The organism is Williamsia sp. M5A3_1d (assembly GCF_053345315.1).
Genome location: NZ_JBKEZX010000001.1, coordinates 743,417 through 857,580 on the forward strand (window position 1 = coordinate 743,417; position 114,164 = coordinate 857,580).

Sequence of the window (114,164 nt, forward strand, 5' to 3'; positions counted from 1 at the left end):
AGCAGGCGCAGGCGGGCGTGTGCGCGTGCCGCCGGGATGCGGGTCGCGTGCATGCTCGTGCTGCCCGCGATGCTCAACGCCGCCCACGCCAGCTGACGGGCACCGCGGTCGTCGAGGTCGGCCCGTCCGATCTGTAGCGCGCGGGCCCATCGTGCGAGCACCGCGGTGGTGCGTTCCGCGACCTCGCGGTTCTGCTCGTAGGAGAGGAAGGCGCCGTTCCAGCGCCACAACACCGCGGCGTCGGGGCGGCGGATGCCCATCGTGCAGATGCTGTCGACGAGGCCGGCCAGGCGTGCGGGATCGTCGGCCGCCAGACCGTCGGCACGGTCGAGGGCGCGGTCGGTACAGGCCTCGAGGTCGTCGACACCGGCGAGCACGGCGGCGGCGAGGAGTGCCTGCTTGTCGGAGAAATGGCGGTACACCGACGGTCCGGTGACCCCGGCGGCCTTCGCGATGTCGGCGACCGACACGTGCGAGTAGCCCCGTTCGCCGAACAGCTGCGCCGCGAGCGCCACGAGTTGGCTCTTGCGGTCGGCCGGGCGGCGTGTGGCGGGCGGGTCGGTGGCGGTCATGGTGAACAGACCTTAGCGCAGAAACTGACCCCGCCGACCGGTTTGACGAGCCGGTATAGCCAAACAAGTTATCGAGCGTTAGCCTCATGCATAGACGTGGACCGGGTAATGGACCCGCCACACCCGATGTACATCGGAAAGGAACATGCACCATGAGTGACGCATTCATCTACGAGGCGATCCGCACGCCGCGCGGCAAGCAGCGCAACGGTTCGCTGCACGGGACCAAGCCGGTCGACCTGGTGGCCGGACTCATCGGTGAGCTCCGCACCCGCTTCCCCGAGATGGACCCCGCCGACATCGACGACGTCGTGCTCGGTGTCGTCTCGCCGGTCGGCGAGCAGGGCGCGGTCATCTCGCGCACCGCCGCCCTCGTCGCGGGCCTGCCCGACACCGTCCCCGGCACCCAGATCAACCGCTTCTGCGCCTCGGGCCTCGAGGCCACCAACCTCGCCGGCCAGAAGGTCGCGTCGGGCTGGGACAACCTGGTGATCGCCGGTGGCGTCGAGTCGATGTCGCGGGTGCCCATGGGCTCCGACGGCGGTGCGATGTTCCAGGATCCCGCCACCGCCTACGACCTCTACATCGCCCCGCAGGGCATCGGCGCCGACCTCATCGCCACCCTCGAGGGCTTCAGCCGTGAGGACGTCGACGCCTACGCCGTGGAGTCGCAGAACCGCGCCGAGGCCGCATGGTCGGCCGGCTACTTCGCGAAGTCGGTCGTCCCGGTGAAGGACATGAACGGTGTCCTCATCCTCGACCACGACGAGCACCGTCGCCCCGGCTCGTCGGTGGAGTCGTTGGGCAAGCTCAAGCCCGCGTTCGCCGGCATGGCCGAGATGGCCGGCTTCGACGAGGTCGCCAAGCAGAAGTACCACGCCGTGGAGAAGATCAATCACGTCCACACCGGCGGCAACAGCTCCGGCATCGTCGACGGCGCCGCGCTGGTGCTCGTCGGTTCGGCCGAGGCAGGCAAGCGCGCCGGCCTCACGCCGCGTGCACGCATCGTCGCCACCGCGCAGACCGGCAGCGATCCCACGATCATGCTCACCGGTCCGACGCCGGCCACCGAGCTGGTGCTCAAGAAGGCCGGACTCACCGTCGACGACATCGACGTGTTCGAGCTGAACGAGGCCTTCGCGTCGGTCGTCATGAAGTGGATGAAGGACCTGAGGATCCCGCACGAGAAGACCAACGTCAACGGCGGCGCCATCGCCATGGGCCACCCGCTGGGTGCGACCGGCGCGATGATCCTCGGCACCGTGGTCGACGAGCTCGAGCGCAGCGGCGGCCGCTACGGCCTCGTCACGTTGTGCATCGGTGGCGGCATGGGTGTCGCGACCATCATCGAGCGCGTCTGATCGCCCGGCCCCACCTCACCACTCACCTCTCAAAGGACCTTTAGAAACACATGAGCGACAACATGATTGCCTGGGACAAAGACGCCGACGGGGTCGTCGTCCTCACCATGGACGACCCGAATCAGGGCGCGAACACCATGAACGACCTGTTCATGAGCTCGCTGGAGGCCACCGTCGACCGCCTCGAGGCGGAGAAGGACGACATCACCGGTGTCGTGCTCACCTCGGCGAAGAAGACCTTCTTCGCCGGCGGCGACCTCAAGGACATGACCAGTGACCGCGGCGACCGCGACAAGGTCGAGATCGCCACCGAGATCACCCAGCGCACCAACGCGATGAAGAAGAACCTCCGTCGCCTGGAGACCTTCGGCAAGCCCGTGGTCTCGGCCATCAACGGTGCCGCGCTCGGCGGTGGCCTGGAGCTCACCCTCGCGACCCAGCACCGCATCGCCGCCGACGTCAAGGGCGCCTCCCTCGGACTGCCCGAGGTCACCCTCGGTCTGCTGCCCGGCGGCGGCGGTGTCGCGCGCACCGTGCGACTGCTCGGCATCCAGAACGCCCTGATGGGCGTCCTGCTGCAGGGACCCCGGCTGCGTCCGGAGAAGGCCAAGGAGATCGGCCTGATCCACGAGGTCGTCGGCAGCGTCGAGGAGCTCCTGCCCGCCGCGAAGGCGTGGCTCAAGGCCAACCCCGAGGCCGTACAGCCCTGGGATGTCAAGGGATTCAAGATCCCCGGCGGCTCGCCCACGAGCCCGTCGGTCGCGCAGTTCCTGCCCGCGATGCCGGCCATCCTGCGTCGTCAGGTCAAGGGCGCGCCGATGCCCGCACCGCGTGCGATCCTGTCCGCCGCGGTCGAGGGCGCGTTGGTCGACATCGACACCGCCACCGAGATCGAGACCCGCTACTTCGTGTCGCTGGTGACCGGCCAGGTCGCGCAGAACATGATCAAGGCGTTCTTCTTCGACCTCAACCACATCAACGGCGGCGGCTCGCGCCCCGACGGTTACGACAAGTGGTCCGCCACCAAGGTCGGCGTCATCGGCGCCGGCATGATGGGCGCGGCCATCGCGTATGTCTCGGCCAAGGCCGGTATCGACGTGGTGATCAAGGACATCGACCTCGATGCGGCCAAGCGCGGCAAGGCCTACTCGGAGAAGCTCGAGGAGAAGGCACTCTCGCGCGGCAAGACCACGCAGGAGAAGTCCGACGCTCTGCTCGCCCGCATCCACCCGACCGTCGACGCCGCCGACTTCGCCGGTGTCGACCTCGTCATCGAGGCCGCGTTCGAGTCGGTCGACGTGAAGCACAAGGTGTTCCAGGAGATCGAGGACATCGTCTCCCCCGACGCCGTGCTCGGGTCGAACACCTCGACGCTGCCCATCACCATCCTCGCCGAGGGCGTCAAGCGCTCCGAGGACTTCATCGGCATCCACTTCTTCTCGCCTGTCGACAAGATGCCGCTGGTGGAGATCATCAAGGGTGCGAAGACCTCGGATGCGGTGCTGGCCAAGGTCATCGACTACACCCTCGCCATCAAGAAGACCCCGATCGTCGTCAACGACAGCCGTGGCTTCTTCACCTCGCGGGTCATCGGCACGTTCATCAACGAGGCCATCGCGGCCGTCGGTGAGGGCGTCGAGCCGCAGATCATCGAGCAGGCGGGTCAGCAGGCCGGTTATCCGGCTGCGCCGCTGCAGCTCTCGGATGAGCTCAAGCTCGGCCTGATGCAGAAGATCCGCAAGGAGACCCAGGAGGGCGCCAAGGCCGAGGGCAAGGAGTTCCCCGACCACGGTTCCTACGACGTCATCGACCGCCTGCTGGAGCAGGGTCGCGACGGCAAGGCCGCGGGCAAGGGCTTCTACGACTACGACGAGAACGGCAAGCGCACCGGCCTGTGGCCCGGACTGCGTGAGGAGTTCAAGTCGGGCAGCACCGATGTCCCCTTCCAGGACCTCATCGACCGGATGCTGTTCGCCGAGTCGCTCGAGACCGTGAAGTGTTTCGACGAGGGTGTCATCACCTCGATCCCGGACGCCAACATCGGTTCGATCTTCGGTATCGGCTTCCCGGCGTGGACCGGTGGTGTCGTGCAGTACATAAACCAGTACCCGGGTGGACTGCAGGGCTTTGTCGATCGCGCCCGCGACCTGGCGTCGAAGTACGGCAAGCACTTCGAGCCGCCGCAGTCGCTGGTCGACAAGGCCGCCAAGGGTGAGAAGTACTGATCTGATCGACTGATCTGATCGGGACAGTGCGGCCCGGTTCCTCCACAGAGGAGCCGGGCCGCTTTGTCGTCTCGAGCCGCTGACGGCGGTTTCCACACAGTCAGCGCCGCGCTTCAGCGATACTGACGTTCATGAATGGCAACAACGTGTCCGCCCGGCCTGATCACGAGATCGTCATCGTCGGCGGTGGGTTCTCCGGTATAGGCGCGGCCATCATGCTCGGCAAGGCCGGGTTCGACGACTACCTGCTGGTCGAGGACGGTGACGGCCTCGGTGGGGCGTGGCACTGGAACACCTATCCCGGCGTCGGCGTCGACATCCCGTCGTTCAGCTATCAGTTCTCCTTCGAGCAGCGCGCCGACTGGTCACGCGTGTTCGCGCCCGGATCGGAACTGAAGGCCTACGCCGACGACTGCGTGCGCAAGTATGGCGTCGACGCGCACACGCGGCTCGACACCCGCGTCGTCGACGCCGACTTCGACGCCACCGTCGACCTGTGGACACTGACCCTGCGCGGCGGCGAGACGCTCACCGCGCGTTACGTCATCGGCGCGACGGGCGTGCTCACGCAGCCCAAGCCGCCGGAGATCGACGGGATCGACTCGTTCGCCGGCACGGTGATGCACACCGCGCGGTGGGATCACGACGTCGACCTCACCGGCAAGCGCGTCGCGGTCATCGGCACGGGTGCGTCGGCGGTACAGGCGATCCCGGCCATCGCGCCGATCGTCGATCACCTCACGGTCTTCCAACGCACCCCCATCTGGTGTCTGCCGAAGCCCGACGCACCGATGCCGTCGGCCGCACGCACCGCGCTGGGCGCCATCCCGGGCGCGAAACGCCTGGCGCGCACGCTGAGTCAGGTGTTCGTCGAGTTCAACTTCCCCCTGCCCGCGCACTTCAACGGAGTGCTGCCGATCGCATCGGTGGGCGAGCGGTTGGGCCGCGCCTACCTGCGCGGGGCCGTTCGCGATCCGCGCACGCGCGAGAAGCTGACACCGCGATACGCGCTGGGCTGCAAGCGGCCGAGCTTCTCCAACGCATACCTGCCGACCTTCAACCGCGACAACGTGACCCTGGAGACCACCTCGATCGAGGCGATCACCCCGACCGGGATCCGCACCGTCGACGGAACCGTGCACGAGATCGACATCCTCGTGTTGGCAACGGGTTTCAAGGTGTTCGAACGCGGCAACATGCCCCCGTTCGGCGTGCGTGGCATCGGTGGCATCGACCTCGACACGTGGTGGGACAAGAACCGTTTCCAGGCGTTCCAGGGCGTGAGCGTGCCGGGCTTCCCGAACCTGTTCACCATCCTCGGGCCCTACGGCTACAACGGGTCCTCGTACTTCAACCTCATCGAGACCCAGACGCGACACATCCTGCGGTGCCTGCGCCGAGCGCGCGACACCGGTGCGACCAGGGTGGAGGTGAGCGAGGAGGCCAACGCCGAGTACTTCGAGGCGATGTTGGCCCGGCGCGGCAATCAGGTGTTCTTCCAGGGCGGTTGCGGCGGCTCGAACAGCTACTACTTCGACGACCACGGCGACGTCCCGTTCCGTGCGTCGACGACGCTGGAGACGATGTGGACAAGCCGCCGGTTCGATCTGGGGAGCTACAGCTTCACCTGACCGACCCGACGAGGTGGCGAGGCCGGGGCCGGGGCCGGTCGCGCGCGATGGGCGTGCGCGTCGAGGGCGGCGACGACCACCATGTGCGGTGCGGTGAGCGCGAGGAGGACGACGATCGCGGCCGCGACGGCGCCGACGGTGGAGTCCGAGCCGACGACCACGGCCACGATGGCGGTCAGGGTGAGCAGAGCGCCGACGGTCGCAGGTGCCGCGCGTAGCGCGAGCCTTCGGGTCGCGGCGGTGACGGTTGCCGATCGACCGTCTGTGACCTCGATGTCGACGAGGCGCGCGAGATGACGGGGTGCGTGCCACAGTCCGAACCACAGTGCGAAGGCGGTCAACGGCGCGACGGTCGCACCCACCGCCGCGACGACGGCCACGTCGACGACCCCGGACCAACGGCCGCGACGCGCGAACCAGATCACGCTGATGACCGCCGACACGACCCACAACCCGATCACGGCCGCCTGCATCGCATCATCGGCGAGCAGACGCGCCAAGGACCCCGACAGCGTCGCCAGGGTCTCATCCCATCCGGGGCCGCCGCGCGCGAGCGGAAGGATCAAGCATCCGGCACCGGCGATCACCATGCCCACCCGTGGAACCGTTTCCGCCGCAGCGACATCCATGGTCTCGACCTCACCGAGCCCGAAGTGGACGACGCTGGCCACGATCATGACGGCCAGGGGGATCGGCCCACCCCAGTGCAGGAGCGCCCACGCGCCGGCGGCGAGTACGGCGTAGCCGGCCGCCGCGACCGACGCCCGCACGGCGAGCATGCGGGCGGCGACGAGGTGATCGAGGGCGCCGTGGGGGACGCCGAGGACGAGGCCGAGCGCGACGAGCGCGGCCTGCAGCGGCGCCGGATCGGCCATCGTGCGGTCGGCGACCAACGACACCAACGCCGCACAGACGAGCGCCATCCGCGATGTGCGGGCTGTGATGGCAATGGGGCCAGCGGTATTCGCGACGGACACGTTCGTCAGTATGCGCTCGGCGGGCAACGAAGGATGGTCACGAAACCATAACTATTGAACCGGTCGGTCACAATTGAACAGCTGATCCAACAAAACCGTTGATCCGGTACTGGGCTGGGAGTTCATTTATGTGAGCGGCGCCGGTGCTCTCGCCGAAGGGGCCGCACAGCCAACCAGAGAGGTGGGATCAGATGATTCCCGAAGTACTGACGAAGGGTCAGTTCGACAGCGTCTACAACGTGCTGTCGCTGGCCATCGCGGCGCAGTTGTTCACAGCCATCTTCCTGCTCGCGGTGCAACCCCGTGTGCTGCAACGATATCGACAGGCGCTCGTGATCTCGGCGATCGTCTGCGGCATCGCGGCGTATCACTACTTCCGCATCTTCGACTCGTTCAAGAAGGCGTTCGTATCCGACGCCCCCGGTGGCGACGGCACGTACAAGCAGGCCATCGGTGAGTCGTTCAACGAGGGATACCGCTACGTCGACTGGCTTCTCACCGTTCCGCTGTTGCTGACCGAGCTCGTCGTGGTCCTGGCTCTGGCCCGCAAGCTGCAGGCGTCTCTGCTGTGGCGGCTCATCCCGGCGTCGGCGCTGATGATCGTCCTCGGCTACCCGGGTGAGATCAGCGGCGACAACACCACCCGCCTCATCTGGGGCACGCTGTCGACGATCCCGTTCCTCTACATCCTCTACGTGCTGTTCGTCGAGCTGACCCGTTCGCTCGACCACCAGTCACCGTCGGTGCGGATGACGGTGTCGCGCATGCGCATCCTGTTGTTCGCAGCGTGGGGTGTCTACCCGATCGCGTATCTGCTGCCCGTGCTCGGTGGTGACGGCGCGGTCGCGTGGGTCAGCAAGCAGGCCGGATACAGCGTCGCCGACATCGTCGCCAAGTGCCTCTACGGACTGCTGATCTACCGCATCGCGCGGCTCAAGACGTTCTCCGACGATCCGGAGTTCGCGGCGAAGGAAGGCAAGGACGACCTGGTCGAGGCACGCGGCTGACGCTGCCCCTGACCATCCACCGGCCGCCATCCCCCCGCCGGCGGCCACGGCGCCCGAGTGTTCGCATGCCGAGCACTCGGGCGTTCGGTGTACCGAAACGAGAACACGTTCTAGTGTGAGCGGGTGGACGTGACATTCGAGGGCACCCGACGCGAGCTCACCACCGACTCCGGCGTGCTGCGCTATCACGAGGCGGGCGATCCGTCGGCGCCGCCGCTGATCCTGCTGCACGGGTCGGGGCCCGGCGTGACGGGCTGGCGCAACTTCCGCGGCAACCTCGGCACCTTCGCCGAACACCACCGCTGCCTCGTCCTCGAGTTCCCAGGGTTCGGCGTCAGCGACGCCTGGGAGGGCATGCCGGTGCTCAACGCCGGCAAGGCCGTGAACCTGTTCATGAACTCGCTCGGCATCGAGAGCGCGGCGATGGTCGGCAACTCGATGGGTGGCGTCGTCGGGGTCAACCTCGCCATCCGCAAGCCCGAGCGGGTGAGCAAGCTCGTCACCATCGGCGGGGTCGGTGGCAACCTGTTCAGTCCCTCGCCCAGCGAAGGGTTGACGCTGCTGCAGGAGTTCGCCGACGACCCGGACCGCGACAAGCTCGTGCGCTGGCTGCGCGCGATGGTCTTCGACAAGGCCCTGGTGACCGATGAGCTCATCGCCGAACGGTGGAAGGCGGCGACCAACCCCGACGCGCTCGCGACCGGTCGCGCGATGTACGGGTCCGCGGCCTTCGAGATGCAGCAGCAGTTCATGGCCGCCGCCGACACCCCGCCCTACTGGGCGATGATGCACAAGGTTGCCTGCCCGACGCTGCTGACCTGGGGTCGCGACGACCGTGTGAGCCCACCCGACATGGCGCTGGCGCCGATGCGCCTCATCCCCGATGCACAGCTGCACGTGTTCCCGCGGTGCGGGCACTGGGTGATGATCGAGGCGAAGGCGGCGTTCGAGGCGACCGTGCTCGCCTTCCTCGCCTGAGGGCTACTCGCCGGGACCGGCGTCGACCACCTGCAGCGCCACGTCGGCGAGCTTGGTGTTCGAATCCTGCGACAGCCGTGCCAGCAAGCGGAACGCCTCGTCGGAGTTCAGCGTGTAGCGCTCCATCAACATGCCCTTCGCCTGGCCGATGATGTCGCGGTTGGTGAGCGCCGCACGGATCTGTTCCTTCTCTCGCACCGAGGAGAACGCGATCGCGGCGTGCGCGGCGAACAACGCGCCGATCGAGCGGGAGTCGTCGTCGAACGCGTCGACGCGGGTGCTGTGCAGGTTGAGGGCACCGAAGTTGTCGCCCTCGACGTAGAGCGTGAAACAGAGCATCGAACGGATGCCCAGCTCTGCGGCGGCGGCGCTGAACGCCGGCCACCGGTCCTCGGTGGTCATGTCGCGGATCCACACGGTGTCCGAGTGCAGCGCCGAACGGATGCAGGGGCCCTCGCGCAGCTCGGCCTGCAGTCGGTCGGACTCGCGGGCCAGATCACCGATGAGCACCGGACTCTCCACGGTCGCATTACCGGTGACCAGGGTGATGCTGGCGTACTCGGCCCCCGGGATCGACTCGACGGCCGAGGCGCAGATCGCCCGCAGGATCGTGTCGGTGTCCTGACTCTCCGAACGCAGCCTGCGCGCCACGTCGGCCATCTGCGCGGGCAGCGCGGCGACGGGGGACATGCTCGCCACCGGGGCCGGTTGCGAGAGGATGCCCGAGTCGCTGACCTCGCCGTTCTTGTCCGCCACCGACTGCATGTGACTCCCCCCTCGGAGCTTTTCCTGCACTTCTTCGCTCAACTGATCCATCTCGTCCGCTGTTTCTCTCCGTGGGCCGCCACCTGGCATGCGGCGACCACCGGGCGAGACGGCCACCTTGCTCTAGATGTCGGTCGGGAAAGTGTAGCCAGCCGAGACCATCTCCTGTGCCCCAGCCGAGAAATGGCCGGACGAACCACTCACCAGATCCGGACGCGCTCGGCCGGGTCGAGGTAGAGCCGGTCGCCGGGCCGGACGTCGAACGCCTCGTAGAACGCGTCGACGTTGCGGACCACACCGTTGCATCGGAACTCCGGAGGTGAGTGCGGGTCGACGGCGAGTCGGGTGACCGCGGCGGCCTCGCGGAGCTTGCTGCGCCACACCTGGGCCCACCCGAAGAACACCCGCTGCAGTCCGGTGAGTCCGTCGATGACCGGCGGCTCGGCGCCCTCGGTGGCCAACCGGTAGGCCACCAACGCGATCGACAGACCACCGAGGTCGCCGATGTTCTCGCCGATGGTGAAGGCGCCGTTGACCTTGTGGGACTCGTCGAGGCCACGCGGGGTGAACTTGTCGTACTGCTTGATCAACACCTTCGTCCGCTTGCCGAACTCGGTGCGGTCGGCGTCGGTCCACCAGTCGACCAGGTTGCCGTCTCCGTCGTACTTGGCGCCCTGATCGTCGAAGCCGTGGCCGATCTCGTGGCCGATGACCGCGCCGATACCGCCGTAGTTCGCGGCGTCGTCGGCGTCGGGGTCGAAGAACGGCGGCTGCAGGATCGCCGCGGGGAACACGATCTCGTTCATTCCCGGGTTGTAGTACGCGTTGACCGTCTGCGGGGTCATGAACCACTCGTCCCGGTCGACGGGTCCACCGATCTTGGCCAGCTCCCGGTCCTGCTCGAAGGCCGAGGCACGGGCGACGTTCCCGACGAGGTCGTCGGCGGTGAGCTGGAGACCCGAGTAGTCGCGCCACTGCGCGGGGTAGCCGATCTTGGGGGTGAACCGGTCGAGCTTGGCGAGCGCCTTCTCGCGCGTCTGCGGGCTCATCCATTCGAGATCGTCGATGTTGCGGCGATAGGCCTCCACCAGGTTGGCGATGAGTTCGTCCATACGGGCCTTGGCCGCGGGCGGGAAGTGGCGCTCGACGTAGATCTTGCCGACCGCGAAACCGACCGCCGCCTCCACCAGGCCGACACCGCGCTTCCATCGCTCGCGGTTGACCGGCGTGCCCGACAGGGTGCGGCCGTAGAAGTCGAAGTTCTCCTCGACGAACTGCGCGGGCAGGTACGGGGCCGCGGAGTGCACGACCTCCCACTGCAGCCAGGTGATCCAGTCGGTGAGCGGACGGTCGGCCACCAGGCCGCCGAGTCCGTCGACGAACGACGGCTGCCGCACCACGACCTCGCTCAGTGCGGACTGCTCGACACCCAACCCGCGCGCCCACGCGGCGATGTCGAAGGCGCCTGCCGCCGAGGCGATCTCGGCGAACGAACGCAGGTTGTAGGTGAGGTCGGCGTCACGACGCCGCACCACGTCCCAGTGGAAACCGGCGATCGCGGTCTCGAGGTCGAGGACGGTCGCGGCCTTCGTCTGCGCGTCGTCGATGCCGGCGAGGGACAGCAGCGCGCCGACATGCGCGCGGTAGGACTCGCGCGTCTCGCGGTGCTTGTCCTCGGTGTAGTACGACTCGTCGGGCAGGCCGATACCCGACTGCGACAGGTGCACGAGATAGCGGTCGGACTGCTTGGAATCGGTGTCGACGTAGAAGCCCAGTGCGCCACCGGCTCCCGCGCGCTGTAGCTCGCCCATCACCTCGACGAGTTCCTCGGTCGAGCCGATCGCCGCGACACGGTCGAGCTGTGCGCGGATCGGGTCGAGCCCGAGTGCCTCGATGCGATCGGTGTCCATGAAGCTGCGGTAGAGCGCGCCGATCAGCTGCGTGTCCGATCCGGCCGGCGCATCGGGTCGATCGGCGCACTCGACGACGATGTCGCGGACGTTCTCCTCGGCGCGATCGCGCAGTGTGTAGAACGAGCCGTCCATGGGACGGTCCTCGGGGATCTCGTGCTCGGCGAGCCAGATGCCGTTGACGTGCTCGAACAGATCGTCCTGCGCACGGATCGACTCGTCCACCCAGTCGAGGTCGATGCCGGAGGGAGTGGGTGCGGGAGCGGTTGAGGAGGTCACGTCACCATCCTGCCTGACGTGGACGACCCCGCCCGGGCGAGTGAGTCGGTTACTCGATCGTGACGGGACCGTAAGCGAAACGGGAACACCAACGGTGTCATTAGTTATGTGACAGGAGTGAACTGACTCATCGTGAAGGTTGTCATCTCGACCCGTGTGCGCGTCATCGCCGCGACGGTCGTCAGTGGTGTGTTGGTGTTGTCGTCCTGCGGTGTCTTCAGCGACGAGCCGAAGACCGATTCGCAGCGGATGCTCGACGTGTTCGCCTCGGCGATCTCGGCGCAGGACGCCGCACGCGCCGCCGCCCTCACCTCCGCGCCGGGACAGGCCGCCACCCAGATCGGCGACACGCTCACCGGGATGCACGCCGAGTCGGTGTCGGTGAAGGTGACCGATCCGGTCGAGTACTCCGACCACACCGCGAGCTACGGACTCACCACCACCTGGCACCTCGGCCGCGACCGCGAGTTCACCACCACGACCACCGGGACCGCCCGCAAGCTGACCGCGGGCTGGCGGGTGCAGTGGGATCCCGCCGTCCTCGCGTCGGGACTGCAGGCCGGCGGGGTGCTGCGGGCGATCCGCACCGACGCCCGCCCGGCACCGGCGGTGCTCGACGCCACGCGCGCACCCTGGATGGCGTTGCAGCCCACCAACGGCATCGTCATCGACCCCGCCACGACACCGGACCTGCCGACGACGGTGCGTCGCCTCGCGGCGGTGATCGCACCGATCGCGCCGCTCATCACCGCACCGGTCATCGACCGCAGGCTCGCCGACGCCGGCGGAAAGCCGGTCGAGGTCGTCTCGCTGCGCGACTCCGACATGACCGTGCTCGCCGGCAACCCGGCCGCCGTACCCGGTGTCTCGGTGAACCGTTCCGGCGCGCTGCTTGTCACCGACCGCCGGGTGAGCTCACCGCTGACCGACGGGATCACGAACTACTGGCAGGCGATCCGCGACGCCACCTCGGGCTGGGCGGTGGAACTCGCAGACCGGACCGGTGCGGTGACGCGACTGGCCGGCGCACAGGGTCCGGCGGCGCCCAGCTTCTCGACCACGTTCGCCCCCGGGGTCCAGCTCTCGGTGAACGAATCGGTCGTCGACGTCGCGCAGCCGGCCACCATGCTCGTCCTCGACGCGAAGTCCGGCGCCATCCTCGCCGCGGCGAACAACGACGCCGCCGATGCGGCACAGGCCGGCGCCGGTGGTTCCGCGCTGACCGCGACGACCACCCCCGGCAGCACACTCGGCCCGGTGACCTCGGCCATCGCGGCCGCATCGAAGGGTGACGACGAGACCGCCCAGAAACTGCTGCACACACTGGGGCTCGGCGTCACCTACGCGATCCCGGGTGTGTCGACGCCGTCGGCGACCACCTCGCGGGTGTCCGCCGCGGCGTTCGACCCGAACTCCCTGCAGGTCTCCCCGGTGTCGATGGGCGCGTTCGGTGTCGCGATGGCCCGGATGAGCTCGGTCGCGCCGACCTTCGTCTCCGGTGTGCCGACGAAGGTGCGCGGCGGCGATCTCGGTCCGGTCGACGCCGGTGTCGGGGCGGCGGTGAACGCCGCGATGCGCGCCACCGCGAAGACCGGTGACGCCAGCGACCTCACCGGGGCGCCCGGGTTGCGCGCGTTGGTGGGGACCAACGGTCCGCAGGGACCGGGGTGGTTCGTCGGGATCGTCGGGAAACAAGTCATCGTCGTGCACTGTGCCGGTGCACGATCCGGCTCGGCGGCACTGCAGGTGGCCCAGAAGTACTTCCGGAGTCGGTGACCGGGCCCGATCGCTGACATCATGGCGGCATGCGCAAGTTCTCGCGGTTCCTCGCGACCTTCTTCGGCGTGCTGCTCATGCTCTACACCGTGGTCGGGCAGCTGCTGGCCCTGACGCCCGTGCCGTGGATGTCGTGGATCCTGGCGGCAGGCTTCTTCCAGACGGTGTTCATCGCCATCGACACACTGCGCGACACCCTCGGCATCTACAACGTGGTGATCGCACTCATCGCGCTCGCACTCGTCTTCCGCACGGTACGACCGCGTCGGTGGCGGCCGGAGGGTCTCAGTCGGCGCCGCACGATCGTCGCCGGACTCGCCGGCTTCGGCGCGGTGGCGTCGGTGATCACCATGATCGTGGTCAGCGTCGGGGTCGCGAGCGCGGGTGCAGGTTTCGCCTTCTTCACCCCGCCGACCCCCGGTGGCGACCTCGGGCGCGGCCCCGACCAGCGGGTCGAGACCGGCACCGTCGGTGCCACCACGCTGCACGCCGATCTCTACCGCCCCGACGGCGCCGGGCCGCACCCGGTGGTCGTCTTCGTCCACGGCGGCGCGTTCGTGGCCGGTGCGCCGGGACCCAACCCCTACAACCGATTCCTCGCCGACCACGGCTACGCGGTGCTCGACGTCGAGTTCCGGTTGGCGTCGGCCACGGTGCACAACTGGGACACCCAGGTCGGCGACGTGGGATGTGCGCTCACGTGGCTGACCCGCAACGCCTCCGCCAACGGCTTCGACCCGAACCGTGTCGTGATGTTCGGTGAGTCCTCCGGCGGGAACCTCGCGATCAACGCCGCCTACATGTCGGTGACGAAGACGTTGACGCCGACGTGCGGCACCGCAGCCGAGATACCGAAAGTGGTTGCCGTGGTGGGGGGATACCCCGCCGTCGACCTGACCCAGGCCTACGCCGACTCGGCGATCGGCAAGACCGTCGGCATGCAGTTCGTCGGCGGGTCACCCGAGGACTTCCCCGAGCGCTACCGCTACATCGATGCGGCCAACCACATCACCGCCCAGTCGCCGCCGACACTCATCGTGCAGGGTGGAGCCGATCACCTGGTGCTGGCGAGTTCGGTGAAGCGTTTTGCCGGCGAGCTGTCGGCGGCGGGGGTGCCCAACCGCTATGTCGAGCTGCCCGGCCTCGGGCACGGTATCGGCGACACGTCGTCACCCGGCACCGCCGGGGCGAAGACGATGCGCAACGCCGTGATGAAGTGGCTGGACCGGTACGTGCCCCAGACCTCCTGACCGGTCAGAGTGCGTCGAGGTCGACGACTCGGGTGATGCCGAGGGTGTCGACGAAGTGATCGTCGTGACCGACGACCACCAGCGCGCCGCGAAAGTCTGCGAGCGCCTGCGCGAGATGGTCGCGGGTCACGATGTCGATGTTGTTCGTCGGCTCGTCGAGGATCAGCAACTGCGGGGCCGGGCGTGCGAACAGCACCGCCGCGAGCGCCGCGCGCACCCGTTCGCCACCCGACAACGACTCCCATGCGCGGTCGGCGTCGTGGCCACGGAACAGCAAGCGCGCCAGACCCGCTCGCCGCTCCTGCATCTCGAGGCCCGGTGAGGCGCGCGACACCAGCTCGTACGGCGACACCGTCGGACCGGGGTCGGGATGGACCTGTGCCAGGTACCCCGTGGGCACCGAGGGCGGCGCCGCGAGAAGCGCGCGCAGCAGGGTGGTCTTGCCACTGCCGTTGCGCCCGCGCAGGTGGATCCGCTCGGGCCCGGTGATGGCCATCTCGACGACACCGCCCGGGACGGTGAACGTGGTCGGCGGCACCACGACCTGACCGGGATGGACCTCGGTGCCGGGCAGATCGACACGGACCTCACGGTCGTCGCGGACCGCGTCGGCGGCGTCATCGACGCGGGCGGCGGCGTCGGCGAGTCGCCGTTCGTGCCCACCGGTGAGCTTGCCTGCGGACTCCTGCGCGAAACGCTTGCGCTGGTTCATCACGATCTTGGGTTCGCGTTTCTGCGCCGACATCTTCTTCCCGTACCGGAGCCGGTGGGCGATCACGGTGGCGGACTCGACGAGTTCGCGCTTCTGTCGCGCCTCGTCACCGCGCGCGGTGGCCAGCAGCTCGCGGGCACGCTGCTGTTCGGCGTCGATCACCGACAGGTAGTGCGTGAAATCGCCTGCCATGGTGCGCACCTCGCCATCGCGGACCTCGGCGATGGTGTCGACGTGGTCGAGGAGGGTGCGGTCGTGACTGACGGTGAGAACCTGGCCTCCGCAGCGGCCGATCTCCTCGAGCAGCAGCCCGCGAGCGTGGTGGTCGAGGTTGTTCGTCGGCTCGTCGAGGATCAGCAGATCGGGTCGGCGCAGCAGCGCGCCGATGATCGCTATCAGCGTCGCCTCGCCCCCGGACAGCTCGCCGACCACGCGATCGAGATCACCCGGCTCGGCCACCAGGTGGGCCATGCCGAGCCGTCCGAACAGGGCCACGGCGCGCTCCTCGACGTCCCAGTCACCCTCCAGCGCTTCGAAATCGGCGGTGTCGGCGCCCCCCGACTCGATGCGGGCCAGTGCGGCCCGCAGGTCGGACAGTCCGATCAGTTCGTCGATCCGCCGGCCGGTGGCCCCGGTGAGATCCTGCGGCACCACGGCGATGTCGGTCGGGCGGTCGACGGATCCGGAGGTGGGGGTGAGCTCGCCGGTGATGAGGCGGATCAGTGTGGTCTTGCCGCCGCCGTTCGCGCCGACGATGCCGACGTGGTGACCGCGCAGCGTCACCGAGACGTTCTCGAAGATCGTTGTGCCGTCCGGGAATCGGTGACTCAACGCCGAGACGGTGACCGATCGTGGACTCATGGGGGTCGACACTAGGTCGACCCCGTACGCCCGCGCCAGCGAATTATCGCGCGAGGCGTCGGCGCACCGCGCGCCACCCGAGGAGGAACACCCCGAGGACGATCGTCGCGACGATGACGAAGCTCACCGCGACGCCCTGCCCGAACTGATCGCGCAGGATCATCCCGATCGCGACCGCACCGATCCAGGTGAGCACACCGTCGGGGAAGAGACTCTCGGGGCGGAAGTCGGGCTCGCCGATCTCGCCGGACCGGACGTGGGCGATGACGTAGGAGATCGACCATCCGACGGCGCCGCCGATGGCGAAGGGCCAGAAGGTGGAGAAGATCCCCGGGAGGGTGAGCCCGTCGTCGTGGTTGAACCGGCCGATGATCACGAACACGAGAACGGCGACGACATCGAACAGCGCGGCCAGCGCGATCGGACGTCTGCGCGTCGGCGATGTCACGGGCGGACCCCGTCGGCGGACGGTGGGGTGTCCCCGTCGGCGGACGGTGGGGTGTCCCCGCCGTGTTCGTGCGCCTCGATCTCGTGCTCGGCGGCACCGATCGACGACCGGAAACGGAACACGATGACGACCCAGCCCACCAGCGACACCAACAGGTAGCTGATGAGTCGGTAGATGAGGACGGCGGTGACCGCCTCACCGGCCCCCATGCCCGCCGAGGTGAGGGCGGGGACGAGGACCGCGTCGACGACGCCGAGACCGCCCGGTAGCAGTGGGAACGCGGTGCCCACGGCCTTGCCCGCGGCGTACGCGACGGCGAGACCGGAGATGCTGGGTTCGCCGCCGACGGCGTAGCAGGCGAAGGCGAGGCACGCGACGTCGGCGACCCAGTTGAACAGCGACCACCCGAAGGCGATGGCGGTGTCCTTGCCGTTGAGCTGCACCGCGCGGAGCTGGTCGACGATCTGGTGCCAGCGCTCCACGCCGTGGTCGTCGGGCTTGTTGCGCAGGTGGTTCACGGCGTGCAGGAAACGTGTGCCGATGTTCTTGATCGACTCGGGGTGTCCGGCGACGTACTGGGCGGCGATCACGAACGCCACGAACCCGGCGATGGAGAAGATCACCGAGAACGGGCTGGTCTTGGCCCCGGCCAGCAGGGCCCCGCCGAGGCCGAGGACCGCGAGGCCGACGCCCATCAGCAGACCCGACATCACGACCTGCCACGACGCGATGACCGGTGTGGCGCCCCACTTACGCGTCTCGCGGTAGGTGAAGGCCGGTGCGAGGACGTTGCCCCCGGGCATCGTCTGGCTCACGGAGTTGGCGGCGAGCACCACCGACAGCGACTTCATCTGCGACACCGCGACCCCTGCCGAGCGCAGCAGTGCGCGCTGGACCTGCGCGAAGCTGTCCATCGAGAGACCCGAGGCCACGATGCACGCGGCCACCCACCCCCAGTGGATGCTGCCCATGCTGGCCCAGGCCTCTTTGAGCTTGGGCCAGACGAGGACGGCCTCGACGGTGAGGACGATGACCACCAGTGCCAGCGCGACCCATCGGACCCACCAGAACCGGCGGCGCGTGGGCGCCTCCGGGGCGCGCGCGTCGTCGGCGGCGTCGCCGGACTGAGCCGTCATGAGGCCTTACCTTATCGACACCCCGCTCCGACGCTCGCCCCGCGCTCGTCGGTGGCCGCGTTTGGCGGGTGGGGGTCGCGGCGGGGGGCTGGGGTCACAGGGGGATTTCGAGGTGGGAGGGGGAGTCGACACGCGGGCTAGGGTTGCGAGGTGAACGATGCGACGGCGGTGCATCCGCTGGTTCGAGCCGCGGCACAGTGGGCCTGGCGGCTGGTCGTCCTCGGCGTCGCGGCGTACCTCGTGCTGCGGGTGGCCCACGAGTTCGAAGAGGTCGTGGTGCCGATCGCGTTGGCGATCCTCGGCACCGCATTCCTCGTGCCCGTCGTCGACTGGCTCGACCGGCGTGGCCTGCACCGGGGGATCGCGGTCGCGCTGACGCTGATCGTCGCGATCGGCGCGATCGCCGGGATCCTGACGTTCGTGGTCCAGCAGTTCATCAACGGTCTGCCGGATCTGACCACGCAGGTGACGAGCACGATCGATTCGGTCAAGGACTGGCTCGTCAACGGACCCTTCGCGCTGAAACAGGCCCAACTCGACCGCGTCGGCGACGACGTGATCGCGATGATCCAACGCAACCAGGACAAGATCACCACCGGTGCGATCGCGACGGCGACCACCGTCACCCAGCTCGCCACCGGGGCACTGCTCCTGCTGTTCCTGATGATCTTCTTCCTGTTCGGCGGCGGACATGTGTGGGAGTTCTGCACGCGACTCATCCCGACGGGCAGTCGGGCGAAGGTGGCCCAGGCCGGTCGGGCCGGTTTCGGCACCCTGGTGGGTTACGTGCGCGCGACGGTGGCGGTCGCGATGGTCGACGCGATCGGTATCGGTGTGGGCCTCGCGATCCTGCAGGTGCCGCTGGCGCTTCCGCTGGCGTCGCTGGTGTTCATCGGTGCGTTCATCCCGATCGTCGGTGCGCTGGTCACCGGTTCCCTCGCGGTGCTCGTCGCACTGGTGACCAAGGGGTGGATCGCCGCGGTGATCGCGTTGGCCGTGGTGGTCGCGGTCATGCAGATCGAGAGCCACGTGCTGCAGCCCTTCCTGCTGGGCCGCTCGGTACGCCTGCACCCCGTGGCGGTGGTCCTGGGAATCGCGGCCGGCATCGTCTCGGCGGGCATCATCGGTGGCCTGCTGGCGGTGCCCATCATCGCGTTCCTCAACACCGCGGTGCGATCGATGTACGACCAGACCCACGCCGACGAGGACGCCGCCGAGGCCCGCATCGGCATCTACGCGGCTCGCCCCGACCCGCCGATGTGGGACGACCCCGACGCCCCGGGTCGCGACGGGCCCGCGCCGTTGAGTGATCCCGTGGACCTCGAGAAGAGTTCCGACGCCGACCGTCCCGACGACCCGCCGCCGGGCTCGACGAGCTGATGACACGCAGCGGCCCCGACGACGCGCTGGCGCCGCTGTGGCGCGCGGCGCAGGCGTTCCGCCTGCTGACGGTCCTCTACGCACTCGGGTTCCAGATCGCGGTCAACGGCGATCTGGCCCACCCCGCCTTCGGGGCCGCGGTGTTCGGCGTAGTCGCCGTCAGCTCCGGGGTCTTCGGGGCGGTCTACCTGCTGGGCAACGGGCGCAGCGCCGGATGGGTGATCGGCGAGCTGGTGCTCACATGCGCGCTGATGCTCTCGACGCTGCTGATCGCGAGTGAACAGTGGCGCGCCGACAACCAGTCGCTGCCGACCACACTGTGGGCGACCAACGCCGTCATCTCCGTCGCGATCCTCACCGGCCCGCTGTTCGGTGGCGTCGCGGCGGCGGCGGTCATCGTGTCCTCCACGGTGGTGAAGGGTTTCGTCAACATCGATCTGGGGCGCAACGCGGCGGTGGTCATCCTGCTCTCCGTCGGGGTCATCATCGGCATGGGCGCGGTGACGGCACGTCGGGCGTCGGACCGACTGGCCGAGGCGACACGTCTCGCCGCGGCCACCGATGAACGAGAACGGCTTTCGCGCCACGTTCACGACGGCGTGCTGCAGGTGCTCGCGCTCATCGCCCGCCGCGGACGTGAGATCGGTGGCCCCACCGAGGATCTCGCATACCTGGCGGCCGATCAGGAGCGCGTGTTGCGGTCGTTGCTCAGCGCGCCCGGCATCCCCGCCACCAGCGGCACGATGAGCGACGTCGCAGCGATGCTGCGGTCCCGCGAGTCCGACCGCGTCACGATCAGCGCCCCGGCGCAATCCGTGACGATCGATTCCGTGGTCGCCGCCGAGTTGCTGGCGGCGGTCGACAACGCCCTCGACAACGCCGCACGCCACGCCGGTGCCGACGCGAAGGTGTTCGTGCTGCTCGAGGACCTGGGGGAGTCGGTTGTGGTGAGTGTGCGCGACGACGGTGTCGGGATCGAGCCCGGTCGGGTCGATGCGGCCGCGACGTCGGGCCGCCTCGGGATCGCCCAGTCGATCGTGGGACGTATCGAATCCCTGGGTGGCACAGCGACACTCGATTCTTCACCGGGGGCGGGGACCGAATGGGAACTGACCGTGCGGCGGCCGGCACACGACGGGAGGACCGACCGATGAGCGAGCCGACAGCGGTACGGGTGATGGTGGTGGACGACCATCCGATCTGGCGTGACGGGGTCGCCCGCGACCTGGCCGAGGACGGATTCGAGGTGGTCGCCACCGCCGACAGTGTCCGTGCCGCGGTGGCCCGTGCTGCCGCGGTGACCCCCGATGTGGTGTTGATGGACATGCAACTGCCCGACGGCACCGGCGTCGACGCGACCGTCGGGGTGATGTCGGCGTCGACGACGACGCGGGTGCTGGTGCTGTCGGCGTCGTCGGAACGCGACGACGTGCTCGCCGCCGTGAAGGCCGGGGCCAGTGGCTATCTCGTGAAGAGTGCGTCGCGCAGCGAACTGCGGGACGCGGTGACCGCGACCGCGGCGGGTCAGGCGGTGTTCACCCCCGGGCTCGCCGGGTTGGTGCTCGGCGAGTTCCGTCGCATCGCCGGCGGTGACGCCGAGGAGGGCAAGGCCACCCCGCCCATCACCGAGCGCGAGACCGAGGTGCTGCGGCTCGTGGCGAAAGGCCTGTCCGCACGCCAGATCGCCACCAAGCTCGGGTTGAGTCACCGCACGGTCGAGAACCACGTGCAGTCGACCCTGCGAAAACTGCAGTTGGGCAACCGGGTCGAGCTGACGCGCTACGCGATCGAGCACGGTCTCGACGAGTGAGTACCATCGACCGCACATGTGGATCGGATGGATCGAGTTCGACTTCCTGCTGGGAGATGTGCACTCGCTGAAACAGAAGCGGTCGCTGGTGCGGCCGATGGTGGCGGAGATGCACCGGAAGTTCGGGGTGTCGGTCGCCGAGGTCGATCACCTCGACCTGCATCGCCGGGCAGGGATCGGTGCGTCGGTGGTGGCGGCCGACCGCACGCACGTCACCGATGTGGTCGACCGCCTCGAACGTCACGGCGCGAGTCGCCCCGAGGTGCACCTGGTCTCGGTGCGGCGCCGGATCATCCGCGCCGACGAGATCTGAGCGGCCCCGAGATCCCCGGCGGCGGGTAAGCCCTCAGAAGGTCTGAGTAGTCGTACTCATCTCGACGGCATCGCGGGTGGCGACCATGGGTTCATGACCGACAACGAAGCTCGCCCTCCGCGCCCCGACTGGACCGTGTTGTCCCGGGTGTCGTCGGATTTCGCCTCCCTGTCGCGCCAGATGGCGCAGATGTCGCACGATCTCACCGATCTGCAGACGACGATGACCGCGGTACGTCCCCAGGCGACACCCCCACCGGTCCCGGTTCCCACACCGGCCGAGTCGCCGCAGCCGACCCGCCCGCCTGTCCTGTACCCGCCGACCCTGGCCCCGCCCTTCATGCCCCCGCCCTCCATGTCTCCGCCCCAGCCCATGCCGCAACCGGCGCCGCGACCGCCGTTCGTCCCCCCGCGGGGCACGACACCGCCGCCGTGGGCCGGACAACCGGCGCCGCCGAGTCCGCCGCGTCCGTCACTGGTGCGGCGCGCGGCCTCGGCCACCGACGGTCGGCTCGTGGGCACGATCCTCGCCGTCGCCGGCGTCGGCGTGACCCTCGTCGGTGTCGTCCTGCTGCTGGTCCTCGCCGCGCAGGCCGGCATCCTGCGTCCCGAGGTCCGCGTCGGCGCCGGTGGTCTGCTGGCCGCCGCACTCGTGGCGATCGGTGCGCGGGACCGCCGACGCGGTTCTCGGGTGGGGCCGATCGCGTTGGTGGCGACCGGGGTCGGCACGGCCTATCTCGACATCGTCGCGATGACGCGGATCTACCACTGGCTGCCCGGGGTGGCCGGTCTTGTCCTCGCCGGGGTCGTCGCCCTCGGTGGGCTCTCGCTCGCGCGACGCTGGGGGTCGGAACACCTCGCCCTGCTCGTGGTGGTGCCCCTGATCGGCGCGGCGCCGTTCTTCGCCGGCGGCATCGGGTTGCCGTTGATCGGCTTCATGCTGGTGCTCGCCGCCATCACCCTGCCGTTCGGTGTCGGTGTGCCCTGGGCGAACCTGCAATACGCCCGCGTCGCCGCCGCCGCGCTGTGGTTAATCCCGACGATCGTGACGATGGCCCACACCGGAACCGACGCGACGACGCTCGACCAGTGGGCACTGGCCGTCGCCTGCCTGACCGCTGCCGGCATCGCGCTCGGCGGCACCCTGCTCACCCGCGGCGACACCGTCCACGCCGTGGTCGCGGCGGTCGGGACCATCCCGGTCCTCGCCTGCGGCGCGGCGATCGACCGTCCGCTCGCGGCGGGTGCGACGGCCGTCCTGGCAGTGGCGCTCACCGCGGCCGTCACCCTCGGTCGCGCGAATCTGAACGAACCGCAGCGCATCACGTGGGGGCTGCTCGCCGCACTCGCGGCGTTGATCGCGGTGCCCACGGCGTTCGGCGGTCCGGTCGCGGTGCCCGTGCTCATCGGACTGGCCGTGATGATCACCGTCGTCGGACGTGACGATGTGCTCGGCCGCGGGATCGGGTTCACCTTCACCGGGGTCGGTGCGCTGGCCTACCTGTCGACCACGCGACTGGAGTCACTCGTCGACCCGACCGTGCTCGGCACGGCGAGCGCGGCGTCGTCGATCGTCGGTGGGCTGCTTCTCGCCGCCGCGGCGATGACGACGGCCGGTGTGGTCGCGTCGCGTCTCACCGAGGCGGTGTGGCCGTGGATCCTCGGCGGTGTGGCCGCGCTCTACGGGATCACGGCCACCGCCGTGACCGCGGGTGTCGCGATCGGTGGCACCGGGAGCGGCTTCCTCGCCGGCCACATGGCCGCCACCATCGTGTGGGTCTGTGCCGCCGGTGCGGCGCTGGTCCTCGCGGGGCGGGTCCCGGCCGGTCCGGCGCGGATCGCACCCATCGCCGGTGCACTCACGCTGGCCGCGGCCGCGGTGGCGAAGCTGATCGTGTTCGACCTCGCCACCCTCGACGGCGGCTTCCGGGTCGGCGCCTTCATCGTGGTCGGTCTGGTCCTGCTCGCCCTCGGGGCGCGGTACGCGCGCACCGGTGAGCACAGCAGCTCGGTGCGGGCCGGTCAGGAGTCCTGATCGGTGTCGCGCGACGACGTCGTGCGCCGCAGGAGCTCCTGCACCGAGATCTGTCGGCCGTCGCCCCGCTCGTGACGCCGCCCGCCCGAATCGGAGCCGCCCGTCCCCACCTCGGGGGCGGGCGGTTCCGTGCGCGGTGCACGGGTGGGGCGCGGTGCGTTCGCACTCGGCGGCACGGGGATCGGTCGCGACACCGGCGGCGTCGCGGGACGCCCGTTGCCGTTGCCGTTGCTGTGCCCGCCGTCGGAGCTCACGGTGCCGTTGTCGTCGCGGCTCGGTGGACGTGAGGTGATGGCACCGCCGAGGCGGATGCCGCTGTCACCGAGGCTCCAGCCGCCGGTGTCGGGGCCCGACGTCGACGACCGAACCGGTCGCGACGACGGGAACGCGACGGGCTCGCGACCGGGCCGTCGGGGCGCGACGGGTCCGCTGTCGGGCGGGGGCGGCGGGCGACGTACCGAATCGGGCGCCGGTCGAGGACCGGGGGTCTCGGGACGGCGGACGGGGGGTCGACGGTCGGCACCGGGCGGAGGACCCGCCGGACGGCCCCGGACGGCACCCGACGGCCCGGATGCGGGCGGTCCGGCCGGTCGGGCCGGGGCGCGCTGCGGGCCCGGGCGGCCCTGGACGGCCAGCGCGGTCGTCGGGACCTGCGACACCACGGTGCCGGCGTCGCGCTGGGTGCCGGGGATGGCGGCACGACCGGGCTCGTCGTCGAGGACGGTCTCGCCGAGACCGATCTTGCGCTGCACGGTCTGCATCCACTTCGGAGCCCACCAGCAGTCGTCGCCGAGCAGCTTCATCACCGCCGGCACCAGCAACATGCGGATGACGGTCGCGTCGAGGATGAGCGCGGCGATGATGCCGAACGCGATGTACTTCATCATCACGATCTCGGAGAAGCCGAACGCGCCGACGACCACCACCAGGATCGCGGCCGCGGCGGTGATGATCCGACCGGTGTGTGCGGTGCCGCTGCGGATGGCCTCGGTGGTGGTGGCGCCCTGTTGGCGGGCCTCCACCATCCGGGAGAGCAGGAACACCTCGTAGTCGGTCGACAGGCCGTAGATGATCGCGATGATCAACACCAGCACCGGCGACATCAGGGGTCCCGGCGTGAAGTTGAACAGTCCCGAGCCGTGGCCGTCGATGAAGATCCACGTGAGGACGCCGAGCGTGGAGCCGAGTCCGAGCGCCGACATCAGCGCGGCCTTGATGGGCAACACCACCGAGCCGAACTGCAGGAACATCAGCAGGAACGTCACCGAGATGAGCAGCACGACCATCAGCGGCAGGTTGTCGAGCAGGGCGTCGATGGAGTCCTGGGTCAGCGCCGGGGTGCCCGCGACGTACATCGTGAGGCCCTGGGTGTCGATCCCCCGCAACGCCTTCACCGCGTCGCCCGCGGTGTCCCGGTCGACGAGTCCGGCCGACATCTGCACCACGCCGGTGCTCGTGCCCTCGATGCTGCCGGTGAGCGCACCCTGGCCGCTGTCGAGGCTGAACTGCTTGGTGAAGCCGGGGATCTTGTTGGCCTCGTCGGCGATCTGCTGCAGCTTCTTGCCGTCGTCGCTGCTGTTCTCGTCGTACCGGATGACGAGTTTGATCTCCTCGGTCCGCTGCGTCGGGAAGATGCGGTCGAAGTCCTGCTGCGCGACGCGGAAGTCGTTGCCCGGCGGCAGATACTTCTCGGTGATGCCGCCGAAGGAGATGTTGCTGAACGGGACGATGAGGACCAGCAGCAGGAGGACGGTCGGGATCGCGGTCTTGAGCGGGTGGCGCATCACCCAGCCCGAGAGACGACCCCAGAAACCGGCCTCGATCTCCTTCTTCGTCTTGGTCTTGCGCAGGAACTTGAACCCGAGCATGTCGATACGCGGCCCGAGGATGCCGAGGATGGCGGGCAACACGGTGATTGACAGCAGTGCCGCGAGGCTCACCGCGCAGATCGCGCCGTAGGCCACCGACTTGAGGAACCCCTGAGGGAACAGCAGCAGGCACGCCAGTGCCGCGACGATGATGGTCGCCGAGAACACGACGGTCTGCCCGGCGGTCATCACCGTGCGTTTCACCGCCAGAGGTGGTGGATAACCCTCGGCGAGTTCTTCTCGGAACCGGCTGACGATGAACAGGCCGTAGTCGATGGCGATACCCAGTCCGATCAGCGAGATGACCGGCTGGGCGAAGTAGTTGACCTCGGTCGCCTGGGCGAGGGCGTTGAGGATGCCGGTGGCGCCGGCGATGGTGAGCCCGCCGATGATGACCGGCAGAATCGCGGCCACCACGCCACCGAAGATGAAGAACAGCATGATCGCGACGAGCGGCAGCGCGACGAGTTCGGCACGCGTGGTGTCCTTCGCGACGCCGTCGGAGATGCCGCCCGCGATGGGCTGCAACCCGGCGAGTTGGAAGGTCGTGCCCGGCAGGTCGTAACGCTGGGAGATGTTGTCGAAGAACGGCTGGATCGTCTTGTAGTTGTTCAGGATCGTCGTGTCGTTGTCGCCCTTGACGCCGATGCTGATGAACGCGTGCTGTTTCGATGCGTCGAACGTCTGCGCCCGGATCTGCTCCTGCGCGGCCCTCGACGCGGCCCCGCCTCCGGAGAGGAACGGGTCGATGAGACCGGGGTCGTCGCGATTGACGATGTTGGGATGCGCCGCGATCAGGTCGGTGACGAACTTCTCGACCTTGGTGCCGAACTCGGGGTTGTCGACGGTGGTGCCGGCCGGCGGCGTGATCAGCAGCACGATGTCGGACTTGTGGTCGCGACCGAAGGTGTTGTCGGCGAGCTGCGAGCCCGCGACCGACTGCGAGCCGTCGTCGAAGAACCCGCTCTGGCTGAGGTGCTTGCCGAGGGTGAGCCCGTAGAGGCCGAGGCCTCCCATCAGGACGATCAGCACCGCGATGACGGCGAAGCGCATCCGGTACACGAATGTGCCAATGGCTCCGAACACCGGTTACATCCTCTCCAGTCGGGCGAACACGCGTGAGGGCGAACTCGCCACGATTGTCTCAGGTCGTCGATCTCGGCGGCATCTCCGCCATGTGGTCACTTCAGTGCGTACGCCCGCTGAGCAACGCCGACAGCGGTCGGAACGGCGCCAACCAGGCACCGTCGTCGGGCAGCGAATCGAGGTTGATCCGCGGGAGGGGCTCGCGGAACACGCCCGCGATGTCCTCCAGGTCGACGAACTCGATGACCTCCGACGTCACCGCCCAACTGGCGTGTTCTCGAAAACCGAGAACGGTGACCGGCACACCTTCGGCGGCGATCTCCTCCAGTGGTTCCCGGAAGGCCTGCCCGTCGGCCGAGGCCACGATCAGTCCCGCCAGCCCCACAGTGTGCCTGCGCAACTCGATGTGGTCGAGCATGTCCGAATCGACGTCGCTGTCCTCGGTCACCTTCGGCTTCGCGAACACGGCGAAACCGACGTTGCGCAGCGCCTCGACCCAGGGCCGCACGACCTCGGCGCTACCGGGGACGATGTTGGTGAAGACGGTCGCCTCGGGCTCGATGTCGCCCGAACCGTCGCCCGCCTCGGCCGAGAGGTCGGCGGTGCGGGTCAGCAGCCATCGACCGAGCGCGTCGAACCGTGGACGGTGCGAGGTGGTCGGACGTCCGCCGAGGATCGCCCCGAGCCCCATGTCGAGGTTGGGCGCGTCCCAGATCAAGAGGGACCGTGGCGCCGGGCTGCCACCGGAGATGGTGCGCGCCACCCCGGGCGTCTCCGACGTCACGATGCGTCCCCGGCGATGCGGTCGCGGGGGATGCGCCGCAGCACGAACTCGGTGACCGGGCGTCCCTCTCGATCGGCGCGACCCTCGAACTTCGTGGTCGGACGGTCGAGGGAGAACGGCGCCTCACCCTGCAACGGCACCAGCAGCTCCTGCTCGGCCAGTTGCTCGGCGATGTACTCGGCGTACTCGGCGTGGTCGGTGGCGATGTGCACCACGGCGTCGTCGACGACGGCCTGTGCGATCAGTCCGAGCGTCCCGGTCTGCAGCAGCCGCCGTTTGTGATGGCGGGCCTTGGGCCACGGGTCGGGGAAGAACACGCGGACGCCGAACAGCGACGCCGGGGCGATCATGTCGCGCAGCACCGCCACCGCGTCACCGCGCACGATGCGGATGTTGTCGATGTCCTCGCGGACGATCATCCCGATGAGCTGGGCCAGGCCGGGCTTGTAGACCTCGACCGCGAGCACGTCGAACTGCGGTTCGGCCGTCGCCATCGCCGCGGTCGACGTGCCGGTCCCGCAGCCGATCTCCATGATCACCGGTGCGGTGCGACCGAACCATGCGTGCACGTCGAGGGGGGAATCCGTCGCATCGCGACCGATGATCGGCCACACTGTCTCCCAGTTGTGCTGCTGGGCGGGTGTGAGGGCGCCGCGCCGCGATCGGAAACTGGTCACCCGGGGATAGAGCCGCGCGCGTTCCGCCCTCGCCTGTCGGTCCGAGTCGATCGGGCCGGGCACGGTGTCGGTGCCCGTGGCTGGGGAATCGGGGGCGTGCTGGTCGGGGTCCACCCGACCATGGTGGCGCATCGGGAGGCCGGGGGACAGTCGGGCAACAGCGGAAGAGGGCGAGGGGTCGGTGGACGTGTCGGGTGTCGCGATGTCCTGGGGTCCGTTCGCCGATGGTCCGCTGGCCGACGCCGCCGCCCTGCTCGACCGCCTCGGCGACCGCTTCGACGATCGTCCCGAGATCGTGCACGCCCGACGCGAGGTGCACGACCGACTGCGGGTCGCCGTCCACGGCCGTCCCGGCACCGGCCGCGACACCCTCGCCCGTGCGGTCCGCGCTCAGCTCGACGTGGCGCCGATCGGTCCCGGTGACGACGATGCCGACGCCGATGCCGACCTCTGGATCTACGTGCTGGTCGGGTGGCCGCGCGCCGCCGACCACGCCGCGCTGCGACGACTGCCCGCCGAGCGGACCCTGGTGGTGCTGGGCAAGGCCGACACCCTCGGCTCGTGGGAGGCCGCGCGGTCGACCGCCGACGAGATCGCAGCTCTGCTGCGTCGGCCGGTGCATCCGGTGATGCCGCTGCTGGGCTGTGCCGATCTCACCGACGAGGAGTTCGCACTGCTCGAGACGATGGTGGCGACCGATGAGCCGATGCCCTCGATGGCGGCGCACTTCATCGTCGGAGGTCGTGACGAGCAGGCCCTGCGCACCGGCCTGCTGCGTCGGCTCGACCAGTTCGGCATCCTCACCGCCCTCGATCTCGTCGACGACGCGCGCGTCGAGGGTCGCCGGCTCGACCGACGACAGCTGAGCGCGGCGCTGCGGGCCGAGAGCGGGGTGTCGCAGTTGCGTCTCGCGATCGCCGCGACGTTGCCCGCGGTAGGCGTCCGTCGACGCGACATGGTCGTCGACCGACTCGATCGGCTCGCCGCGGCCGGGATCGCACGCGACGAGATCGAGGCCGCACTCGGTCGGCTGCGCTCCGGCGTACCCGGTCGGCCTCGGCCGAGGACACCGGCGGGGGTGGGGACGTGAACCCCGACACAGTCGTGGTCACCGGGGTCGGTCGCAGCGGCGTGTCGACGCTGATCGATGCCCTCGGCCTCGTCGATCCCGGTCTGACGGTGGTGCGCGCCGCACCCGACGACCTGTCCCGATCGGATTCGTCCCGATCGGATTCGTCCCAATCGGATTCGTCACGGTCGGATCTGTCCCTGCCCGCTCGCGCGCGGGTCGGACTGCTCGTGATCGACCCGTCCTCGGTGGTCGGCGACGAGGAGGCAGCCCTGTTCACCCGGTTGCGGTCGGTCGCGACCACCGTCGCCGTCGTGTGCACGAAGGTCGACGCGTTCTGGGACTGGCCGACCAACGCCCGGGCCAGCCGCGCGGTGCTCGACCCGACCGGCCGGTGGCCGGTGTTCGCGGTGTCGGGGGCGGCCGCCGTCGCCGGGGCGGTCGACGAGTCCGGCGTCGACGAGCTGATCGGTTGGATCCGTCAGTCGCCTCCGGTCGCGCCGCACGACACCGCCGGCGACGCCCGGGTGGCACGCCGCCGGTCGGCGACCGACCTCGCCGCGACCCGCGCGCGGCTGGTGCGCGGACGTGATCGTGGCCGCGCGGACCGACTGGCCGCGCTGCGATCGGGTCTCGCGAGCATCCGCGCCCGCGCCATCGCCGACCTCAACGCCGGTGTCCGCGACATCGGCGCCGCCTCGCGTGACACCGTCGCCGGGTTACGTGACGACGACGTCGCCGCCCACGCCGAGTGGGTGGGTACCGCTGTGACGCATCTGCGTGATCGCCTCGACGCGCGGGTGCGGACCGAACTCGACCAGATCCGGGCGGTCGCGCTGCTCGGGATCGAACCGGTCGCGCCCGTCGCACCCGCCCCACGTCGCCCGCCGGTGACGCTGCGGCCCCGGGCCGAACGTCGCCGCGGTGCCGAGGATGCGCTCATGGTGCTGGTCGGGGCGTCGGGCGGGGCCACGCTGGGGCGTCTGGTGGTCACGCCGTTCGCTCAGGTCCACACCCTGCAGTGGATCACCGTGCCGGTGGCCCTGGTCATCGGCGTGGCGATGGCGATCGGGGTGGTGCGGTTGCGTCGGGTCGCGGCGCTGCGCACCGCGGTCCGCACCTGGACCACCGAGGCGGTCGGTGAGGCGCGGGCGGCGATCGAACACGATCTCCTCGACCGGATCACCGCTGCCGAACCGGTCATCGCCGGGCAGGTGTCGCGCCACTACGAACGTCGCGCGCGCCTCGTCGCCGAGCAGGTCGCCGCCATCGACACCGAGATGCGCGCCGTGCGGCCGGGTGGAACCGAACGGGCCGTCGCGACGTCCGAACACGGACGGACCACGACGAAGGGAAGCAGAGATGATCGAGATCGGTGACGCGTTCGATCACGATGACGGGGTGGGGTCGGCCGATGCCGACGACCACCTGATCCATCCGGCGATGGCGACGCACCCCACCCACGACCCGCACGACAACCTGTGGATGGCCGACGGCGACCGCATCTGGGACCTCGGACCCGCCGAGACCGACACCGACGCCGACGGCGTCGCCGACTCGCTGACCCGGATCGGGCCCGACGGGATGACCGTCTACACCGACAGCGATCACGACGGCCAGATCGACGCGATCACCGAGGTCGACTCCGACGGGGGCTACGAATCGCGTCGCCTCGACACCGCCACCGGTGAGTGGGTGCGCACCGACATCGGGCGCCTGCGGTGACCGAGCGTGCGATCGCTCACCCGTTTGGCGAAGGTCCCGCCGTAACCAGTAACCTGGGCGGACACCATGTCCGTCACCGGAGACGGACATTCCCGGCGGGGCTGCGGACCCCATGCCGGACGGCCACGCAGGAGATGCACAGATGACCTCAGCGACCATCCCCGGTCTGGATCCCGACAACGCCCCCACCCGGCACGCCGAGCTCCTGGCCTGGATCGCCGAGATCGCCGAGCTCACCCAGCCCGATCGCGTCGAGTGGTCCGACGGCAGCGACGAGGAGTGGACGCGGCTGACCGATCACCTGGTCGCCGCGGGCACCATCGTGAAGCTCAACGAGGAGAAGAAGCCCAACTCCTACCTCGCGACCTCCGATCCCGCCGACGTCGCCCGCGTGGAGTCGCGCACCTACATCTGTTCGAAGAACGAGATCGACGCCGGCCCCACCAACAACTGGGTCGACCCATCGGAGATGCGCGCCACGATGACGCAGCTGTACCGCGGCTGCATGCGCGGCCGCACGATGTACGTCATCCCGTTCTGCATGGGCCCGCTCGGCGCCGACGATCCCAAGCTCGGTGTCGAGATCACCGACTCGGAGTACGTGGTGCTGTCGATGCGGATCATGACCCGCGTCGGCCCGAAGGTCGTGGAGCTGCTCGGCGACGACCGCTTCTTCGTCAAGGCGCTGCACTCGCTGGGCGCGCCGCTGGCCGAGGGTGAGGCCGACGTCCCCTGGCCCTGCAACACCACGAAGTACATCACCCACTTCCCCGAGGACCGCGAGATCTGGTCGTTCGGATCGGGCTACGGCGGCAACGCGCTGCTGGGCAAGAAGTGCTATTCGCTGCGCATCGCCTCGGCGATGGCTCACGACGAGGGCTGGCTGGCCGAGCACATGCTGATCCTCAAGCTGATCAGCCCGGAGGAGAAGGCCTACTACTTCGCCGCTGCGTTCCCGAGCGCATGTGGCAAGACCAACCTCGCGATGATCCAGCCCACCATCCCGGGCTGGCGCGCCGAGACCCTCGGCGACGACATCGCCTGGATGCGTTTCGGCGACGACGGCCGCCTCTACGCGGTGAACCCCGAGTTCGGGTTCTTCGGTGTGGCGCCGGGTACCAACTGGTCGTCGAACCCCAATGCGATGAAGACCGTCGAGGCCGGCAACACGATGTACACCAACGTCGCCCGCACCGACGACGGCGACATCTGGTGGGAGGGTCTCGAAGGCGAGCACGACCACCTCATCGACTGGCAGGGCAACGACTGGACACCCGAGTCGGGAACGCCCGCCGCCCACCCGAACTCGCGTTACTGCACCCCGATGAGCCAGTGCCCGATCATGGCGCCGGAGTGGGACGATCCGCAGGGCGTGCCGATCTCGGGCATCCTGTTCGGTGGTCGCCGCAAGACCACCGTCCCGCTGGTGACCGAAGCCCGCAGCTGGCAGCACGGCGTGTTCATGGGCGCCACCGTCGGCTCCGAGCAGACCGCCGCCGCCGAGGGCACCGTCGGCACCATCCGCCGCGACCCGATGGCCATGCTGCCGTTCCTCGGCTACAACGTGGGCGACTACCTGCAGCACTGGATCGACCTCGGCAAGAACGCCGACGAGTCGAAGCTGCCGAAGGTGTTCTACGTCAACTGGTTCCGTCGCGGCGACGACAAGCGCTTCCTGTGGCCCGGATTCGGTGAGAACAGCCGCGTGCTGAAGTGGATCGTCGAGCGTATCGAGGGCACCGCCGACGGCGTCGAGACACCCATCGGCATCGTCGCGACACCCGAGGCGCTCGATCTCGACGGTCTCGACGCCGCACCCGAGGATGTCGCGGAATCGCTCGCGGTGGACCTCGACGAGTGGCGCGGCGAGATCCCCTCGATCGAGGAGTGGTTCGAGTTCGTCGGCGAGAAGCTCCCGACCGGGATCGCCGACGAGTTCGCCGCGCTCAAGCAGCGCCTGGGCTGATCGATCACTTTTCGATCTCGTATCAGGCCTGTGCTGTCGTTGGCCTGGTGTGCTTCGCAACGCTGCCGGTAGCATCTCGCCTCATGGGTCTCAGCCGTATCGGCGCACGTCGTTCCTCGTTCGGTGTCCTCCTGCTGAGCGCCGCGGTCGCGGTCGGCACGGCGGTCGCGGCACCGTCCTCGGCGGCCCCGCAGCTGCGCGGTCCGTCGGCGCGCTACGTCGACACGATGACCGTGCCTGACAACTTCATCCCGTTCCCCGCCCGCTTCGGCGGACTGTCGGGGATCGACAACATCGGCGGCGGCAACTACGTCGCGGTCAGCGACGACAAGGTCCAGTACGGCGCCACGCGGTACTACCAGTTCGGCCTGCCGATCACCTCCGACGGCATGTTCGCCTCGGCCACCCCGCAGATCAACGGCGGCGGCACCATCCTGGGCCCCGGCAACGCGCCGATCCTGCCCGGCGGCGCCGATCTCGAGGGCATCCGCAAGCTCGGTGGCGATCTCGTGGTCTCGAGCGAGGGCGCACGTCCATTCGTGCGGGTGGTCACCCCGCCCGGGCTGTTCGTACGCGATCTGCCGATCCCGCGCGCCTACCTCCCCGGTAGGTCCTCGGGTCTCGCCGTCAACGACGGCTTCGAGGGACTCGCGGTGACCCCGGGTGGCTCCATCGCGTTGATGACCGAGCAGGCACTGCGCCAGGACGGTCCCGCACCCACCAAGGCCGCCGGTACCCGATCGCGTCTGCTCGTCTACGGCGCCCGTGGCGGCACCAACGAATACGTCTACCGCACCGAACCGCTGGCGCGGAACGCGAGCAACCGTGCGACCAAGGGCGTCTCGGAGATCCTGGCGGTCAACGCGACCGACTTCCTCGTCCTCGAGCGTGGATTCGATCCCGCGACCGGCCGCAACGACATCAAGGTGTTCTTCTCCACCACCCGCGGCGCGACCTCGGTGACCGGGGTCGACCGACTCTCCGGTCGCGAGACGGTGATGCCCAAGACACTGGTGTACGACTTCGCGTCGGTGCCGCTGCTGCGCCCGGACAACGTGGAGGGCATGGCCTTCGGCCCGCGTCTGTCCGACAACCGTCGTGCGCTGATCCTCATCAGCGACGACAACTTCAACAACCCGACACAGCACACCAAGTTGCACCTGCTGGCGCTACGGTTCTGATCCTGACGTCGCGGCGGCGCTGAGACGTCGCTCACGTCATCCTCTCGACCGATGACCCTCGGTCCGCACGATGTGGATGATGGTCTGCATGAGCGTCCGAACAGAAGACAGTGCGCGAGAGCAGATCGCGGCACAGGCCACCGACGTGACCAAGACCTACGGGTCGGGTGACACCACGGTCGAGGCCCTGCGCGGAGTGTCACTGTCGTTCCGGTCGGGCGAGTTCACCGCGATCATGGGCCCGTCTGGATCGGGCAAGTCGACACTGATGCACTGCCTCGCCGGCCTCGACTCGGTGAGCGGCGGCTCGGTCACGATCGGCGACACCGATCTCACGACCCTGGGCGACAAGGAGATGACCCGATTGCGTCGTGACCGCATCGGGTTCGTGTTCCAGTCCTACAACCTGGTGCCCACGCTCACCGCACGCGAGAACATCACGCTCCCGCTCGACATCGCCGGCCGCACCCCCGACCAGCAGTGGTTCGACACCGTCGTCGAACGCCTCGGCATCGGCGAACGTCTCGGTCACCGACCCAGCGAGCTCTCCGGCGGCCAGCAGCAGCGGGTGGCGTGTGCGCGTGCTCTGGTAGGCCAACCGGCGATCATCTTCGGCGACGAGCCGACCGGAAACCTCGACTCGCGTTCGTCGGGTGAGGTGATGAGCATCCTGCGCGCCGCGGTCGACGAGTTTGGACAGACCGTCGTCATCGTGACCCACGACCCGCGTGCCGCGAGCTGGGCGGACCGTGTCGTGTTCCTCGCCGACGGTCGCATCGTCGAGGAGCTGCACAAGCCGTCGGCCGACGACGTGTACGCCTATATGAAGAACCTCGACGCATGAGTTCGGCGTCCACCATGCGCCGGGTCTCGCTGCGGAACCTGGCCGCGCACAAGGTCCGCCTCGTGCTCACGGTGCTCTCGGTGGTCCTCGGTACGTCGTTCGTGGCGGGATCGATCATCTTCACCGGGACCATCTCGACGGCGTTCGACAACATCTTCGACAAGGTGGCACTCGGGGTCGACACCCGATTGAGCCCGGCCGAGTCGAGGGCGTCGGGGGTCGACACCGCCGTCCTCGACCGCCTGGAGGCCGAGAAGTCACAACTGGGCATCAGCAAGATCGTCCCGCGCTACTCGGCCACGGTCACCATCGCCAAGGCCGACGGCACCGCCCTGCAGACCGGTGGCGCACCCAGTGTCGGGACGGCCTTCACGCCACCCGCAGAGGCGTTGTCGACGTCGGAGTCGGTGCTCGAGCCGGGCGGGCGCGCACCGGTCGGCACCGGTGAGATCGCCCTGAACGCCAGCGCCGCGAAAGAGGCCGGACTACGGGTCGGCTCGACGACCACGCTGGTGGTCAGCCGCGGTGCGGCCACACCGATGAAGGTCACCGTCGTCGGCATCGTCGACCTCCCGCAGGAAACCGGCGGATTCGTCAACGTGCAGGTACAGGAATCGGTTGCCCGGCAACTGTTCTCCGACAACGATCGACCGGCCTACATCGAGATGGCGGCCGCACCGGGCGTGAGCGCGACGACCCTCACCGACCGGGTGCAGGCCGCCTTCGGCGACGGTTACAAGGCCCAGACAGGGGCGCAGGTACGGCAGGAGGAGAAGGACCGGGTCAACCAGTTCCTCGACGTCTTCAACTACATCCTGCTGGCGTTCGCGGCGATCGGGCTCATCGTCGGCACGTTCATCATCTACAACACGTTCGCGATGATCATCGCTCAGCGGGTGCGTGAACTCGCGTTGCTGCGCGCGATCGGGGCCGGGCGCGGGCAGATCACGCGGTCGGTGCTTCTCGAGGCGTTCGTGGTCGGACTGTTCGGCGGTCTCGTGGGCCTCGGCGTCGGTGTCGGGTTGGCGGCCATCCTCAAGGCCGTCACCACCTCCACCTCGGGACTGCCCAGTGCGCCACTGGAACTCACTCCCAGCGCGGTGATCGCGTGTATGGCCGTGGGCATCGTCGTGACGATGATCAGCGCCTATGCCCCGGCGCGGCGTGCGGGGCAGGTGTCGCCGGTGGAGGCGATGCGCGAGAGCGCCACCGACGGGGCGTCGTCGCTGCGGAAGCGCACGCTGATCGGCGCGATCATCGGTGTCGTCGGCGTCGCGGTGATCGGCATCGGGACCTCGGGGCAGGGCGCGGCGTACGCATCGACCGTCGGTGGTGGCGCGCTGCTCATGATCATCGCGGTCGTCCTGTTCGCGCCGGCGCTGTCGCGACCGGTGGTCGATGCTCTCGGACGAGTGCTCGGTGCCCCGTTCGGCAAGATCGGTCGGCTCGCTCGCACCAACGCGGTGCGTAACCCGAGGCGCACGGCGGCAACGGCTTTCGCACTCACCCTCGGGCTGATGCTCGTGGCCGTGGTCGGGACGTTCGGATCGAGTCTGAAGGGGTCCATCGACACCGCCATCAACAAGAACCTGTCGGCCGACCTCGTGCTCGCCACATCGGATCAGGGTTCCCTGCCGACATCGGTGGTGACCGCGGCGAGCAAGGCGCAGGGCGTCGGCACCGCGGTGTCGTTCAGGATCGTCGCGGCCAAGGTCGACGGCCAGGCGGTCAACGGCATCTCGCCGACCGGTGACCTCGGCGCTGTCACGCCGTACGAGATGCTCGACGGTGCATCGAAATCGATCCCGTCGGACGGGATGATCGTCTCGGAGAAGACCAGTGAGCAGAAGGGTTGGAAGCGCGGTGACGTGCTGACGTTCACCGGCTACGACGGGGCGACGGTGCCGGTCACGGTGTCCGGGATCTACAAGGACTCGCAGATCCTCGATCCCTGGCAGATGGGGGAGGGGGCCTACGAGAAGCTCGTCCCCGCCGGATATCGGTCGGACCTGCTGGTGCTGGTGAAGGCCGCGCCGGGCACATCGGTCGACGCCCTCCGGACCGAGTTGACCGCGGCGACCAAGGATTTCCTGACCGTGCAGGTCGAGGACCGCGCGCAGTTCGTCGGGCAGGCGTCGTCGCAGATCGACCAGATGCTGGCCGTGCTCTACGGGATGCTCGGGCTGGCCCTGGTGATCGCGGTGCTCGGCATCATCAACACGCTGGCGTTGTCGGTGATCGAACGCAAACGCGAGATCGGGATGCTCCGTGCCATCGGCATGGCGCGCGCCCAGGTCCGGCGGACCATCTACGTGGAGTCGGTGTTGATCGCGATCTTCGGTGCGGTGCTCGGGGTCATCCTGGGCAGCGGTATCGGCATCGCGCTGGTGCGCACCTTCAAGGACCTGGGCATCACCACCGCCGTGCTGCCCTACAGCCTCATCGGGATCACTCTTGTGGCCGCGGCATTCGTCGGTGTGCTGGCCGCACTGTGGCCGGCGGTGCGCGCGGCACGCACCAATCCGCTCGAGGCGATCACCGACGCCTGATCGCCGTCAGGGCCGCAGGATGATGCAACTGCTGGTGGCCGAGGCGAGCAGCCGTCCGTCGCGATCGTGGATCTCGGCTTGCGCCAGCGCTGTTCGGCGACCGGCGTGGACGACCGTTCCGGTGCAGGTGATCTCGCCGGTGTCGGCGCGAATGCCGCGCAGATACTTCACCGAGAGGTCGAGGCTGGTGTAGCCGACACCTTCGTCGAGCAGGGTGTGCACGGCGCATGCGGCCGCCGAGTCGAGCAGGGTGGCGATGATCCCGCCGTGTACCGAGCCGATGGGGTTGTAGTGGTATTCGGCGGGTTCGAGGGTGAAGACGACGCGGCCCGATTCGGCCGAGATCAGCCGTGCATTGGTGAGATTCATGATCGGCGGCGCGGGCACATCGCCGCAGGCCACCGCCTGCATGAACTGCAGCCCAGTCCTTCCGGCGGCGGCTGACGCCGTGGCCATGGGGTCGTCCCAGGTGATCGTGCGGGTGCGTTCGGTCATCGGTGATCCTCGGTGTGGTCGGGGTGGGTGGTGTCGGGTGCGGGGCCTACGGCGAGCGCTGTGTCGTGTCGGGGGACGAGGTGGCCGTCGGTGCAGCGCATCTCGGCGCGCACGGTGGCCCCACAACGGCGATGGACGGTGTGCAGCGGAGGGGTGGTATCCGCGAACTCCCAGCGATCGCCCCAGTCACGCAGCGCGGAGAGCACTACACGCAGTTCGCCACCCTTGCGGGTGAGTCGGTACTCCTGTCGTTCCCGTTGTCCCGGTTCGCGATACGGGCGGCGTTCGAGGATGCCGGCCTCGGTCAACTCGCCGAGTCGTTTCGCAGCGGCCGATTCCGACACCCCGACCCGTTCGGCGAAGTCGTCGAAGCGGCGGGTGCCGAAGAACGCCTCGCGCAGCAGTAGCAGCGTGATCCGATTGCCGATGACATCGAGAGTGCGGGCGATCGAGCAGTCCTCGTTCGCGAGGGTCCATTCGCTGCGGTCGGGCAGCAGGTCGGGCGGCGGATGCATGGCCATGGCACCAGGCTATCAGCGCTGGCTTTGCAGTCGAGAAGCCAGTCGATGGGGGCACACTGGAGCGGTGACTTCTGACGACCGCCGTCCATCTGAGTCGATCACCCCGTTTCGCATCGAGATCGCCCAGGAACAGCTCGACGATCTCGCCGACCGGATCGCGCGCACCCGATGGGCCGAGCCGGAGACCGTCGACGACATCTCCCAGGGGGTGCGTGAGGGGTTCCTGCGCGCGCTCGTCGCGCACTGGGCCGATGGCTACGACTGGCGCCGACTCGAGCGCCGGCTCAACAACCTGCCACAGTTCCGCGTCGAGCTCGACGGTGGCGGGCGCGACAGCCTGCGGATCCACGTGATCCACGTGCGATCGTCGCGGCCCGACGCGACACCCCTGCTGCTGACCCACGGGTGGCCCGGCTCGGTGTGTGAGTTCCTCGACGTCATCGCGCCGCTGACCGAGCCGCCGGCCGACGAGCCTGCGTTTCACGTGGTGATCCCCGCACTGCCCGGGTTCGGTTTCAGCGACAAACCGGTGGCGTCGGGCTGGGGGATCGAGCGGATCGCCGACGCCTGGGCGCAGCTGATGGCCCGTCTCGGGTACGAGCGCTATGCCGCGCAGGGCGGTGACTGGGGTTCGATCGTGACCAGCAGCCTCGCCGAGCGCGCCGCCGAGCACGTCGTCGGAATCCACCTGAACATGCCGCTCGCGCCGCCGGATCCGGACGACGAACCGACCGCGCAGGAAGCCCAGATCCTCGCCGACGCCGCGGATCACCGGCGGTATCGCACCGGGTATCAGAAACAGCAGTCGACGCGGCCGCAGACGCTGGGGTACGCCCTCGTCGACTCCCCGGTCGGGCAGGCGGCGTGGATCGTCGAGAAGTTTTGGGAGTGGACCGATCACGACGGCGACCTGTCGTCGATCCTGACCTACGATCAGCTGCTCGACGAGGTGATGATGTATTGGTTGCCCGCCGCGGGCGCGTCGTCGGCGCGGATCTACTGGGAGGCCGCCCACCATCCGACGTGGCCCGACATCACTGTGCCCGTGGGACTCACGTTGTTCCCGAAGGAACTGTCCCGCACGTCGCGCCGGTGGGCGGTGAAGCGGTACCCGACGCTGGGGTACTTCCACGAGCTCGATCGCGGTGGCCACTTCGCCGCACTCGAACAGCCCGAGCTCTTCGTGTCCGAGGTGCGGGCGTGGTTCGCGACGCTGGGAACGGGCAGACTGTGAGGGCGATCCGGCAGCGCGTCGGTGAGATGAGAAAGGCCGCGAGATGACCGAGCGACCCGGTGGCGAGCAGGATCCCGGAGCGGGCGATCAGTGGCGTCCGGTCGATCCGGTGGGTCAGAACCCGCCCACCCAGGCCTTCGACCCCGACCAGGCTCCGTATACGCAGGGCCCGTACCCGCACGATCCCTACGCGCGACCCCACTACGGGCAGCAGCCTCAGTACGGCGGGCCCCAGTACGCCCAGCCGGGGTACGGCCAGGATCCGTATGCGCAGCCCCAGTACGGCGAGACACCGCCGGGCGGCGGCAATTCGAACCGGACGCTGTGGTTGATCGCGGCCGTGGTGGCGCTGCTCGTGGTGGTGGCCTTGGTGGCCGGGTACTTCCTGGTGAGCAACAGCGGTGATGACGGCGACAACGATCTGGCGGCGTCGAGCAGTACATCGGTCACCGCGCCGGACGATTCGCTGATCCCTGATCTGCCGGGCGGTGCGATTCCCACGGAGGAGCCGCCGACGTCGGCGACCCCGACCGCGGGGCAGATCTTGTACCAGATCACCGGCAACGGGCAGGTTCTCGGATTGACCTATTCGGCTGGTCAGACGTTCAAGATCACCCCGCGACTGATCACCCCGCCGTGGTCGGTGGCCGTCGATGTCGGGGTCACGCCGTCGCTGACAGCGGTGGTTCTCCAGGGCCAACTGACGTGCACGATCAGTCGTGACGGCAAGGTGCTGAACACCTCGACGTCGTCGACCGGTCTACTGCGCTGCGAGGCGCCGGCGAGCTGACCTGAGAGGTCAGGCCGCGGCGTCGAGCAACGCTCGAAGGTGCCGTTCGATGACGCTCACAGGTTGATCGTGGTGGCCCGGTGGCGCGGGTGCTCGCGAGGCATGGCTGTGCCCGGTGGGTGTGGTGATGGTCGCGGTGTGTCTCGCGATGTCGGTGCCGTCGCGGGTGATGACCCGCCATCCGGGGTTCTGTTTGGCGCGGTTGTGGGCCAGGCACATGCCGCCGCCATTGCCTGCCGAGGTGGCGCCGCCGTTGGCGTGGGGGTCGGCGTGGTCGTATTCGGCGATCGGAGCGTCGCAATAGGGGATCCAGCACGTCTGGTCACGCAGGTCGAAGAACGTCTTGAGGCCGGTCGGGAAGAGACGTGCTGTCGACTCCATCGCCATCAAGGCTCCGCTGGACGGTGCAGCGTAGATACGCCGCAGCGTGGACGCGGTGTCGGCGTCGAGCGCGGTGTTCACCATCGCTCGCGCGGTGTCAGCGGGGATCGGTCCGTAGCCGGTGACGTGCGCGGCGGCGGTGCTGTTCCCGAGCAGCACCTCATCGGAGAGGACAAGATTCACCGCGATGGGCATCGCCTCCGCCGTGGCGGCACCGGTCACGCGTTCGACCAACGCATCGGCCATGACCTGGGCGTGGGTGCGGTCATCGCCACCGACAGTCGCGTCAGCGTGCTTCTTCAGCGAGGCGTACACCGAGATCCCCGAGGTCAGGGGCAGCAACGCCGACAGGCGCACCATGCCGTCGGGTGCGGGACGGGTGCTGACCCTACGGTCGGACTTCGCCAGTGCGTGGCGGTCGACGACGGCCTGTGGGTCGAGTTCGTAGGCGAGGCGTTTGACCTCGGCATCCAACGCGCGGTCACCCACTCCCTCCAACGTCGAGAGGTCGGCGCAGAGACGTCGGTCGATCTCGCCGCGGTCACGTGGGGTGAGGTGTGCGGTCTCGCGCACCAGGATCGTCGCCCGCCACTCCGTCAGTGCCCCTGATGCCAACGCGGCGCGGGTGTGGGGCATCTCGCGCATCAACGCACGAGCGAACCCGAGATACCGACCACCGGCAGACCCCGACGCTTTACGCGCCAATGCGACCTCGGCCGCCAACCCACGGCCCTGCCTCGCTACAGGAACACCCGTGGCGGACTCGGCCTCGACACGGAGTTCTTCGAGTCGCGTGGTCTCGACTGCCTGTGCTGCAGCGCATCCCGACTTGATCGCCTCGAGAAGACTGATCCGATCGATTGCCGCGGCCTCGGAATCAGCGGCGTCGAGATCACCGAGAGACGACAGGAATGACTGCAGCGCAACCACTCCTGCGTCTTGCGTGGTGTTCATGATCCCCCCGAATCGTCCCCGAATACATGTTCGAGTATAGCGGCACGGTCCGACAATGGGGTGTGCGATTGCGTGGCCTGTGGACAACTGTCGCCTCAAAGATGTCTTGTCAGAGGCGATTCACCATCGAAGCGATCACCCGCCGAACCGTAGGTCGGGTGCGATGGCCGCCCATTCGTCCAGGGCACCGAGCTGCCCGACGAGCTTCGCGCGGATGCGTGTCAAGGCCTCCGGCCCCAAGGGCAGTCGCAGCGGCGGGTTGGGGCCGGTCACCGCATCGACGATGGCCTCGGCAGCCGCGGCAGGGTCGTTCGGCTGCTTGCCGTCCTGGGCGCGAAAACTGTCTCGCAGATCTCCGCCGACGGTTCCCGCGTACGCGGGATGTGGCGTGGTCGTGCGCAGTGACTTTCCGGCGAACTCGGTGCGGAACGGGCCTGGTTCGACGATTGTCACGCCGATCCCGAAGCCTGCGACCTCGCCGGCGAGAGCCTCCGACATGCCCTCGAGTGCGAACTTTGTGCTGGCGTATGCGGCGTGCCCGGGATTGCCGACGACGCCACCCACCGACGACATCTGGACGATGTGCCCGCCGCCTTGCCGTCGCATGTGGGGTAGCGCTGCTCGGGTCACGCGCCAGGCGCCCAGCAGGTTTGTCTCGAGTATTGCGTACAGGTCGGCGTCGGTCACCTCCTCGGTCGCGCCGACGAGTCCGTGGCCTGCGTTGTTGACCATCACGTCGATCCGCCCGTGGCGGTCCGCGGCTTTGGCCACGGCCTGCTCGACCTGATCGGCATCGGTGACGTCGAGGGTGTCGTGATGCGGAAAATCTGCCACGTCGTCGCGGTGACGCGCGGTCGCCACCACCACGAAACCCCGCTTCTGAGCTGCGAGGGATATCGCGCGTCCGAACCCGGTGCTCGCGCCCGTCACGAACCACACTGCTGACATCAGTACCTCCCGTGGGGTTATCTTGAGTTTCAAGGTAAATATATCTTGAGTGTCAAGATGATGGGAGCGACCAGTGGACTCGGTGTCGGCAGGTATCGACGCGTGGATGGCTCAGATGCAGTCCGCGGATCGAGCAGTGGAGGAGATGCGGCAACGCATCGGGCGGATGTCTCGCCTGTTCGACCGTCTGCTCGATCAGGTTGCGGCGAGCCGTGACATCAGCAGGGCCGACTGGGCCGCGCTGGCGGTGATCGTTCGCCTTGGGAACTCGTGTACTCCGACGCAACTGGCGGAGGCCCTCGAACTGACGTCGGGAACCGTCAGTACCCGTATCAGGCGTCTGACCGACGCTGGTCTGGTGGAGATGGATTCCGGTGCAATCGATTCCAGGCGTCGGCCGATCCGGACGACCGCAGTCGGCAGCGACCTGTGGCGGATGGCCACGGCCGCACGGACGGAGTACGAGTCACGTCTCGTCAGAGCCGCCCTCGACGATCGTGAGCTGACATCGCTGAATGCGGGACTTTCCGCGGTGCTCGGGGCGCTGGAAGCCGAACTGGGACGGAGCGGGATGTTCGACCTCCCCGAGGATGGTGTGTCCGAGCGCTAGTCGATCAGTGTCGCCGGAAGACGAGAACCAGGTTGCTACCGAGGAGTTCGCGGAGACCGGGTACGCGCATGACCCACCACATCCAGCGGGGCAGGTATCGGGGGAACGCCGCGACGAGGGTGGCGGTGTCGGCGGGAACGGTTGCGGCCCAACGGAGTCCGTCGGCGGCGGTGACGCGGAAGAGACTGGTGCCGTAGAGGTTCTTCGGCGGATGGCCGTGGCGGCGGGTGTAGAGACGCGCGGCGCGGGCGCCTCCGAGGTAGTGGGTGAGCCCCATCTCGTGGCCGCCGAACGGGCCGTACCAGAGGGTGTAGCTGAGGATCACGGTTCCGCCGGGTCGGGTGACACGCAGCATCTCCGCGCCCATGCGCCACGGATCACGGACGTGTTCGGCGACGTTCGAGGAGAAGCAGACGTCGAACGCGCCGTCGGCGAACGGCAGGTCCATCCCGGAGGCGCGCACCGTCGCGCGGTGCGGCAGGGCGGCGGCGTGCAGTTCGGCCGGGTCGGGCTCGGCGCTCACGTAGCGCGCGCCGAGGGCGCGGAACCCGTCGGCGAAATAGCCGGGTCCGCCACCGACGTCGAGGATCACCGCGCCGTCGAGCTCGCCGTGGTGGTCGGCCACGAGGTCCACCGAGTCGCGGGCCAGCGCGGAGTAGAAGCGGTCGGGCTCGGTCTGCTCGTACCGGAAGTCGTTCAGCAGTCCGGCGGCGCGACGCAGGGTCGCGCGACGGGCGAACGGGGACCGGAGCGGGGCGGACACGTCAGAACCCTAACGACCGATACCCTCGCAGACGTGTCCAGCCACTCCGCGTCCCTGCCCGCAGAGGTGCTGCTGCTGTGTTGGCGCGACAGCGACCACCCCCAGGGTGGCGGTAGCGAGCGGTACCTCGAACGCGTCGGGGCGGAGTTCGCACGTCGCGGTGTGCGGGTCACGCTGCGCACCGCCGGATACCCGGGCGCCGCGCGCACCGAGATCCGCGATGGCATCACCATCTCGCGCGGCGGGGGCCGGTTGTCGGTGTACCCGCGCGCGCTCGGCGCGATGATCGCGGGGCGCTTCGGCCTCGGGCCGCTCGCGGGCCTCGCGCCCGACGCCGTCATCGACACCCAGAACGGCATTCCCTTCTTCGCGGCCGCCGTCACCCGCGCACCGGTCGTGGTGCTGGTGCACCACTGCCACCGCGCACAGTGGCCCGTCGCGGGACGGCTGCTCGGGGCTGTCGGCTGGCTCATCGAGTCGCGCATCTCGCCGCGGATCCATCGACGCAGGCAGTACCTCACCGTCTCCGATCCCTCCGCGGCCGATCTGCACGCCCTCGGCGTCGAGCCCGGCCGGGTGGCCATCGTGCGCGCGGGCGCCGATCCGGTGCCACACACCGCACCGCTACCCGCCGATCCCGACCACCATCGTCTCGTGGTGCTGTCGCGACTCGTGCCGCACAAGCAGATCGAGGACGCGCTCGCGGTGGTGGCGAATCTGCGCGGACGCGACGTCGCCGTCCACCTCGACATCGTCGGCGACGGATGGTGGGGAAATCGTCTGCGCGAGAGAGCCGACGAGCTGGACATCGCCGACCACGTCACTTTCCACGGGCACGTCGACGAGGCGACCAAACATCAACTCCTGGCGCGCGCCGAGATCCACCTCATGCCCTCCCGCACCGAGGGGTGGGGTCTCGCGGTCATCGAGGCGGCCCAGCACTCTGTTCCGACCATCGGCTACCGCACGTCGCGCGGGCTCACCGATTCGGTGATCGACGGTGTCACGGGTCTCCTGGTCGACGGCTTCGACGACGAGAACCGATCCGTCGAACTGGCGGGCGCCACAGCGGAACTCCTCGCCGACCCCGACCGCCGCCGCGCACTGGGCAAGGCGGGACGTCAGCGGGTGTCGGGCTGGACGTGGTCGGCCACCGCCGACGCCGTGGGTGCCGTGGTGTCGGCGGCGGCATCGGGCAGGCATATCGCCGGGCCGGTGGTGAGCCCGAAACTCGGGACGTCGGCCAACGAGACCGTCGCCTCGTAGGTCCGCTCGTAACCGGTCGAGCTGATGCGCCAGCCGTCGTCGGTGCGGCGGTAGGTGTCGGTGTAGACGGCGGCACCGAACAGCATGAACTGCGCACTCGGGGCGATCACCCTGTCCTGGAGATACCAGTGCGCGGTCGCGGTGTCGCCGCCCGGATCGATGTCGATCTCGGGGTGCCCCACGTGGTGTTCGGTGATGATCTCGGCCGTGCCGAGCGAGGTGCGCATGAAGTCGACGAGCCGCTCGCGGGATTCGAAGGTGAGCGACGTCCCGTACGCGCCGGTCACATCCTCGGTCAGCGTGGCCTCGAATTCGTCCCAGCGCTTGGTGTCGAGGGTGCGCAGGTACCGGTACTTCAGTCGGCAGATCGCGGCGACGTCGGCGGCGGTGTCGGTGCTGTCCATGCCCCCCATGAGAACAGCGAACGCCCCCGGCGCGGGGCCAGTCGGCCGAACCTGGACGAGCGCGCCAGTGCCGCGCCGAACCCGCCGACGATCACGGCCAGCCAGATGAGATGGGCCACCCACGACACCACCCGGTCGGTGGTCGACGCCCGCACCACGACGGGGTCGGCCACGCGGTACAGCGTGAGCAGCTCACCGCGGTAGACCACCGGCAACGACCGCAGCGTCGGCCCCGCGGGCGCCGCCGGCCCGGATTCGACCAGCACCCAGCCGACCCCGAGCCCCGCCAGCTCCGACGGAGGTCCTCCGCGTGCGAGGACCGCATCGGCGCGGGCGGCCCGAGAACTCGACGCGGTGTCGACCGCCCGGCCGTCGACGAAGAGTTCCCCGGTGGCGAGCACGGGCGCGCGCAGCAAACGGGCCGTGGGATCGAGTGACACGACGCCGTCGGTGAACGCGAATCGCCGATTCGACCCGGGCGGCAACACGGCGACGTCGCCCGCATCGGCGGGCACCAGGTCGGCCACGGCGGCGAAATCCCTCGGCAACGACACCGTGCGCACCTCACCGCCCACGCCCCAGGCCAGATCGGGCAGCGGCGCGATCGCGAGCACCGCGACGATCACCGCGGCCAGCCCCCGGGGCACCACACGGCCGATCACCTGCACCGCGCCGGCCGCCGCGATCGAATAGAACGGCACCAGCAGCGCCACGAACTTCGAGGTGTCGCGCAGCAGCCCGGCGCCGGGGACGGTGTCGACGAGCCCACGCAGCACCGCCTGACCGGGCGCGGTGGCCGCCAGCGCGACGAGTGCCCACGCGGCCACCGCCACCGTTGCGGTGACGCCGATCAACCGCACCCGTCGCCACCGTCGTCGCAGCGCGACACAACCGAGCGCGACGACGGCCAGCAGACACAGCGTCGCGACGGGAGCCCACACGCCGGTGCGACTCGACGGCACCGCGTCGGCGTTCCAGATCCCGCCCAGACCGGCGAGCGTCCCGAGGGTGCCGAGTCCGGTCTCGGCCCGCGCGGCGAAGGCGGCGACGGCCGCGGTGTCGGAGGTGACCGGGGCGTTCGACAGCGCAGCGGCGACCGTCCACGGCAGGCTCGTCACCACCGCGATCACCGCCACACCGCCGCACGCGCGCGGTCGCGGTGCGGCCACGGCGAGGGCGGCGACGACGGCTAGCACCCATCCCGTGGGGGTGAACCCGGCGACGGCGACCCACGCGGCCAGACTCGTCCACGCCCCCGCGTTCGGCCGGAGTCGACATTCGTGCGCCGCCAGGATCACCCAGCCGAGCGCGCCGTAGCCGAGCAGCAGACTCCATTGCCCCTGCAGAAGACGTTCGGCGACAAACGGATTCCAGATCCCGATCACCGCGGCGGCGATCATCCCGGGTGTCCGTGCGGCCGGGACCACCCGGCCGGCGAGGCGACCGAGCCCGACACCGGCGAGGACCAGCGCGACGAACGTGAGTGCCACGACGACCGCGGAGCCGTCCACCGCTCGACTCGCGACCGCGATCAACCAGTCCTGCGGAACCGCCCGGGCGGGTGTGTCGCCGAGTCCGAGCGCGGTGTCGGTGACGAAGCTGCGCGGTGTCGAGACCGCGTCGCGGTAGAGCAGCTCACCCCCGGCGAACTGGGGACCGACGACGGCCGCCGACAGGGCCGCGCTCGTGACCCACAGCGTCGCCCGAGCTCCGCCGCGGTTCATGGGTCACGACACTAGTGACCCCGGTGTCACCTGACCTCGGTCGCACACCGAACGGCCATCCACATCGCTGCACGCCGGCTGACAGACTCGAGCGGTGACGACAGGGTCGATGGCGCGATCGGTGGGGCTGGTGGCCGTGGGCAGCATGGTCGCCAATGTCTGCGCCTATTTCGTGCACCTGCCCGCCAGCGCCTGGCTCTCGACCGCTGCATACGGCGAGTTCGCGGTGCTGCTGCAGGCGACCCTGGTGCTCGGTGTCCCGGCCTTGGCGCTGCAGGCCGTCACCGCTCGTGAGGTGGTCGCCGGTCGGTCGGTCGCATCGCTGGTCCGACTCGGCGGGATCACCGCTGCAGCGGTGGCGGCGCTCGCCGCGGTCGCGGTGTGGCCGTTCACCGTGTTCGCCCACACGGGCCTGGTGGCGACCGCCGCGGCGTTCACCGTGGCGCCGCTGTTGGTGCTGATCGCCGTCGGCCAGGGCATCATCCAGGGCCGCACCGAGTTCCGTCGCCTCGCCTGGGTGATCGGCACGGTCGGGGTGGCCCGCACCGTACCGCCGTTCGTGGCGCTGGCTTTCGGTGGCGGTGCGGCGTCGGCGTTGGTCGCCACGATGCTCGGCGCGGTGGCCGCCACCGTGCTGGTCGCGTGGCAGGCCGGACTCGTCGCCCCGGCGGCCGATGCGATGTCGCTGTCGCGGCTGTCGCCGGCCAGTGTGCTCCACGCATCGCAGGTACAGCTGGTGTTGATCTCGGCGACGTCGGTCGACCTGCTGCTGGCGCGGGCGGTGTTGGGGGAGAGCGATTCCGGGGTCTACGCACTCGGGACGGTGGCGAGCAAGGTCGCGTTCTGGCTACCCCAGGCCGTGGGGCTGGTGATCTTCCCACGCCTCGCCGACGCCCAACGTTCGGCGGCGACATTGAGGACGGCGGTCATGGTGCTGGTGGGCCTGTCGGTGGCGACCACGCTCGCGTCGGTGGCAGGTGGACCGCTGGTGCCGATCGTGATCGGCGACGACTACCGGCCGGTCGCCGGCCTGCTGTGGCTGTTCGCCGTCACCGGTGGCGCGTTGGCCGTGCTGCAGGTGGCGCTGCTCGCGGCCATCGCCCGGCATCGCACCCGGGTCGCCGCGGTGCCGTGGGTGGTGCTTCTGGTCGAGGTGGTCCTCATCCTCACCTGCGCGACGTCGGTCGCCGGACTCGCCGTCATCGCGGCGGGCTGCGCGGTCACCGCCGCCGCGCTCACGGTCGCGGTGGTGTCGCGCGAACAGCCCGTCAGACGGTGACCGCGGCGAGCATTCCCAGCTTCTGATGACTGTCGCTACCGGGCGTGGCGGTGTAGACCAGCAACACGAGCCCCTGGTCGGGTTCGGTGAGTGTCTGGCAGTTCACCTCGATCGTGCCCAGCTCGGCATGGACGAGGCGTTTCGTCGAGACCTCCAGCGCGACATCGACATCGTGCCGCGACCACAGGTCGACGAACTCCGGTGACACCTCGGTCAGTGCCCGACTCACCTCGGCGGCGCGGGAATCAGGGCCCTCGACGGTGACCGCGCGTCGTAGGCGCGCGGTGTGCGCGCGGGCGTGGTGATCGTGGTCGGCGTCGGGGACACGTGCCCGCTGCCGGGGGTCGGTGAACCAGCGGTAGACCACGCTGCGATGCAACCCCGTGTACGCGGTCTCGTCGCCGAGCAGGGCGACGGCGGGCCGCGTCTGCATGAGCGTCTCGCCTGCGCCGTTGACCACCATCGCAGGGGTGTCGCCGAGACGGTCGACGATGCGAAGGAGTCCCGGTGGCACGTGGTCGCTCCGTGTGACCCGTTGCGGCGCATGGTGACCCGCGAGAACGAACAGGTGGTCGCGTTCGGCCAGTGAGAGGTGCAGGGCCCGGGCGAGGGCGGCGAGCATCTGCTCCGACGGTTGCGGGCCGCGCCTCTGCTCGAGTCGCGAGAGGTAATCGGTCGACATCCCGGCGATCATGGCGACCTCCTCACGCCGCAGGCCCGGCGTGCGACGCCGTTGCCCGCGGGGCAGACCCACGTCCTCGGGGGTCAACGCCTCGCGCCGACGCAGGAGGAACTCGGCCAGCCCGGCGCGATCGGTGTCCACCCGACCATGATGGCCGACGCCCATCGACTCATCCAGGGACTCCCGATCCCCCGATGAGCGGTGCCTTCCTGCCCGGACCGGTCCGGTGTCGACTGGGGTCACCGGGCCACCTCGGCCACCGCACACGAGAAACGAGTAGCACCATGCAGATCAGCGGCAACACCATCTTCCTCCCCGGCGCCACCTCCGGGATCGGCGAGGCCCTGGCGGTCGCCCTGCACGACGCCGGGAACACCGTGGTGATCGCCGGGCGCCGCCAGGAACGCCTCGACGACATCGCCGCCCGCTATCCGGGCATCGAGACCGCACGGCTCGACGTCGCCGACCCGGCGTCGATCGACACCGTCGCCGCCGACGTGCTCACCCGCTTCCCGGCGCTCAACGTCCTCATCACGATGGCCGGTGTCGCCGGCCCCGAGGACCTCACCTCGTCCGACTTCGTCGACACCGCCGAACGCATCGTCACGACCAACGTCCTCGGGACGATCCGTCTCGTCGGCGCGTTCACCGAACACCTGGCGACGGTGTCCGATGCGACGGTGGTGACCGTCTCGTCCGGTTTGGCGTTCACGCCGATGCCGGTGACCCCCACCTATTCGGCGACGAAGTCGTTCGTCCACGCGTTCACCGACTCGCTGCGGATCCAGCTGCGCGACAGCGGCGTCCGCGTCCGGGAACTCGTGCCACCGGCGGTGCAGACCGACATCTTCGACGGGCAGGCCGACGCCGAGTGGGCGATGCCCCTGGCCGATTTCGTCGCCGAGGTGATGGATCTGCTGGCCGGCGACGACGACGAGATCGTGGTGCGCAACGCGCGCGCACTCCGACACTCCGAGATCGACGGAACACGCGGTTAACTGATGGAGCAGTTGGCGCATCTCATCGGCTGACCTCGCGGCGGAGGCATAGCGTGGAGGCATGAGCATCCGCCTCGGCTACCAGATCCCCAACTTCACCTACCCCGGAACGCCGGCCGACATCGTCCCGACCGTGCTCGCCCAGGCCCGCGAGGCCGAGGCCAGTGGCTTCGACGCCGTCCTGGTGATGGACCACTTCTACCAACTCCCCGGCCTGGGTGAGCCGTCGGAACCGATGCTCGAGGCGTACACGCTGCTCTCGGCGATCGCCGGTGCGACCGAGTCGATCCAGCTGTCCACGCTGGTCACCGGAAACACCTACCGCAACCCCGCGATGCTCGCCAAGACGGTCACCACTCTCGACCTCGTGAGTGCGGGCCGCGCGGTCCTGGCCATCGGCGCCGGGTGGTTCGAGCTCGAGCACCAGCAGATGGGGTACGAGTTCGGTACGTTCACCGACCGCTTCGAGCGTCTCGACGAGGCCCTGCAGATCATCGAACCGATGTTGCGCGGTAGCCATCCCGAACTGGACGGCAAGTGGTACCAGGCACATTCGACCCTCAACGAGCCGCGGGTGCGCGACACCCTGCCGATCATGTTGGGCGGAGGCGGCGAGAAGAAGACGTTCGGTCTGGCCGCACGGTACGCCGACCACCTCAACATCATCTGCAACGCGAGCGAGCTGCCCCGCAAGCTCGATGCCCTCGCCGCCCGCTGTGAGGAGGCCGGGCGTGACCGCGGGAGCATCGAGACGAGCTTCCTCGCCTTCGTGATGGTCGACGCCGACGGCGACAAGGCCCGACAGATGCAGCGCGACTACCTGACCAAGACCGGGGTGGACGTCGACAACCTCGACGCCGACGGTTGGGCGCAGGCCACCGACCGCATGTTCGTCGGCACCCCCGACGACGTCGCCGAGCAGATCCAGCGCCGCGTGCTCGACCCCGGTGTCGACGGTGTGATCATCAATCTCGTCCCCAACGGCCACATCCCGGGAACCATCGAGATGGCGGCACGCGCGCTGAAGCCGCTCGTCTCGTAGAGGGAGTCGCGGCCGGGGACTACCGGTCGGGGCTGCGCCAGGGGTCGTCGTCGCGGCGGGTCTCCGCCGATCCGGGACCGTTCTCGTCGGGCTCGGACCAGCCGTGCGCCTGCTCGTCGGTGACGCGCGGGATGTTCTGTGTCGCATCGTCGTCGGTGGTACCCGCGCCGGCCGCCCCGCCACCGCGCTTGCGGAGGTCGGGGTATGTCGAGGTCGGTTCGTCCGAGCCACGGAAGTTGTCCGAGTCGTCGCGGGCGCTGACGGTTCCGTCGGTGTCCTGGGTGGCCACCGGGTAGTACGGGTCGTCGCCACCCGCCGTGGCGGGGGTGCGGCGCGGCCCGCGCAGCAGCAACACGACGCCGGCGGCGAGCGCCAGGACACCGAGGATGCCGAACACGATGGGCATCCACCGGCCCCACAGCTTGATCGGCGAGGCGAGGTCCTTCGCGTCGGCGGCGCGCTGTTCCTGCGTCTGCTGGTCGTAGGCGAAGGTGGCATCGAGGTTGGTCAGCGAGAAGTTCTTCAGGGCGTCGGGCGCGTCGTCACTGATGCCCGAGATCTTGAAGTACTCCTGGACGCGCTCGCGGTCGTTGACGATGGTCCCGGTGGTCGGGTCGACGTAGAGGTCGCGCGTGGTCTTGCGGTAGAGGTCGGCGGGCAGCACCTGCTTGCCGTCGATACCGGGGAAACCGCCGTACCAGGCCGCGCTCTGGGTGAGCTGCGTGCCCTGCGGGACGCCGCCGTTCGCGTCCTTGAGCGATGCGAGGTTCGCCTCGGGCACCTCCTGCGAGAAGTGGTCGACCTTCACACCGTTGATCTCGGTGGAGTCGACGTACTTCAGCGGGCTGGTGGTGCGGCTCGCGAGGTCGAAGTAGATGTAGTTCTTGCCCTTGTCGGTGTCGAAGGGGAAGCGGTACTGCAGGCCACGGCGGTCCGGGATGGCGACCGTCTTGTCCGACGAGTCGAGCTGCACCTCTGAGCTGCCCCCGCCGCCGAGTGCCGGCGCGCCGGTGGTGCGGTTGGTGGTGACGCGGTCCTTGGTCGCGCTCAGCAGTGCGCCGAGGCAGCCGCCGCCGCTGGTCGAATCCGAACTGGGCGTGACGGTCTCACCCGAGATCTGCACCTGGTTGATACGCACCGAGGTGCCCGCCTGGAACGTGACGCGGTCACTGTTCGCGGGCTTGACCACCACCACGCGCTGCTGGCGGGTCAGGTTCGCCGGCGACACCTCCGGCTTCGACGACGTGAGCGAGCACCGGTTGAGAATCTGCGCGGGCAGCGCCTGGCTGCCCGAGGCGCCGTCGGTGCGTTGCGAGGTCGACACGGTCGTGTAGTCGGTGTCCATCGGGGTCTTCTGGAACTGGCCCACCAGATACAGCGGCATCGCGATGGCGGCGACCACGAACAGCGCCCCGACGAAGATGAGGACAGGCCCCACCAACTCTCGGACCGACATACGGCTTGACGCCATGGCGAAGACTCCTTCGGAGAACTATGTGTCCGGCCGGTGGTGGGTCCCACCCTGCGAGCGAGACTAACAGTCGGTCCCACGTCCCCCCGGGATCGAAGGCCGGGCGCGGGGAGCCCGGTACTTTCGAGCCCATGCGCGCCACCACCGGACACGTCCCTGCGCTCGACGGTGTGCGGGCGCTGGCCGCACTCGGTGTCCTCACCACCCATGTGGCGTTCCAGACCAGGTCGTTGGACTCCTTCGTGGTGGGGCCGGTGCTGGGACGTCTCGACCTCGCCGTGGCCGTCTTCTTCGCCCTCTCGGGCTTCCTGCTGTGGCGCCCGCACGCCGCCGCGGCCCGCGGCCACCGTGCGGCGCCCTCGGCGATCCGTTATCTCCGGCACCGTGTGGTTCGCATCTGGCCGGCGTACCTCGTGGTCGTCGTGGTGGTGTTGTCGCTGCTCCCGGCGGCCCGTGGTGCCGACGCCACCACGTGGCTGGCCAACCTGTTCGTCGCCCAGATCTACGTCCCCTACTCGCTCACCTCGGGGCTCACCCAGATGTGGACGCTCGCCGTGGAGGTCAGCTTCTATCTTCTGCTCCCGGTGATCGCGATGTGTGTCGCGCGATTGCGTGGTGGGCGTGCGAGATGGCGGTCGCCGGTGCTCGTCGCCGCAGCCGTGGCGTGTCTGGCCTGGCCGTGGATCGCGGCGACGCTGCCGCTCGCACCCGGCGTCGCGGTCGACAACTGGTTGCCGGGACACCTGGCCTGGTTCGTCGCGGGCATGGTTCTCGCGGAGAGTGTGAGCGACCCGGGGACCGGGGATGCGACAGCGGCGTCGTGGCCGCGTCGGATCGCGGCCGACCGCCGCATCATGGGCGCCCTCGCCGTGGTCGCGTACGCGCTGGCGTGTACCCCGATCGCCGGTCCGACCGGTCTCGCCGCGGTGTCGAGCGGCGAGTTCGCGACCAAGACGGTGCTCGGGGCGGCCGTCGCGTTCGGGCTGTTGGCGCCGATCGTGCTGGGCGACCACCGCCATCGACTGCTCGAGTCGACGGTGATGCAGACCCTCGGCCGCTGGTCGTACGGCATCTTCATCTGGCATCTCGCGATACTGGCCGCGGTGTTCGGCCTGTTCGGCTTCGCGGCGTACGGCAACTCACTGTGGTGGGTGTGGTCGCTGACCGTGGTCGTCTCGATCGGAGTCGCCGCGGCCAGCTACGGACTCGTCGAGGAACCCGCACGACGACGCCTGCGCGCCTGGGAGAGGGCGCGTGCCCATGCCTCGGGGACCGCGACGACGGTCGCGAGGGCGACCACCGCGGCCAGCGCGGGAACGGTGACCCACCAGTCGAACCCCGTGTAGGGATCGCCCGAACCCCACGGACCGAGCGACAGACCGGCGCACGCCAGGGCGAAGGCCGAGGCGATCACGACCGGGACGGCGCGAGGTCGTCGTCGGCGCAACGCGAGGATGCCCGCGGCGACGGCCCCGCCGATCAGCAGCCCGCCCCAGCCCGAGAGCACCGCGACTGCCGCGACGACGGCGACGCAGGCGGCAACCGGCGCGCGCGGAGGACGGCCGAGCGCCGGTGCATCGGGTCGCCGGTCGCTGGGTCGCGACCCGATCGCGGTCAGGGCGAACAGCAGGCCGACCGCGATGAGTCCGAGGAGCAGTGCGAGCCGGTAGGGCGTGTCGAGCGGGTAGTCGAGGGTGACGGTGCCGGTGAGCCCCGCCGGCACGATCCAGCCCTGCTGCCAGCCGTTGACCACGATCGGGTCGAGCCTGCGCCCGGCGAGGCTCGCACGCCAGCCGGAGTTCTCCGATTCGGGGACCACCAGCACCCGGGTCTGTTGCGACGCACCGACCGTCACGGTCCGGTGATCGGCCGACCACGATCCGGTCGCGAGCGGTTCGAGACGGTCGGGCGGTGATGTCGGCCTGGCCGCGGTGGCGGTGAGGGTCACCGAGTCGACGGTGAACGCCCCCGACGGGTTCACCGACAGCACTCGCTCACCGGCGCGCAGATCCAGGGGCTGGTCGGATCCGCACATCGTCGCCGCGACGGGTGTGCCCGCGACGAGCTGGCGTGCGGTGGTCGTCACCGACAGCGGCACGGTCTGCGTGCCCAGCGACATGGTCAGACCCGCGTCGCAGCCGATGCGCACCAGTCGGTCCGGTGACGCGACCGGGATCGGTGCCGCGCCGGGTCCGCCCAGCGCGATCTCGGCGATACCGACCGGTGCGGTCGCGGCGAAGCCGAGGCTGTTGACGTCGACGAGGTCGGTGGCGTCGAGCACCGTCACGGTGATCGCCGAGGTGCGGGCGGGTGACAGGCGGATCCGTCCGTCGGCGGGCACCGTCCGCACCTGTCGACCGGTCCCGAGGTCGATCGCGACCCGGCGTGGCGCCGCGGGGTAGAGGCCTCGGGGTCGGGTGATGGTGACCGAATCGATCAGCCGCGGTGCGGGCAGGGTGATGCGCACCGACGCCGGGGGCGACCCGGCGCGGGTGGAGGCGTCGGGCGCGATCCAGGTGGTCCCGGGATCCCCGTCGACCACCGCGGCGGCCGATGCGCGCTGGTCGGGCACGAGCGACTGGCCGGTCGCGGTGGCCGCGTCGGTGGGTGTGAGGAAGGTGTTCAGTGGCGTGCCGGGCCTGCCGCGCAACCAGATCCGCGGCGTCACCCGGGTGTCGGTGGGCACCGAGAGCGCGCGCGTGAACAGTCCCGGCTCCTCGGGTGGCAGTGCCAGGGCCGACGAACACCGGGTGATGTCGCGGCCGGGTGCGCAGGCGGTGCGTCCGGGCAGGTCCTGCCCGAGGTCCCACTGCGTGACAGCACGTCCTGCGGTCAGCGCGGGCAGCACGGTGCGATGGGTGATGACCACCGGCGATCCGCTGCTGGTGTCGGTGAGCGCGAGTTCGGCGATCGCGAACTGGCTTCCCGCGGTCCCGTTCTCGGTGCTGATCGCGCGCACCTGCAGCGACCGTGTGGGGCCGCTCGGGGCGACGACGGTCACGGGCTGTCCGGGCGAGATCCCCTGCGCTACCGAGGTGCCGCTGTCGGTGGTGATCAACAGTCCGGTCACGGCGGGACCCAGCGACTGCCCGGGGGTCACCGTCACCGACAGGTTCGACCGGGGGCGCGTGAAGTCGACCTGCAGCCACTGCCCGACGGCCGAGTCGAGACCGCGGCTCACCCACGAGGTGTTGGGGTCGTCGTCGAAGGCGGCGGCAGGGGAGTTCGCCGGCGAGGTCTGGCCGAGTTGTGTTGCGTCGGATGCAGATCCGGACGCCGTGACCGACACCGCGTCGGGCCGGCCGTCGAGGAGCCACTGCCCGCGGACGAGTTCGGCCCCGGCGACGGGGTAGTCGGGTGCGGTGTTCTGGGTCCTCCGGGGGTCGCCGGGCGCGCGGATGGCCGAACTGTGGTCGTCGACGCGACCGAAGTCGACCTCACGGTCGGCGGGGGTGTCGGTGACGACGGCGCCGCGTGCACCGGTGTCGTCCACCCCGGCGCGTCGCGCGTCGGCGTCGAGGAGGGTCGGGCCCACGGCGGGGGCGCCGGTGCGGGCGGCGTGTTCCTGCAGACGCGCGAGGGATTCCGGACCACCGACCACGCGCGGCATCGCGGCGAGATCGACGAGTCCCGGTGCGGTGCCGTCGAATCCGACGGTCGAGGTGACGGAGAAGATCTCGATGGCACGCATGGGGGGGATCAACCCGTCGTCACCGACGACGCCTTTCACCCGCCCGGGTCCGATGAGCGGCCCGAATTCGGCGACCTTCGTCAAGCCTGGCGATGCGGTGAGCGCCGCGCGCGCCACGATCGGTCGGGCCGACCGCGACCGGATGGGCGCGAGGTCTGCGCGCAGCACCACATATCCGATCCCCTGCTGCGCCAACGTCGCCGCGAGCCCGGGTGACCCGCGGCCCGAGGCGATCAGGCGTTGCACGGAGTCCATCGCGCGGATGGCGCCGGGCGGCACCAGGGGAATCGCGTCGCGCACCGCCCACGGTGTCGTGGCGAGTGGCTGCAGCGGTTCGTCGCGGGTGAGACCCCACGTCTGCACCGCGAACGGGGCCCCGGGCACCACCAGTGCACGGGTGGGGTGCGCCGGGTCGCCGGAGTGCTCCCGCAGCCACGCCGCGGTCTGCGGCCAGTGGTCGGGAGTCGAGCGCACCGTGCCCGACGGCGCCAACTGGCCGGTGATCACCAGGGACCCGGCGCCGAACAGCACGACGGTCAACACCATGGTCGCCGCCACCGGCCGGGACCGTTCGGGATGGGCGAAAGCCGTCGCCGCGGTGCGCCACCGCACCGCGCCGGGCATCGGAACCCGTCCCAGCAGGTGGGCGATGCCCAGCACGATCGGGATGCGGATCAGCGGGTCGAACTTGTGGATGTTGCGCAGCGGCGCGCCCGCCCCGTCGAGGAACGCGCGGACCTGTTCGGCGACAGGTGAACCCAGGCTCGCCGACCACCCGCACCCCATGATGACCAGGCCCACGACCGCGAGGGTCACCCATCGGCCGCGCGCCGGCATCGACCGCATCGCCAACCCGGCGAGTCCCGCGGCCGCGACCAGGCCGGTGGCGAGCACGGCGACCGGCGACGAGACCAGCAGCGACCCGGCCACCCGGTCGGGTGACACGAACGGCGTCCATGAACTGGTACCGCGCAGCACCTCGGTCAGCGACGTCCAGCGGGTGGTGACCCGCGACGACTCGATGAAGTCGAGGAAGGGCGGACTGACCCGCGACAGGATCAGCAACGGCACCACCCACCACGCGCAGGCCATGGCGACGCCCAGGGCCCACCACCCGGTGAAACGCGCCCATCGGGCGGCGCCGCGGCGCTCGGTCGGGACACGTAGCGCCCACCACAGCAGTGCCGCCGAACATGCTGCTGCCGTGGCCACGGCGTTGACCGCGCCCATCAGGGCGACCGCGCACGCCGAGCGGAACGCGAGCTGCCGCAACGACCATCGGTGATCGGTGCGGTCGAGTGCGATCACCACCGGGATCAGCACCCACGGCGCCAGCATCATCGGCAGCGTCTCCGACGAGATCGACCCGATGGTGGTGAGCACGCGCGGGCTCACGACGAAGGCCGTCGCGGCGAACAGGCGTGATCCGCGGCTGCCCACGCCCATCACCTCGGCCAGCCGCACGATGCCGACGAAGCCCACCGTCAGCAACAACGCCCACCACAGCCGCTGCGTCACCCATCCGGGCAGCCCGATCACGTCGCCGAGGACGAAGAACGCCCCGTGCGGGAAGAAGTAGCCGTAGGCCTGGTTCTGTACCTGGCCCATCGGCGCCACCGACGACCACAGGTGGGTGGCGCGGGAGAGGAAGCCGAGCGGGTCGGCGGTCAGATCGAGTTTGGTGTCGGCCGACACCTCACCGGGCGACTGGGCGAACGAGGCGATCGACGCCAGGAGGGCGACGAGCGCGATTCCTCGCCGCGAGAGCCGATCGGCCACTTTCGGTGGCCTCAGGTCAGTTGGAGACGCCGGCGTTGTCGCGGGTTCCGTAGTCGACCGAGCCCTTCACGAAACCGTTGTCGGCGTTGAAGCTGTTCACCGACGTCGACGGGGTGTCGTCAGAGGCGAGGTAGCCGCCGAGGAAGACCACCGCGATGGCGACGATCACGCCCATGATGCCGGCCACGGCTCCGGCGATGAGACGGTTGTCGGTCATGCGGGTCAAGCTACCATTCGCCGCTCACGTCGCCGGGGTGCCCGGCCCGGTGCATCGCGCGGGAACCACGAGAACAGGCCGGCTGCAGTGTTTGAGCACCTGCTCGGCCACGCTGCTGCGCATGAGGGCGCGCAGGCCGGTCGCGCCGCGGGTACCGGTCACCAGGACATCGGCCTCGATGTCGTCGGCGGCGTCGACCAGCGCGCCCCACACCGTTCCCGTCACCTCCACGAGGTGCCCGCGCGACCGGAGCCCGCAGCCGGCCGCGCGTTCGACGCCGCGGTCGTTCAGGGCGCCGGCCTCGATCCGCAGGAGCTGGTCGGTCTCGCTGTCGACGGCGGTGCCGAACATCGGTTGCATCCCCGACATGCTCGACATCCGCGCCGTCTGGTGCATGGCGGTCTCCCAGGCGGTGACGACGACCGCGTCGCGGCCCGACCAGATCCGGCCCGCCCAGTCGATCGCGCGATCGGCGTTGTCGCTGCCGTCGTAGGCGATCATGATCAGGTCATCGGTCGCGGTCATCGGATGTCCCTTCGTCTGACCCCCGCTTGTTCGAAGATTTTAGTCCGATTCGCTCGTCTCGGCCCCCGGATCGGCGCATGTCAGACTCGTCGGATGCCTACCCGATCGGTCCTCCGCCACCGGACGACACCGCGCGTGCTCGGTACGTGCCTGCTGGTCGCGACCCTGGCCGCCTGCGCGACCGACGCCCCGGACGACACCGCGTCCGGCACCCCGGCCCCCACGATCTCCTCGGCGCCGCGATCGACAGCCGCATCGACATCGGCATCGGTATCGCCGGGACCGTCGAGAGTGTCGTCGACGTCGGCGGCCTGCGCATCGGCGGTGGCGTCGATGTCATTGCGCGACAAGCTCGCCGCGATGTTGGTGGTCGGGGTCAGCGATCAGGCCGACGCGCGCGCCGTCGTGTCGCGTTTCCATGTGGGCGGCATCTTCATCGGCAGCTTCACCGACAAGTCGATCCTCGCGAACGACGGTCTCGCGGCGGTGAAGAAGGCGTCTCCGCGTCCGCTGATGGTGACCGTCGACCAGGAGGGCGGCCGGGTGTCGCGGTTGACGAGCCTGGGCATCGACAGCCCCTCGGCGCGGGAGCTGGCGCAGACGAAGACGCCCGCCCAGGTGCGGGCCATCGCGAGGACGACCGGCGAGGGACTGCGCAGGCTGGGCATCACGGTCGATTTCGCTCCCGATGCCGACGTGAGCGACGAGTCCGACGACGAGGTGATCGGCGACCGCTCGTTCTCCGACGATCCCGCCACCGTGACGCGGTACGCCGCCGCATTCGCCGACGGTCTGCGTGACGCCGGCATCATGCCGGTGTTCAAGCACTTCCCGGGCCACGGACACGGTTCGGGCGACTCGCACACCGGGACCGTGCGGACGCCGCCGCTGTCGGAGCTGCGCACCGACGACCTCGTGCCGTACCGCACCCTGCTACCGGGCCGGTCGACCTCGCAGGTGCCCTCGACCGGGGTGATGGTGGGCCATCTGATCGTGCCCGGGCTGACCGGTGACGAACTGCCGGCGAGCATCTCGCCCGCCGCGATGCGGTTGCTGCGCTCGGGCGCGGGTTACGGCGGACGTCCGTTCGACGGGCCGATCTTCACCGATGATCTGAGCGGGATGGCCGCGATCAGCGCGAAGTACCCGATCGCCGAAGCGGTGGTGCGTGCACTGGGTGCGGGCGCCGACATAGCCCTGTGGCTGAGCACGGACGACGTGCCCGAGGTGTTGGCCGCACTCACGACCGCGGTGCGGTCCGGGCGACTCGCCGAGGATCGAATCGACAGATCGGCGGCTCGTGTCCTCCGCGCGACGGCATACTGCTGACCGTCGGCGGGCACTACGCGTTCGACGAACGAAGTACCCCACGTAGAATTCGTTCGTCAGTCGCGCAGTGCCCGCAGCTCGGCGGTCACATGAGGTCTGGCATCAGCCAGGCCCCGGAGACCATCCGCGACTTCGGGATCTCCCCCCAGATCCCGAAGTCGCGCAATGACGAGGAGGGTGACAGTCGAGATGACCAGCGAGACCGTGATGATCACGGCGCTCATCAGCCACATCCACGCATCACCCACCGGACCCCCCGATCCGATCGAGACAGCAGCGCCCCCCGGGACATTCGTCCCTCCGCGCTGCTACCCTCGCCCTCATGCATCGTTACGTTACAGTCTGTAATGAATGATGGTCAACACCGGACGACCAAGAGATTCGACCATCGACGATGCAATCCTCGACGAGGCAGCCAAGATGGTCGTCGAGAACGGCTACGGCGCGACGACCATCGATGCGGTGGCCCGCGCGGCGGGAACCACCAGGCCGGCCGTCTACCGCCGATACGCCTCACTCGCCCAGGTCGTCTCCGCGGCCATGAGTTCCCGGATCGTCTTCGATCCCGCGATGGATTCCGGCGACCTCCCCACCGACCTGCAGGTCCTGCAGAAGCAGCAGGTCACGTTCTTCACCGATCCGCTGGTGGTCAAGGCCATGCCGGGCCTCATCGAGGAGAGCTCGCGCAACGAGACCCTGCGCATCCGCCTGCTCGACGACTTCATGGGTCCGCGCCGATCGGCTGTGCGCCGGGCGCTCGAGCAGGCCACCACCCGCGGCGACATCGCCGGTGACGTCGACTCCGATCTGATCTGCGATCTGCTCACCGGCCCACTCCTGTTGCGCACCGTGATGCCGTCGCTCGGTCCGGTCGACGACGTGATCGTCTCGGTCACCGTCGCCTCCGCGCTCGACGCCGTGGGTTTCCGCGCCGCCGGGGTGCCGCGCCTCGAGAACCCCTAACTTACTGCCTGGTAAGTTAAGCTGGCGGGGATCGGCGAAGGGTGGTGTGCGATGGCAGGTGGGACCAAACGGCTGCCCCGCGCCGTGCGCGAGCAGCAGATGCTCGACGCCGCGGTCACCGTGTTCGCCGAAAAGGGCTTCCGCGAGACGTCGATGGACGCGATCGCCGCGGCCGCCCACATCAGCAAACCCATGCTCTACCTGTATTACGGGTCGAAGGACGAGCTCTTCGCGGCGTGCCTGAGCCGTGAGGGTGGACGGTTCATCGAGGCGATGACGACCGGGTTCGACCCGCGTCTGCGTCAACGCGATCAGGCCCGCACCGTGATCTACGAGTTCCTGCGGTTCGTCGACGCCAACCGCGCGTCGTGGCGCGTGCTCTACCGCGTCGCGACCGGGCAGGCCGCGTTCACCGCGTTGGTCGATGCGAGCCGATCGCGGCTCATCGAGATGATCGCCGACCTCCTCCGCCGGGGGACCACCGTCGACGGCGCCACGGACATCGACTTCGAACTGATGGCCGTCGCACTCGTCGGCGCGGGCGAGGCCGTCGCCGATCGGATCTCCGAGGGCGACATCGACCTCGACACCGCCGCCGACCTCATGGTCAGCATGGGCTGGCGCGGTCTCGCCGGCGGCGCGCGGATGATGAGCGATCACGCCTCCGGCGTGGCCAAATCCTGAACTGCCCGAGGTCCCGGTTTCAGAGGTCGGGAAGCGGGAGCTCCATGTTGGGTTTGATGATGCCTCCGTCGACCTCGAGGATCTTGCCGGTGGTGTACGCCCCCGCCGATGACGCCAGATACACCGCGGCCGCGGCGATCTCAGCCGGATCACCGATACGGCGCAGCGGTGTCGCCTTCTCCAACCCGGTCCGCATGCCCTCGTCGCCGGTGACGATCTCCAGCGCCGAGGTGGCGATCGCGCCCGGTGCGATGGCGTTGACCCGGATCCGCGGCGAGAGGTCTTCGGCGGCGAGTCGGGTGTAGTGCGCGAGTGCGGCCTTGGCGGTGCCGTAGGCCGCGAACGCCCGCCCGGGAAGACGGCCCATCGCGGAGGTGATGTTGATGATCGACCCGTGACTGTTGTGGTCGGAGGTGTCGTTCTCGAGCATCAGCGGGACCGCTGCGCAGGTGAGTGCGTGGGCGGTCGAGACGTTGAACCGGAAGGCGCCCTCGAGTGCGGCGACGGAGGTGTCGAGCAATCCCGCGGGCATGGTGCCGCCCACGTTGTTGACCACGATGTCGAGGCGTCCCAACTCGTCCTTCGCGGTGCGTGCGAGATCGGCGGTCACCTCGGGATCGCTGAGGTCGGCGGCCACCACCACGGCGCGACGGCCGAGTGAGCGCACCGTCTCGGCGACCTCGTCGAGTTGCTCGCGGGTCCGCGACGCGATCACCACGTCGGCGCCGCATTCGGCGAACGCCACGGCGATCGCCGCCCCGAGACCGCGTCCGGCGCCGGTGACGATCGCGACGCGCCCGTCGAGCCGGAAGCGGTCGGTGAAAGTAGAACGTGTGTCAGTTTCGCTCATGGGGCCACAGTAGACACGTCGCGCCGCGTCGGGGTCGAATCACCGGGTCTGGCCGGCGCCCGTCGGCGACACCGGATAGCGCTTGCGGAGCAACAGCCGCACGCCGTGCGCGGTGACCGCCAGCGACAACCGCTGCGCGATCGGGAACCGTGACGCCTGCGCGGCGACGTCGTCGATGAGGCGCTCGGTTGCGGCGACCTGCTCCGGTGACGCACCCGTCCCGGCAAGGGCGGTGTAGGCGTCGTCGCCCCGGTCATACTCCCGACCGAGCGCGGCGCGGCACAGATCGCGATGGACCGTCGCGCCGGTGGTGTCGGTGGCGAGCGCCGCCTTCCAGTCCGTCTGGGCGGAGAGCTGACCACTGTGGCGTCGGTAGGCGAGGCCCGGGACGGAGGTCCGGCCCAGGCGAGCACCGTTGAGCGTCAACCGCATCCACAGATCCCAGTCCTCGGCCGGGACGCTCCGATAGCCACCGGCGTCGAGGATCGCGGCGCGAGACCCGGTCATCGACGGGTGGGCGACCGCGCAGTTGAGCACCAATTCGAGGCCGAGCGACTCGGGGCTCGCCGACAGCAACGGCTGTGGTTCGACGGCAAGCCTGCCGGGTCCGAAGAACACGAGAGGGGAGAAGGCGAGATCGAGCCCGCGGCGATCCAGCAGCGCGAGTTGGGTGCGGAATCGCCACGGGAGGCTGATGTCGTCGGCGTCCATGCGGGCGACGACCGGTGTGTCGGCCGCCTCGAGGAGTGCCGTGGCCGCGGCGACGACGCCCAGCCGGGGGCCGCCGGATCCGAGGAGACCGATGCGGCGGTCGCGGCGGGCGAGATCCCGGATCACTGCGGCGGTGGAGTCGTCGCTGGCGTCGTCGAGGACGAGGACCTTGCCGTCGCGCGGTAGTCCCCGGGTGATCGATCGGAGGGCGGCGGCGACGGTGGTCTCGGCGTTGCGCGCCGGCATCATCACCGTCAGGGGCTGCACCCCCGGGATGCTAGCGGGGGTCGGGTGTCTCGACCGGGTTCGGGTGGGACGGCCACCAGATCCGTTCGCCCACCAGGGTGAACAGGGCGGGGACGACCACGGTCCGCACGACGAACGTGTCGAGCAGGATGCCCAGGCCCACGATGATGCCGAGTTGGGTGAGCGTGATCAGCGGTAGGACCCCGAGTACCGCGAACACCGCGGCGAGCACGATGCCCGCACTGGTGATGACGCCGCCCGTGGCCGACACCGCGCGGATCATCGCCGTCGGGACGCGGTGTCGGGCGCTCTCCTCGCGAGCGCGGGTGACCAGGAAGATCGTGTAGTCGACACCGAGGGCGACCAGGAACAGGAACGCGAACAGCACGGTGTTGTTGTCGAGCGCGGGGAATCCGAACAGGTGGACACCGACGAACGTGCCGAGTCCGATCGCGGCGACCGTCGACAGCACGGTCGCGAGAACCAGCAGGATGGGTGCGATCACCGCTCGCAGTAGCGCGAAGAGCACCAGCAGCACCACAGCGAGGATCAGCGGGATGACGAGCAGTCGATCGTCGGATGCGGCGTTGCGGGTGTCGTAGGCGCGGGCGTCGCTGCCGCCGACCAGTGCATCGGCGCCGTCGATGCGTTCGGTGGACGACCGCAGCGCCGCGATCGTGTCGAACGCGCCGTCCGATGCGGGTGGTGAGGTCAGCACGACACTCCACCGGCTGTAGCCGCCTGATGGGTTGTCGGCGGGCGACGTCCCGGTCGGGGTCACCGCGTCGACTCCTGTGGTGCTGCGCAGCGCCTGCTCGATCGCCTGCGCCGTGGAGGTGCGGGCGACCACGGTGGTCGGGTCGGACTGCCCGGCCGGGAAGTGTTCGTCGAGGACGTCGAAGCCGGTGACGGAGTCGGCGGTCACCCGGAACTGCTCGGTCTGGCTCAAGCCGATGGACGTGCCGAGAAAACCGAGAGCGCACACCGCGAGGACCACGACGGCGGTGACCAACGATCGCGTCGGATGGGCGACGACCGTCGACGCGATCCGATGCCATGCGCCGGTCGAGTGCAGGTCGGCCGTGCTGTTGTTGTGCAGGCTGTCGTCGACCAGTGCGTCATCGACCCGGGGTACGAACGGCCAGAACAGCTTTCGTCCGAAGAGGCTCAGAGCCGGGGGCAGTACGAGAAGCGCGAAGGCCATGGCGAGCAGCAACCCGGCGGCGGCGCTGGCACCCAGGCTGCGGGTGCTGGGCAGGGCTGCGAACAGCAGGGTCAGCAGCGCGAGGACGACGGTGACGTTGCTGGCCAGCACCGCCGGACCGGCGCGGCGGACCGCGGCGCGCAGGGCCTCGCGGTGGTCGCGGTGTCGACGTAGTTCCTCCCGATAGCGCGAGATGATCAGCAGGGCGTAGTTGGTCCCCGCGCCGAACACGAGCACGCTCGTGATGCCCGATGTGGAGCCGTCGAACGCGAGACCCGTTGCCTCTGAGAGTGCTCCGCCGACGGTGGCGGCGAGGCGATCGGCCACGCCGATCACGATCAGCGGTACCAGCCAGAGCACCGGTGAGCGGTAGGTCGCGATCAGCAGGAGGGCGACCACCAAGGCGGTGACCGCGAGCAGCGTGACGTTCGCGCCGGAGAAGGAGTTCGCGATGTCGGCGGCGAAGGCGGGGCCGCCGGTGACGTGCGCGTCGAGGCCTTCGGGGAGACCGTCGTCGGCGGCGGTGCGCAGCGAGTCGACGGTGTCGCGCAGGGTGAATCCGCTGATGTCCGACGACACCGGCACCGAGGTGATGGCGGCCTTGCCGTCGGGGGAGACGATCGACGCGGGACCGCTCGGGGCGGAGTCGGTGGATCGGTCGACGCGCACCATGCGGTCGCGGGCGGCGACCACGGCGGCGCGGTCGGCGTCGGTCAACGGTGTGCCGTCGGCGCGGTCGACCACGAGGATCGCGCTCGCGACCTTCGCGTCGGGGAACGCCGCGAGATAGTCGTCGATGCGGGCCGACTGAGCGGAGTCGGGAAGCGAGTTCGGGGAGTCGTCGCTCGAGCTGCTCTCTCCGCCGAGGCCCATCGCGGCCAGTCCGAGGATCAGGATGACGAGTCCCACGATCCACGAACGCCGTCCGGTCACGACGGAGGCGAAGCGGTCCCATGATGTGGTCATGAATCAGACAGTCTCAGATTTTTGACTATTCAGCAAGCGAGACTTTTGGGTGGGTTGGTCGTAGCCTGAGCTGATGCATGACGAGGTGACGCACGAGGACGGTGAGGCGCTCGATCGCGCGGGTCTCGAATCGGCGATGGCGTCGGACCTGCGCGCACTGTCGGCAGCGTCGGAGCAGATCGGTCGGGTGTTCGCCGGGCGGCATGATCTCAGCGCGAACGATTTCCAGGCCCTGTTGCGGATCATGGTCGCCGACGTGGACGGCGAACCGCTCACGGTCGGCAAGCTCGGGTCGTCGCTGGGGATGTCGTCGGCGGCGATGACCTACCTCGTGGAGCGGATGATCACCTCCGAACACATTCGGCGCGAGCCGGATCCGACCGATCGCCGGCGGGTGATCCTGCGCTACGACGAGCACGGCATGGAGGTGGCGCGCGAGTTCTTCGGACCGCTCGGCGCGGTCACCCGCGCTGCGCTCGCCGACCTCGACGATGCCGACCTCGCCACTGCGCACCGCGTGTTCGGGGTGTTGATCGATGCACTGCGGGGCTACGCGCGGGATCTCGGCGAATCGCCGGGCTAGCGGCCGGTCGCTTCGCCGCGGCGAACGGTGCGCTCGATGCCGTCGAGGATCTCGGGCCAGAAGCGGCGCGCGAGATCGTGACCCATGTCGGGGACGATCATGAGTTCGGCGTCGGGGAGAGCGCGTGCCGTCGCCTCACCGCCGGAGTGGGCGATCACGGGGTCACGGTCGCCGTGGATGACGAGCGCGGGCATCGTCGATTCCCGCAGTCCCGCGGTGCGGTCGGTCTCGGCGAAGATCGCGGCGATCTGGCGTCCCGAGCCGGATTCGTCGGTGGACCGTGCCAGTGACCGCGGCATGATGTGGCGGACGTCGTCGGTGTCGGCCTGGGTGCGACCGCGTGAGCCGATGCGTTCGAATGCCGCGATCATGTCGTCGACCGGATCGGGCTTAGGGATGCGCAGTGCCGCGAGCAGATATCGCTTCGACGACTTCCCGGTTTTGTCGTCTCCGGGTCGGCCCATGATCGAGACGAGTGACCGGACGCTGTCGGGATGTCGGATCGCGGTCTGCTGCGCGATCATCGATCCGAGCGACACGCCGACGATGTGCGCGCCGTTCGGTGCGACCGCCCGGATCAGTCCGCCGGTGTCGTCGGCCATGTCCTCGAGGGTGTAGGCGACGGGCGCGCGGCGTCGAAGGTATTGCAGCGCAGTGGGTACCGGACCGCGCAGTCGGGTCGACCGGCCGACGTCGCGGTTGTCGAAGCGCACCACCCGAAGGCCTCGTCGGGTCAAGTCGAGGCAGAAGTCATCGCGCCACCACAGCATGTCGAGACCGAGTCCCATGATGAGGAGAACGGTCGGCGGTGGTTCGGGTGCCGGCTCGGTCGTCGGTTCGAACACCTGGAAGCACAGGGTCACCGCACCGACACGGAGGAACTGCTCGGGCGGCGTGGTCTCGGCGGCGGTCATCGGACGCGAGTCTAGGCCGCCGGTCGGATCAGAAGGGCGGGTCGACATCCTGGTCCGGGTCGGAGGCGTGGGCTTGTTCCTCGGCTTCGCGGGTGCGGCGGTTGTGTTCGCGTTCTGTCTGTCGGCGGGCGTGTTTGTCTGCCAGGCGTGGTCGGCGTCTGGTCGGTGCAGGTTCTGGGCCGTCGGGGTGGGTGGTTGGTGGTGCGTTTTCGGGTGCGGTGAACTGGATGTCTTTGAGCGCGGGGAACAGGTCGTCGCCGGTGAAGGCGGGCCCATCCACTGTGAGGCCTTCGGGGGTGATGATCACCCGTTCGGTACGGCCATCCCGTGAGTGGGTTTGGTCGTCGAGGAACGCGGTGTGGGTTTTGAGGTTGTGGTGGAACCGGCACTTCGACCCGGTGTTCCCCGGACACGTCTGTCCGCCGTGTTCGGGGTGGTCGTGGTCGTATTCGCGGGTGTGGTCGATGTCGCACACCCATGCGGCGCGGTCGCAGCCGGCGACGTCGCAGTACAGGGATCGGGCCCGCACAACGGTGTCCAACGCCGTCGACGGCCGGTAGGGGTTGCCGGGGGTGTGGGGGGCGATCGGGTCATCGAGATGCCCGATCGGTTTGACCGACACCCCGGGCTCGTGCAGTAGCTCGTCGAGGTGGGCGGGGGAGATGACGCCGTAGCCGTCGAGGAAACATGGTGTCTCCCCGTCACCGGCGACGGTCTCGAGGTCGCAGATGACGTGCAAGGTCATGTTGCTGCCGGTGCCGGGAATCTCGCGCACCGCGGGCGCATCCGGGTCGGGGACCGTCGGCGCGTCGCAGTCGTCGTTCCCGCAGTGGCATTCCCAGGCGACACCCATGACGAGGCTGAAGTGGGCATCGGACTTCCGTGCGGCCAACGACCGGCCATCGTTCTTGCAGACCGCACGGGCGAGGGCGTCGACGCGTCGCGAGATCTGGATCGCTCTCTCCGCCGTACTGGTGGCCTCCACCCGGGCCATGCCGTCCTCGAGGCGTTCGGTCCAGAACCCCCGCGCATCCACCGCCGCTTTACGTCGGGCCCGAACGGCATCGGGGTCGACCCGGTAGACGCTGCGGTCGACCATGTCCCGGATCCGTGACGGTGACCACGACCCCCGCCGACGCAACGCCGCCGCGACCTCGCCGTCCACGGTCTCCTGCGCCTCGTGGTCGAGGAGGAGGTCGGTGCGTTCGACGATCGTCCGCACATACCGCGGCGAGAGACGCCCGTCCCGCAAACACTCAGCCACTTTCGGTAGACGATTGCGTAGAGCGACAGCGGTGTCCACGAGTCGTTCGGCGGCGCCCTGCGACATCGAATGGGTCAACGCGATCCGGGCCGCGCACTGCATCAATGCATCAAATGTCCGCCGATCCGAGGTCTCCTCGGGTCCCACCAGTTGGCGGTGGAGTTCCCCGGCGTCGCGGTAGCGGGTCCATTCCAGGTAGGCCTGTCCTGCGGCGGCGTGAACCATGTTGCCCAACAACGAGTTTACCGGCGCGTCGACGTGGTAGGTGAGCAACCCCACCGACCCCGCCTCCACCCCAGCCCAACCCCCGTCGACCATGAACCAACCCTAGAACAGGGGTACGACAATCCCCGGCTGCGCGATTTTCAGGCTGTGAACAGTGTGCTTCTGTGGATGCTTTGTCGCGGGGCGTCGGCCTGTGGATCAGCGGGTGACCGTTAGAACTGCAAATGTGTACGATCATGGCGGCGCTGACGGGCAGCGCCCCTGCTGTCGGAGGGGGTCGGACACGTGACTGTGGAGGCGGTCGGTCCAACTCGCGCGTCCCTCGTCACCTCGGTGCTGAAATGCGGACACGCGATCACCGGCGACGCGAGCGGGGCCTTTAGTGACTGAATCGGTGTCCGAGAACTCCGCATGGACGATGTCGGCCCTGCAGTTTCGACTGCTTTGGGCAGATGCAGCCGGGACACAGTTCCCTGCTGAGCTCTGCGCATTCGGCGATGAGAAGTACGACACCGCCGACGACCAGATCGCGACCGAGAAATCGGAGCTCACCCGCCTTCGCGCGGCCACGACGTCGGCGAAGTCTGAGGCCATCACTGCCTTGACACGGCCGCGCTACACGATCGGAATGCTCGGGCTCGACGCCCGAAAACCACTCTCCGACACTTCGAGTCATCTTCGAGTAGTGAGTGCATGGGGTGGATCGGGTGAGCACGTCATCGTGGTGCGCCAGAAGCCGGGACCGTCGCCTTCGCACGGTGGTGAGGTGTCGGTGACGCGATCCCGGCTCGACACCTGGACCGACGATCTTGTTCGCCTGTTGCCGACTTCCAGCGGCCCGGGGCGACTTCCGGCCGATGCCGACGTGCCGTTCTACGACCTGCCCATCGACGTGGAGGTGCTACGCCAGGTGTCGGCGGATGCGCCGAAAACGACCGCGGCGGGGGCCTTCGTCCATGAGAAGCCCACCACCTGTGGGTCGATCCGGGTGCAGGTCGGCTCAGAGGTGGACGGACGGCGCCCCGAGCGGCTCACGCTGCAATACCGCGACATCGACAAAGACGGACGGTATCTGCTGGTGATCGACTCTCCCGGGACTGCGGTGGGGGTCGATGATGCCAGGATGGCATCGAGCATGAGACGTGCAGTGAACGCCGTGAAGAAGCGATACGACTCGCGCGCGAGCGCGGAATGGGGATGATGGTGCGTAGGCAATTCGGAGTCGGCGGGGCGTTCGTCAGCGTGTTGGCAGCGACTGTGGTGGCTGTGTCGGCGTGCAGTTCCGGTGGCGGCTCGGCCGACCCTGCGCCGTCGTCCTCGGCGAACATCCAGTCAGCGTCGGTCGCCCCGAGTGTCGAGAAGGACTCCGTTCTCGACCTCAACTCGACCAAGGACATGACCGGCGTCGTCACCACCGTCCCGATAGGCAAAAGCCCCTACGACAAGAACATGCCCGATATCTGCGGATTCATCACACCTGAAGCAATGAACAAGCTCGGCGTGGACAGCAAGAAAAAAGGGTTCGTTGGATCGCCACTCGTCTATCAAAACTGTACTTTAAAAAAATCGATATCGAACGACTCTATTTTCGCGGCGAATATTTTTGTAAACAACTTGACCGAACATATGTCCGCTCCTTCGTTAAAGCCAGTCGGGACCGGAGAAGTAGCCATATTCTCCAATGTAAGGGGTTTTGAACTGCGGGATTCGGATACGAACGACGTAGGAGGACCGTACTCGTGTGAGGTTGCGTGGGGGACGTTTTATGGAACGGCAACAACGCAGCTGATTGATTTCAAGTCCGAAGATAGAATCTGCGATCGGACCCTCGCCGCAGCGCGAATCCTGGGTCCGCTGCTTCCCAAGTCGCCGAGTCAGATGAGGCCTACGTCGTGAGCGGAGAGGATTTTCGACTTGACCCCGACGCCGCCACGAAGGTTGTCAACGCTTGCAGTGTCCTCGCTGGTGTCATCGACGGCTTGTTAGTGGGCGCAGGAAATTTGAAAAACGCGTCTGGCAGCGGAATTTATGCGTCGGGAAGTGCTCTTGATAAAGGGCTTCACAATTTAGGTATCCTGGCTGACAACGCTCTGAAACTCCTCAAGAAAGAAATTGAAGACGTCCAACAATCGGCGCGAGCCGCGGGGCAACGACTAATCGATCAGGACGACGAATCTCAGCGGGCTATTGCGGCCGCGTTGAATTCGCCGGATGGGATCAATCCGCTGACGAAGCAGGCGACAGGGATGACGGAGTATCCGTTACCGAAGTCGAACGACCCGCTGGCGGGTGCAACGTCGATGCTGGGGCAGCCACACGGTTCTCCGACGGCGGGGCCGTTTCCGTTGGGGGTTACTCCCGAGCCGCTTCCGAATTTTAATCTCGATCCGGCGCTGGCTGCACTAGGCGGTGCAGTTCCGGGCAATCTGACGACGCTGGCGCAGCAGTGGGCGCAGCTGGCACAGCAGTTACAGGCAGCGTTTGCGAACTTCGACGCACACATCTCGATTCTGGGGACCGAGGTCTTCTCCGGCGAGGCGGCGTCGAAGATGAAGCAGTCGATGACCCAGTTCTCGGATAGTGGCAAGCGGATCTCCGATGAGGCGCAGGCGAACTCGACTGCCATCTCGTCGTGGGCGGGCTGGGTGGAACATTCGAAATCGCAGGTGCAGATGTTGCAGCACAACCGCGAAACCGCTCTGGCGTCGGCAACGCCTGAGAACGCTCTGGTGGTGCATCAAAGCTTCGACGGATTGTCTCAATCTCAACTGAGTTCCACGTGGAACCCGCCAGTTGGCACGATGAACGGGTCGATGGTGAACCTGTCGGATCCGACGAGTCCGGTGGCAGGGACGCCGTTGTACCTGCCCGGCATGGGGCCGAAGGCCCCTAGTGGTGGGAACAACACTCTTGCTGGTGGCCAGTTCTCTGGTGGTTCCGGTGGTAACTCCGGAGGTGGAGGGGGAGGTGCCGGCGGCGGAGGTGCTGCTGCCACGGCGAGTCGTAACGCTGCTTCGCAACTCCAGCGTTCCGGCAGTGGTACCCCGCCCACCACGGGCGCGGCGGCGAGTGGCGCAAAGCCCGGTGCGGCACCCTCGTCGGGCGCGGGCAATCCTGCGTCTGCCGCATCTCAGATGGGTAAGTCCGCAGAGGGTCTCACCCGCGGTGGTCTGGGGTCGGCGTCGACGAAGTCGTCGGGTCTGGGCGCGATGAAGGACGCTGCGGCGGCTGAGAAGGCGGCCGCAGAGAAGGCCGCGATGAAGGCTGCCAAAGCCGGTGGAGGCGGCGGTGGGGGAGGAGCCGGTGCCGGTGCAGGCGGACTCGGCAAGGCCGGAGCGAGCGAGAGCGCACTGAGCGCTCGTGGCGCGGGCGCGATGTCGGCGGCGGAGAAGGCGTTGGCCGCCGAGCAGGCCGCGACATCGAAAGCCGGCCCGGCGGGTACATCTGCGGCGCCCATGGGTGGCCGTGGCGCCCAGGCCGGCGGGGAAGGCGACGGTAAACACAAGACTGCGCGCTACCTGAGGTCGACAGAGAACGGCGAGGAGATCGTCGGCGAACTCGACGACGTGGCACCGACCGTGCTTGGGGGTCTGAACCTCGACACCTCCGACGACAAGCCCACCCCGCCGCGACAATCGCGCTGAACGACTAACCCTCTCAGCGCTCGATCATCTGCATTTGAGCCGCATTGTGATGCTCGCCGGCGGCGGCCGGGAGTGAATCCAGACGTGAGAGTTGTTCGGCGGTCAGGGTGATCGCATCGGCGCCCACGTTCTCCTCGACCCGCTCACGACGCTTGGTGCCCGGGATCGGCACGATGTGCTCGCCGCGCGAGAGCAACCAGGCGAGAGCGACCTGGCCGGTGGTCGCGCCGGCCTCGGCGGCGACGGCCTCGACGATCTCGACGAGTTCGAGGTTGCGCGCGAAGTTCTCGGCCACGAATCGAGGATTGTCGGCGCGGAAGTCGTCCGACGCGATCTGATCGACCGAGCGGATCTGGCCCGTGAGGAATCCGCGCCCGAGCGGCGAATAGGGCACGAACCCGATGCCGAGCTCGGCCAACACCGCCAGGACACCGTCCTCGGGGTCGCGCGTGAACAACGAGTACTCCGACTGCAACGCGGTGATGGGATGCACCGCATGCGCGCGGCGAATGGTGCCGACCGCCGCCTCCGACAGACCGAGGTGCCGCACCTTGCCCTCGGCCACCAGCTCGGCCATCGCGCCCACGGTGTCCTCGATGGGGGTGTTCGGGTCGACTCGGTGCTGGTAGCAGAGGTCGACGTGGTCGACGTCGAGCCGCCGCAGCGAACCCTCCACCGCGGCGCGGACATTGGCAGGGCTGCTGTCGGCGCCGTCGCCACCCTGGTGCGAGATGAGCCCGAACTTCGTGGCCAGCACCACCGAGTCACGTCGACCCTTCAATGCGCGACCGACCAACTCCTCGTTGATGTACGGCCCGTAGACCTCGGCGGTGTCGATCAAGGTGACGCCGAGGTCGATGGCGCGGTGGATGGTCCGGATCGACTCCTCGTCATCACTGCCCGCCCCGCCGTAACCATGGGACATGCCCATGGCGCCGAGTCCGATTCGTCCTACTTCGAGTGTCCCGAGGGTGGTTGTACGCATGTGCCCGTTGTACTCCGTTGTGTGCGAACGTGAAACGGCGCCGCTCCCGGCTGGGGGAGCGGCGCCGTCGCAGTGGAGACGAAAGCGTCAGCGACGCTTGATGATGATCGCGGCGATGATGCCTGCGATCACGGCGAACACACCGGCGAGCAGCGCCGGGTTCGACGCGGCCTTCTCGACATCGTTGCTGTCGATGCTGCGGATGTTCGATGCCACCTTGTCGGCGACCTCGTTGACCTTCTTCTCCGCGTTCTGCGCGACGTCCTTCGCCTGCTCCTTCGCGTCAGACGCGACATCCTTGGCCTTGTCGGCGACCTCGGAGGCCTTCTCCTTGGCATCGTCGGCGGCGCTCTCGGCCTTGGCCTTCGCGTCCTGCGCGATGTCCTTGGCCTCTTCCTTGGTGCCCTGGGCCGCGTCCTTCACCTGGCCGGCGACATCCTTCGCCTGAGCCTTCGCGTCCGAGGCGGCGTCCTTGGCCTTGTCGGCGACCTCATCGGCCTTGTCCTTCGCCTCGTCGGCGACGTCACCGGCAGCGTCGGCAGCCTTGTCCGCGGCGTCGGAGACCTTGTTGCCGGCCTGCTTGGCCTTCGCGCCCGCCTTGTCGGTGGTGCCCTCCGCCTTGAGGTCGTCGTTGTCGGTCGCCTCGCCAACGGCCTTCTTGGCCTCGCCGGCGACTTCCTGTGCCTTGTTCTGGGCTTTGTCGATGAAATCTGCAGCCATGGGAATCCACTCCTTTGTGATCACCGGGCCCGCTGGGTCTCGAGCCGCTCTCGTACTACTTGTCTGTTGTTGTCGTAACGGACAGCCGTTATGCACGAACTCCCTATCGTGATGACTATCACGATAGGGAGTTCGGCAGACATCGAGCTCAGCCTCGCAGCGTGCCCGTCAGGTGCGGGTAGCCCTTGCTGCGGTTGAGCACCGAGACGTCCCAGCCACCTTCGGTGCTGTCGACGTAGCCGTTGACCTTCGCGGGCAGCAGGATCGGCTTGCCAAACTTCGCCTCGTAGGTCACCTCGTCGGGGAGGTAGGCCTCCACGTTCGCGAGCACCGCCGCCGCCGTCCACATGCCATGGGCGATGGCACGCGGGAAACCGAACGCCTTCGCGGTCAGGTTCGCCATGTGGATCGGGTTGCGGTCACCGCTCGCCGCGGCGTACGAGCGGATCCGCCCGAGGTCCACGGCCAACGACACGTCGGGCGCCGGCGGACGGTGATCCTTCGGCGGCGTCGACTTCGGTCCGCCCGACAGCGACGTGCGCTGCTGCTTGAGCAGGGTCGAGGTCTGCTCGGTGACGAGTTCGCTGCCCACGCTGATGCGGCTCACGATGTCGACGAGCATGCCCTTGCGGTGTTCACGGAGGTTCTCGGCGTGCGTGGCGATGCTCAACGGCTCACCCAGCGCGATCGGACGGAGCCGGTGGATGCGGTTCTCCAGGTGCACCGAACCGACTGCACCGAACGGGAACGCAGGCGCGACCATCGTCTGCATCATCAGCGGGAACTGCGCGACGAACGGATAGGTGAGCGGCAGGTGCTCACCGAACTGCTGCCCGGTCGCGAGGCAGTACTGACGCACCTTGTCGATGTCGGTCTTCAGCGCCGACACCGTGTAGACGGTGTCGGGCAGGGTGGCGTCGGGACGTACCGAACCGCCCTTGCCGATGCCGGGCAGCATGCCCAGCACCGCGCTGCGGTAGACGTCGGACGTCGCCGGAAGCGACTTCAGCGCAACGGTGTTGGCCATGTCAGGCGCCCAGCAGGGCCTGGCCGCACACGCGGACCACGTTGCCGGTGACGGCCGACGACGCCGGGTTGGCGAAGTAGGCGACGGTCTCGGCGACGTCGACGGTCTGTCCACCCTGCTGCAGCGAGCTCATCAGGCGGCCCGCCTCACGGGTGGCCAGCGGGATCGCGGCGGTCATCGCGGTCTCGATGAAGCCGGGCGCCACCGCGTTGATGGTGATGCCCTTCTCGGCGAGAACCGGCGCGTAGGCATCGACGAGGCCGACGACTCCGGCCTTCGAGGTGCCGTAGTTGGTCTGGCCGCGGTTGCCCGCGATACCGGCGATCGACGAGACGTCGATGACGGCGCCACCGGACTTCAGGGCGTCGGCGGCGACGAGGTCGTCGACGAGCTTCTGCGGGGCGATGAGGTTGACGGCGATCACCGAATCCCAGCGGCCCTCGTCCATGTTGGCGAGCAACTTGTCGCGGGTGATGCCTGCGTTGTTGACGATGATGTCGAGGCCGCCGTGGCGCTCCTTGACGTGCTCGGCGAGCTTGGTGCCGGCGTCCTCCGCGGTCACGTCGATCGGGAACGCGGTGCCGTTGACCTTGTTGGCGGTCTTCGACAGCGCCTCACCGGCGGCCGGGATGTCGGCGACGATGACATGCGCGCCGTCACGGGCGAGCACCTCGGCGATGGTGGCGCCGATGCCGCGGGCCGCACCGGTCACGACGGCGACCTTGCCCTCGAGCGGCTTGTCCCAGTTCGCGGGGGCGGTGGCCTCGTCGGTGCCGACGCGGATCACCTGTGCGTCGACGAAGGTCGACTTGGCCGAGAGGATGAAGCGCAGCGTCGACTCGAGGCCCGAGAGGCCGGTCGAGGCGCCGGGCGCGACGTACACGAGCTGCGCGGTCGAACCCTTGAGCAGCTCCTTGCCCAGCGAGCGGGTGAAGCCCTCGAGTGCGCGCTGGGCGACACGCTCGTTGGGATCGGTGATGAGCTCGGGGGTGGTGCCGATGACGACGAAGCGCGCGCAGGGGGTGACCGACCGCATCACGGGGTTGAAGAACTCGTAGATCTCCTTGAGGTCCTTCGGCGAGGTGATGCCGGTCGCGTCGAGGACCACGCCGCCGAACTTGTCGGCCGACTTGCCGGTCGTGTTGTTGCTGATGACCTCGTAGTCGGGCGTCGAGAGCATCTCGCGCAGCGGCTCGATCAGACGTCCCGAACCACCGAGCAGCACCGGACCGGTGAGCGCCGGGTCGGACGGCTTGTAGCGACGCAGCGGCGGCGGCACCGGGAGGCCGGCCTGCTTGGCGAGGAACGACCCGGGCAGGGAATGGACGAACTGCGAGTACAGGCCGGTGTTTCCGTTGGCTGACACGGCGGAACTCCTTTTCGATGGGGCGGTGTTCGCTGTGGCTGGTCGGCCCAGCGCGCGATGGTGTGATCGAGGTTCGACAGGTATCTTACTCGCGAGTAAGAATACTCCATAGCGTCCTCACGACACCCGGGAGATCTCCAAGTGGCTACATCAGCAAGCAAGTCCAAGACCGCCGCGAAGGCCAAGACCCTGCGCCCGGTGGCGATCGTCGGCGGCAACCGCATCCCGTTCGCGCGCCAGAACAAGGCCTACGCGAAGGCGAGCAACCAGGACATGTTCACCGCGGCCCTCGACGGCCTGGTCAGCCGGTTCAGCCTGCAGGGTGAGCGCCTCGGTCTCGTCGCCGGTGGCGCCGTCCTCAAGCACTCGCGTGACTTCAACCTGATCCGCGAATCGGTCCTCGGTTCGTCGCTGTCGCCCTACACCCCGGCCATCGATGTCCAGCACGCCTGCGGCACCGGTCTCTCGGCGGTCTCGTTGGTCGCCGACGGCATCGCGACCGGCAAGTTCGACGCCGGCATCGGCGGCGGCGTCGACACCACTTCCGACGCCCCCATCGCCGTGTCCGAGCCGCTGCGTCAGGCCCTGCTCGAGGTCAACCGGGCCAAGAGCACCGCCGACCGCGTGAAGGGTGTGCTCGCACTGCTGCCCAAGCTCGGCATCAACATCCCGCAGAACGGTGAGCCGCGCACCGGCATGTCGATGGGCGAGCACGCCGCCATCACGGCCAAGGAGTTCGGCATCAAGCGCGCCGACCAGGACGCGTTGGCCGCTGCGAGCCACCAGAACATGGCCAAGGCGTACGACGAGGGCTTCTTCGACGACCTCATCACGCCGTTCCTCGGCCTGACCCGCGACGAGAACCTCCGTGCGGACAGCTCCGTGGAGAAGCTCGCCAAGCTCAAGCCCGTCTTCGGTGTCGGCCTCGGCGACGCCACCATGACCGCCGGCAACTCGACCCCGCTCACCGACGGCGCGTCGGCGGTGCTGCTGGCCTCCGACGACTGGGCCGCGGACAAGAAGCTCCCCGTCCTCGCCCACCTCGTCGACGTCGAGACCGCCGCGGTCGACTACGTCAACGGCCCCGACGGCCTGCTGATGGCGCCGACCTACGCCATCCCGCGTCTGCTCGAGCGCAACGGCCTCACCCTGCAGGACTTCGACTTCTACGAGATCCACGAGGCGTTCGCGTCGGTCGTGCTCTGCACCCTCGCCGCGCTGGAGTCCGACGAGTACTGCAAGGGCCGCCTCGGACTCGACGCCGCACTCGGTTCGATCGACCGCAGCAAGCTCAACGTGAAGGGTTCCTCGCTGGCCGCGGGGCACCCCTTCGCCGCGACCGGCGGTCGCATCGTCGCCCACACCGCGAAGATGCTGCACGCCAACGGCGGCGGTCGCGCACTCATCTCGATCTGTGCCGCCGGTGGCCAGGGCGTCACCGCGATCGTCGAGGCCTGATCACCCTCACCGGATAATCGCAGGTCACCGGGCCCGGAAAAATTCTTTCGGGGATTGTGTAACGCCCGGCCCGGTGACCCCGATATCCCCTACAGCTTCGGCTGAGCTGCCAGACCCCCGACCCGGCAGCTCGGCCGAAGTTTTTTGTGCCCCATGGCCCCGGTTTTAACTTAGGTTAGCCTACAGTCATGGGAACTGTGTTCGGCGCCGTCGTCGCCATCTCCGACCCCGCGCCGCGAATCCGTCGCCTCGTGTTCGACGTCCCGTCGCTCGCCGACCTCGGACTGCCGGGTGACGCCGACGACGCGGTCGGCATCTACTTCCCCGAACCCGGACAGGTCGCGCCGCCGGCGATGGAGTGCCGCGACGGCGTCTGGGCCTACTTCGATCTCGACACCGCACCGCACGGCCGCAACTACTCGATCCGCACCGCCGGTCCCGGCCCACGACAGATCACCGTCGACATCGTGCTGCACGAACGGGGGATCGCCAGCGACTTCGCACGCTCGGCGTCGATCGGCGATCAGGTCGTCCTCGCCCACGCCCGCAGCTGGTACCACCCCGACCCCGCCGCCGAGTGGCAACTCCTCGTCGCCGACCTCTCCGGTCTGCCCGCCCTCGCGCGGATCATCGAGGAGTGGACCGCCGGTACGCCGGGCATCGCGATCGTCGAGGTCGCCGACGATGCCGATCTCGCTTACCTGCCCACCCACCCCGACGTCACCCTCATCACCTCGGTGGGGACCGGCAACGGCTACGCCGCCGGCGCCCTCGCCGACCACATCCGTGCGCTCGAGCATCCCGCCGGGCGGGGCTACTGCTGGTTCGCCGCCGAGGCCTCCGAATCGCGAGCGGTGCGCAAACACCTGCGCCGTGAACACAACTGGGCGCGGGAGCAGTACGACATCCTCGGCTACTGGCGCTTCGACGCCGAGACCTGGGATCAGAAGTTCGAGTCGATGAGCGACGAACTGGTCGCGGTGTACTCGCAGGCCCTCGCCGACGGCAAGGGCGACAAGGTCGCCTCCGAGGAGTTCGATCTCGCGCTCGAACGCGCCGGCCTGTAGCCCGGCGTGGTCTCCACGTTCGACCCTCCCGACCTGATCGCCGGGGACGCGCTGCCGCACGCCGCCCTCGCGCGCAAGCGCTGGATCGGACTGCTCGTCGTCATCGGGAGCCTCGTGATCATGAGCCTCGCGAGCCTCGCGATCGGCACCCAGTCGGTCGGCCTGGGCACCGTCTGGCGGGCGGTGACCGACTACACCGACACCGGCGACGAATGGATCGTGCACGACCTGCGCATCCCCCGCACCGTGCTGGGCATCGTGGTCGGCGTGTGCCTGGGACTGTGCGGCGCGCTGATCCAGGGCATCACCCGCAACCCGCTCGCCGACACCCAGATCCTCGGGATCAACTCGGGTGCAGGACTGTTCGTGGTCTCGGCCATCGCCTTCGGTGGCATCACATCGCTGATGTCGTACATCTGGTTCGCGTTCCTCGGCGCGCTGGTGGCCATGGTGTTCGTGTTCGCCGTGGGCATGACCGGCCGGGCCGAGGCGACACCGGTGCGTGTACTGCTCGCCGGTGTCGCGATCGGCGCGGTGATGGACGGGGTCGGCTACACGATCCGTCTGCGCAACCCACGTGCCTTCGACAAGCTCCGCTTCTGGGACGCCGGCGCGTTCGACGGCAGGCCGCTGTCCACGGTGTGGGTGATCGCGCCGTTCGTCGTCGTCGGGGTTCTGCTGGCGATACACGTGAGCCGGTCTCTCAACGCGGTCGCCCTCGGCGACGACCTCGCCGCGGCCATGGGCGGCAACGTGATCCGCACCCGCGTGCTCGGGCTCGTGTCGGTGACCCTCCTCGCGGGATCGGCCACCGCCGCCGCGGGGCCCATCGGATTCGTGGGCCTGATGGTCCCGCACGCAGTGCGGTGGTTCACCGGTCCCGACTGGCGCTGGATCTGCGCCTACTGCATCGTCGCCGCCCCGTCGTTGATGCTCGCGGCCGACATCGTCGGCCGCGTCATCGTGGCACCGGGCGAGCTGCCGGTCGGCATCGTCACGGCGTTCCTCGGCGCGCCCGTCCTGGTCTGGCTCATCCGTCGATCGAACGCGACCGGCCTGTGATCCGCGCGGCCGCGCTCATGGTGCGCGGGAGGTCTCACGACGACATCGACTTCGGACACCGCCAGCTCGTCCTGCGGCGCGGCCGGCACCTGTCGCTGCGCGCCTCCACCCGAACCGTCGCCTCGCTGTCGGTGCTGGCGATCGGCAGCGTGGTGCTCGCCGTGGTCGCGTTGGGCATCGGGGAGTACCCCGTCTCGCCGATGGACGTGCTGCGGGTCGTCGCCGGCCAGGACGCCTCCTTCACCCGTGTCGTCGTGCTCGACTTCCGGATGCCCCGCATCCTGCTGGCCCTGGTGATCGGTGCGGCGCTGGGGATCTCGGGCGCGATCTTCCAGGCGCTGACCCGCAATCCGCTGGGCAGCCCCGACGTCATCGGGTTCACCACCGGCGCCTACACGGGCGCTCTCGTCGCGATCGCGGCGTTCGGCGGCGGCTACTACCTGACCGCACTCGGCGCCACGATCGGCGGAATCCTCACCGCCGTCGTCGTGTATCTGCTCGCCTACCGCAACGGCGTCGCCGGATTCCGGCTGATCATCGTGGGGATTGCGATCGGCGCCGCGCTCAGCTCGGTGAACCAGTGGATCGTCATCCGCATCAAGCTGCAGCAGGCCGTCACCGCATCCATCTGGAACCAGGGCACGCTCAACGGTCTCGAATGGGATCAGCTCTACCCCGTGCTGGTGTGTGTGCTGCTCGCCGTCGCGGCACTGCTCACGATGGGTACGCGGCTGCCGATCATGCAGATGGGCGACGACGCCGCGGGCGCACTCGGTGTGCGTCCCGAGCGGGCGCGGGTCGGGTTCTTCGTGATCGGCGTGGTACTGGTGGCGGTCGCCGCCGCAGCCGCCGGCCCCATCTCCTTCGTCGCCCTCGCCGCCCCGCAACTCGCCCGTCGTCTCACCGGTGCGCCCGGGGTCGGCATGATCTCGGCCGGCGTCATGGGGGCGTTCCTGCTGCTGCTCAGTGATCTCGTCGCCCAGAAGATCGTGGCCCCGGCGCAACTGCCCGTCGGTGCGGTCACGGTGTCGGTCGGAGGGCTCTATCTCGTGTATCTGCTCGTCGTCCAGGCCAGGAGGGCCCGATGACCGACATCAGCCTGCAGGCGAAAGGCCTGTCCCTCGGGTACGGCACCGACCTGATCGTCGACGGACTCAGCGTCGACATCGTCCCCGGTGCGATCACCGCGATCGTCGGACCCAACGCCTGCGGTAAGTCGACGCTGCTCCGCGGACTGGCGCGACTGCTGCGGCCGGCGGGTGGACTCGTCGTGCTCGACGGCGCCGACATCTCCTCGCTCGACACGAAGGACGTCGCCCGCAGGCTGGGTCTCCTGCCGCAGTCGTCGATCGCGCCGGATGGCATCACCGTCGCCGATCTCGTCGCCCGCGGGCGTTTCCCGCACCAGAAGCTGTTCCGGCAGTACTCCCGCGACGACGAGGCAGCCGTCCGGGATGCGCTCGCCGCCACCGGCATCTCGGAGATCTCCGGTCGACCGGTCGACGAGCTGTCCGGTGGTCAGCGACAACGGGTCTGGGTCGCGATGGTGCTCGCACAGCAGACCCCGCTCATCCTGCTCGACGAGCCGACAACCTTCCTCGACATCGCCCACCAGATCGAATTACTCGACCTGTTCACCGATCTGAACGCCGAGGCTGATCGCACCGTCATCGCCGTCCTGCACGATCTGAACCACGCCTGCCGCTTCGCCCACCACATCATCGCGATGAAGGCGGGATCGATCGTGGCGCAGGGTGATCCGTCCGAGGTGATCACCGCCGAGCTGGTCGAGGAGGTCTACGGTCTGCGGTGCCGCATCATCGACGACCCCGAGACGGGGACCCCGCTGGTGATCCCGCGCGCCTCTCGTCGCGGCCCGTCACCGACCGGAGGACCGCTGCCGCTCGTCGTCGGTGAACCCCTCGGCGACGACGGTCCGCCCCTCGGTGCGTGACGTGCGTTTGCGCTGCTGGTAGCCGGCCATGGAGTCGAACGCCGCGGAGACCCCGCCCGCGGTCGCCGCGTAGGTCATCGACTTCTCGGGCGCGAAACCCAGGCCCGCGCCGACCTCGACGGCATCCATGTTCGCGCCGAGGAACACGAAATCCCACGAGTACTCCGATTCCTGCCGCCCGATCAGCTCCCGCACGGACTCGTTCGTCCACTCGCGACTCGAGTTCTCGTGACCGTCGGTCATCACCACCACCGTCACCGAGCCGGGCCTCGACTCCTCGGGCAGTGCGGCCAGCCCCGCACCGACCTCGGTGACGAACCGACCGACGGCGTCGTAGAGGGCGGTCATCCCGCGCGGTTCGAGGACCAGCGGCGGCACCGAGGCGATCGGACGGTCGGTGTACACGAGCTCGTAATGGTCGTCGAACTGGGCCAGGGTGACCACCGTGGAGCCCTCGGCCGCACGTTCGGTCGCGATGAACGCGTCGAAGCCGCCACGCGTGTCGTCGGCGATGGACTGCATGGAGCCGGATCGATCGAGCAGCGCGGCGACGAGGGACAGATTCGGGTCGGTCATGGTGGACTCCTTGCGGTCACCGTCGCGAACGCGACGTCGGGTGGAACTCGATGAGGCGAACCGTACGGGCGTGCACCGACAGCGACAGACCCCCGCGACATCGCCCCATCGAGTTTGGTAAGCCTCACCTAGTAGGCTCGACCGGGATGAGAGGTGGTCAGGTGCGGGTGAGCGGCGGCTGGGTCCTGCGGCGCACCGTCACCCGCAACGCCCGATGGCTCGTGGGCGGATCGACCCTCATCGGCGGATGGCAGCTGTGCGAGGTGTCGGTGCCGATCCTCATCGGCGTCATCGTCGACCGCGCGGTGTCGACCGGATCGTATGCGTCCATCACCTTCTGGATCGCGGTGCTCGCGGCCCTGTTCGTCCTCTTGACCACGCTGTATCGCCTCGGTGCTCGCCGGCTGATGTTCGGCATCGCCCGCGAATCGCACCTGCTGCGCGATGAGCTGAGCGCCCGGGCACTCGACCGCGACGGCCTCGCCGCGCCGAAGGGGCGCGCCGAGGCGTTCTCGGCAGGCGAGCTGCTGTCCATCTCGACCACCGACGCCGACAACACCTCCTACGTCATCGATTACGTGCCCAGGGTCGTCAGCGCGGTGGTCGGCACCCTCGCCTGCGGAATCGTCCTGCTGTCCATCGACCTGGTGCTCGGGGCGCTTGTCCTCATCGGGATCCCCCTGGTGGTGCTCGGCCTGCAGGTCACCGCCCCGATGATCGCCCGACGCGTCGAGGCGCAGCAGGACGAGGTGGGACGAACGTCGGGCATGGCCACCGACCTCGTCAGCGGGTTGCGGCCGCTGCAAGGCATCGGCGCCACCGGGGCGGCGGCCGACCGCTACCGCAGATCGAGCCGCAGATCGCTGTCGGCATCGCTGCGCGCCGCCCGGATCCAGAGCGCACACGCGGGCGCCGCGGCCGCCGCCGGCGCCTTGGCGGCCATGGGCGTCGCGGTGGTCGCGGTGTACTACGCGCTGGCCGGTGACATCGGTATCGGCGCACTCATCACCGTCATCGGGCTCGCGCAATACCTCATCGACCCGTTCGCGGTGCTGGCCATCGTGCCCAGCTGGGTGGCCGAGGCCCGCGCCAGTGCCAACCGGGTCGCGCAGGTGCTCGCGGCCCCATCGCTTCGTGCCGACCGGCCGATGACCCCGCCGCGACCGGGTCTCGCCGACGAAGGGCGGACCGCCGCGGTGACCGTGAGATGTGATGCGCACGAGATGCTTCCGGGTCTGCGCCTCGATGTCTCCGCCGGCGAGTTCGTCGCCGTCGTCGCCCCGGCGGCGCGCGACGCGGTGGCGCTGATCGATCTCCTCGCAGGCACCCCGGGTGCCCCGGCCGGCGCGGTCCGTGTCGGCGGCCGACTCCTCGAGGACATCCCCACGGGCAGCCGCAGCGCCGCCATCGTGGTCGAACACCACGACGCCCACCTGTTCACCGGGACGCTCGGCAGCAACATCCTGTGGGGTGCCGCCACGAGCCGAGGCGGGCGCGACCATCGATCGGCCGATGTGGGGAAAGCGCTGGCCGCCTCCGCGGCCGACGAGGTCATCTCGTTGTACCCGAACGGCTTCGACCATCCGGTCACCGAACGCGGGGCGAGTCTCTCCGGTGGGCAGCGACAGCGGCTCGCCCTGGCCCGGGCCCTCATCGCCGCGCCCGATGTGTTGGTCCTGCACGATCCGACGACCGCGGTCGATGCGGTCACCGAACAGGAGATCGCCGACGGTCTCCGGACCGTGCGGGGCGAGAACGGCCAGACCACCATCGTGGTCACCAGCAGTCCCGCGCTGCTGGCGACGGCCGACCGCGTGTTGCTCCTGCGTGACGGCGCCGTGGTAGCCGAGGGTTCGCACGCAGATCTGATGCACGAGCGGGCCGACTACCGAGAACTGGTGTCGCGATGACGATCCCGGATGTCGCCCCGATCCTGCCGGTGTCGCCGTCGCGTCGCACGTTCGCGTGGATGCGTGCCGATCTGGCCCGGCGTCCGGGCACCGTGATCCTCACGCTGCTGGTCGGGGTGATCGCAGCTGCGGCCGCGGTGATCCCGATCCGTCTCCTGGGCACCCTCGTCGACCGTGTCCGCGACGGCGCCGAGGCCGCCGACATCTGGCCGCTCGCAACGACGATCGGTGTCAGCGCCCTGCTCGCCGGTGTGGGCACCGGGTTCTCGACCTACCTGGTGACGAAACTCGGCGAGGTGTTGCTCGCCGACCTGCGCGAGTCGGTGGTGCGGCGGGCCCTGACCCTGCCGGCCACCACCATCGACGAGTCGGGTCGGGGCGACCTGCTGTCGCGGGTGGGTGCCGACGTGGGTGCGATCGGCAAGGCGGTCTCGCAGGTGCTGCCCACGATGATCAACGGGGTCTTCCTGGGCGTCCTCAGCCTCGTCGGGATGCTCGGTATCGACTGGAGGTTGGGTCTCGCCGGTGCACTGGCGTTGCCGGCGTATGTGTTCGCGGTGCGCTGGTATCTCCCGCGATCGGCGCCGATGTATCGCGACGAGCGGGTGGCGATCGCCGCGCGCGGTCAGGTGATGATCGAGTCACTGCAGGGGATCTCGACCATCGACGCCTACGAGCGACACGACCGTCACGTCGAGGCGATCAGCCTCGCTTCAGCCCGCGCGCGTGACATCTCGGTCGCGGTCTTCACGCAGTTCACCCGATTCAGCGGTCGGATCAACCGCGCGGAGTTCATCGGACTGGCGGCGATCCTCGTCGTCGGGTTCACCCTGGTGCGCAGCGGCGACGTGACCGTCGGGGCGGTCACGGCGGCGGCGTTGCTGTTCGCGCGGTTGTTCAACCCGGTCGGCACGGTGATGTTCAGCTTCGACGAGGTGCAGTCGGCGGGGGCGAGCCTGTCGCGACTGGTCGGCATCATCGACATCGGTGACGGTTCCGACGTCTCCGGCAGCGGGGGCACTTCCGCGGCGGTGCCGCGCACACCCGCCGACGCCGGTGTCGAGGTCCGCGACGTGCACCACGCCTACCACCCCGATCACCCTGTGCTCCAGGGGGTGTCGCTGAGCATCCCGACTGGTACCCGTACCGCGCTGGTCGGGTCCACCGGCGCCGGCAAGACCACCCTGGCCGCCGTCATCGCCGGGATGCTGACGCCGAGTGCGGGGTCGGTGTCGATCGGCGGGGTCGCGGTGGCCGACATCGATCGCGACCGACTCCGCGACCACGTGGCGACGGTGACGCAGGAGGTCCACGTCTTCGCCGGACCGCTCGCCGACGACCTTCGGCTGGCGGCGCCGGACGCGACACGCGACGAGGTCATGGCGGCGATCGCCACGGTGGGCGCGCACGACTGGGTGGGCGCGCTGCCCGACGGCGTCGACACCCGCGTCGGTGAGGGCGGGCTCACGCTGACCGCCGCGCAGGCTCAGCACATCGCGCTCGCGCGCCTGGTCCTGCGCGACCCACGTGTGGTGGTGCTCGACGAGGCGACGGCCGAGGCGGGCAGTGCGAGTGCCCGCGATCTCGAGAACGCCGCACTCGCGGCCACCGCCGGTCGGACCACGCTGGTGGTGGCCCACCGCCTCACCCAGGCCGCCACGGCCGACGCGATCGCGGTGATGGAGCACGGGCAGATCATCCAGTTCGGTTCGCATGCAGAGCTGTTGACCGACTCGGAGGGCCGGTACGCCCAGCTGTGGCGAGCGTGGGAGACCGACCCCTCCGGGCGGTGATCGGCGTCAGGAGTTCGACAGGTCGGCGACCGGCTTTCCCGTGAGTGCGTTCGACAGCTGCGGCACGACGACCTCGATCGCGTACAGCAGAGCGTCGGGTCCGCTGTAGGACAGAGCGCCGGCCAGCGGCGAATCGAACAGCGTGTAGAGGGTGCGGTCCTGTCGCACCACGTCGAGGCGCGTGAACGCCGGCGACGACGCGAGCTGCGCCTCGGTGGCCCCCTCGACGAACAGCACGTCGCGGTCGAGCAGACCGAGCTTCTCCTCGGACACGTCACCCACGGTGTCCTGAGCGGTGAACCCCAGCGCGTCGAACAGGGCGCGTCGGGGATCGTTGGCGCCCAGCAGGTAGTGGCCGCCGTTCTCAGGGCCGTAGTCGACGACGAGGGTCTTGCCCGCGAACTCGGGGTGGGCGGCCTTCGCCGCGTCGATCGCGGAGGTCACCTTCGCAACGAGCGCGCGCGCCTGCGCCTCGCGTCCGAGAGCCTTACCGGTGGTGAGCAACTGGACGTTCCAGGGCGTCTCCTCGTCCTTGTACTCGGCCGACTGGATGACCGTCGGCGCGATCTGGGAGAGCCGGTCGTAGGTCTTGCGGTCGATGGTCTCGTAGATGGCGAAGATCAGATCGGGCTTCGCCTTGGCGATCTCCTCGAAGTCGATGCTGTCGCCCTGCATCGTCGGCACGCCCTTGCCGCCGGTCTGTGCCTGCACCCACGGGAGGTTGTCGTAGTTCTCGAAGAACGCGCGGGTCGTCACCGGCACCACGCCGAGCGCCAGGGTGAAGTCCTGGTCGTTGTACCCGACCGTGACAACACGTTTCGGGTCCGCCGGGACCTTCGTCTCCCCGAACTTGTGCGCGATGGTGACGGTGGGTCCCGACGACGCGGGTTCGGAACCGCCGCCGCAGGCAGCCAGGGTGGCGAGGGCGATGAGGCCGGCGACGAGAAGGGTGAGCACGCGACGACCGCGGGTGGTGACCAGTTTCATGCGATCACCTTAGGCTATGATTACCTAACTTGGAACGGTCAGGCATGCCTGAGGCGCATCATGGAGACATGGCCCTGCCCTCACACGGTCGCTTCGACCACTCCGCCATCGGCGACCGACCACAGTTCGACTGGCCCGGTGGTGCGCGCCTGGCCGTCTACGTCGCCGTCAACTGCGAACACTTCGCCTACGACGCCGGCGCCCCGGGTCTCGGCTACACCCCGGGCATGGATCAGCCGAACACCTACAACTGGGCGTGGCGTGAATACGGCAACCGTGTCGGCGCGTTCCGGCTCGCCGACACCCTGCGCCGCACCGGTATCCGGCCGACACTGCTCGTCAACACCGAGGTGTACGAACACGCCCCCGAGGTGATCGCGGCCTTTCGCGCCCTCGACGCCGATGTCGTCGCCCACGGCCGCACCAACTCGACCCAGCCCAACGCACTGACCCGCGACGCCGAGCGCGCCGAGATCGACGCCGTGTACCGCGCCATCGAGGCCCACGAGGGACGCCCGCCGCGGGGATGGATGAGCCCGGGCGCCAATCCGAGTCGTGTCACCGAGGACCTGCTGGCAGAGCGGGGATTCGCCTACACCCTCGACTGGCCGGTCGACGATCAACCCGTGTGGCTGCGCACCGACGCGGGCCCGCTGCTCAGCGTTCCGTATCCGCACGAGGTGAACGACCTACCGGTCTTCGTCCACCACCACGCCACGGCCGAGACGTTCGAGCACATGATCGTCGACTCGTTCGACGAACTGCTCGAGAACTCGGTCGCGCAGCCGGTGGTGCTGTCGATCTCGACGCACACGTTCCTCACCGGCCAGCCCTACCGGCTACGACGCTTCCGGGCAGCGCTGGAACACATGACATCTCACGCCGACGGGGTGTGGTTCACCACGGCCGGCGACATCGCCGACCACTACCGCGGCCTCTTCCCGCCGAGCTGACCGATCACGGTCGCCGTCAGGGGATACCGACGTCGGTGACGGCCTGCGCCGCGCGACGCTGCTCCGGGGAGAGCGCACCCGGATCCACCGGACGCGCCCGCTCCCACTTCCCGTGGACGGGGCAGCGCTGCCAGCGACTACCTCCGAGTCGGACAGCCTTCAGCGAGACCATCGGGATCCAGATGGTCGAGTAGAGGCCACCGGACGCGCACCGTACGACTGTTCTCTTCACCCGATCGATCATTCGCCTGCCGAACGAGCCGCGCAAGGCCTGCTCAGATCCCGTACAGCCGTTCCCAATTGGTCGTACTGGTCAATTCGGGCATCGCCGCACGGTACTGCTCGGCGACCGCGGGGGCCTCGCGGCGGAAGCGCAGCGACAACCGCACGAGTCGGTCGGTCATCTCGCGGGCCAGGTCGCGGCGGTAGCGCCGCTCGCGACAACCGTGTTGTGAGGCGTCGGTGACGAAGACGTGGTCGAACTGTCCGACGTGCCACCAGGCGGCATCCTCGAACGACACCGCCACCGGGCCGCCGATCAACCGGCCGCGGGCGTGGGCCACCACGCGTTTGGCGAGCACGGCGTTCTCCCACCCCGGCTTCGGCGGGGGAGCGGCCCGACGGATGGGCACCGAGGCCGGCACCGCGGTCATCGGCGTGATCACGGTCTCGGCGAAGCGCTTGCGTTCGGCGTTGATCTCCGCGAGCGCCGTGGCGCCACCGTCGTCGAGAATCGAAGGGCCGTCGAGGAAGTCGTTCAGTGCCCGCAGTTGGGTGTACGCCAGGCCGTACTGCAGGCTCACGATCGACTTCGTGATGTCGCGGGCGAGTTCCTTGATCACCGCATCGGCGCCGAACCCGGGTTCGAGTGCGGCGGTGATGAGTCCGTTGCGGGTGGCGAAGTAGTGGGCGAAGCCGTCGACGTCCTTCCAGTAGAAGTCGGCGTGCCAGACCCCGGCGCCGGGCAGGGTGACCGTCGGGATGCCCGACCGTGCCGCGCGCAGACCGTATTCCACGTCGTCCCACTGGAAGAACACCGGCAGCGGCATCCCGATCCGTTCCACCACCTCGGCGGGGATGAGGCAGGTCCACCAGCCGTTGTACTGCGCGTCGATGCGACGGTCGGTGATCTTCTTGAGCATGTCCTTGTTCTGCTGCGCGTACTTGTCGCCCGCGACCCCGCGGCGCAGGGTCACGAGGTCTACGCGTTCGGCGGAGGCCAGCAGATAGGTCGGGTTGTGCAGGAACAACATCTGCGCGCCGACGATCGCCGGTGACTCGGTCATCGACGCGAAGGCGCCGAGCCGCAGTACGGTCTCCGGCTCGCACAGGATGTCGTCGTCCATCAGGATCACGTCGCCCTGCGGGTTGCGTCGCACCGCCTCGAGCAGTCCGCGGCTGAAACCGCCTGCACCACCGAGGTTTCCCTGCTGGATGTAGTGGAGTTTGTCGCCGAACACCGGTCGCACCTCGGTGAACAACGGGTGTTGGTCGACGGTGTCGGTGCCCTGATCGACCACCCAGACTCCGTCGACCGCCGCCATGGCATGCTCATCCGACGCCAGCGCCGCCACCGTCTCCGCGCACTGCGGGACCCGGTTGTGGGTGCAGATCGCGACCGAGACGGGTCGCTGCGGACCGACCGCGGCCACCGACCACTCGACCGAGTCGACGCGGGCTGCGCCGTCGATCGCCTCGAAGCTCAACCACATCGCGCCACCGTCGGCGAACACGTTCAGCGGCGCCTCCATCTCGATGGTCTGGGGGCCGTCGACGGCCGGGTCGGTCAGCTCGACGGCGTCGACGATGCGCTGGTGGCTGCCGATGTCCGATGCCATCAACACCGCGCGGAAATGCGCCGACACGTGGACCTGCAGGCTGACGGTGACCGTCGAGGCGCTCGTCCAGCGCTGCCAGTAGCTGGCGGGGAAGCGACCGAAGAAGGTGTTCATGTCGGCGCGCGCTCCCCGCTGCAGATGCAGGGTCGAGCGGGTCTGATCTCCGCTCCCGTGCCGGACGACGGCGTACAGGGCTGCGTTGGCGACGGGCGTGGTGCCCGCGAACAGTCCGCGGGCGACGACGCGCCGGCCGTCGGGTGTCTCGTCGTGGACCGGTCGGGGCGCCGTGTCGGGGGAGGTCACCGTGGCAGACTATCGCGACCGCACGCGCCCGCCCCCGACCGTGAGGTGACGACGGGCCTCTCAGACGTGAACCACGGATCACCGGCGTGGGTCCGCGCTGGGGACACCGACCTCGGCCTCTGACACCCCGCCACCGGCGGGGCGCCGCGGCATCGGGCAGTGTTGTCGCCATGAGCGATCAGCACAACCGCGCCCGGATCGGCGTCATCGGGGGGACGGGGTTCTACTCGTTCTTCGATTCCGACGCCGAGCAGATCGAGATCGACACCCCCTTCGGCGCCCCGAGCGCGCCGGTGTCGGTGGGCACCGTCGACGGTGTCGACGTCGCGTTCGTCCCCCGACACGGACTGCACCACGAGTACCCGCCGCACCGCGTGCCGTACCGCGCGACGATGTGGGCGCTGCGGTCACTCGGTGTGCGTCGCGTCCTCGCGCCGTGTGCGGTCGGCAGTCTCGTCGCGGAGATCGGACCCGGGGCGGTGGTCATCCCCGACCAGCTCGTCGACCGGACGTCGGGGCGTGAGCAGACGTACTTCGACACCGATGCCGTGCATGTCAGCTTCGCCGACCCGTACTGCCCGCAGCTGCGGGCCGCGGCACATGAGGCCGCGGTCGCGGTGCCCGCGAAGCCGCCGGTGGTCGACGGCGGGACGATGGCGATCGTGGAGGGCCCGCGCTTCTCCACCCGTGCGGAGAGCCAGTGGTTCGCCCGGCAGGGCTGGACCCTGGTCAACATGACCGGGCACCCCGAGGCCGTCCTCGCCCGGGAACTCCAGATGTGTTACGCCCCCATCGCTCTCGTCACCGATTACGACGCCGGCGTCAACGCCGGTGAGGGCGTGTCGGAGGCTGATGTGTACGCCGTCTTCGAGCGCAGCCTCGCGATGCTGAAGGGATTGTTGACCCACACCGTCGCCCTCGTGGATACCGACGGCGAGTGTGACTGCGCCGCAGGCGGACACGATCTCGCCGCACTGCTCCCGGGTCTGTCGTGAGCCGCGTCCTGCTCACCGGCGCCGCCGGGTTCATCGGGTCGCACATCCGACGACAGTTGCTCGAGCGCGGCCACGACGTCGTCGCGGTCGACGGCATGATCCCCGCCGCGCACGGCCCCGACGCGCAGGCCCCCGACGGGGTGCAGGTCGCCAATCTCCGCACCGCCGACATCGATTCGATGCTCGACGGTGTCGATGTGGTGTGCCATCAGGCCGCGATGGTGGGTGCCGGCGTCGATGCACGCGACGCCCCCGACTACGCCGCCGACAACGACCTCGTCACCGCGCGACTGCTCGCCGCGATGTACCGGGCCGGCTGCTCACGCCTCGTGCTCGCGTCGTCGATGGTGGTCTACGGCGACGGCACCTACACCGACGCGGTGGGTGCGCCGGTCGACCCGCCCGCGCGCACGACCGACGCGCTCGAGGCCGGTCACTTCGAGCGTTACCTCGCCGACGGCACCCCCGCGCAGTGGGCGTTGACGCCGGAGAGCGCGCCGATCGCCCCCCGCAGCTACTACGCCGCGAGCAAGGCCGCGCAGGAGGCGTTCGCCATGGCGTGGACATTGGAGACCGGTGGCTCGGTCGCCGCCCTGCGCTACCACAACGTCTACGGCCCCCACATGCCCCGCGACACCCCGTACGCCGGGGTCGCGGCCATCTTCCGGTCGCAGTTGGAGAACGGTCAGGCGCCGACGGTGTTCGAGGACGGCGGCCAGATGCGGGACTTCGTCCACGTCGACGACATCGCCCGCGCCAACGTCGCCGCGATCGAGAACACGCCGCCCGGCTTCGACGCGTTCAACGTCTGCTCGGGTCACCCCATCACCATCGGCGAGGTCGCCGCGGAGTTGTGCAAGGCCATCGACGGCCCCGAGCCGGTCACCACCGGGCGGTTCCGGCCCGGCGACGTGCGGCACATCGTCGCCGATCCGGCGCACGCCCGCGAGACGTTGGGCTTCACCGCCCAGATCACCCCGCCCGAGGGGATCGGCGAGTTCGCGACCGCACCCCTGCGATAGACGTCACCGCGCCCCTGCGGGACTGATCGCGAGCTCTGTCACCAATGCGTGCGGACGATGCTGTTGATGAGCAGGGCCGTCAGCACCTGTGCGGCGAGCCAGAACCGCTGGTGTCGCGGCGGTAGCAGCGCGGTGGTGGTGAGGATCCAGGCGCCGAAGGGGAGCCAGATGCGCTCGGTCTCGGCCTTGCTCAGTCCGCTGAGGTCGGCCAGCGCCATCGCGAGCAGCCCGGCGAGGCCCAGGATCACCACGGCCTCGCGGCGGGCGATGGGGCGGCGACGCAGTGCGCGTCCGAGGCCGACCACGGCGGCGGGTCCGACCGCGCACATCGACGCCGCGAAGTTCGCCCACACCCAGTACGAGTACGGCCGTTTGCTGGCGATGCCCTGGTAGTAGCGCTCGTAGACGAGGTGATAGCCGTCGAGCCACCAGAATCCCGCCGCGGCGAACACCGCCACCACCAGCAGGGCAGCCGGTATCGCCCACAGCAGTGGTCGCCACGCGCGCGCCACGATCAGCGTCGCGACCGCGATCACCCCCATCAGGGTGAGGCCGTAGTTGCAGAAGATGCCGAACGCCAGGAGCAGGCCTGCGCCGACACCGGCGAGCGCGCGCACCCGGCCACGGTCGGTGGTGGCCGACACCGCCAGCAGCGCGACACCCCACGCGACCACACCCATGAAGTACCCGTCGGCCGACACCCCGATCCACACCGCGCCGGGGGTCACCGCGGCGAACGGCGCGATCCGCCGCGCGGTCGACTCGTCGGCAAGGCAGCGCACCGCGACACAGAGCGCCATCACCGCGCTGGTGCCGACCACGATGCAGAACACGCCGGCCCGCGTGCCGGTACCGAGACCCACGCGATCGAGCAGCACGAAGCTCAGCAGCGCCCCCACGGGATGTCCGGAGACGTGGGTGGGCCACGAGTTCGGTTGGAAATCGAGGATCCGCGAGTCGAACGTGGAGAGGAGCCGGCCGATGTCGGTCACGCCGCGTGCGGTGGGGAGGTACTCGTCGGGGCGGTCGAGCTGTGTGGAGATGCCGCGGGTCCACCCGTCGATGAGAGCGAGGCTCAGGGTCCACGCGAGCGCGACGATCCAGGTGACGGCGAGCAGGGCGCGCCACCGCAGCGTGCGTGCGACCCAGGGGCCGAACGCGATCACCAGCAGCCCGATGGCCACGGCGACGGCGGTGCTGTAGTTGCCGTGGGGGTCGACGCCACCGAACAGTGGCGGTGCGAGCACGAAGATGTTGAGTTTGAGCTCCGGTGACCCGTAGAAGGGGACGAGGATCGCGGTGAGCAGCAACGCGGCCGCGGCGCCGATGGCGGCGGTGTCGCGAAACCACCTCGGCCGACCGGCGGGCGAGGCACCCCGGGGGAGTTCCTCGCGGATGTCCGTTTCGTCGCTCTGTGTGGCCGTCACCGTTCCAATCTAGGCATCGAGCACGTCCATTCGACCGCCACCGCACCGCAGCGGGGTGTGCGGTGGTCACGTTATGGTTCGAGCATGGCCTTTTCGCTTCGCGACTCCGGTCCGAGCCAATAGCCTCGGACACGATGGACACCCCTGCCTGTACGACCCCTGTCGACACGACCACGGTCACGGTCGTCATCCCGTGTCGCGACGAAGCGCGGTCGCTGCCCGATGTGCTGGCCGCGATGCCGGACGGCTACCGCCCCCTGGTCGTCGACAACGGCAGCACCGACGGAACCGCCGAGGTCGCCACCGCACACGGCGCTGTCGTTGTGTACCAACCGGTTCCGGGCTACGGCAGTGCGGTGCACGCCGGGGTGCTCGCCGCCGAGACCGAGATCGTCTGCACCATCGACGGCGACGGGTCGATGGATCCGGCGGACCTGACAGCCCTCGTCGCACTGCTCGCCGACGGAGCCGACCTCGCGGTCGGGTGCCGCAAACCGGTCGAACGCGGCGTGTGGCCACTGCACTCGCGCCTCGGAACACTCTGGGCGGCGCGCCGTTTGCGGCGCACACTCGGCATCGACGTCCACGACATCGGCCCGATGCGCGCCGCGCGCCGGAAGCGGCTGCTGGAGTTGGACATAGAGGACATGCGCTTCGGGTACCCGGTGGAGTTGCTGTCCCGCGCCGCCGCCGCCGGGTGGGCGATCGCCGAGACCGACGTCTCGTACCGCCCGCGCACTGCGGGGACGTCGAAGGTGTCGGGGTCGTTTCTCGGATCGGCCCGTGCCGCTCGCGATTTCCTCGGCGCACTGAGCTCGGGGACACGGTCGTGAGTGCGTCGCGCGCGGTCCTGGTGGTCGCCAAGGCGCCCGTGCCGGGACGGGTGAAGACGCGCCTCATGTCGCAGTACTCCGCCGTCGAGGCCGCGACGCTGGCGTCGGCGGCCCTGCTCGACACCCTCGACACGGCGTTGTCGGTGCCCGACGCGATCGTCGTGGTGTCACTCGCCGGTGTGATCGACGACGCCGTGGGATCCGACGATCTGCGCGCGCGTCTGTCTCGAACCACTGTGATGGAACAGCACGGGGACACACTCGGCGATCGTCTCAACCGGGCTCACCGCGACGCCGCCGCGCAGGTGGCCGGCGGGCGGGTGATGCAGATCGGGATGGACACCCCCCAGGTCTCGGTGGACCTGCTGCTCAGCGGGCTCGACGCGCTCGACGGCCACGATGCCGCGCTCGGCCTCGCCACCGACGGCGGATGGTGGGGGCTCGCGCTCGACGGCGCCCGCGGGGCGCATGTGCTGCCCGGTGTCGCGATGTCGCAGTCGGACACCGGTGAGCGGACTCGGGACGCGCTGCAGCGAGAAGGCTGTAGCGTGGCACTCCTGAAGTCCTTGACCGATGTGGACCATCCGGTGGACGTGACCGAGGTGGCCGAGACCTGTGCCCCGACGAGCGCGTTCGCGAGGGTATCCGCCGAATTGAGATCGGCGGTGGCCCATGAGCGTTCCTGACGGTTTCTCCCCGGATCAGTTCTCGTCCGACCAGGGTCACGGCGCCGTCGACCTGTCCGACGAGAACCCGCATTTCGACGACGCCTTCCTCGACGCCGTACGCGGACAGAACAGTTGGCTGCGGTTGGCCGACGGCACCCGCACGTGCCTGCCGGTGACGCGCTGGCTGGGGACGAGCGGCGACCACGAGGACGCCGCCTTCGATCGGCACATCGCCCGGCTCTGTTCAGGTCCCACCATCGATCTCGGGTGCGGCCCGGGTCGGCTGGTGAGCGAACTGATCGACCACGGTGTGTGCGCCCTCGGCGTCGACCGCAGTGCCCGCGCCATCGCGATGACACGCAAGCGTGGCGGTGTCGCGTTGCGCCGCAGCATCTTCGAACGGATGCCCGGTGAGGGAGATTGGCATCACGCACTCCTGATCGACGGCAACGTCGGCATCGGCGGTGATCCGCACGAGGTGGTGCGTCGGGCCGCGAATCTGCTCACCCCCGGCGGGACCGTGATCGTCGAGCTCGAATCCGGGGTCGGCTCGGCGCCCGGATGGAACGCGTCGGTGTGGTCGGGTGCGGTGCGCGTGGAGTCACGCAACGTCGCGGGGCCCTGGTTCCCCTGGGCGCGTGTCGGGGTCGGGGCCGCCCGTGAGATCGCCGAGCGCGCCGGGCTGCGGATGGGCACCGCCCACGTGATCTCCGGACGACACCTCGTCGAGCTCGTCCGTCCCTGACCCGTCGGCCCTGAGCGAGCGCTCGGGCGGGGCGTTCTGGTCGAGCGACCCCGGTGCTCGTAGGCTGCGTCCATGGATATCTCTGGAGCAAGTGCAATCGTCACCGGTGGTGCCTCGGGCATCGGAGCGGCCGCCGCGCGGCAGCTCGCCGCGAAGGGCGCCCACGTCGTCGTCGCCGACCTGCAGGCCGAGAAGGGCGAGGCCCTCGCCTCGGAGATCGGCGGTGTGTTCGTCAGTGTGGACGTGACCGACACCGAGCAGATCAAGGCCGCCGTCGACAAGTCCCTCGAGCTCGGCCCGCTGCGTGCGCTGGTCAACTCGGCGGGCATCGGGTCCGCGCAGCGGACCATCGGGCGGGACGGTGAATACGATTCGGCGTTCAACCTCGACAACTACAAGAAGGTCATCGCGATCAACCTGATCGGCACCTTCGACTGCATCCGGCTGGCCGCCACCGCGATGAGCCGCGGTGAGGAGACCGCCACCGGCGAGAAGGGCGCCATCGTCTCGATGGCCAGCGTAGCGGCGTTCGACGGCCAGATCGGGCAGGTCGCGTACTCGTCGTCGAAGGGTGGCGTCGTGGGCATGACCCTCCCGGTGGCCCGTGACCTGGCCGCGGCCAAGATCCGCGTCAACACCGTCGCGCCCGGACTCATCGACACCCCCATCTACGGCGAGGGTGAGGACTCGGAGAAGTTCAAGGCGCATCTCGGGCAGAGCGTGCTGTTCCCGAACCGTCTCGGACAGCCCGACGAGCTGGCCTCGATGGTCATCGAGCTGATCACCAACTCGTACATGAACGCCGAGGTCGTGCGCGTCGACGGCGGCATCCGGATGCCCCCGAAGTAGTTCGCGAGCCGGGGATCAGCCGGTTCGTCCGAGGATGAGTTCCACGGTCTGAGCCGGCTGATCCCACATCGGGAAGTGCCCGCACTTGTCGAACCAGTGCAGCACCGAACCGGGGAAAGCCGCGTGTGCTCGTTCCGCTTGCTTGGGCAACGTGACGCGGTCCTGGCGACCCCAGCCGATGGTGACCCGGCCGGGCGTCGTCCCAGCGGGCGCGCCCTCCTGCAGTGGACCGTCGACAAGGGCGTCGAGCGCCTCGCGCAACGACGTCGCCTTCTTGAAGCTGCGCATCTCGTGCAGCGCCACCGACGCGGGCAGCTTCCATGGCGCCGCCGAGAACTGCGTCAGCAACGCCGTGCGTCCGACCGGGTTGCCGGTCAGCGCGGGCATCACCGGTTGCAACCCGAGGACGAGCGGCAGCGAGGCCTTGAGCGCCGTGCTGAAGAAGCGCAGCTCACCGGGACTCCAGAAGCCGCCGGGATCGAGGGCGACGGTGTCGCCGCCCACGCCGCGGCGCGCCAGCTCGAGAACCATGCGCGCGCCCATCGAGCTGCCGACGGTGTCGACGCCGGTCAGATCGTGGGCGTCGATGAAGTCGGCGACCGCGTCGGTGAGCGACGCGATGGTGACCTCGCCCGGCAGAGGTGCGCTGTCGCCGAAGCCGGGGAGATCGATGCTGATCACGTCGCGATGCTGTGCGAGCTGGTCGAGGATCGGCGACCACGACTGCCAACTCGCGCCGAGACCATGGACGAGCAGCAGCGGGGTTCCGCTGCCACGACGATCGACATTGAGTGAGCTGCCGGCCATGGGTGGCCTTCCGCGAGTGGGGTCTCCCGTGCGACGACTTCTCCGTCACCTATGGGGTTGCCCCATCGACGCTACCGGTTGCACACATCCGGCCGCGGTCGTGGCCGCACCCGAACGCGCGTCGTCCGATCATCCGCGCGTCCCGCTCGGCGCTCGGCTGAACGGTGGGCGCGCACTGATGGCCTGGAGATACGACAGCGGACCCGGTCATCATGACCGGGCCCGCTGTCGTGGTTCAGATCAGAACGCGGCTTCGTCGAGCTCCATCGCATCGTTGTCGATGTTGTCGATGATGGCCTTGGTGGAGGTCAGCTGCGGGAGCATGTTCTTCGCGAAGAACGAGGCGACGCCGATCTTGCCCTCGTAGAACGACTTGTCGGCACCGGTGGCACCGTTGTCGAGCGCGGTGAGGGCGACCTCGGCCTGGCGCAGCAGCAGCCAACCGATCATCAGGTCACCGACCGACATCAGGAAGCGCACCGAGCCGAGGCCCACCTTGTAGAGCTGGGTGGCGTCCTCCTGGGCTCCCATGAGGAAACCGGTGAGGGTGGCGGCCATGCCCTGGACGTCGTCGAGGGCGGTCTTGAGCAGCGCGCGCTCGGACTTCAGGCGACCGTTGCCGGCCTCGGAGTCGATGAACGAGCTGATCTGGCCGGCCACGTGTGCCAGCGCCTGGCCCTTGTCGCGGATGATCTTCCGGAAGAAGAAGTCCTGCGCCTGGATGGCGGTGGTGCCCTCGTACAGGGTGTCGATCTTCGAGTCGCGGATGTACTGCTCGATCGGGTAGTCCTGCAGGAAGCCCGATCCACCCAGGGTCTGCAGCGACTCGGTGAGGGTGCCGTAGGCCCGCTCGGAGCCGACACCCTTGACGATCGGGAGCAGCAGGTCGTTCACGCGGAACGCCATGTCCTTGTCGGCGCCGGAGACGATCTGCGCCGACGACGGGTCCTGGTGCGATGCGGTGTAGAGGTAGATCGCGCGCAGGCCCTCGGCGTATGCCTTCTGGGTGAGCAGTGCGCGACGCACGTCGGGGTGGTGGGTGATGGTGACGCGCGGTGCGGCCTTGTTGGTCATCTGCGTCATGTCGGCACCCTGCACACGCTGCTTGGCGTAGTCGAGTGCGGTCAGGTAGCCGGCCGAGAGGGTGGCGATGGCCTTGGTGCCCACCATCATCCGGGCGTGCTCGATGACGTCGAACATCTGCGCGATGCCGTCGTGGACCTCGCCGACGAGCCAGCCCTTGGCCGGGATGCCGTGCTGGCCGAAGGTGACCTCACATGTGGCCGAGACCTTGAGGCCCATCTTGTGCTCGACGTTGGTGACGAAGACACCGTTGCGCTCGCCGAGCTCACCGGTCTCGAAGTCGAAGTGGTACTTGGGGAGGAAGAACAGCGACAGACCCTTGGTACCGGGACGCGCGCCCTCGGGGCGGGCCAGCACGAGGTGGAAGATGTTCTCGGTCAGGTCCTGATCGGCGGAGGTGATGAAGCGCTTCACGCCGTCGATGTGCCAGCTGCCGTCGTCCTGCTGCACGGCCTTGGTGCGGGCGGCGCCCACGTCGGAACCGGCGTCGGGCTCGGTGAGCACCATGGTGGCGCCCCAGCCGCGCTCGGCACAGATCTCGGCCCACTTCTTCTGCTCGTCGGTGCCGTTGTTCCAGAGGATCTCCGAGAAGCCGGTGCCCGCGCCGTACATGAACAGTGCGGGGTTGGCGCCCAGGATCATCTCGCTGATGGCCCAGAACAGGGTGCGGGGAGCAGGCATGCCGCCGAGCTCCTCGGCGATACCGACCTTGTCCCAGCCGGCGTCCATGAACGCCTTGTACGACTTCTTGAACGACTCGGGCAGCGTGACCGTGTGGTTCTCGGGGTCGAAGACCGGCGGGTTGCGGTCGGAGTCGACGAACGACTCGGCGATCGGGCCCTCGGCGAGCGTCCGGACCTCCTTGAGCATGTCGATCGCGGTCTCGCGGTCCAGGTCGCCGAAGTCGCCGCTGGCGAGGACCTCGTCGAGCTTGAACAGCTCGAAGAGGTTGAACTCCAGGTCTCGCAGGTTGCTCTTGTAATGGCCCATCAGGGAATCCTTCGTTGTACGGGATGCGGATCGACGCGCAGAGATGAACGCCTACAAGCGAGCGATCGGTAGGTTACCCGCGAGTAATAACGCAAATATACAACCGGACCGGGCGCCTGCCAACTCCCTCGTGACCGATGTGTCCAACATCCCCCGAGGGCTCCCGGGTGACCTGAGATCACCCACTACACGACCGCCCCGTCAGGCCAACTGTTCGCGGAGAAAGGCCAGATCGTCGGCGACGCCCTCGGACGGGGTCTCGAGGATGACCGGGGCACCGGCGGCGCGGGCGACCTCGACGAGGACCTCGGAACCGATGTGTCCGTCGGTGAGGTTGGCGTGGCGGTCGCGGCCGGAGTCGAACTCGTCGCGGGAGTTGTTCAGGTGCACCAGGTCGATGCGTCCGGTGATGTCGCGGATCCGGTCCACCAGGCCCACGAGATCTTCGCCGCCGGCCCACGCGTGACAGGTGTCGAGACAGAAGCCGGCCTGATCGAAGTCGCCGACGGCATCCCAGAGCCGCTCGATCGACTCCAGCGTGCGTGCCATCGCGTGGTCACCACCGGCGGTGTTCTCGATGAAGATCGGGACCGCGAAACCGCCCTTGTCGGCCTGGCGCTCGAACAGCTTGCGCCAGTTGGCGAATCCCTCGGCGTCGTCCTCGCCGTCACCGAGATGACCGCCGTGGACCACCAGGCCGATGGCACCGAGGTCGGCGGCCGCTGCGGCCTGGAGTTCGACCGCCTTGCGCGACGGCATCCGCAGCCGGTTGTTCAGGCTCGCGACGTTGATGATGTACGAGGAGTGCACCACCACGTCGATCTGCGACGACCGGATCCGCTCGGCGTCGGGATGCGGCTGCGGCTTGGGCATCTTCCGGTCCTGCGGATCGGTGACGAACATCTGCAGGAGATCGGCCCCCATGTCCTCGGCGGTGCCGATCGGGTCGGTGTCTGTGCGTACGTGTGCTCCCAATCGCATGACTCCCACGATAGGAGTAGTCCAGAGTGGAGACACCCGGCGGAGTACTGGTGGGTCAGTGGAGAGGATGGTCGGGCGATGGAACGACTGAGTGGTCTGGACGCATCGTTCCTCTACCTGGAGACGCGCTCGATGCTCATGCAGGTGGTGGGTCTGATCGAGATCGACCCCTCGACCGTCCCGGGCGGGTGGTCGTTCGATCGCATGCTGCGGGAGATGGACCGCCGCATCACCGCGATGCCCACCTTCCGTCGCAAGCTCCACGACTCCCTGTTCAACCTCGACCACCCGGTGTGGATCGAGGACCGCGCGTTCGACATCGAGCGGCACGTCCACCGGGTCGCGCTGCCCGACTCCGGCGGCGACGCCGAACTCGCCGAGTTCTGTGCCCACATCGCCGGGGTCCCGCTCGACCGCAGCAAGCCGCTGTGGGAACTGTGGGTCATCGAGGGACGTCCCCACGGCAACATCGCGATCATGCTGCGGATGCACCACGCGGGTGTCGACGGTGTCTCGGCCGCCGATCTCCTCGCGCAACTGTGTTCGCTGACCCCCGACGACCCCGACCTCGACGAGGAGAAGGTGGGCACCTCGGCGGGTGGTGCGTCGTTGCCGGCGCTCGTGGCCGACGGTCTCGTGAACTTCGCCCTCCGTCGACCCATCTCGATCGCGCGGATGTTGCCGCAGACCGCGCGCGTCCCGTTCCAGTGGATCAGCCGGTCCCGGAACGACGAGGCGATGCCGGCACCGTTCAGCGCGCCGCGTGTCGCGTTCAACGGCACCATCACCCCGCATCGGTCCATCGCGTTCACCCAGATCTCGCTCGACGACATCAAGACGATCAAGAACCACTTCGGCGTGACCATCAACGACGTGGTGATGGCGGTGGTCGCCGGCGGGCTGCGGAAGTACCTCGCCGACACCGACGACCTGCCCGACCGGCCGCTCATCGCCGCGGTCCCGGTGTCGACGCACGGTGAGGAGGACGACCGGCTGGTGGTGGCGGGGACCAATCAGGTCACCGCGATGATGATGACCCTGCCCACCGACGTCGACGACCCCGTCGCCCGGATCGACACGATGCGCGACCTCTCGACCACGGCCAAGTCGCACCACAAGTCGCTCGACGCGTCACTGCTGCGCGGCTGGGCCCAGCTCATCCCGCCGATCACGATGGGTGCGCTGACCCGTCTGTACTCGAACTACCATCTCGCAGAACGTCATCCCGCCGTGGTGAACGTCATCATCTCGAACGTGCCGGGTCCGTCGTTCCCGCTCTACTTCCTGGGATCGCGGATCCGCGCGCTGTTCCCGTTGGGTCCTGTCGCCCATGGCATGGGACTCAACGTGACCGTCATGTCGTGCGACGGTCAGATGAACTTCGGCGCGATCGCCTGCAAGGAACAGATGCCGGACGCGTGGCCCCTGATGCGGGCGATCGAGGACGACGTGAAAGCGCTGCTCGCCGAATGCAATTCGTGAATCACGCCTGAGCGAGCAGATCGGCGGCCTTCTCGCCGATCATGATCGCCGGGGCGTTGGTGTGCCCACGGATGATCACCGGCATCACCGACGCGTCGGCCACCCGCAGACCCTGCACGCCGCGTACCCGTAGGTCGGGGTCGACGACGGAGTCGCCGTCGGTGCCCATCCGGCACGTCCCCACCGGGTGGTAGAGCGTCTGGGTGTCCAGGTTGATCGCCGCGTCGACCAGCTCGCCGAGCGTGGGGTTGCCGTCGAGAGCCGGTCGTAGATAACGGTTCCCGACGACGTTCGACAGCGGGGCGGTCTCGAAGAGCTTCGCGCAGATCTCGACACCCGCGGCCAGGGTCGCGCGGTCGTGACCGTCAGGATCGGTGAGGTACCGCGGATCGATGATCGGGGCGGCGAGCGGGTCGGCCGAGGCGAGGCGCACGGTGCCGACGCTGCGCGGCTGCAGCAGCACCGCCGCGATGGTGATGCCGTCCTCCTCAGGGGCGACGAGGCCCTGACCCAGGAACGGCGCGGGCACGAAGAGGATCTCGATGTCGGCGAGCCCGGAGTCGTCGAGACCGGTCTGCAGGAAGCCGTAGGTCTCGGCGACGTTCGACGTGAGCATCCCCTTGCGGCGGGCGAGGTAGTTGATCAACGACTTCGGCTTCGTCGCCCGGTAGAGGGTCGGTTCGTCGGTGGTGCGGGTGATGCCCGCGGCGAGGTGATCGAGCATCTTCGATCCGACGTCGGGTCGGTCGACGAGGACGTCGATGCCGTGGTGTCGCAGATGTTCGGCGTCGCCGATCCCCGAATGCATCAGCAGGGCAGGGGAGTTGACCGCACCGCCGGACAGGATCACCTCACGCTTCGCGGTGACCACACGGGTGGTGCGATCCTCGATGAACTCGACGCCGACCGCGCGGGTGCCCTCGAACACCACACGCGTGGCGTGTGCACCGGTCAGCACCGTGAGGTTGGGACGCTTCATCGCCTCGCGCAGATAGGCATCGGCGGTGCTCTCCCGGGCGCCGCGGCGTTGAGTCACCACGGTCTCGGTGAACCCGTCCGGCGTCGCCACGTTCGGCGGCGCCTGTGGGTAACCCAGGCGGGCGGCGGCGGCCATGCACAGGTCGTTGAGCGGGCTGGGGCTGCGCTGACGGGAGATCTGCATCGGCCCGCCGCGACCGTGGTCCGGGTCGGTCGACCACGGGGTGTTCTCGATGCGCCGGTACCACTTCACGGCCTCGTCATAGGACCACTGGTCACCGGCCGCGGCGGCCCACGCGTCGTAGTCGGCTGCGAAGCCGCGCACCCACATCATCGCGTTGAGCGAACTCGACCCGCCGAGGGTCTTGCCGCGCGGCCAGAAGATCTGGCGCTGTTTGAGTTCGGGCTGATCGGCGGTGAAGTAGTTCCAGTCGACGTCGGAGCCGAAGAGCTGCGCGAACGCCGCCGGGATGTGGATGAACTTGTCCTTGTCGGGTCCACCGGCCTCGAGGAGCGTGACGTGTGTGTCCGGGTTCTCGGTGAGGCGGGCGGCGATCACCGCCCCGGAGGACCCCGCTCCCACGATGACGTAGTCGCTGCCGGGCACCGCGGAATCGTCCATGGCGACGATCCTAGGGACGCGCGGTGTCGCGGGAGGCCGATTCCGGTGTCTGCGTCGAGACCCAGCCGCACGCCGCGACGAACACCGGGGTGAAGATCTCGGACTGGAGCACGCAACAGGCGTGTCCGGCAGCGACATCGAACCGCCGGGCGCCGTCGATCCCGTCGACGAGCAGTTGCTGGCGCGCGATCGGGATCACCCGATCCCGGGTGGTGACGCATACCGCTGTCGGCACGTCGATCTCGGAGAGCCAGGGACGCGAGTCGAACTGGCCGAGCGCATAACCGATCTCGCTCATGTGCGACAACCGCGTCGATCGGACCTGGCGCAGCGCCCACGCACCGTCGGACAGGCCACGTTCGTCGAGCGCGTGGGCCCCGAGGCCGGGGACCGGCGTCGCGAAGCGTTGGGCGGCGAAGCGGGTCATGGCGTCGATGCGAGGCCGGCCGGTGGTCGACGACCCGAAATACGGCCCGGTCGAGGCCAGTACGAGTCCCGACACCCGGTCGCGATGGCGTCGCCAGGTGAGCTGTGCGGTGCCCCCGCCCATCGAGAACCCGGCCGCGACGAAGCGCTCGATGTCCAGGGCGTCGGCGAGGGCGGCGACATCGTCGGCACAGTCGTCGAGCGTGAAGCGAGCCGACCGGATCCCTCGCCCGTGCCAGCGCTGGTCCATCGTGATGACACGGAAATCGGCGCTCAGGTCCTCGATCACCGAGTACCAGGACAGCAGGCCTGTCGTGACCACCGCGTGCAGCAGGATGATCGGCGGTTTCGCGGCCTCGACCGCGTCGATCACGCCTTCGTCTCTCCCCGAGGTGATGCGTGCCGAGTCGGTGACGTACGTGGCGCCGCGGTCGCCGAGTTGCACCATCGTGCCGGTCGGCACGTCGGCGGTCGGGTGGGTGCGGAAGAACCGGCTCACCCCGCCCGCGAGGCGGTCCACGATCGTCGTCGGCATCAGACGCCCGACTCGCGCCCGATGGTCGATCGGCGCCAGATGGTCCCTGGGCGGAGGTGGCTCATCGATCCGATGGTAGCGACCGATCTCCGGACGGTGACCTCGCATCCGCGGGGCCGCGTGCGGCGAGAACGAAGATGAATTTTCGCCGAGTCGAGGTGACGGGGCGACCGATCTCAGACAAACTGAGGTTTCCGGTCGATGAACGCCCGGCGAACTGCGGGGAGAGGGTGACCGGTTGACGATGTCCGAGGCGGGCCGCGCAGAGCAGTCCGCTCCGTCCCGGCCCCCGTCCGTCGAGTCGACCGTCACGCCCGACCCCCGCTCTCCGGACTCGATCGCTCCGGACGCCGCCGGCACCGCGACCGATGCGCGGGGTCGATCCCGGTTCGGTGACCTGCGGTACTACCGCTGGGCGGCGATCGCGGTGTGGTTCGCGGTCATGGTGTGGCAGTTCACCGAACAGGGCCTCGCCTTCGACCGCACCCGGCTGATCCTGTGGATGTGCCTGGGGCTGGCCGCGGCGAGCATCGGCCGTCGCCGCGTCATCACCGTCATCATCGACTGGCTGCCGTTCGCCGGCGTGCTGCTGCTCTACGACCTCACGCGCAACGTCGCGCAGTGGATGGGGATGCCGACGCACTGGCACCTCGCCCCCGACGCCGATCACCTCCTCTTCGGTGTGAACCCCACGGTGTGGCTGCAGTCGCACATCAAGGACGCGTCGCCGCCGTGGTGGGAGGTCATCACCAGCATCGTCTACGTCTCGTACTTCGTGGTGCCCTACGTGGTCGCCGGTGCGCTGTGGCTGCGTGACCGCACCGCCTGGCGTCGATACGCCGTCGCCTTCGTCGCCACCACCTTCCTCGCGCTCGTCGGCTACACCCTCGTGCCGGGCGCCCCGCCGTGGGCCGCCGCACGCTGCACCGCCGAGCAGGTCGTCGACAACCCGCGGGACCCGCCGTGCATGTACTCCGAGATCCCACCCGCCTCCGGCGGTCTGCTGGGACCGGTGACACCCTCGGATCCCGGGGCCGCGCCGTATGTGGAACGCATCTCCGCGCGTGGCTGGGACGTGCTCAACGTGAAGGCAGCGTCGACTCTGCTCACCGTCGGGCAGTCGAAGGCGAACCTCGTCGCCGCGATCCCCTCACTGCACGCCGGGCTGACGATGCTGCTCGCCCTGTTCATGTGGCCGCGGGTGCGCGCGCTCGGGCGATCCCTGTTCGTGGGCTACGCGCTGGTGATGGCGTTCACGCTCGTCTACACCGGTGAGCACTACGTCTTCGACATCCTGCTGGGCTGGGGTCTCGCCGCCGGTGTGATCGGCGCACAGCGACTCTGGATCCGTCGACGGGCCCGGCGCACGACCGCGTCCGCATACGCCCCGGGGGTACCCTCGAGTCCGTGAGCCACGTCCGAGGGATCCCGCGCCGCCGCATCGTCGCGGCCGCCGTCGGTCTCGCCCTCGCGGTCGCGGTGATGCACATCCTCGTGCTCTGCGGCGGTGTCGCACACGACGGACCGCACACCTCGCACGGTGATGGTGCGGTCGGTGCATCCCACAGCGCGATGACGGCCGCGGACGCCGATCACCGCGAGCGCTTCGCAGCCGGGTCACCCGACTGCGCCGACCACGACCACGGGTGCGTGTTCCTTCGCGGCGAGATCGTCGCACTGGTCGTGGTTCTCGGGGCCGTCACCCTGATCGCGCCGCTGCGGCGTCTGTCCGGGGTGTGGTGCCGGCGTCGGCCATCGGTGTTCGGCCGTGCGCCACCCTGGGCGATTCCCGGCCATCTCGACCTCTCGGTGATCGTCCGCTGATCCGACCGCGCCTCCGCCCGGTCTCACTCAGCTCTCGATCACAGGAGTTCTCATGTTCCACAAGCGAATCCGTCATGCCCTCATCGCGACCGCCGCCCTCGCCGCCGTCGCGATCACCGGCGCGGCCTGCTCGTCCGACGACCCGGCGTCCCACAACGCCGCCGACGTCACCTTCTCGACCCAGATGATCCCGCACCATCGACAGGCCGTGGAGATGGCGCAGATGGTGCCCGCCCGCAGCACCGATCCCGACGTCATCGGTCTGGCACGACAGATCGAGGCGGCCCAACAGCCCGAGATCGACCAGCTCACCGCCCGGTTGCGGTCATGGGACGAGCCGGTGCCCACCGGGACCGACCATTCCGGGGCCGGTCATGACATGTCGGGCGGGTCGATGGCAGGGATGATGAGCGACGCCGACATGACGCAGTTGCGGTCACTGTCGGGACAGGCATTCGACCGACGCTGGCTTTCGATGATGATCGACCATCACAGCGGCGCGATCGCGATGGCGCGGACCGAGGTCGACGAGGGCCTCGACGCCGACTCGATCGCGCTGGCCCGCAGCATCATCGAGTCGCAGCAGGACGAATTGACCCGCATGCGTGCGATGCTCGCGACCTGACGACCGACCGGCGGGGGCGGCGATCAGCTCTTCTCGAGCTGGTCCTGCCCCTGTCGGCCGCGCCGCCATCCACCCTCGGTGGGCGGGGCCTCGCCGAAATGGTCGGCCTCGGCCGAGCCGTAGTAGGCCACAGCGATCGCGCCGATGGTCGCTCCGATGAACCCGACGATGGCCAACCAGCCCAGACCGGGCTCGGCCTTGTCGCCGAGGAAGAGCACCCCGATGATGCCCGGGATCGCGGTCTCGCCGACGACGAGCACCGCGGTCACGCCGTTGACCGCGCCGAGCTGCAACGCGACGGTCTGGACGTAGAAGCCGACCGCACCGGCGATCGCGATGGTCCACGCGGCGGGGTCGGTGATCAGGGTGACCGGGTTGAACGGGTCGATACCCCGCAGGATGCGCACCGCGATGGCGATGACGCCGAACAACACTCCCGCGGCCGCGCCGCCGAAGATCGCCGCACGCGGACCGAGGCGGTACATCGCGTAGACGGCGACGGCCGCGATCACGACGGTCGCCGCGAACAGGCCCCAGTGGAACGCGAAGCTGTCCGCGCCCTCGGTCTTGTGTCGCGTGGAGGCGACACCGAGCATGCACAGCGACGCGATGACCGCGCAGATCGCGATCCAGTCGCGGGTGTGCAACCGGATGCCGAGGACCGCCGTACCGAGCAGCGCGGTGACGATGAGGTTCGCCGAGACGATGGTCTGCGACAGGAAGAGGGGGAGCAGGCGGGCCGCGATGGCACCGCCGCCGAAGCCGAGGACGACCAGCGCCGTGCCGACGAGGAAGGCCGGATCACGCAGAGTCGCCGCCGTCGAACCCATCGAGGGGCCGCCGGCGGAGTTGACCGCGGGATCGCCACCGGCGTCACGCGCGGCGACCGCCGCACGCCGGGCGCCGAGTGCGCGCAGTACCGACGAGAGCCCGTATCCCACTGCGGCCAGCGACGCGAAGACGATGCCGATCACGAACATCGAAGCCTCCTCCACGCGCGACAGTGATTGTGAAATAGGCCCTAACCAGGACTTTTCCCCTCGGTCTCCAACCGTTGGCTAAGCTACCATGTTCGCTGTTCAGTCCTTTATCTGCGGTGCAGAGTTAACGGGGTCCCATGTCTCGCCCAGGATCGCGGCGCGTCCTCATCACGTTCGGTCGCTCCTTTCTCACCCTCGACCTCGCCCGGCTCATGGCCGCCGGCGGCCACGAGGTGACGATCGTCGACAGCATCACGCTCCCCGTCACCCGCTTCTCCAACGCGATCTCGGCGTTCGAGAAGGTGCCGTCGCCCACGTTCGAACCACGCGCCTACTGCCGCGAACTGGCGCGGATCGTCACCGAACGCGAGATCGATCTCCTCATCCCGGTGCACGAGGAGACCGACATCATCGCGATGCTGCGGGCAGATTTCCCCGACACGTGCGAGCTGTTCCTCTCCGATTTCGAGGTCGAGAACAATCTGCACAACAAATACGAGTTCCAGCGGGTGCTCGCCGAGCGCGGCATCCCGACGCTCAAGTTCGCGCAGGTCCGCACGCAGGCGGATCTCGAGGCCCTCGACTTCGACACCCCGTTCGCGCTCAAGGAGTGCTACTCGCGCGGATCGCAGAAGGTCTACAAGGTCACCCCGGGTGAGCTGCCCACCGACATCGAGTTCTCGCCCACCAACCCGTGGATCGCGCAGGAATGGATGAAGGGCACGCCCTACTGCTCGTACTCGGTGTGTCGTGACGGAGAGGTGTTGGCGCACACGGTGTATCCGGTCGGTTACGCGATCGACGGTCGCTCCTGCATCGCGTTCGACGCGATCGAGCACGCCGGCATCCTCGACTGGATCACCTCGTTCGTGAAGCAGATGGACTTCACCGGTCAGGTCGGGTTCGACTTCATCGAAGACGCCGAGGGCAATCTGTTCACCATCGAGTGCAACCCCCGCGGCACCAGCGGCATCATGTTGTTCGAGCCGCACAACCGAGTCGACCGCGCGTTCACCGGTGAGGCGACGGAGATGATCACCCCGGATCCGGGCACCCGCAAGATGATCGGGTTCGGCATGGGTCTCTACGGCTGGACGAAGGCGTCGCGCAGCGGTCGCACGATGCGCGAGTTCGTGCGCGACTTCCGTGAGTACGGCGACGTGATCACCAACCGCCACGACCGCCTGCCGGCCCTCATGATGCCGATCGCCTACCTCGACATCGCCCGCATGTGTTTCAAGTACCGCGTCGGCCTCGCCGAGGCGTTCATGCACGACCACGAGTGGGACGGCGTCGCAATCGAGCCGTGAGCCGATCGGACCGCGGCAGCGCGGCCGGTCAGCGGTGGTCGGTGCAGAACGCCACGATGCGCGCGACGGTGTCGGTCTGACCGGTGAACAGTCCGCCGTGGGCGACGCCGTCGATCTTGGCGAACTCCGCGTTCGGCATCTGACCCGCCGCCGCACGACACCCGTGCGGGGGGAAGAAGAGGTCGTGTTCGAAGGCGAGCACAAGGGCGGGTAGGTCGAACGCCGCCAGGTGCTCGGGCAGCGGTTCGTTCGCGGTGATCCACGAATACGACGCCTGCAGTTGGCCTCTCATGCCTCCCGGGCTCGTCCAGACCTCTCCCGAGGCGCCCAGCACCTGTTGCCAACCCACCACCGACGCCGGATCCTGCAGGAGAGACGGCTGCAGGGTGGTCATCAACTGCTCGAAGAGCATGACGTCGGCCGGGATCTCGCCGTACTCGTCGAGCAGTCCCAGTTCCATGCGGCCCACGAGTTCGCCGATCGGCGAGGGCTGCAGGCCTGCGAGCAGCACCGCGGCCCGCACCATCCCCGGTTGCCGACGCACCAACGCCTGCGTGGTGTAGCAACCCATCGAATAGGCGACGACGATCACCTGCTCGAGACCCAGTGTCTGCACGAGGCATTGGGCGTCGAAGGCCAGATCGTCGACGACATACGGCGGCTCGGGGGCCGACGACGGTGCGACCCCACGGGCGCAATAACTGATGGCCTCGAACCCCGCGGACGTCAGCGCCTCGACGACGCCGGTGTACTCCCACACCTGCGCGGGCTGCCCCAGGCCGCCGACGAGCAACACCGCCGGACCCGAACCGGTGCGGGTGACCTCAAGGGTGACGCCGTTCCCGATGTCGACGAGCGTCATTGTGACACCTCGGTTCTCAGGTCCGACGCGCCGCTGAAGTCGATCTGCGCGGCGGCGTTGGAGACGGCGGTGACCATGCCGGTGCCGATCGGCCCGCGGGTGTCGAACAGCGTCGCGGTACCGACGGAGAGCCCGGCGTCGGTGATGTGGGTGTCGGCCTGCAGGCCGATGTACTGACCGACCGGTAGGCGTGAGATCGCCACCGTCAGATCGCAGTTGATGTATCCGATGCCCTTCGATCCCCAGTTGGTCACCAGGCTCGTGGCCTCGGCGGCCATCACGATGGTGACGAACGGGGTGTTCTCGACACCGTCGATCACGGGGATCATCGTGGCCCACAGACGTTTGCGGCTTGCGTTCTGGTGCTCACTCATCACCGGTGTCCAGCCCAGATCGTCGCTGCCGTACCAGCGGAAGCGGCTGTCGTCGGCCGGTGGGTCGAACGGATGCTCGGAGTGCCATTCCTCGCCCGGTGGCTCCTGCGACGGCCGCAGCGCGACCAGGGTGGCCTGGGCGACGACGGTGTCGCCCTGGGACAGTTCGACCTCCGACACGCGGATCCGGTGCCCCGACCGGACCAGTCGCGTGTGTGCGACGAGGGGTTCACCCCGGGCGGCCTTGAACAGGTCGATGGTGATGCGCGCCGGCACCAGTTCGGGCGAGCCGTGGTCGGACTCGACCGCGTGCGCGGCCGCCGCACAGACCGCGGGCCCGTTGAGCATGTCCGGTCCCCACCGCCCGAAGGCGTACTTCGACGGCACGTATCGGCCCTCGTCGTCGATGGTGAACATGAAATACCGGCGGTCGGTGGTCGTCGGGGTCATGGGGCCACCTTGTCTGCTGTCGTGACGTCGCGGGTGCGGTACTCGGTTGCGACCACCGCGAGTGACGCGATGGCGAGCAGGACGCCCAGCCCGAAGAGCACCGGATAGGTGAGGGCGGGAACGGCCTGGTGGACCAGGGCCAACACCACCGGGGCGGCGAAGCCGAGGTAGGTCAGCGAGTAGAACACCGCGGTGAGCCCGGCGAGATCCCTCGGGCCGGCGATACGCCCGACCTCGGCCAGCCCCGCGACGAGAGCCATGCCGTACCCGCCACCGAGCACCGCGCCCGCCACGAGAGCGACCCACGGGTTCAGGGTGCTCGACGCCCACACGCCCATGCCCATGCCGACCGCGAGGAAGCCGATGGCCACCACCGAACCGCGTGCCGAGTCGGGGCGATCGATGCGCCGCGCGACCGACTGGATGGCGAAACCCGACGCCAGCGTGACGAGCGTGATCAGTGCCGCGTAGGCGATGTCGAGTCCACCGACCTCGTCGGCGAGCAGCGTCGGGAGCACCGCGTACGCGGCCGCGGCCGACCCGAACACCCACGGTGCGACGGGCACGACCACCCGGATGAAACGCCGATGGCCGATCGCGGGGATGCGCAGGTCGTCGCGCAGACGCCCCGGTGCCCCGGCCCGCACCACGGTCTCCGGTGCGCGCACCACCCACGCCGTCGCGATCCCACACAACGCCACATTTACGAGGTAGGGCAGCGTCGCGGGCAGTGGCGCCCACTGGGCCAGCACACCCGCCATCGCGGCGCCGATGCCGAGGCCCGCGGTGAGGCTCATCGCCGAGCGTCGCGCGCCGCGACTGCCCGAGGCGTCGGTCTCGAACGGTGGCGAGGAGAGTTCCTTGATCCAACTGCTGCCCACGGCCATCGCGAGCCCGAGGGCGATCCCGCTGCCGATCCGTCCGATCACCAGCAGGGCCACGTGGTCGGCGCCGAGTCCGAGGATGATCGACCCGATCGCGGCGATGGCCGGGGCCGGCCGCATCAGCCGCGCACGTCCGAAACGGTCTGACAGCGGGCCGCCGATCAGCAGCGCGGGAACGATGCCGAGCACATAGGCGAACAGCAGGGCGTCGACCACGGGACCGGACAGCCCGTGATCGCTCTTGTACATCACCAACAGAGGCGTGAACTCGTTCCCGCCCCAGGCGATGGCGAACATCGCCGCGGCGACTCCCCACCACCGGCCGGCCGTGCGGGTGGTGGTGCCGTCCGCGGCGGTCACCGGTGTGGAGGCGGCGGAGGTGTCGGACATGTCGTCCATCGAACCACCCCGGTCCACGGTGGCCCGGCACCCGGTCAGGCCAGTGGTGACACCCGACTCATCGACGAGGTGGCGCCGAGTGCGACGGCCGCGGCGGCGAGGTCGACCCGGTTGCGCAGGGCGTCGAAGCAGAGGTCCTGGCGTTGCGCCACCGCGGCGCCCAGCAGGGTCAGCGCCTGCTCGCGGTCGCCCAGGGTCCACAGCGCATCGGCCGTGGTGAGGTACAGCGCCGCAGCCGGATCGGCCTTGTCGAGGTGGACCAGCGCCCAGGCGTAGAACTTCGCGGCGTCGACGGTGTCGCAGTCGCCGGGGCCGTGGGTGCGCCGGTACTTGCCGTACAGCTCGCGACACAGGGGTTCGGAATCCGACCATCGCTGCAGGTGACACATGCACCGGACGGCGTCGTGCAGGTTCTCGAGGTAGTGCACCGAGTACGGACCGTCGCGCCGCGACCGCATCTCGCGCAGCACACTGAACTCGGCGAGGGCACGCGTGTAGTCGCCGGCCGCCAGTGCGGCGGTCGCCTCCTGCTGCAACTCGTCGATCATCGACCCATGATGACCCACATCACATCGGAGTCACCGGCGTTTGGCCGCATACAGTTGCGGCCGTGAAGCAGTCACAACCGCACACCCACACGCACTCCCCGGCCGCGATCGCGGTGCAGATGCGTCCGATGGCGGCCCGCATCGTCATCGGGGTGCTCGTCGCGGTCGCGGTGGCCGTCGCGATCGGGGCCGTGGTGCTGTGGCCGTCGCAACGCCAGCACCAGGTGCCGATCCAGTTCCAGTCGGCCGCCGCGAACGGCCAACTCGAGACCGCGACCGGCACCGTGATCGCACAGGCACGCGCACAGTGCCTCAACCGCGCGTCGGGTTCGGTGTTCGGCGGTGCCGCCGACGTCACCCCGGTCGCCGACGGACCCTGCATCGAGAGCACCGTGCAGATCACCTCCGGCAAGGACGCCGACGCCAACACACTCATCGAGGTGCCCACGAACCGCGCCCAGTCGGGCACTGCGCCGGGTGCGGTCACCCAGAATCTGTCGGCCGACCAGCTCGGCCGCCCGCAACCCGGGCAGCCCGATCTCAAGGTCGGCGACAAGATCCGGCTCGCCGTCGCGCCGGGCAACAACGGGGCCACGACCTACGGCTTCTACGACTACAGCCGCGGCACGTCGACAATCGTGTGGGCGCTGCTGTTCGTCGCGGCGATCGTGCTGGTCGCGTCGTGGCGCGGCCTGCGGTCGGTGATCGGGTTGGTGATCGCGTTCGCGGTACTGCTCGGCTTCACCCTCCCGGCGATCCTCGACGGAAAATCGCCGGTGGCCGTGGCCATCACGTCGTCGGCGGCGATCCTGCTGGTCGTCATCTACCTCGCGCACGGCGTGAGTCTGCGGACCAGCGCCGCCCTGTTGGGCACGCTGTCGTCGTTGGCGGTGGCCGCGGTGCTGTCGTATGTGTCGATCCACACGATGAACATC

Annotated in this window: 100 protein-coding genes and 2 pseudogenes (2 of these 102 running past the window's edge); 54 read left to right on the top strand and 48 right to left on the bottom strand. The window is 69.0% G+C overall.

The features are described from left to right. Positions 1-572, bottom strand: the beginning of a protein-coding gene (locus tag ACLBW1_RS03545) for a TetR/AcrR family transcriptional regulator (RefSeq protein ID WP_447810119.1). It extends 622 nt beyond the left edge of the window; only the first 572 of its 1,194 coding nucleotides appear in the window; its start codon is at positions 570-572; its stop codon lies beyond the left edge, outside the window. A gap of 152 nt (positions 573-724) precedes the next feature. Here ACLBW1_RS03545 and ACLBW1_RS03550 point away from each other — a divergent pair, with 152 nt between their 5' ends. From ACLBW1_RS03550 to ACLBW1_RS03560, 3 genes are all read left to right on the top strand, one after another. After that, complete coding sequence (locus ACLBW1_RS03550; protein WP_447810120.1) at positions 725-1,933, top strand: acetyl-CoA C-acetyltransferase; 1,209 nt, start codon at positions 725-727, stop codon at positions 1,931-1,933. A gap of 50 nt (positions 1,934-1,983) precedes the next feature. Further along, entirely contained in the window at positions 1,984-4,158 is a 2,175-nt protein-coding gene (locus tag ACLBW1_RS03555) for a 3-hydroxyacyl-CoA dehydrogenase NAD-binding domain-containing protein (protein WP_447810121.1), read from the top strand. 131 nt (positions 4,159-4,289) lie between these two features. Further along, positions 4,290-5,789: a flavin-containing monooxygenase gene (locus ACLBW1_RS03560; RefSeq protein ID WP_447810122.1), complete on the top strand. Its 1,500-nt coding sequence runs from the start codon at positions 4,290-4,292 to the stop codon at positions 5,787-5,789. On the opposite strand, the gene ACLBW1_RS03565 is transcribed toward ACLBW1_RS03560, so the two are convergent. Further along, positions 5,774-6,766, bottom strand: a complete 993-nt coding sequence (locus ACLBW1_RS03565; RefSeq protein WP_447810123.1) for a beta-carotene 15,15'-dioxygenase, Brp/Blh family — start codon at positions 6,764-6,766, stop codon at positions 5,774-5,776. The genes ACLBW1_RS03560 and ACLBW1_RS03565 overlap by 16 nt on opposite strands. A gap of 191 nt (positions 6,767-6,957) precedes the next feature. On the opposite strand from ACLBW1_RS03565, the gene ACLBW1_RS03570 reads away from it, so the two are divergent. Next, positions 6,958-7,773 carry a bacteriorhodopsin-like gene (locus ACLBW1_RS03570; RefSeq protein ID WP_447810124.1) on the top strand — a complete coding sequence of 272 codons (816 nt, stop codon included), beginning with the start codon at positions 6,958-6,960 and terminating at the stop codon, positions 7,771-7,773. A gap of 123 nt (positions 7,774-7,896) precedes the next feature. After that, complete coding sequence (locus ACLBW1_RS03575) at positions 7,897-8,751, top strand: alpha/beta fold hydrolase (protein WP_447810125.1); 855 nt, start codon at positions 7,897-7,899, stop codon at positions 8,749-8,751. A gap of 3 nt (positions 8,752-8,754) precedes the next feature. Here ACLBW1_RS03575 and ACLBW1_RS03580 read toward each other — a convergent pair whose 3' ends face one another. Together ACLBW1_RS03580 and ACLBW1_RS03585 are read right to left on the bottom strand one after the other, a co-directional pair. Next, positions 8,755-9,441: a GAF and ANTAR domain-containing protein gene (locus tag ACLBW1_RS03580; RefSeq protein ID WP_447811129.1), complete on the bottom strand. Its 687-nt coding sequence runs from the start codon at positions 9,439-9,441 to the stop codon at positions 8,755-8,757. Positions 9,442-9,716: 275 nt separating this feature from the next. After that, positions 9,717-11,705: a M13 family metallopeptidase gene (locus ACLBW1_RS03585; protein WP_447810126.1), complete on the bottom strand. Its 1,989-nt coding sequence runs from the start codon at positions 11,703-11,705 to the stop codon at positions 9,717-9,719. A 132-nt stretch (positions 11,706-11,837) separates the two neighbouring features. On the opposite strand from ACLBW1_RS03585, the gene ACLBW1_RS03590 reads away from it, so the two are divergent. Further along, complete coding sequence (locus ACLBW1_RS03590; protein ID WP_447810127.1) at positions 11,838-13,481, top strand: NTF2-like N-terminal transpeptidase domain-containing protein; 1,644 nt, start codon at positions 11,838-11,840, stop codon at positions 13,479-13,481. Positions 13,482-13,510: 29 nt separating this feature from the next. Then, positions 13,511-14,731, top strand: a complete 1,221-nt coding sequence (locus ACLBW1_RS03595) for an alpha/beta hydrolase fold domain-containing protein (RefSeq protein WP_447810128.1) — start codon at positions 13,511-13,513, stop codon at positions 14,729-14,731. Positions 14,732-14,735: 4 nt separating this feature from the next. Here ACLBW1_RS03595 and ACLBW1_RS03600 read toward each other — a convergent pair whose 3' ends face one another. The 3 genes from ACLBW1_RS03600 to ACLBW1_RS03610 are packed head-to-tail and all read right to left on the bottom strand — an operon-like array spanning position 14,736 to position 17,888. Further along, the gene (locus ACLBW1_RS03600) at positions 14,736-16,304 is read right to left on the bottom strand and encodes an ATP-binding cassette domain-containing protein (RefSeq protein ID WP_447810130.1); all 1,569 of its coding nucleotides are present in this window, start codon (positions 16,302-16,304) and stop codon (positions 14,736-14,738) included. 43 nt (positions 16,305-16,347) lie between these two features. Next, complete coding sequence (locus tag ACLBW1_RS03605) at positions 16,348-16,752, bottom strand: DUF3054 domain-containing protein (RefSeq protein WP_447810131.1); 405 nt, start codon at positions 16,750-16,752, stop codon at positions 16,348-16,350. Continuing rightward, entirely contained in the window at positions 16,749-17,888 is a 1,140-nt protein-coding gene (locus tag ACLBW1_RS03610; RefSeq protein WP_447810132.1) for a lysylphosphatidylglycerol synthase transmembrane domain-containing protein, read from the bottom strand. The genes ACLBW1_RS03605 and ACLBW1_RS03610 overlap by 4 nt, the downstream gene beginning before the upstream one ends. Positions 17,889-18,038: 150 nt before the next feature. Between ACLBW1_RS03610 and ACLBW1_RS03615 the strand changes: the two genes are divergently transcribed. The 5 genes from ACLBW1_RS03615 to ACLBW1_RS03635 all read left to right on the top strand — a co-directional run bounded on the left by ACLBW1_RS03615 (position 18,039) and on the right by ACLBW1_RS03635 (position 23,425). Continuing rightward, entirely contained in the window at positions 18,039-19,268 is a 1,230-nt protein-coding gene (locus ACLBW1_RS03615; protein ID WP_447810133.1) for an AI-2E family transporter, read from the top strand. After that, complete coding sequence (macS, locus tag ACLBW1_RS03620; protein WP_447810134.1) at positions 19,268-20,422, top strand: MacS family sensor histidine kinase; 1,155 nt, start codon at positions 19,268-19,270, stop codon at positions 20,420-20,422. Before ACLBW1_RS03615 ends, macS begins: the two co-directional genes overlap by 1 nt. Beyond that, positions 20,419-21,078, top strand: a complete 660-nt coding sequence (locus ACLBW1_RS03625) for a response regulator (protein WP_447810136.1) — start codon at positions 20,419-20,421, stop codon at positions 21,076-21,078. Before macS ends, ACLBW1_RS03625 begins: the two co-directional genes overlap by 4 nt. Before the next feature lie 16 nt (positions 21,079-21,094). Beyond that, positions 21,095-21,391 (top strand): DUF503 domain-containing protein, encoded by a 297-nt coding sequence (locus ACLBW1_RS03630; RefSeq protein WP_447810137.1) that lies wholly within the window; start codon positions 21,095-21,097, stop codon positions 21,389-21,391. 93 nt (positions 21,392-21,484) lie between these two features. After that, a complete protein-coding gene (locus ACLBW1_RS03635) occupies positions 21,485-23,425 on the top strand; it encodes a DUF2339 domain-containing protein (protein WP_447810138.1) in 1,941 nt (646 codons plus the stop codon). Here ACLBW1_RS03635 and ACLBW1_RS03640 read toward each other — a convergent pair. The 3 genes from ACLBW1_RS03640 to trmB form a co-directional block, all read right to left on the bottom strand. Beyond that, positions 23,413-26,379 (bottom strand): MMPL family transporter, encoded by a 2,967-nt coding sequence (locus tag ACLBW1_RS03640; protein ID WP_447810139.1) that lies wholly within the window; start codon positions 26,377-26,379, stop codon positions 23,413-23,415. The genes ACLBW1_RS03635 and ACLBW1_RS03640 overlap by 13 nt on opposite strands. A gap of 100 nt (positions 26,380-26,479) precedes the next feature. Continuing rightward, positions 26,480-27,163, bottom strand: coding sequence for an NYN domain-containing protein (locus ACLBW1_RS03645; protein WP_447810140.1), 684 nt, complete (start codon positions 27,161-27,163; stop codon positions 26,480-26,482). After that, complete coding sequence (gene trmB, locus ACLBW1_RS03650; RefSeq protein WP_447810141.1) at positions 27,160-27,972, bottom strand: tRNA (guanosine(46)-N7)-methyltransferase TrmB; 813 nt, start codon at positions 27,970-27,972, stop codon at positions 27,160-27,162. Before trmB ends, ACLBW1_RS03645 begins: the two co-directional genes overlap by 4 nt. A 70-nt stretch (positions 27,973-28,042) precedes the next feature. Between trmB and ACLBW1_RS03655 the strand changes: the two genes are divergently transcribed. The 7 genes from ACLBW1_RS03655 (at position 28,043) to ACLBW1_RS03685 (ending at position 37,174) form a co-directional block, all read left to right on the top strand. Then, positions 28,043-28,930 carry a hypothetical protein gene (locus ACLBW1_RS03655; RefSeq protein ID WP_447810142.1) on the top strand — a complete coding sequence of 296 codons (888 nt, stop codon included), beginning with the start codon at positions 28,043-28,045 and terminating at the stop codon, positions 28,928-28,930. Continuing rightward, the gene (locus tag ACLBW1_RS03660; RefSeq protein ID WP_447810144.1) at positions 28,927-30,288 is read left to right on the top strand and encodes a hypothetical protein; all 1,362 of its coding nucleotides are present in this window, start codon (positions 28,927-28,929) and stop codon (positions 30,286-30,288) included. The genes ACLBW1_RS03655 and ACLBW1_RS03660 overlap by 4 nt, the downstream gene beginning before the upstream one ends. After that, complete coding sequence (locus tag ACLBW1_RS03665) at positions 30,272-30,634, top strand: DUF6802 family protein (protein WP_447810145.1); 363 nt, start codon at positions 30,272-30,274, stop codon at positions 30,632-30,634. Before ACLBW1_RS03660 ends, ACLBW1_RS03665 begins: the two co-directional genes overlap by 17 nt. 142 nt (positions 30,635-30,776) lie before the next feature. Then, positions 30,777-32,600: a phosphoenolpyruvate carboxykinase (GTP) gene (locus ACLBW1_RS03670; protein ID WP_447810146.1), complete on the top strand. Its 1,824-nt coding sequence runs from the start codon at positions 30,777-30,779 to the stop codon at positions 32,598-32,600. Between the two features lie 83 nt (positions 32,601-32,683). After that, complete coding sequence (locus ACLBW1_RS03675; RefSeq protein ID WP_447810147.1) at positions 32,684-33,781, top strand: esterase-like activity of phytase family protein; 1,098 nt, start codon at positions 32,684-32,686, stop codon at positions 33,779-33,781. Positions 33,782-33,869: 88 nt separating this feature from the next. Then, on the top strand, positions 33,870-34,625 hold the full coding sequence (locus ACLBW1_RS03680) for an ABC transporter ATP-binding protein (protein ID WP_447810148.1): 756 nt from the start codon (positions 33,870-33,872) through the stop codon (positions 34,623-34,625). Continuing rightward, complete coding sequence (locus ACLBW1_RS03685; RefSeq protein WP_447810150.1) at positions 34,622-37,174, top strand: ABC transporter permease; 2,553 nt, start codon at positions 34,622-34,624, stop codon at positions 37,172-37,174. The genes ACLBW1_RS03680 and ACLBW1_RS03685 overlap by 4 nt, the downstream gene beginning before the upstream one ends. Before the next feature lie 6 nt (positions 37,175-37,180). Here ACLBW1_RS03685 and ACLBW1_RS03690 read toward each other — a convergent pair whose 3' ends face one another. Beyond that, on the bottom strand, positions 37,181-37,669 hold the full coding sequence (locus ACLBW1_RS03690) for a PaaI family thioesterase (protein ID WP_447810151.1): 489 nt from the start codon (positions 37,667-37,669) through the stop codon (positions 37,181-37,183). Continuing rightward, entirely contained in the window at positions 37,666-38,190 is a 525-nt protein-coding gene (locus tag ACLBW1_RS03695) for a winged helix-turn-helix transcriptional regulator (RefSeq protein WP_447810153.1), read from the bottom strand. The genes ACLBW1_RS03690 and ACLBW1_RS03695 overlap by 4 nt, the downstream gene beginning before the upstream one ends. Positions 38,191-38,287: 97 nt before the next feature. Here ACLBW1_RS03695 and ACLBW1_RS03700 point away from each other — a divergent pair, with 97 nt between their 5' ends. Together ACLBW1_RS03700 and ACLBW1_RS03705 are read left to right on the top strand one after the other, a co-directional pair. Then, positions 38,288-39,424 carry an epoxide hydrolase family protein gene (locus tag ACLBW1_RS03700; RefSeq protein ID WP_447811130.1) on the top strand — a complete coding sequence of 379 codons (1,137 nt, stop codon included), beginning with the start codon at positions 38,288-38,290 and terminating at the stop codon, positions 39,422-39,424. Between the two features lie 43 nt (positions 39,425-39,467). Continuing rightward, a complete protein-coding gene (locus ACLBW1_RS03705; protein ID WP_447810155.1) occupies positions 39,468-40,214 on the top strand; it encodes a hypothetical protein in 747 nt (248 codons plus the stop codon). A gap of 9 nt (positions 40,215-40,223) precedes the next feature. Here ACLBW1_RS03705 and ACLBW1_RS03710 read toward each other — a convergent pair whose 3' ends face one another. Further along, positions 40,224-41,549: a DUF222 domain-containing protein gene (locus ACLBW1_RS03710; protein ID WP_447810156.1), complete on the bottom strand. Its 1,326-nt coding sequence runs from the start codon at positions 41,547-41,549 to the stop codon at positions 40,224-40,226. 135 nt (positions 41,550-41,684) lie between these two features. After that, a complete protein-coding gene (locus ACLBW1_RS03715) occupies positions 41,685-42,497 on the bottom strand; it encodes an SDR family NAD(P)-dependent oxidoreductase (RefSeq protein ID WP_447810157.1) in 813 nt (270 codons plus the stop codon). Between the two features lie 106 nt (positions 42,498-42,603). Between ACLBW1_RS03715 and ACLBW1_RS03720 the strand changes: the two genes are divergently transcribed. After that, positions 42,604-43,107: a MarR family winged helix-turn-helix transcriptional regulator gene (locus ACLBW1_RS03720; protein WP_447810159.1), complete on the top strand. Its 504-nt coding sequence runs from the start codon at positions 42,604-42,606 to the stop codon at positions 43,105-43,107. 4 nt (positions 43,108-43,111) lie between these two features. Here ACLBW1_RS03720 and ACLBW1_RS03725 read toward each other — a convergent pair whose 3' ends face one another. Continuing rightward, complete coding sequence (locus ACLBW1_RS03725) at positions 43,112-43,870, bottom strand: class I SAM-dependent methyltransferase (protein ID WP_447810160.1); 759 nt, start codon at positions 43,868-43,870, stop codon at positions 43,112-43,114. 33 nt (positions 43,871-43,903) lie between these two features. On the opposite strand from ACLBW1_RS03725, the gene ACLBW1_RS03730 reads away from it, so the two are divergent. Further along, entirely contained in the window at positions 43,904-45,136 is a 1,233-nt protein-coding gene (locus ACLBW1_RS03730; RefSeq protein WP_447810161.1) for a glycosyltransferase family 4 protein, read from the top strand. Here ACLBW1_RS03730 and ACLBW1_RS03735 read toward each other — a convergent pair. Both ACLBW1_RS03735 and ACLBW1_RS03740 read right to left on the bottom strand, forming a co-directional pair. Continuing rightward, positions 45,073-45,540 (bottom strand): annotated as a pseudogene (locus ACLBW1_RS03735) (nuclear transport factor 2 family protein); the annotation flags it as partial. The gene ACLBW1_RS03730 and the pseudogene ACLBW1_RS03735 overlap by 64 nt on opposite strands. Beyond that, complete coding sequence (locus ACLBW1_RS03740; RefSeq protein WP_447810162.1) at positions 45,492-47,264, bottom strand: hypothetical protein; 1,773 nt, start codon at positions 47,262-47,264, stop codon at positions 45,492-45,494. The pseudogene ACLBW1_RS03735 and the gene ACLBW1_RS03740, both read right to left, overlap by 49 nt. A 94-nt stretch (positions 47,265-47,358) precedes the next feature. Between ACLBW1_RS03740 and ACLBW1_RS03745 the strand changes: the two genes are divergently transcribed. Then, entirely contained in the window at positions 47,359-48,543 is a 1,185-nt protein-coding gene (locus ACLBW1_RS03745) for a polysaccharide biosynthesis protein (protein ID WP_447810163.1), read from the top strand. Here the strand turns inward: ACLBW1_RS03745 and ACLBW1_RS03750 are convergent. Next, a complete protein-coding gene (locus ACLBW1_RS03750; protein ID WP_447810164.1) occupies positions 48,533-49,366 on the bottom strand; it encodes a helix-turn-helix transcriptional regulator in 834 nt (277 codons plus the stop codon). The genes ACLBW1_RS03745 and ACLBW1_RS03750 overlap by 11 nt on opposite strands. Positions 49,367-49,509: 143 nt before the next feature. On the opposite strand from ACLBW1_RS03750, the gene ACLBW1_RS03755 reads away from it, so the two are divergent. Together ACLBW1_RS03755 and ACLBW1_RS03760 are read left to right on the top strand one after the other, a co-directional pair. Further along, positions 49,510-50,223: an SDR family oxidoreductase gene (locus ACLBW1_RS03755; RefSeq protein WP_447810165.1), complete on the top strand. Its 714-nt coding sequence runs from the start codon at positions 49,510-49,512 to the stop codon at positions 50,221-50,223. Between the two features lie 61 nt (positions 50,224-50,284). Continuing rightward, positions 50,285-51,265: an LLM class F420-dependent oxidoreductase gene (locus tag ACLBW1_RS03760; RefSeq protein WP_447810166.1), complete on the top strand. Its 981-nt coding sequence runs from the start codon at positions 50,285-50,287 to the stop codon at positions 51,263-51,265. 19 nt (positions 51,266-51,284) lie between these two features. Here the strand turns inward: ACLBW1_RS03760 and ACLBW1_RS03765 are convergent, their stop codons facing one another. Next, positions 51,285-52,736 carry a DUF3068 domain-containing protein gene (locus ACLBW1_RS03765; RefSeq protein WP_447810167.1) on the bottom strand — a complete coding sequence of 484 codons (1,452 nt, stop codon included), beginning with the start codon at positions 52,734-52,736 and terminating at the stop codon, positions 51,285-51,287. Between the two features lie 131 nt (positions 52,737-52,867). Between ACLBW1_RS03765 and ACLBW1_RS03770 the strand changes: the two are divergent. Then, a pseudogene (locus ACLBW1_RS03770) lies at positions 52,868-53,872 on the top strand (acyltransferase family protein); the annotation flags it as partial. A gap of 62 nt (positions 53,873-53,934) precedes the next feature. Here the strand turns inward: ACLBW1_RS03770 and ACLBW1_RS03775 are convergent. From ACLBW1_RS03775 to ACLBW1_RS03790, 4 genes are all read right to left on the bottom strand, one after another. Next, positions 53,935-58,206, bottom strand: coding sequence for an alpha-(1->3)-arabinofuranosyltransferase domain-containing protein (locus ACLBW1_RS03775; RefSeq protein WP_447810168.1), 4,272 nt, complete (start codon positions 58,204-58,206; stop codon positions 53,935-53,937). Positions 58,207-58,222: 16 nt separating this feature from the next. Beyond that, positions 58,223-58,423 (bottom strand): DUF2613 domain-containing protein, encoded by a 201-nt coding sequence (locus tag ACLBW1_RS03780; protein WP_045821299.1) that lies wholly within the window; start codon positions 58,421-58,423, stop codon positions 58,223-58,225. Positions 58,424-58,447: 24 nt separating this feature from the next. Further along, complete coding sequence (locus ACLBW1_RS03785) at positions 58,448-58,948, bottom strand: universal stress protein (protein ID WP_447810169.1); 501 nt, start codon at positions 58,946-58,948, stop codon at positions 58,448-58,450. 80 nt (positions 58,949-59,028) lie between these two features. Further along, positions 59,029-59,298, bottom strand: a complete 270-nt coding sequence (locus ACLBW1_RS03790; protein ID WP_447810170.1) for a hypothetical protein — start codon at positions 59,296-59,298, stop codon at positions 59,029-59,031. Here ACLBW1_RS03790 and ACLBW1_RS03795 point away from each other — a divergent pair. Continuing rightward, positions 59,282-60,277 carry a glycoside hydrolase family 3 N-terminal domain-containing protein gene (locus tag ACLBW1_RS03795; RefSeq protein WP_447810171.1) on the top strand — a complete coding sequence of 332 codons (996 nt, stop codon included), beginning with the start codon at positions 59,282-59,284 and terminating at the stop codon, positions 60,275-60,277. The genes ACLBW1_RS03790 and ACLBW1_RS03795 overlap by 17 nt on opposite strands. Before the next feature lie 56 nt (positions 60,278-60,333). Here the strand turns inward: ACLBW1_RS03795 and ACLBW1_RS03800 are convergent, their stop codons facing one another. Further along, positions 60,334-60,501, bottom strand: a complete 168-nt coding sequence (locus tag ACLBW1_RS03800; protein ID WP_447810173.1) for a hypothetical protein — start codon at positions 60,499-60,501, stop codon at positions 60,334-60,336. 127 nt (positions 60,502-60,628) lie between these two features. Here ACLBW1_RS03800 and ACLBW1_RS03805 point away from each other — a divergent pair, with 127 nt between their 5' ends. Together ACLBW1_RS03805 and ACLBW1_RS03810 are read left to right on the top strand one after the other, a co-directional pair. Next, positions 60,629-61,240: a TetR/AcrR family transcriptional regulator gene (locus ACLBW1_RS03805; protein WP_447810174.1), complete on the top strand. Its 612-nt coding sequence runs from the start codon at positions 60,629-60,631 to the stop codon at positions 61,238-61,240. Positions 61,241-61,291: 51 nt separating this feature from the next. After that, positions 61,292-61,924 (top strand): TetR/AcrR family transcriptional regulator, encoded by a 633-nt coding sequence (locus tag ACLBW1_RS03810; protein ID WP_447810175.1) that lies wholly within the window; start codon positions 61,292-61,294, stop codon positions 61,922-61,924. Between the two features lie 19 nt (positions 61,925-61,943). On the opposite strand, the gene ACLBW1_RS03815 is transcribed toward ACLBW1_RS03810, so the two are convergent. From ACLBW1_RS03815 to ACLBW1_RS03825, 3 genes are read right to left on the bottom strand one after another with little or no spacing between them, the layout of a single operon-like run. After that, positions 61,944-62,774 carry an SDR family oxidoreductase gene (locus ACLBW1_RS03815; protein WP_447810176.1) on the bottom strand — a complete coding sequence of 277 codons (831 nt, stop codon included), beginning with the start codon at positions 62,772-62,774 and terminating at the stop codon, positions 61,944-61,946. Positions 62,775-62,813: 39 nt separating this feature from the next. Further along, a complete protein-coding gene (locus tag ACLBW1_RS03820) occupies positions 62,814-63,752 on the bottom strand; it encodes a glycosyltransferase family 2 protein (RefSeq protein ID WP_447810178.1) in 939 nt (312 codons plus the stop codon). A gap of 10 nt (positions 63,753-63,762) precedes the next feature. Continuing rightward, positions 63,763-65,901, bottom strand: coding sequence for an MMPL family transporter (locus ACLBW1_RS03825; RefSeq protein WP_447810179.1), 2,139 nt, complete (start codon positions 65,899-65,901; stop codon positions 63,763-63,765). A 73-nt stretch (positions 65,902-65,974) separates the two neighbouring features. On the opposite strand from ACLBW1_RS03825, the gene ACLBW1_RS03830 reads away from it, so the two are divergent. Beyond that, on the top strand, positions 65,975-66,484 hold the full coding sequence (locus ACLBW1_RS03830; RefSeq protein ID WP_447810181.1) for a MarR family winged helix-turn-helix transcriptional regulator: 510 nt from the start codon (positions 65,975-65,977) through the stop codon (positions 66,482-66,484). Here the strand turns inward: ACLBW1_RS03830 and ACLBW1_RS03835 are convergent. Next, positions 66,481-67,398, bottom strand: coding sequence for an alpha/beta fold hydrolase (locus ACLBW1_RS03835; RefSeq protein WP_447810182.1), 918 nt, complete (start codon positions 67,396-67,398; stop codon positions 66,481-66,483). The two genes, ACLBW1_RS03830 and ACLBW1_RS03835, sit on opposite strands and share 4 nt — an antisense overlap. Before the next feature lie 28 nt (positions 67,399-67,426). Then, positions 67,427-68,980: a DUF222 domain-containing protein gene (locus ACLBW1_RS03840; RefSeq protein ID WP_447810183.1), complete on the bottom strand. Its 1,554-nt coding sequence runs from the start codon at positions 68,978-68,980 to the stop codon at positions 67,427-67,429. Positions 68,981-69,269: 289 nt separating this feature from the next. On the opposite strand from ACLBW1_RS03840, the gene ACLBW1_RS03845 reads away from it, so the two are divergent. From ACLBW1_RS03845 to ACLBW1_RS03855, 3 genes are read left to right on the top strand one after another with little or no spacing between them, the layout of a single operon-like run. Beyond that, positions 69,270-70,088, top strand: coding sequence for a hypothetical protein (locus ACLBW1_RS03845; RefSeq protein ID WP_447810184.1), 819 nt, complete (start codon positions 69,270-69,272; stop codon positions 70,086-70,088). Then, a complete protein-coding gene (locus tag ACLBW1_RS03850) occupies positions 70,079-70,783 on the top strand; it encodes a hypothetical protein (protein WP_447810185.1) in 705 nt (234 codons plus the stop codon). The genes ACLBW1_RS03845 and ACLBW1_RS03850 overlap by 10 nt, the downstream gene beginning before the upstream one ends. Beyond that, positions 70,780-72,531 (top strand): hypothetical protein, encoded by a 1,752-nt coding sequence (locus ACLBW1_RS03855; RefSeq protein ID WP_447810186.1) that lies wholly within the window; start codon positions 70,780-70,782, stop codon positions 72,529-72,531. The genes ACLBW1_RS03850 and ACLBW1_RS03855 overlap by 4 nt, the downstream gene beginning before the upstream one ends. Before the next feature lie 13 nt (positions 72,532-72,544). On the opposite strand, the gene ACLBW1_RS03860 is transcribed toward ACLBW1_RS03855, so the two are convergent. The 4 genes from ACLBW1_RS03860 to ACLBW1_RS03875 form a co-directional block, all read right to left on the bottom strand. Further along, entirely contained in the window at positions 72,545-73,516 is a 972-nt protein-coding gene (locus ACLBW1_RS03860) for an aldo/keto reductase (protein WP_447810187.1), read from the bottom strand. Positions 73,517-73,603: 87 nt separating this feature from the next. Then, on the bottom strand, positions 73,604-74,236 hold the full coding sequence (locus tag ACLBW1_RS03865; RefSeq protein ID WP_447810189.1) for a CsbD family protein: 633 nt from the start codon (positions 74,234-74,236) through the stop codon (positions 73,604-73,606). Positions 74,237-74,384: 148 nt separating this feature from the next. After that, positions 74,385-75,263: a MaoC/PaaZ C-terminal domain-containing protein gene (locus ACLBW1_RS03870; RefSeq protein ID WP_447810190.1), complete on the bottom strand. Its 879-nt coding sequence runs from the start codon at positions 75,261-75,263 to the stop codon at positions 74,385-74,387. 1 nt (position 75,264) lies between these two features. After that, the gene (locus tag ACLBW1_RS03875; protein ID WP_447810191.1) at positions 75,265-76,629 is read right to left on the bottom strand and encodes a 3-oxoacyl-ACP reductase; all 1,365 of its coding nucleotides are present in this window, start codon (positions 76,627-76,629) and stop codon (positions 75,265-75,267) included. Between the two features lie 141 nt (positions 76,630-76,770). Here ACLBW1_RS03875 and ACLBW1_RS03880 point away from each other — a divergent pair, with 141 nt between their 5' ends. From ACLBW1_RS03880 to ACLBW1_RS03900, 5 genes are all read left to right on the top strand, one after another. Further along, positions 76,771-78,087 carry an acetyl-CoA C-acetyltransferase gene (locus ACLBW1_RS03880; protein ID WP_447810192.1) on the top strand — a complete coding sequence of 439 codons (1,317 nt, stop codon included), beginning with the start codon at positions 76,771-76,773 and terminating at the stop codon, positions 78,085-78,087. A gap of 188 nt (positions 78,088-78,275) precedes the next feature. Next, entirely contained in the window at positions 78,276-79,154 is an 879-nt protein-coding gene (locus tag ACLBW1_RS03885; protein ID WP_447810193.1) for a siderophore-interacting protein, read from the top strand. Positions 79,155-79,160: 6 nt separating this feature from the next. Beyond that, a complete protein-coding gene (locus ACLBW1_RS03890) occupies positions 79,161-80,216 on the top strand; it encodes a FecCD family ABC transporter permease (protein ID WP_447810195.1) in 1,056 nt (351 codons plus the stop codon). Positions 80,217-80,233: 17 nt separating this feature from the next. After that, complete coding sequence (locus tag ACLBW1_RS03895) at positions 80,234-81,304, top strand: FecCD family ABC transporter permease (RefSeq protein WP_447811131.1); 1,071 nt, start codon at positions 80,234-80,236, stop codon at positions 81,302-81,304. Beyond that, the gene (locus ACLBW1_RS03900; RefSeq protein ID WP_447810196.1) at positions 81,301-82,170 is read left to right on the top strand and encodes an ABC transporter ATP-binding protein; all 870 of its coding nucleotides are present in this window, start codon (positions 81,301-81,303) and stop codon (positions 82,168-82,170) included. Before ACLBW1_RS03895 ends, ACLBW1_RS03900 begins: the two co-directional genes overlap by 4 nt. On the opposite strand, the gene ACLBW1_RS03905 is transcribed toward ACLBW1_RS03900, so the two are convergent. After that, on the bottom strand, positions 82,096-82,746 hold the full coding sequence (locus ACLBW1_RS03905; RefSeq protein ID WP_447810198.1) for a VWA domain-containing protein: 651 nt from the start codon (positions 82,744-82,746) through the stop codon (positions 82,096-82,098). The two genes, ACLBW1_RS03900 and ACLBW1_RS03905, sit on opposite strands and share 75 nt — an antisense overlap. A gap of 146 nt (positions 82,747-82,892) precedes the next feature. Here ACLBW1_RS03905 and ACLBW1_RS03910 point away from each other — a divergent pair, with 146 nt between their 5' ends. Then, complete coding sequence (locus tag ACLBW1_RS03910) at positions 82,893-84,656, top strand: ABC transporter transmembrane domain-containing protein (protein ID WP_447810199.1); 1,764 nt, start codon at positions 82,893-82,895, stop codon at positions 84,654-84,656. Beyond that, positions 84,653-86,449 (top strand): ABC transporter ATP-binding protein, encoded by a 1,797-nt coding sequence (locus ACLBW1_RS03915; RefSeq protein WP_447810201.1) that lies wholly within the window; start codon positions 84,653-84,655, stop codon positions 86,447-86,449. Before ACLBW1_RS03910 ends, ACLBW1_RS03915 begins: the two co-directional genes overlap by 4 nt. Positions 86,450-86,455: 6 nt before the next feature. Here the strand turns inward: ACLBW1_RS03915 and ACLBW1_RS03920 are convergent, their stop codons facing one another. Next, positions 86,456-87,436: an ABC transporter substrate-binding protein gene (locus ACLBW1_RS03920; protein ID WP_447810202.1), complete on the bottom strand. Its 981-nt coding sequence runs from the start codon at positions 87,434-87,436 to the stop codon at positions 86,456-86,458. A gap of 68 nt (positions 87,437-87,504) precedes the next feature. On the opposite strand from ACLBW1_RS03920, the gene ACLBW1_RS03925 reads away from it, so the two are divergent. Continuing rightward, positions 87,505-88,389 carry a polysaccharide deacetylase family protein gene (locus ACLBW1_RS03925; protein WP_447810203.1) on the top strand — a complete coding sequence of 295 codons (885 nt, stop codon included), beginning with the start codon at positions 87,505-87,507 and terminating at the stop codon, positions 88,387-88,389. A gap of 16 nt (positions 88,390-88,405) precedes the next feature. On the opposite strand, the gene ACLBW1_RS03930 is transcribed toward ACLBW1_RS03925, so the two are convergent. Together ACLBW1_RS03930 and ACLBW1_RS03935 are read right to left on the bottom strand one after the other, a co-directional pair. Further along, entirely contained in the window at positions 88,406-88,621 is a 216-nt protein-coding gene (locus ACLBW1_RS03930; RefSeq protein ID WP_447810204.1) for a hypothetical protein, read from the bottom strand. A 43-nt stretch (positions 88,622-88,664) separates the two neighbouring features. After that, positions 88,665-90,530 carry a glycosyltransferase gene (locus tag ACLBW1_RS03935; protein ID WP_447810205.1) on the bottom strand — a complete coding sequence of 622 codons (1,866 nt, stop codon included), beginning with the start codon at positions 90,528-90,530 and terminating at the stop codon, positions 88,665-88,667. A gap of 170 nt (positions 90,531-90,700) precedes the next feature. On the opposite strand from ACLBW1_RS03935, the gene ACLBW1_RS03940 reads away from it, so the two are divergent. Then, complete coding sequence (locus tag ACLBW1_RS03940; protein ID WP_447810206.1) at positions 90,701-91,525, top strand: S-methyl-5'-thioadenosine phosphorylase; 825 nt, start codon at positions 90,701-90,703, stop codon at positions 91,523-91,525. After that, entirely contained in the window at positions 91,522-92,547 is a 1,026-nt protein-coding gene (locus tag ACLBW1_RS03945; protein WP_447810207.1) for an NAD-dependent epimerase/dehydratase family protein, read from the top strand. Before ACLBW1_RS03940 ends, ACLBW1_RS03945 begins: the two co-directional genes overlap by 4 nt. Before the next feature lie 38 nt (positions 92,548-92,585). On the opposite strand, the gene ACLBW1_RS03950 is transcribed toward ACLBW1_RS03945, so the two are convergent. Beyond that, positions 92,586-93,974 carry a hypothetical protein gene (locus ACLBW1_RS03950; RefSeq protein ID WP_447810208.1) on the bottom strand — a complete coding sequence of 463 codons (1,389 nt, stop codon included), beginning with the start codon at positions 93,972-93,974 and terminating at the stop codon, positions 92,586-92,588. Between the two features lie 134 nt (positions 93,975-94,108). Between ACLBW1_RS03950 and ACLBW1_RS03955 the strand changes: the two genes are divergently transcribed. From ACLBW1_RS03955 to ACLBW1_RS03970, 4 genes are all read left to right on the top strand, one after another. Beyond that, positions 94,109-94,807 (top strand): glycosyltransferase family 2 protein, encoded by a 699-nt coding sequence (locus ACLBW1_RS03955; protein ID WP_447810209.1) that lies wholly within the window; start codon positions 94,109-94,111, stop codon positions 94,805-94,807. After that, positions 94,804-95,493, top strand: coding sequence for a TIGR04282 family arsenosugar biosynthesis glycosyltransferase (locus ACLBW1_RS03960; RefSeq protein ID WP_447810210.1), 690 nt, complete (start codon positions 94,804-94,806; stop codon positions 95,491-95,493). The genes ACLBW1_RS03955 and ACLBW1_RS03960 overlap by 4 nt, the downstream gene beginning before the upstream one ends. Continuing rightward, the gene (locus ACLBW1_RS03965) at positions 95,480-96,220 is read left to right on the top strand and encodes a methyltransferase domain-containing protein (protein WP_447810211.1); all 741 of its coding nucleotides are present in this window, start codon (positions 95,480-95,482) and stop codon (positions 96,218-96,220) included. Before ACLBW1_RS03960 ends, ACLBW1_RS03965 begins: the two co-directional genes overlap by 14 nt. A 72-nt stretch (positions 96,221-96,292) precedes the next feature. Further along, on the top strand, positions 96,293-97,069 hold the full coding sequence (locus tag ACLBW1_RS03970; protein WP_447810212.1) for an SDR family NAD(P)-dependent oxidoreductase: 777 nt from the start codon (positions 96,293-96,295) through the stop codon (positions 97,067-97,069). Positions 97,070-97,084: 15 nt separating this feature from the next. Here ACLBW1_RS03970 and ACLBW1_RS03975 read toward each other — a convergent pair whose 3' ends face one another. The 3 genes from ACLBW1_RS03975 to ACLBW1_RS03985 form a co-directional block, all read right to left on the bottom strand. Further along, the gene (locus ACLBW1_RS03975; protein ID WP_447810213.1) at positions 97,085-97,876 is read right to left on the bottom strand and encodes an alpha/beta fold hydrolase; all 792 of its coding nucleotides are present in this window, start codon (positions 97,874-97,876) and stop codon (positions 97,085-97,087) included. 240 nt (positions 97,877-98,116) lie between these two features. Beyond that, on the bottom strand, positions 98,117-99,949 hold the full coding sequence (locus ACLBW1_RS03980; RefSeq protein ID WP_447810214.1) for an acyl-CoA dehydrogenase: 1,833 nt from the start codon (positions 99,947-99,949) through the stop codon (positions 98,117-98,119). 201 nt (positions 99,950-100,150) lie between these two features. Continuing rightward, positions 100,151-100,930 carry a deoxyribonuclease IV gene (locus tag ACLBW1_RS03985; protein ID WP_447810216.1) on the bottom strand — a complete coding sequence of 260 codons (780 nt, stop codon included), beginning with the start codon at positions 100,928-100,930 and terminating at the stop codon, positions 100,151-100,153. 78 nt (positions 100,931-101,008) lie between these two features. Here ACLBW1_RS03985 and ACLBW1_RS03990 point away from each other — a divergent pair, with 78 nt between their 5' ends. After that, the gene (locus tag ACLBW1_RS03990) at positions 101,009-102,412 is read left to right on the top strand and encodes a WS/DGAT/MGAT family O-acyltransferase (RefSeq protein WP_447810217.1); all 1,404 of its coding nucleotides are present in this window, start codon (positions 101,009-101,011) and stop codon (positions 102,410-102,412) included. A 1-nt stretch (position 102,413) separates the two neighbouring features. Here ACLBW1_RS03990 and ACLBW1_RS03995 read toward each other — a convergent pair whose 3' ends face one another. Both ACLBW1_RS03995 and ACLBW1_RS04000 read right to left on the bottom strand, forming a co-directional pair. Beyond that, positions 102,414-104,012: a GMC family oxidoreductase gene (locus ACLBW1_RS03995; RefSeq protein WP_447810218.1), complete on the bottom strand. Its 1,599-nt coding sequence runs from the start codon at positions 104,010-104,012 to the stop codon at positions 102,414-102,416. A 10-nt stretch (positions 104,013-104,022) separates the two neighbouring features. Beyond that, complete coding sequence (locus tag ACLBW1_RS04000) at positions 104,023-104,973, bottom strand: alpha/beta fold hydrolase (protein ID WP_447810219.1); 951 nt, start codon at positions 104,971-104,973, stop codon at positions 104,023-104,025. Between the two features lie 244 nt (positions 104,974-105,217). On the opposite strand from ACLBW1_RS04000, the gene ACLBW1_RS04005 reads away from it, so the two are divergent. The 3 genes from ACLBW1_RS04005 to ACLBW1_RS04015 are packed head-to-tail and all read left to right on the top strand — an operon-like array spanning position 105,218 to position 107,422. Next, the gene (locus ACLBW1_RS04005) at positions 105,218-106,384 is read left to right on the top strand and encodes a phosphatase PAP2 family protein (RefSeq protein WP_447811132.1); all 1,167 of its coding nucleotides are present in this window, start codon (positions 105,218-105,220) and stop codon (positions 106,382-106,384) included. Next, a complete protein-coding gene (locus ACLBW1_RS04010; protein WP_447810221.1) occupies positions 106,381-106,797 on the top strand; it encodes a hypothetical protein in 417 nt (138 codons plus the stop codon). Before ACLBW1_RS04005 ends, ACLBW1_RS04010 begins: the two co-directional genes overlap by 4 nt. A 52-nt stretch (positions 106,798-106,849) precedes the next feature. Continuing rightward, on the top strand, positions 106,850-107,422 hold the full coding sequence (locus tag ACLBW1_RS04015; protein WP_447810222.1) for a DUF305 domain-containing protein: 573 nt from the start codon (positions 106,850-106,852) through the stop codon (positions 107,420-107,422). Between the two features lie 23 nt (positions 107,423-107,445). Here the strand turns inward: ACLBW1_RS04015 and ACLBW1_RS04020 are convergent, their stop codons facing one another. Further along, a complete protein-coding gene (locus ACLBW1_RS04020) occupies positions 107,446-108,402 on the bottom strand; it encodes an EamA/RhaT family transporter (protein ID WP_447810223.1) in 957 nt (318 codons plus the stop codon). Between the two features lie 137 nt (positions 108,403-108,539). Here ACLBW1_RS04020 and ACLBW1_RS04025 point away from each other — a divergent pair, with 137 nt between their 5' ends. Beyond that, a complete protein-coding gene (locus tag ACLBW1_RS04025; protein ID WP_447810224.1) occupies positions 108,540-109,712 on the top strand; it encodes a carboxylate--amine ligase in 1,173 nt (390 codons plus the stop codon). 28 nt (positions 109,713-109,740) lie between these two features. Here the strand turns inward: ACLBW1_RS04025 and ACLBW1_RS04030 are convergent, their stop codons facing one another. Genes ACLBW1_RS04030 through ACLBW1_RS04045 form a run of 4 tightly spaced genes read right to left on the bottom strand, consistent with a single transcriptional unit; the run spans position 109,741 to position 113,229 of the window. After that, positions 109,741-110,574, bottom strand: a complete 834-nt coding sequence (locus ACLBW1_RS04030) for an alpha/beta fold hydrolase (protein WP_447810226.1) — start codon at positions 110,572-110,574, stop codon at positions 109,741-109,743. Further along, positions 110,571-111,398, bottom strand: coding sequence for an acyl-CoA thioesterase domain-containing protein (locus tag ACLBW1_RS04035; protein WP_447810227.1), 828 nt, complete (start codon positions 111,396-111,398; stop codon positions 110,571-110,573). Before ACLBW1_RS04035 ends, ACLBW1_RS04030 begins: the two co-directional genes overlap by 4 nt. Continuing rightward, positions 111,395-112,672, bottom strand: coding sequence for an MFS transporter (locus ACLBW1_RS04040; RefSeq protein WP_447811133.1), 1,278 nt, complete (start codon positions 112,670-112,672; stop codon positions 111,395-111,397). The genes ACLBW1_RS04035 and ACLBW1_RS04040 overlap by 4 nt, the downstream gene beginning before the upstream one ends. Positions 112,673-112,716: 44 nt before the next feature. Then, positions 112,717-113,229, bottom strand: a complete 513-nt coding sequence (locus ACLBW1_RS04045; RefSeq protein WP_447810228.1) for a hypothetical protein — start codon at positions 113,227-113,229, stop codon at positions 112,717-112,719. Positions 113,230-113,348: 119 nt separating this feature from the next. Here ACLBW1_RS04045 and ACLBW1_RS04050 point away from each other — a divergent pair, with 119 nt between their 5' ends. Next, positions 113,349-114,164: the 5' portion of a YibE/F family protein gene (locus ACLBW1_RS04050; protein ID WP_447811134.1), read on the top strand. 522 nt of this gene lie beyond the right edge of the window; only the first 816 of its 1,338 coding nucleotides appear in the window; the start codon lies at positions 113,349-113,351; its stop codon lies off the right edge, out of view.

Bases quoted from the DNA above. Each gene is read 5' to 3' on its own strand.
- ACLBW1_RS03550 (WP_447810120.1), top strand. From the start codon at position 725: ATGAGTGACGCATTCATCTACGAGGCGATCCGCACGCCGCGCGGCAAG.
- ACLBW1_RS03555 (WP_447810121.1), top strand. From the start codon at position 1,984: ATGAGCGACAACATGATTGCCTGGGACAAAGACGCCGACGGGGTCGTC.
- ACLBW1_RS03560 (WP_447810122.1), top strand. From the start codon at position 4,290: ATGAATGGCAACAACGTGTCCGCCCGGCCTGATCACGAGATCGTCATC.
- ACLBW1_RS03570 (WP_447810124.1), top strand. From the start codon at position 6,958: ATGATTCCCGAAGTACTGACGAAGGGTCAGTTCGACAGCGTCTACAAC.
- ACLBW1_RS03580 (WP_447811129.1), bottom strand. From the start codon at position 9,441: ATGTCCCCCGTCGCCGCGCTGCCCGCGCAGATGGCCGACGTGGCGCGC.
- ACLBW1_RS03595 (WP_447810128.1), top strand. From the start codon at position 13,511: ATGCGCAAGTTCTCGCGGTTCCTCGCGACCTTCTTCGGCGTGCTGCTC.
- ACLBW1_RS03600 (WP_447810130.1), bottom strand. From the start codon at position 16,304: ATGAGTCCACGATCGGTCACCGTCTCGGCGTTGAGTCACCGATTCCCG.
- ACLBW1_RS03610 (WP_447810132.1), bottom strand. From the start codon at position 17,888: ATGACGGCTCAGTCCGGCGACGCCGCCGACGACGCGCGCGCCCCGGAG.
- macS (WP_447810134.1), top strand. From the start codon at position 19,268: ATGACACGCAGCGGCCCCGACGACGCGCTGGCGCCGCTGTGGCGCGCG.
- ACLBW1_RS03625 (WP_447810136.1), top strand. From the start codon at position 20,419: ATGAGCGAGCCGACAGCGGTACGGGTGATGGTGGTGGACGACCATCCG.
- ACLBW1_RS03630 (WP_447810137.1), top strand. From the start codon at position 21,095: ATGTGGATCGGATGGATCGAGTTCGACTTCCTGCTGGGAGATGTGCAC.
- ACLBW1_RS03635 (WP_447810138.1), top strand. From the start codon at position 21,485: ATGACCGACAACGAAGCTCGCCCTCCGCGCCCCGACTGGACCGTGTTG.
- trmB (WP_447810141.1), bottom strand. From the start codon at position 27,972: ATGCGCCACCATGGTCGGGTGGACCCCGACCAGCACGCCCCCGATTCC.
- ACLBW1_RS03655 (WP_447810142.1), top strand. From the start codon at position 28,043: ATGTCCTGGGGTCCGTTCGCCGATGGTCCGCTGGCCGACGCCGCCGCC.
- ACLBW1_RS03665 (WP_447810145.1), top strand. From the start codon at position 30,272: ATGATCGAGATCGGTGACGCGTTCGATCACGATGACGGGGTGGGGTCG.
- ACLBW1_RS03670 (WP_447810146.1), top strand. From the start codon at position 30,777: ATGACCTCAGCGACCATCCCCGGTCTGGATCCCGACAACGCCCCCACC.
- ACLBW1_RS03675 (WP_447810147.1), top strand. From the start codon at position 32,684: ATGGGTCTCAGCCGTATCGGCGCACGTCGTTCCTCGTTCGGTGTCCTC.
- ACLBW1_RS03680 (WP_447810148.1), top strand. From the start codon at position 33,870: ATGAGCGTCCGAACAGAAGACAGTGCGCGAGAGCAGATCGCGGCACAG.
- ACLBW1_RS03685 (WP_447810150.1), top strand. From the start codon at position 34,622: ATGAGTTCGGCGTCCACCATGCGCCGGGTCTCGCTGCGGAACCTGGCC.
- ACLBW1_RS03690 (WP_447810151.1), bottom strand. From the start codon at position 37,669: ATGACCGAACGCACCCGCACGATCACCTGGGACGACCCCATGGCCACG.
- ACLBW1_RS03695 (WP_447810153.1), bottom strand. From the start codon at position 38,190: ATGGCCATGCATCCGCCGCCCGACCTGCTGCCCGACCGCAGCGAATGG.
- ACLBW1_RS03705 (WP_447810155.1), top strand. From the start codon at position 39,468: ATGACCGAGCGACCCGGTGGCGAGCAGGATCCCGGAGCGGGCGATCAG.
- ACLBW1_RS03710 (WP_447810156.1), bottom strand. From the start codon at position 41,549: ATGAACACCACGCAAGACGCAGGAGTGGTTGCGCTGCAGTCATTCCTG.
- ACLBW1_RS03715 (WP_447810157.1), bottom strand. From the start codon at position 42,497: ATGTCAGCAGTGTGGTTCGTGACGGGCGCGAGCACCGGGTTCGGACGC.
- ACLBW1_RS03720 (WP_447810159.1), top strand. From the start codon at position 42,604: ATGGCTCAGATGCAGTCCGCGGATCGAGCAGTGGAGGAGATGCGGCAA.
- ACLBW1_RS03740 (WP_447810162.1), bottom strand. From the start codon at position 47,264: ATGAACCGCGGCGGAGCTCGGGCGACGCTGTGGGTCACGAGCGCGGCC.
- ACLBW1_RS03755 (WP_447810165.1), top strand. From the start codon at position 49,510: ATGCAGATCAGCGGCAACACCATCTTCCTCCCCGGCGCCACCTCCGGG.
- ACLBW1_RS03760 (WP_447810166.1), top strand. From the start codon at position 50,285: ATGAGCATCCGCCTCGGCTACCAGATCCCCAACTTCACCTACCCCGGA.
- ACLBW1_RS03765 (WP_447810167.1), bottom strand. From the start codon at position 52,736: ATGGCGTCAAGCCGTATGTCGGTCCGAGAGTTGGTGGGGCCTGTCCTC.
- ACLBW1_RS03780 (WP_045821299.1), bottom strand. From the start codon at position 58,423: ATGACCGACAACCGTCTCATCGCCGGAGCCGTGGCCGGCATCATGGGC.
- ACLBW1_RS03785 (WP_447810169.1), bottom strand. From the start codon at position 58,948: ATGACCGCGACCGATGACCTGATCATGATCGCCTACGACGGCAGCGAC.
- ACLBW1_RS03795 (WP_447810171.1), top strand. From the start codon at position 59,282: ATGTCATTGCGCGACAAGCTCGCCGCGATGTTGGTGGTCGGGGTCAGC.
- ACLBW1_RS03800 (WP_447810173.1), bottom strand. From the start codon at position 60,501: ATGAGCGCCGTGATCATCACGGTCTCGCTGGTCATCTCGACTGTCACC.
- ACLBW1_RS03805 (WP_447810174.1), top strand. From the start codon at position 60,629: ATGATGGTCAACACCGGACGACCAAGAGATTCGACCATCGACGATGCA.
- ACLBW1_RS03810 (WP_447810175.1), top strand. From the start codon at position 61,292: ATGGCAGGTGGGACCAAACGGCTGCCCCGCGCCGTGCGCGAGCAGCAG.
- ACLBW1_RS03815 (WP_447810176.1), bottom strand. From the start codon at position 62,774: ATGAGCGAAACTGACACACGTTCTACTTTCACCGACCGCTTCCGGCTC.
- ACLBW1_RS03825 (WP_447810179.1), bottom strand. From the start codon at position 65,901: ATGACCACATCATGGGACCGCTTCGCCTCCGTCGTGACCGGACGGCGT.
- ACLBW1_RS03830 (WP_447810181.1), top strand. From the start codon at position 65,975: ATGCATGACGAGGTGACGCACGAGGACGGTGAGGCGCTCGATCGCGCG.
- ACLBW1_RS03835 (WP_447810182.1), bottom strand. From the start codon at position 67,398: ATGACCGCCGCCGAGACCACGCCGCCCGAGCAGTTCCTCCGTGTCGGT.
- ACLBW1_RS03840 (WP_447810183.1), bottom strand. From the start codon at position 68,980: ATGGTCGACGGGGGTTGGGCTGGGGTGGAGGCGGGGTCGGTGGGGTTG.
- ACLBW1_RS03850 (WP_447810185.1), top strand. From the start codon at position 70,079: ATGGGGATGATGGTGCGTAGGCAATTCGGAGTCGGCGGGGCGTTCGTC.
- ACLBW1_RS03860 (WP_447810187.1), bottom strand. From the start codon at position 73,516: ATGCGTACAACCACCCTCGGGACACTCGAAGTAGGACGAATCGGACTC.
- ACLBW1_RS03865 (WP_447810189.1), bottom strand. From the start codon at position 74,236: ATGGCTGCAGATTTCATCGACAAAGCCCAGAACAAGGCACAGGAAGTC.
- ACLBW1_RS03870 (WP_447810190.1), bottom strand. From the start codon at position 75,263: ATGGCCAACACCGTTGCGCTGAAGTCGCTTCCGGCGACGTCCGACGTC.
- ACLBW1_RS03885 (WP_447810193.1), top strand. From the start codon at position 78,276: ATGGGAACTGTGTTCGGCGCCGTCGTCGCCATCTCCGACCCCGCGCCG.
- ACLBW1_RS03895 (WP_447811131.1), top strand. From the start codon at position 80,234: ATGGTGCGCGGGAGGTCTCACGACGACATCGACTTCGGACACCGCCAG.
- ACLBW1_RS03900 (WP_447810196.1), top strand. From the start codon at position 81,301: ATGACCGACATCAGCCTGCAGGCGAAAGGCCTGTCCCTCGGGTACGGC.
- ACLBW1_RS03905 (WP_447810198.1), bottom strand. From the start codon at position 82,746: ATGACCGACCCGAATCTGTCCCTCGTCGCCGCGCTGCTCGATCGATCC.
- ACLBW1_RS03910 (WP_447810199.1), top strand. From the start codon at position 82,893: ATGAGAGGTGGTCAGGTGCGGGTGAGCGGCGGCTGGGTCCTGCGGCGC.
- ACLBW1_RS03915 (WP_447810201.1), top strand. From the start codon at position 84,653: ATGACGATCCCGGATGTCGCCCCGATCCTGCCGGTGTCGCCGTCGCGT.
- ACLBW1_RS03920 (WP_447810202.1), bottom strand. From the start codon at position 87,436: ATGAAACTGGTCACCACCCGCGGTCGTCGCGTGCTCACCCTTCTCGTC.
- ACLBW1_RS03925 (WP_447810203.1), top strand. From the start codon at position 87,505: ATGGCCCTGCCCTCACACGGTCGCTTCGACCACTCCGCCATCGGCGAC.
- ACLBW1_RS03940 (WP_447810206.1), top strand. From the start codon at position 90,701: ATGAGCGATCAGCACAACCGCGCCCGGATCGGCGTCATCGGGGGGACG.
- ACLBW1_RS03955 (WP_447810209.1), top strand. From the start codon at position 94,109: ATGGACACCCCTGCCTGTACGACCCCTGTCGACACGACCACGGTCACG.
- ACLBW1_RS03965 (WP_447810211.1), top strand. From the start codon at position 95,480: ATGAGCGTTCCTGACGGTTTCTCCCCGGATCAGTTCTCGTCCGACCAG.
- ACLBW1_RS03970 (WP_447810212.1), top strand. From the start codon at position 96,293: ATGGATATCTCTGGAGCAAGTGCAATCGTCACCGGTGGTGCCTCGGGC.
- ACLBW1_RS03975 (WP_447810213.1), bottom strand. From the start codon at position 97,876: ATGGCCGGCAGCTCACTCAATGTCGATCGTCGTGGCAGCGGAACCCCG.
- ACLBW1_RS03980 (WP_447810214.1), bottom strand. From the start codon at position 99,949: ATGGGCCATTACAAGAGCAACCTGCGAGACCTGGAGTTCAACCTCTTC.
- ACLBW1_RS03985 (WP_447810216.1), bottom strand. From the start codon at position 100,930: ATGCGATTGGGAGCACACGTACGCACAGACACCGACCCGATCGGCACC.
- ACLBW1_RS03990 (WP_447810217.1), top strand. From the start codon at position 101,009: ATGGAACGACTGAGTGGTCTGGACGCATCGTTCCTCTACCTGGAGACG.
- ACLBW1_RS03995 (WP_447810218.1), bottom strand. From the start codon at position 104,012: ATGGACGATTCCGCGGTGCCCGGCAGCGACTACGTCATCGTGGGAGCG.
- ACLBW1_RS04000 (WP_447810219.1), bottom strand. From the start codon at position 104,973: ATGCCGACGACGATCGTGGACCGCCTCGCGGGCGGGGTGAGCCGGTTC.
- ACLBW1_RS04005 (WP_447811132.1), top strand. From the start codon at position 105,218: ATGTCCGAGGCGGGCCGCGCAGAGCAGTCCGCTCCGTCCCGGCCCCCG.
- ACLBW1_RS04015 (WP_447810222.1), top strand. From the start codon at position 106,850: ATGTTCCACAAGCGAATCCGTCATGCCCTCATCGCGACCGCCGCCCTC.
- ACLBW1_RS04020 (WP_447810223.1), bottom strand. From the start codon at position 108,402: ATGTTCGTGATCGGCATCGTCTTCGCGTCGCTGGCCGCAGTGGGATAC.
- ACLBW1_RS04025 (WP_447810224.1), top strand. From the start codon at position 108,540: ATGTCTCGCCCAGGATCGCGGCGCGTCCTCATCACGTTCGGTCGCTCC.
- ACLBW1_RS04030 (WP_447810226.1), bottom strand. From the start codon at position 110,574: ATGACGCTCGTCGACATCGGGAACGGCGTCACCCTTGAGGTCACCCGC.
- ACLBW1_RS04035 (WP_447810227.1), bottom strand. From the start codon at position 111,398: ATGACCCCGACGACCACCGACCGCCGGTATTTCATGTTCACCATCGAC.
- ACLBW1_RS04040 (WP_447811133.1), bottom strand. From the start codon at position 112,672: ATGTCCGACACCTCCGCCGCCTCCACACCGGTGACCGCCGCGGACGGC.
- ACLBW1_RS04045 (WP_447810228.1), bottom strand. From the start codon at position 113,229: ATGATCGACGAGTTGCAGCAGGAGGCGACCGCCGCACTGGCGGCCGGC.